Raw genomic sequence first — 82,498 nt, 5'->3', positions numbered from 1 at the left:
TCGGGGGTGGTTGGGTATCGGGTTCGGCCGGCGGGGGTTTCGACTCGACGTGTCGCTGCGCTCCTCGTGGGCTCAACCATCGTGTGGTGCTTGGTGGTTGGGTCGTCGTCGGGGGTGGTTGGGTATCGGGTTCGGCCGGCGGGGGTTTCGACTCGACGTGTCGCTGCGCTCCTCGTGGGCTCAACCATCGTGTGGTGCTTGGTGCTTGGTGCTTGGTGCTTGGTGGTTGGGTCGTCGTCGTGGATGGTTGAGCCGGGACCGAGCCGATAGGCGAGGACCCGTGTCGAAACCCGGTGAGACGAGTATGTCCGCATTGGCCGCCCGCAGGTCACCCGATCCGACGCAACTCCCGGGCGAGCATGTGTAACGACACCGTCACCGAGCGCTCGCGGACCGCGGCGCGGTCGCCGGGTAGATGGAGTGTCCGGGTGAGGGTTTCCCGACCGGCGATCGCCACGCCGAAGCAGACGGTGCCGACGGGCTTCTCTGGTGAACCGCCGCCGGGGCCGGCGACGCCGCTGGTGGAGACCGCGGTGTCGGCGCCGAAGCGGGCGAGAGCGCCCTCGGCCATGGCGGCGGCGACCGGCTCGCTCACTGCACCGAACTCGGTGATCATCTCCTCCGGGACGTCGAGCACCCCGGACTTGACGCTGTTGGCATACGAGACCGCGCCGCCCAGAACGTAGTCCGAGGAACCCGGGCGGTCGGTGAGTCGTGCGGCGATCAGCCCGCCGGTGCACGACTCGGCGGTGGCGATCAACCGGCCCTGCAGGAGGCCGGCGATCTGATCGTCGATGGTGGCACCGTCGGTGGAGAAGATCTGTGTCTCGTGGTGGGACCGGAGTGCCTGTGCGAGTGCGGTGTACGAGTCGGCGGCGGTGGCGGTGGCGGGGAAGCGTGTCACGATCTCCACCTCGCCGCGACGCAGGCAGGTGGTGATCTCGAGGTCGTCGAAACCGGGGATCTCCGGCTCGATCGCCCGCAGCGTCGCGGCCAGCTCGGATTCGGGGAGGCCGAACGCTCTGATCGTCTCCTGCCGGTGCTCGGTACGTCCGGCGATGGCGGCGGCGACCGGATCGGCGGCCAGCGCCCCATCCCACATGCCCTGCAGTTCCCGGGGCGGGCCGGGCAGGATCAGGATCGCGGGCACCGGCGCATCGGCGTCGGCGACCGCGGGGACGGCCACACCGGGAGCGGTTCCGACCGGCGGGATCGACTGTGCCCCTTCGGGTACCAGTGCCTGCTTACGCGTGCCGACGCGGGTGGCCTCCGGGTCGAGGCCGGCCGTGCCGCGGGCGCGTTGCCAGCGCGCGACGATCTCACCGATATGCGCTTCGAGGTGCGGATCGACATGCAGTTCGCGGCCGCAGAACCGAGCGACCGTCTCGACGGTCAGATCGTCGGCCGTGGGGCCGAGCCCGCCGGTGGTGACGATCAGTGAGACCCGTTCGCCGGCGAGGAAACGCAACTGGGCGGCGAGGTCTTCGGGCCGGTCGCCGCAGACGGTGATGTGGGCGACGTCGACGCCGAGCTCGAGTAACCGGTGCGAGACCCAGGGGCCGTTCTGATCGGCGATACGGCCGCTGAGGACCTCGGTTCCGGTGACCACGATTCCCGCGCGTACATTCACCCCGCCGAGCATAGTGTTCACGACGTTCGGCGGGGTGTGCGGACGGTGGCCGATCGGTGCCGGCGCGGTCCTCAGTTGTAGTCGGGATTGTTGAAGCCCGGGATCTGGATGCTGATCGGCATCCGGAGTTCGGCCATGTAGAACAGGACGAACTGGCGGAGGAATTCGTCCAACAGCCAGTAGGTCTCGCGGGGGATACCCGCGGTGAGCAGTCCCTCGCGGATCGCGACGTACGGACCCCATGCGGTCTCGAGCAGCGGACTCCACACCGGCTCTCGGGGGATGTCGAGCCAGTTCGCGATCTTGTCGCCAAGGACGAACCGGGTCAATGCGCCGAGCACGCCCCGCGAGAGCAGGGTGAGGTCCAGATTCATGCCCAGGTCGAGCAACATGTCGGCGAGCTTCTTGCCCTCCGGGGTGGGGGCCAGGATCGGGTCGAGGACCTGCCGTGCCTGGGCGTCCGCGGCGTCCCACGAGTTGGGGATGTACTGGTCCTGGACGCCGAGCATGTGTGCGGTGATCTGCCAGGAGTGCAGGAACCCGGCGGACTCGTCGGCCGCGATCGGTACCTTCCACTTGCGCAGATTGCGCATCACCGATGTCGGCAGGCTGTGCCAGGTGACCATGATGTCGGCCTGGGAGATCGGGACGTCCTCCGGCGCCGACCGCACCCAGTGCGTCGACCGGGGCAGCAGATGGCGCACCCCGGCGTGCGCCATGCGGGTCTTCACGCAGGTCACGGTCATCTCGCCGCCCGGCTGGTAGGCGTTCAGCGAGCCGATGTCGTAGCCGAGCTTGGCGGTCTTGGAGATGCGGTCCTTGAGGTCCCAGCCGCCCTTGGAGTAGTAGACCGCCCGGGCCTCCTTGGGGATGACGGTGCTCATCATCCCGCTGGCGAAGCCGTACAGCACGCCGAGGTAGGTGCCACGTTTCTGATTGAAACGGACTGCGGCCGCGAGCTTGTCGTGGTCGGTCCAGGCCGGTAGCTGCCGGGCGTGCTCGATGAAGTCGCGCAGCTCCGACGGCAGCCCGGCCGGAAGTGGTTGCTCATTGGTGCGCCAGGTCTTGAGGATCGCGTTGACCGACCCCACCTGTCCACTGTCGATGACGCGCGCGATGACCTGGTCGGCCTCGTCGTCCCAGACCTGATGGGGATCGGTGCCGCTGCCGACCCCCGGCACCGAGTGTGCCGGTGACCATGTCCAGGGCGTCGCCTGGGTGAGGGATGCCAGGGCGCCGACGGCGCCGAGCGTGCCACCGGCACGCAGCACGGCACGTCTGTTGAGGTGCTCCCCGCCGGACTGTTGTCGGTCGAGCTGATTCATATGTCGTCTCCCGCCTATCGCCACCCGACTCGATGACGCGATGAAACAACGCTAGTAACGTTGTATCATCAGGCGTAGCACATCGTGATGGCTGTCACAATGGGTACCCGGCGGATTCGCGGAGGAAAACATGGCTTCAACGACGTCGACATCAAAGTCTTTGCTGGAGCGCGCATACGACGACGTGACCACCGAGCCCGGCAGTACCGTCACCGACGACCCGACACGGAACAGGCTGCTGGACGCCGCCTACGAGCAGTTCCGTCGCATGGGAATCCACCGTTCGTCGATGGACGAGGTGGCCCGGCGGGCGGGGCTGTCGCGGATCACGATCTACCGCAAGTTCGCGAGCAAGGACGCACTCGTGGAGGAGGTGATGCTGCGCGAGTTCCGCACCTACATCGCGCGCTTCCTCGACGACATCACTCCCGGCGGGTCCGCCGCCGACCGCCTGGTGCTGGGATTCGTGAGTTCCTACCGATCGATCTCGAGCAATCCGCTGATCACCGGCCTGCTCGAGGCCGAACCGTCGTTGTTGGCCGGGGCGGTCGTCGGCGGTGACGGCCGAACCATGGCCGTGGTGCGTTCCTTTGTCGCCCAACAGCTCCGCCGTGAGCAGAAGGCCGGAACCGTGCGCGCCGATCTCGACACCGAACTGACCGCGGAGATGATGGTCCGGATCTCCACGTCGTTGTTGACCATCCCGAGTCACATCGTCGACGTCGACGACGATGCCGTGCTCGCCGACATCGCCCGCCGCTACCTGGTCCCGATGCTCGACGCCGAACCGCCGCGATCGGTGTCTTGCCTCAACTCGTGAACTGCCACGCCATCGCGGCGGCGACCGCCCCCATGCCGTTGGCAGCCCAGTGCAACGACACCGGCGCTAGGAGGCTGCCGCTGCGCAGCCGGGACCAACCGAGGAGCACGCCCGCCGCGGCTGTCACCGCCACCGCGAGCACCACTCCGACCACGGCACCGAAGGCGCCGCCGCCGACGATCGCCCGGAGACCGTCGTTGCCCGCGGTGAGCCCCTGTGACGATCCGACATGCCACGCCCCGAACAGCAACGCCTGGACGACCAGGGCGACCCGGGTCGACGACACCTGTAGGAGGGCGCCCAGCAGTGCACCGCGGAACAGCAGTTCCTCACCGATCACCGTGTGCAAGGGGATCAGCACGCCTGCGGCGAACAGCGCTGCCGGTAGGCCGGAGTAGGCGTCGTTGCGGAACAGGTCGCGGGTGAACGGCAGCGCGACCCCGACCGCGGCGATCACCGCCACGATCACGACGATCACCACCGCCCACCGGATGCCGCGGCCCAGCGTGCGTGTCGACAGGCCGAGATCGTCCCAGCTCAGACCCGCCAGCCGGACGGCGATCGTCACCGCCACCGCGACGCCGAGCACCAGCCACGAACCGGGCACACCGAAGACGTAGATACAGAGCTGCACGGCGAGCAGCGCCGCCACGATGCCCACCACGATGCCGACACCACGGGCTCTGCCCATCAATCCCCCTCGATCCTGGTGCGCCGGACACGACTCGTCGCGAGTCCGGTCTTCCGATCTGCAACGATATGACCGATCGGACCCGATCACCGAAGTCGTGAGGAGCCTGCGTTGCCGGACACGCCCGATAGGACGGCCCCCGATCTGTCGACCACAGATTCGTCGTCCACCGCATCCACAGATCCGTCGGACACCGCCCGAGTGTCGTCTGACCGGCCCTCCGCCGCCGGCGCGCCGGTGACCGACGCCGGGGAGGACCAGACCCGGGAGGACAAGACCGGGCAGGTCGACACCGCGAAGGGCGGGTGGTGGAAGTCGTACCGCTCGAGGATCTCCTTCACCGGACTCGTGGTCGGCACCGTCTTCCTGTGGCTCGCGGTCACTCCATCACTGCTGCCCCGCGGACCGCTGTTCCAGGGCATCGTCAGCGGTGGCGCCGCCGCCGTCGGGTACAGCATCGGGGTGTTCTTCGCCTGGCTGGCCCGGTTCATGGTGTCGCGCGACCGGCGCTGGCCCAGCCCCAGCCGGTGGTTCTGGCTCGGGCTCGGCGTCGTGTTCGTGGTGGGTTCGGTGGTGATGCTCTATTGGTTCTCGGTGTGGCAGGACGAGATCCGCACCCTGATGGGAGTCGAGCATCTGTCCTGGACGGCGTATCCGGTGATCATCGTCGTCGCGATCGTCGTCTTCACCGTGCTCATGCTGATCGGGCAGGGCTGGGCATGGGTGCTCACCTGGTTGGTTCGCAAGCTCAACACCGTTGCACCACCGAGGATTTCGGCCATCGCGGGCGCTGTCGTGGTGGTCCTGCTGACCGTATTCGTCCTCAACGGTGTGGTGGCGAAGTATTCGATGCAGTGGCTCAACGCCAGCTTCGCCGCTGCCAACGACGAGGTCGGCGCGACCACTGGAGCGCCGACATCCACGATGCGGTCGGGTGGTCCGGGCTCCCTGGTGAGCTGGTCGTCGCTGGGCCGCGAGGGCCGCATCACCGTTGCCGGCGGTCCCACCATGGCGCAGCTGAGCGCGTTCAACGGTGCTCCCGCGATGGAACCGATCCGCGCCTTCGTGGGTCTCGGCTCGGGCGATGACCTCCGCGCCAATGCGGAACTGGCCGCCGACGAACTGGTCCGGATGGGCGGGCTGAACCGCAAACTGATCGCGATCGGCTCCACCACCGGATCGGGCTGGTTGAACAAGGCCACCATCGACACCCTCGAGTACATGTACAACGGCGACACCGCACTGGTGGCCATGCAGTACTCGTATCTACCGAGCTGGTTGTCGTTCCTGGTCGACAGCGCACGCGCCCGACAAGCCGGTTCCGCGCTGTTCGAGGCGGTGGACGAACGCGTGCAGGCGATGCCCGAGGCACAACGTCCCAAGGTCGTGGTGTTCGGTGAGAGCCTCGGGTCCTTCGGCGCCGAGGCCGCGTTCGGCACCGTGCCCACGGTGGCGGCCCGCACAAACGGTGCACTCTTCGTAGGTCCCACCTTCAACAACACCCTGTGGGGGGATGCGACCGCAGCCAGGGATTCCGGCTCGCCGGAGTGGCTGCCGATCTACGACGACGGGCGCCAGGTGCGGTTCATCGCCGACGCGCCCGATCTCGATCGGCCCGCTGCGCCGTGGTCGGGCACGCGGGTGGTGTATCTGCAGCATGCCTCCGATCCGATCGCATGGTGGTCGCCGAGACTGATTCTGAACCAACCGGATTGGCTACGCGAGGAGCACGGTCGCGACGTGCTGGGGGCGGTGCGCTGGATTCCGTTCGTCACCTTCTTGCAGGTGTCGGCCGACATGGCGGTGTCGGTGGGTGTGCCCGACGGGCATGGCCATCACTACCTGTCGGCGATCCCGTACGCCTGGGCCGACATCTTACAGCCGCCGGGCTGGACACCGGAGAAGACCCAGGAGTTGTTGCCGCTGTTGCACCGTGACTGACGGCACCGGGAGCGTACGGTGGGATCCGTACCGTCCCCTGGAGGTGTGACGAGCATGACCACAGTGGTGATAGTCGGCGGCGGTCTGGCCGGGGCCAAGACCGCCCAGGCGCTGCGGGAAAAGGACTTCGACGGGAACGTCGTCCTGTTCGGGGCCGAGGAGACGTTGCCCTACGAGCGACCGCCCCTCTCCAAGGAGTTCCTCGCCCGCAAGAAGAAACCAGACGAGTTCACCGTCCACGACACCAATTGGTACCTCGACGAACGCGTGGACCTGCGGCCGGGAACCACCGTCGAGGGCGTGGATGCCGAAGCGAAAACGGTTGTGTTGCCCGATGGTTCGACCGTCGCCTACGACACGCTGGTGCTGGCCACCGGGTCGTCGTCGCGGCACCTCGACCTGCCTGGCGCCGACGCCGCGGGCGTGCACCATCTACGCACTCTCGATGATGCCCGGACCCTGGACGAGGCGATCGCCGGTGGGGGTCGTCTGGCGATCGTCGGCGGCGGCTGGATCGGACTGGAGGTGGCCGCCACTGCCCGCGAACGCGGCATGGCGGTGACCGTGGCGGAGATCGAGTCGCTACCCCTGCTGCGCGCGCTGGGACCCGACGTCGCACAGGTTTTCGCGAATCTGCACCGTGCGCACGACGTCGATCTGCGGACCGGGGTGCAGGTCACCGAGATCCTGACCGCCGACGGCCGGGCGGCCGGCCTGAAGTTCGCCGACGAGACCACGGTCTATGCCGATGCCGTACTCGTCGCCGCCGGTGCGATCCCGAATCTCGATCTCGCGATCAGCGCCGGCGTGGACATCGACGGCGGCGGCGTACTGGTGGATGCCGGCCTGCGGAGCAGCGATCCGTCGATCTACGTGGTCGGCGACATCGCCAACGCAACGCATCCCGTACTGGGGCGTCGGGTGCGGACCGAGCACTGGGCCAACGCCCTCAACCAGCCCGTCGTGGCCGCCGCGAACATCGTCGGTGAGCACGCCGAATACACCAATCTGCCGTACTTCTTCACCGACCAGTACGACCTCGGGATGGAGTACAGCGGACTGGCCGCCGGCGACGACCACGTGATCCTGCGGGGTGATCTCGCCAAGCGCGAGTTCGTCGCATTCTGGGTCGACGACGCCGGACACGTACGCGCCGGGATGCAGGTGAACATCTGGGATCAGCTCGACGACATCAAGAAGCTCATCGAGTCCGGCAGTGTGGTCGACGTCGCCCGCCTCGCCGATGCGGAGGTACCCCTGGCTTCCCTCTTCTGAGTTCCCGTGCGATGAACCGGATGTGTTGCCTCCCGACAGCGGCCGGCGGAGGTTTCGACACGGGTCCTCGCGATGCTCGGTTCCGGCTCAACCATCGTGGGTATGTCGCTGGGGGAGTCGTGGTGGGGACCGACCATTGTGGACATCGGGCATCGGAAGACGTTGTGTGTCAGTTCCGCCCGAAGAACCGTGCGATCGGACCACGCTCCTGCTCGTGCCCCTGGCAGCGCCGGGATGTGGGGATGCCGCGCATCACCTCGTCGACGTGTCGGCCGCAGCCGCGCCACGTCGCCTTGCCACACTGACGGCAGGTGACCTTCTGGCACATGGGGTTTCTCCTTCGGGTTGTCGAGTTCGTCCGGGTGGGAACGCTTCCGGGTTCGGTCCTCAGGCACGGACCGGTTCGGTGACGGGGATGACGATCAGTCCACCGGCGTCACCGAGCCGCGCGCTCAGTGTCGACATCCCGCCGGACAGATGGGCGACGTCGGCGCCGGTGGCCGCGAGGACCCGGGTGGCCAGATAGGAGCGCATCCCCGACTGGCAGTACACCCGGATCGGCCGCCCGGCCGCGAACGCACCGATCTCGTCGAGACGATCGCGGATCTCATTGTGCGGCACCAGAAGTGCATCGCGCACGTGACCCGATGCGTACTCCTCGGCCGACCGGACGTCGAGTACCGCCGCCGACGCGGTGACCTCCTCGAGTTCCTCGGCCTGCCACACGACGACGGTGCCGTCGACGACGTTTGCGGCGACCATCCCGGCGAGGTTGACCGGATCCTTCGCCGAGCCATAGGGCGGGGCGTAGGCCAGATCGAGGTCCATCAGATCGGCTGCGCTCAGATGCGTGCGGATCGCGGTGGCCAGCACGTCGATCCGCTTGTCGACGCCGTCGGCACCGACGGCCTGCGCGCCCAGGACCATCCCGTCGCCCGAGCGGATGTGCACCAGGAGATGGACGGCCTGCGCGCCGGGGAAGTACCCGGCGTGACTGTTCGGATGCAGGTGGACGGTCTGATACGCGATCCCGGCGGCATCGAGTGCCCGCCGGTTGGCGCCGGTCATCGCGGCGGCGAGGGTTCCGACCCGCACGATCGCGGTACCGACCGGGGCCGGCATCGGCCGGGCGGCCGCGGGTCGCAGGATGGCGTCGGCCACCAGGCGCCCGGCGCGGTTGGCCGGCCCGGCCAGGGCGACCGGACGGCGCACGCCGGTCACCGCATCCGTGCTGACCGTTGCATCACCGACCGCCCAGATTCCGTCGACATTGGTCGCGCCGTGCTCGTCGACCACGATCGCGCCACGCTCACAGGCGATCCCGGCCGCAGCGAACGGTGCGGTGTCGGGGGTGACACCGACCGACAGCACGACGATGTCGGCGGGCAGCCGTGATCCGTCGGCCAGGACAACGATGGCCGAATGGTGGGTGCCGGAGCCGAGGGGGTCTGCGACCTCGACCGACACCGCGGCGACTCCGTCGTGGACGGTGATGCCGAGGCGCACGAGTTCGGCCCGCACCAGCGAGGCCATCTCGGGTTCGAGGGGCGGCAACACATGGTCGGCCAGTTCGACGACGTCGACCTCGAGCCCGCGCATCCGCAGGGCTTCTGCGGCCTCGAGCCCGATGAAGCCGGCGCCGAGGACCACCGCGCGCCGGGCGCCATCGAGGACGTACTCGCGCAGTGCGACGGCGTCGCCGACGGTACGCAGCGTGGTCACGACGGGGGAGTCGATGCCCGGGATCGGTGGCCGGATGGCCCGGGCGCCGGGTGCGAGGATCAAGGCGTCGTAGGCCAGGGTGTCGGCGCCGTGCGGTGTCTGCACTCCGACCACCTTGGCGGTCGCGTCGACCGAGGTGACCTCGTGGTTGGTACGGACGTCGAGATTCAGTGAGCGACGCAGGGACTCGGGCGTCTGGACGAGCAGATCCGACTCGGCGGTGATCTCGCCGCCGACGAAGTAGGGGAGTCCGCAGTTCGCGAACGACACGTGGTCACCGCGCTCGAGGACGATGATCTCGGCGCTCTCGTCGAGGCGGCGTGCGCGCGCCGCTGCGCTCATTCCACCGGCGACGCCGCCGACCACGATCAGTTTCATACCCCCGAGGGTATATACCCATGGGGGTATAGACAAGGCGAGTGATCCACGTCTCGGAGGCTTGCCGCCTCAGGGGGCCACGGCGAGCCAGTCGGCCAGGCCGGAGGGATCGTGACGGCCGAGTGCACCGTGCTCGAACAGTCCCCACCCCTCCCGCTGCGTGCCGTCGGCCTCGGTGCACACCGCACGACCGACGTGGTCGATCACCCCGAACGGGATACGGCCGGCCACCGCCGGATCGGCCAGATCGTAGGAGCGGCGCTCGGTGAAACCGGCTCCGCGCCACACGCCGTGCGTCCAGTCCGCATCTCCGCCGTAGCCGCCGCCGACGTGGATCGGCGCCGCGAGCAGGGAGCTCACCTCGAGGGTGACCGGTGCCCCCGACGCGTCTGCGGCGGTGATCGTCGCGCCGGTGGGAATCCTCGTGCCGGAACGGTAGTGCACCGCGATCCGTGGCCAGCCGAGCTGCTCGACGCGGCCATTCCGCCAGATCCGCGTGCAGTCGTTGAGGATCCGGTACCCGTCTGGTTCCTCCTGGACGATCAGGACGAGCTGGAAGTCGTCGAACGCCATCGGGATGTAGTTCCACCACAGGCCCTCGAACGGCGGATCGGCGGGCCGGCCCGCGGGTTCGGCCTCGCCGACCGGACGGACTCCCCAGGACCGGTCACGGCTGCCGATCCACACCGCCGGGTCGACGGCGATCTCGGTGCCGTCCACCGTGATCGACCCCGCCCACGAGCCGACCTGCGCAAAACGCTGTGCCTCCAGGGTGATCCGCGTGCCGGTCCGCATCACGTGCGGGAGTTCCCGATGTGCTCCGAACAGGCCGGTGAACGTGAGATCGACCGCGATACCGTGGGTGTCGTCGAGCGTGAGGTGAAGGCGCTGAAGCGGTTCGACGACGTCCACGGCGTAGGCGCCGACGCGCTGGTTCAACCGGTCGGCGTCGATCGCATCGGAGAGATGTACCGCGGTGTGGGTGGTGCCGCCACGGTTGACCAGCACGAAGGCGTCCTTGACACCGAGATTGGGGTAGTAGCCGATCCCGGTGATCAGGAAGATCTCACCGGTCCGGTCGTGTGCGTTGAAGTAGGAGCGGTCGTAGAAGTTCCGGTCCGAGGTCCCCGGCCACGAGATCGGTTGTGGTGTCTGATGAATCGGGAACTCGTCGGCGGGTGACAGCATCTGTGCGGCGCTCCTGCTCGATGTGCGGTTTGTCGGGGGGCGGTTGGGTTTCGAGTGCGGCCGGCGGAGGTTTCGACTCGGGTCCTCGCGATGCTAGGTCCCGGCTCGACCATCGCGGGGTGTCGGCGGTGCTCGGTCTCGTTTCGACCAGGGTGGGTGTCAGCGGGGCTCGGTCTCGGTTCAACCATCGCGGGTGGTGGTGTCCGGGCTGTCCATCAGCCGGGCGAGCAGGTTGCGGTGGTAGAAGAACTCGGCGTCGATGTCGGACGGTGGCGGTTGCTCACCGAAGTGGACGCGGCGCGCGCCGGCCCGCAGGAACACGCAGCACCAGACGACACCGGCGAACACCGAGAACCATCGCAGGTCGGCGAGTTCGACGCCGGTGCACTCGAGATAGAGTTCCCGGACGTCGCCCTCGCGCAGGAAGTCCGGCATGCCTGGGAGGCCGGCCATCTCGGCGAGCTCCTGGAAGACGCTGTGGGCGAAGATCAACCACGAGACATCGAGTTCGCGGGGGCCAAGGCAGGCCATCTCCCAGTCGAGCAGGGCAACGGGGGCGAAGTCCTCGTAGATCACGTTGCCGATCCGGGCGTCGCCCCAACAGAGGACCGGCGGCCGGGCGGCCACGTCGTCGGGGAAGTTGGCCGTCAGCCATGCGAGTGCGCCCTCGGCCAGTGGAGAACGCCCGACGGATGCCGCCGACGACTCGTACCAGTCGGCCAGCCACCCGAGGCGGCGATGCAGTGCGTCGGGACCGGCAGGCATCTGCTCGTCGAGGAAGCCGAAGGCGGTGGGCGCATCGGTGATCGAGTGCAGCTCGGCGATCCGATCGATCGTCGAATCCTGAACCCTCCGTTGCTGTTCCGGGGTGGCGTCGAAGAGCCAGTTGGTACCGAAGGTGTAGGGCATCACATCGGGTGGGATCAGGCCGTCCACCCGGTCCATCAGGAAGAACGGCGAGCCGAGGACCGAGCCGGTGGTCTCGAGATGATGCGTCCGCGGGATCGGCACCGCGGTGCTACGGGCGAGGATCGACATCACCTCGTACTGGTGATCGAGGCGATAGTGGTCGAACACCGGGATGTCTTCTGGGCGTGGCTGCATCCGCATCACCCAGCGTTCGGATTCCGGGTGGTGGCCGGAAGGCCATGTGGCGTCGACCATCACGGTCTCCGACGACATGCCGTTGGCGTCGGCGCCGGCGTCGACGGTCAGGGCGGGACGTACCCCGGTGTCGGCGGCGAGATGCCCTGCCAGGATGTCGGCGACGGCGGCGATGTCGCGTGCGGAGCGTCGAAGATGCATGAGAAAACCTCCCGCCGGTCACGCTACGTCGAGACGCGTTGCGGACGGGAGGTTTTGGCCGGACCGCTTGCTCAGCTCCGGACGAAGTCGAGCAGGGCGGCGGTCACCTCCTCGGCGTGGGTCCACAGCAGGCCGTGCGGCGCACCCTCGATCTCCACATAGCGCGCCGCCGGGACGGCTTCGTGGAAGGGGCGGCCGGTCGCGTCGATCGGCAGGATGTTGTCGGCGGTGCCGTGCAGGATCAGCGTCGGCTTGCCGGAGTCGCGAACCACGGCGACATCGGGGCGGAAGTCCTCGATCCAGGTCGGAACCACCTTGTAGGCGGCGACCGGCGCACTCGAGACCGCGGTGTTCCAGTTGGCGTCGACGACCTCCTGTGAGATACGGCTGCCGAGGTTCTCGTCGAGGTTGTAGAAGTTGCCGTAGAACTGCGTGTACCACGCGTAGCGATCGGTGTAGGCGGCGGTGTGGATGCCGTCGAAGACCTCTTTGTCGACGCCGGTCGGGTTGTCGTCGGTCTTGAGCAGGAACGGTTCCAGGGAGGCCAGGAACGCGAACTTGGCCACTCGTTCATGGCCGTGGTTATGGGCGTAACGTGCGAGTTCGCCTGTCCCCATGGAGAAACCGACGAGGATGACGTCGCGGAGGTCGAGGGTCGTCAGCACGGTGTCCAGGTCGGCGGCAAAGGTGTCGTACTCGTATCCGGTACCGACTTTGCTGGATTGGCCGAATCCGCGGCGGTCGTAGGTGATGACGCGGTATCCGGCGTCGATCAGCGCCCGGCTCTGCAGTTCCCAGCTGTGCCCGTTGAGGGGGTAGCCGTGGATCAGGACGACGGCCTGACCGGTGCCGTGGTCTTCGTAGTACAGCTCGATGTCGGTCGAGTTCTCGGTGCCGACGGTGATGTAGCCCATGGTGCTCCTCCTGGTCGGGGCGGCGAGAACGGGCGTTCTCACCACTGTCCGCCAGCGTAGAGAACGCGCGTTCTCAGTGCAAGGGTATCGATCGGTGAGAAGGTATGAGCGTGACGGACAACGTGCGAGAGCAAGTGGTGGAGGCGGCCGACCGGCTGTTCAACGCCTACGGCGTGCGCGGGGTGGGCATGGACCGCGTCCGCGACGAGGCCGGGGTGTCGCTGAAGAAGCTCTACTCGGTGGTCGATTCCAAGGAAGACCTGGTGCTGGCGGTCCTGGAGAACCGCAGCCGGCAGTGGGCCCGGGGCATCGACGCGGCGGCGGCGCAGGTCGACGGGCCGCGGGCGAAGCTGCTCGCCATCTTCGACTTCCTGCTCGACTGGTTCGCCGACGACGAGTTCCGCGGATGTGCGTTCATCAACGCGTTCGGTGAGCTGGGTGGTCAGATGCCGGCGGTCGTCGATGCCGTCCGGGAACAGAAGGCCGAGTTCGGGCGCTACGTCGACCGGCTGGCCGACGAGATGGGCGCCGCACCGAGCCTGGCGCCGCAACTGTCATTGCTGGCCGAGGGGGCGCAGACCACTGCGGCCATCGCCGGCGGCGTGGACGCCGCCCGCGATGCCCGCGCCGCCGCCGAGGTGCTGATCGAGGCCGCCTTGCGCTGATCGGGACGGGTGCCCCGACCAGGCCGGTATCGGATCACGCAGGTGTCGGATCAGGCCTTGACCTCGGGGTCCTTGCTCTCCGGATCGGTGGATGCGATCCGCTGTGCCCAGCGGTACAGGCCGACGACGAACAGGATGAACACGGCCAGGCCGAGCCACTTCGCGTAGTCGTCGAAGCTCTCCCCGACCACGTTCAGGGTGTCGTCGCGTCCGCTGACCGCGACGATCCCGGCGAACACCACACCGAAGAGGCTCTCGCCGACGATCAGGCCGGTGGCCATCAGCACGCCGATGCGCTTCTTGTGCTCCACGTTTCCACCGGACCGCTCGGCCCACTTGTTGTAGCCGACCCCGAGGAAGGCGCCGATCGGGATGATCAGGGTCAGCGACATCGGCAGGTACATGCCCATGCCCACGGCCAGCGGGGGCAGACGCAGACGATCGCTGGTCCTGGCCAGCACCTCGTCGACGATGATCACGCCGACACCGATCAGGGCCCCGATGCCGAGCAGGCCCCAGTCGAGGGAGCCGCCGAGCACGCCGGTGGCCAGATCCGACATCAGCCGTGCCTGGGGTGCGGCCAGGGCGTCCTCGCCGGCACCCGGCGCACCCGCGAATCCGAAGGCGTTGCTCATCAGTCCGAGGACCGGCGGGATGATCGCGGCACCGAACATCACACCGATGATCAGGGCGACCTGCTGCTTCCACGGGGTGGCACCCACCAGCTGACCGGTCTTGAGGTCCTGCAGGTTGTCGTTGGAGATGGTCGCGATGCCGAACACGATCGACGCGGTGAACAGGGTGAACGCGATCAATGGCAGCGTCTGGTCCTCGGACGAACTGCCGAACACTGCCTTGACCAGGATTGCCGCGATCAGCACGACCAGGATACCGACACCGGAGATGGGGCTGTTGGATGATCCGATCAAGCCGGCCATGTAGCCGCACACCGCGGCGATCAGCAGGCCCGCGATGACGACGAAGACGATCATGGTGACGATCAGCGCGGCCGACGAGTGCGCGATGCTGGTGTCCTGCACGAAGTCCCACAGCATGAACCCGATCGGGATCAACAGGACCAGGACCGTGCCGCCGACATAGGTGATCGGGATGTCGCGCTCGGTGATGTCCACATCGACCCCGGCCTGCCGGGACCGCATCGACGTCATCGAGTTGCGGATTCCGGTGATGATCGGGCCCATGATCTTGATCAGCGTCCAGATCGCGGCGGTCGCGATGGCACCGGCGCCGATCAGCCGGACCTCGCCGGAGAACGCGGACGAGATCACATCGCCGATGGCGGGTCCGTTCGCGAAATCCCCCCACGTGCGGACCGGCAGCAACACCAGGAACGAGATGACCAGGCCGACCAGCATGGCGATACCGACGGTGATGCCCACGAGGTGACCGATACCGATCAGCGCGAGAGACAGGCTTGCGCCGAACATGCTGCCGCCGGCGCCGATCTTGTACACCGCAGACAGCGAGTCGCTGACCAGTCGCATCTTGGCGAGCAGGGCGAACAGTGCCGAGGCGACGGTGCCGATCAGGATCGTCCACAGTCCGGCCTTGTTGCTCTGCGCCCCCTCGGAGGTCTCGCCGACCTTGAGGACCTCGGCCGCGGCCACCCCCTCGGGATATGGCAGGTCCGAGCCGGTGACGAGCGCCCGGCGCAACGGAATGGAGTACATGACGCCGAGGACACCGCCTACCGCGCAGACCGCGAGGGTGGTCCAGTACGGGAAGCCGACCCACCAGCCGATCATCACCAGGCCGGGGATGACGAAGATGATCGCCGACAACGTGCCCGCCGCGGAGGCGACGGTCTGCACGATGTTGTTCTCCACGATCGAGTGGTCGGAGAACGCACGAAGTACCGCCATCGAGATGACCGCGGCCGGGATCGCGGTGGCGAAGGTCAGACCGACCTTGAGGCCGATGTAGGCGTTGGCCGCGGTGAACACCAGAGTGATCAGGCCACCGAGGATGATCGCGCGAATCGTGAGTTCACGGATACCGGAGCCGGCCGTCCGGGCGGGGGCCGAGGTGGATTCGGACATATCAGCCCTTCGCGTCGACGGTGGGTCGGACAACACCCTATGCCCCGGGGGCCGTAGGGGCGTCACGCATCCGGAAGTGTTGTGCGATATCCGGATCTGTACCACCGCCACCGCTGGGCACGGGGTCACCCGTACGGTGGTGCAATGGCCCGAACCATCGCCACCACAGACACCGTCGAGCTCACCGCCCTGCTCGAGTTCGTCCGACCCCGCCACCGAATGCTGTTGGGTACCATCCGCGCCGACGGGCGCGTGCAGTTGTCACCGGTCAGCGGCGGCGTCGACGAGCAGGGACGCCTGGTGATCGCGACCTACCCGGGACGCGCCAAGACCACCAACGCCCGCCGACGCCCCGCCGACGCCCCGCCGTCGCCGTCTGCGTCGTCTCCGACGAGTGGAACGGCCCCTGGGTGCAGATCGATGGCACCGCCGAGGTTCTCGACATGCCCGACGCCGAGGACGGTCTGGTCGACTACTTCCGGTCGATCGCCGGAGAACACCCGGACTGGGACGAGTACCGTGCGGCGATGCGACTGCAGAACAAGTCGCTGATCCGCGTCACCCCGGCCTCGTGGGGGCCGATCGCGACCGGTGGCTTCCCGGCGGAGGTCGCCGCCGATCTCGACGCTCGCGACGCACAGGGCTGACCCGCCGGGATCAGGCGGCCCGGATCAGGCGAGCGTCTCGGCGATCGCCTGATCGAGGATGTCCACACCCAGACGCAGCTCGTCGTCGGTTGCGGTGAGCGGCGGCGCGATCCGGAATGTGCCGCCGAGTCCGGGCAACTGCACCACGTTCATGTGCAGGCCCAGCTCGAAGCATCGGCGGGTGATCGCGGCGCCGAGTTCGTCGGAGGTGGCGGCGTCGGTGTCGGTCAGTTCGAGTCCCTGGAGCAGACCGCGGCCACGGATGTCGCCGACGATCCGATGGCGGCGTGCGATGTCGAGCAGTCCGCTTCGGAGGAGGTCGCCGGCCTCGGCGGCGCGGACGTCGAGACGGTCGCGCTGCAGGACGTCGAGAACGGTGTTGCCGACGGCGGCCACGAGCGGGTCGGACACGTGGGTGGTGAAGAACAGGAATCCGCGATCGTGGGCGATCTGTTCGATCTCCGACGACGTGATGGTGGCCGCGAGTGGTAGTCCGGCGCCGAGGGTCTTCGACAGGGTGAGGATGTCGGGGACCACGCCGTCCCGCTCGAAGGCATACCAGGAACCGGTGCGGCACAAGCCCGTCTGTGCCTCGTCGAGGATCAGCAGCATGCCGCGCTCACGGCACTTGGCCGCCAGGGCGGCGAGGTATCCGGGTGGCAGGTCGATGACGCCGCCCGAAGACAGGATGGGTTCGACGATGCATGCGGCCAGCGATCCGGTGGACTGGGCGTCGATCAGCGCGAACCCGAAGTCGAGCTGACGTTGCCAGTCGAGGGTGCCGTCCGGGTGGGTGAAGTCGGGGCGGAAGGCATCCGGGGTCGGGAGCGCGAAGTTGCCCGGACCGACCGGCCCGTACCCGCTGCGACCTGCGCTGTAGGTGGCGGCGGCCGCAGCGGCGGTCATGCCGTGCCACGACCGGGCGAACGACACGATCTCGTGTCTTCCGGTGACCAGTTTCGCCATGCGGATGGCGGCCTCGTTGGACTCCGCGCCGGTGGTCAGCAGGATCACCTTGTCCAGCGGGTCGGGCAGAGTGTCGGTGAGCCGCTCGGCGAGGTCGAGGACCGGTTGACTGAGCATCCCGCTGAACAGATGGTCCAGGGTGGCGATCTGATGGCTCACCGTGGCCACGATCTCCGGGTGCGAGTGTCCGAGGATCGCCGACATCTGACCGGATGTGAAGTCCAGGATCGGTCGGCCGTCGGCGGTGTGGACGAAGCTGCCCTGGGCCCCGCTGATCAGCTCCGGGGAGATGGCGCCGCCGTACCGGATCAGGTGGCGGGTGAGGTCGGGCGCCGTGACCGGCTGCGGATCGGTGATGGCCATGCGAACACCGTACGACCGTCTTCCGGTCCGACGCCGGATGAACCGACGCGTCCGGACCGCAGCGCCTTCTGACCACCGAGTAAGATCCGGTGGCATGCCGAACTCCTCGACCGCCACGCCGGTTGCCCCCGGCTCGCGTCTCGACGGCGCCCGGATGGTGCTGCGACTACTCGGCGGGTATCAGGTGCAACCCGACGTCCAGACCCCGCATACGGTGCTGCACACCGGTGAACACCGGACCCTGCGTCGCTACGGCGGCCTCGAGGACCAGCGCGTCGCCCGCGCCTCGGGCCGCCCCCCGGTCCTGCTGGTGCCACCGCTGGCAGTGCCCGCCCGCTGCTACGACCTCGGCCCCGGGCAGTCGGTGGTGGCCGGGCTGCTCGCCGCCGGCCGGGTTCCCTACGTCGTCGACTTCGGTGACGTGGACCGGTCCGACCGGCATCTGGGGTTTGCCGACTACTTCGACGACATCGTGCCCGAGGCGATCGGCCGGGTGCTCGCCGATCATGCCGATGCCGACCGTGATGGCCCTGGGGCGGTCGACGTCGTCGCGTGGAGCCTCGGCGGCACCATCTCGATGCTCACCGCGGCTGCACATCCGGATCTGCCGATCCGGTCGATCACCGCGATCGGTACGCCGCTGGATTACGATGCCGTGCAACCATATCCACTGGTCAAGAAGCTGATGGCGCCCACCGGCGGCAAGCTCGTCACCGTCGCGTTGCACCTGCTGGCGGGGATTCCGGCGCCGCTGGTGCGGATCGCGTACCGCGGGACCGCATGGCAGCGGGAGCTCAAGAAACCGGCGTACATCGCGCGTAACGCCGCCGACGTCGATGCGCTGGGCCGGATGCAGGTGATCGACCGCTTCCAGAACTCGATGCCCGGCTACCCCGGCAAGGTGGCGGTGCAGATGTGGGAGAACCTCGTCTATCACGGCGAACTCGCCGGCGGGGTGGTGGACTTCGACGGTCGGCGCGTCGACCTGACGTCGATCGCGATGCCCGTGCAGCTGTTCGGCAGTCATCGGGATGCCATCACCAGTTGGGCCGCCGCCAGGCACGGTGTCGAGATCCTGGCCGACGCCGAGGTGCACTTCACCACCGTCGAGACCAGCCACCTCGGGCTGATCGCCGGCGACGTCGCGACCACCCAGACCTGGCCGCGCGTGGAGACATTCCTGGGAGACCTCGACGCGCGGTGACGACGTTCGAGGTGGGTGCGGACATCGTCATCTCGCGGGGTTTCGACTCGGGTCCTCGCCTGGCGGCTCGGTCCCGGCTCAACCATCGAGAGGGGTTGTCAGGGTTGGTGGTTGAGCCGATTCGGGTGCTCGCCTGGCGGTTCGGTCCGGGCTCGATCATCGAGAGGGGTTGTCAGGGTTGGTGGTTGAGCCGATTCGGGTGCTCGCCTGGCGGTTCGGTCCGGGCTCGATCATCGAGGGTGGTTGTCGGGGTTGGTGGTTGAGCCGACGAGGAGCGTAGCGACGAGGCGTGTCGAAACCTCCGCCGGCCGATCTGGTGGCGTGGGCGCGTCTGGTGTTGGTGGCGGACATCGTCATCTCGCGGGGTTTCGACTCGGGTCCTCGCCTGGCGGCTCGGTCCCGGCTCGACCATCGAGAGTGGTTGAGACGATTTGGGTGCTCGCCTGGCGGTTCGGTCCCGGCTCGACCATCGAGAGTGGTTGTCAGGGTTGGTGGTTGAGCCGATATGGGTGCTCGCCTGGCGGTTCGGTCCGGGCTCGATCATCGAGGGTGGTTGTCGGGGTTGGTGGTTGAGCCGATTCGGGTGCTCGCCTGGCGGTTCGGTCCGGGCTCGATCATCGAGGGTGGTTGTCGGGGTTGGTGGTTGAGCCGACGAGGAGCGTAGCGACGAGGCGTGTCGAAACCTCCGCCGGCCGATCTGGTGGCGTGGGCGCGTCTGGTGTTGGTGGCGGACATCGTCATCTCGCGGGGTTTCGACTCGGGTCCTCGCCTGGCGGCTCGGTCCCGGCTCAACCATCGAGAGTGTTGTCGGGGTTGGTGGTTGATCCGATATGCGCCGTTCTCAGACGGCTCGGTCCCGGCTCGATCATCGAGGGTGGTTGTCGGGGTTGGTGGTTGAGCCGACGAGGAGCGTAGCGACGAGGCGTGTCGAAACCTCCGCCGGCCGGGATCTGCAGCGCGACGGTCACACGGGTCGTCGGCACAGTTCGACCCACTGGTGGACCAGTGGTACCACGCCGGCTCCTTCGCCGCTCGCCGACGCCACCCGTTTCATGGAGCCGGCGCGGATGTCGCCTGCGGCGAAGACGCCCGGCGCACTGGTGGCCAGCGGGTTGGGTGGCAGGCCGTCCGACCACAGCTCCGGGGGAACATCCCGGCCGGTCAGGACGAATCCGCGGGGGTCGCGGGCGATCTCGTCGGGAATCCAGTCACAGTGCGGTTCGGCACCGATCAACAGGAACAATCCGCCCACGCTGCGCCGCTCGTCTGTGTCGGTGTGGTTGTGCCGCAAGGTGACCCATTCGAGTGCGCCATCCCCGCCACCGTCGACGACGGAACAGTCGCCGCATACGGTGATGCGCGGGTAGAAGGCGATCTCGCCGATCAGGTACTGCGACATCGTCGACGCCAGGTCGGGCCGTCGGATCACGATGGTCACCGATCGGGCGAAGCGGGCCAGGTGGATCGCGGCCTGGCCGGCGGAGTTCCCGCCACCTACCACGATGACATCGCGGCCTTCCATCTCCCGCGCCGCCGACATCGCTGCGCCGTAATGGACACCCAGTCCCACAAGGTCTTCGAGCGCCGCGATACCGAGCCTGCGGTAGGCGACACCGGTGCTGATCAGCACCGCATGAGCGCACACCTCGCCACCGGCGGTGTGCAGGCGATGCGGGTTGCCGGGGAAACCCACCTCGAGGCCCTCGACGGACCAGCCGGAGTAGATGCGGGCACCGAATCGTATCGCCTGGGTGCGCGCCCGCTGTGCCAGCCGCATCCCGGAGATGCCGCGGGGAAAGCCCAGATAGTTGCGGATCATCGAGCTGGTCCCGGCCTGGCCACCGATCGCCGACTGCTCGATCATCACCGTCGAGAGTCCTTCGCTCGCCGCATAGACCGCCGCCGCGAGTCCGGCCGGGCCGGCGCCCACGATCGCGAGGTCGGCGACCTCCTCCTCGGTGACGTCCGACGGTCGGCCGTAGAGCAGTACCGATACATCCCGGGCCGACTCGGGGACGATCACCGTCCCGAGCGCACGGCTGATCATGGACTGCACCAACGGGTATCGCGGCTCGCCCTCGTATGCGTCCGCGTAGGCCGCCCCGGCCTCGCGTCCGGCCGGACTGTCGGGGTGGTGGGTGCGGTACGGCATCCCGATACGGTCCAGCAAGTCCCGGATCTCCAGTGTCAGCGGGGATTCCGACGGTGTGACGATCCGGATGGCCTCCACCACCGGGGCTGCGATCGTCGAACCCCAATCGGAGAGCATCTCGGTGATCGCGTAGTGGAACTCCTCGTCGCGCGCGCCCCGAGGGATCAGGAGCAGCGTGTCGAACTTGCCCTTGCGCAACGCCGGATGCAGTTGCGTCGACCGCACCGCGAAATGTTCCCACCCGACCACCACGACCCGCCGCGCGGTCGGGACGATGCTGCGGAAGGTGTTCAGTGCCTCGAACAACGGCATGTCGGGCAGGTCGGAATCGACGACGATCAGCGCGACCGGGGAGCCGGCGGCGGTCAGCGTCGCGAGTGCGGCGATGGCCTCCACCGCGGTGGCCGCGGACCGGACGTCGTAGTCGCGACGATATCGACCGAACTCGTCGGTGAGGGCGTCGGCGTGGTCGGTGGAGACCAGCAGGATGATCGGGGTGGTCATGATTCGCGTGCGTCGGCCATGGGATCCAGTGTGGCAGTGTTCGGCGGACGGTGCCGGGCGGTCGGCGTCGACAACCGGACGATGATCGGGGGAACGCGTCTCGCGGCGGCATGGGACCGGGCTCCGCGTAGGCTCGAGCCCATGCGTATCGATCCCTCGGTTCCTGCAGTCGCCGTCGGCCTCGTCGGCGGTTATGGCGTCGCCCGCTACACCGGGCAGCGTCCACTCGGCGGCGCGGTGCTCGCCGCCGCCGGTGCCTACAGCGCCAACCGGTGGCGTCGGCGTGGCCCCGCGGTCACCGCGGGATTGCTCGCCACCTATCTCGGCGCCTTCGGTGCCTCCCACCCGTTGGCCAAGAAGATCGGCGCCTGGCCGTCGGTGGCCGTGGTGACCGCCGCGACGGTCGCGGCCACCGCTGCCCTGACCCGCGGAGAGTGAGACTCTCGGTTCAGTTGTCGGGGATACCGATGCCGGCCAACGCCGGTACCGGGTCCTCGTGCTCGCGCAGCGACACCGCGGCCCGGCGGAACTGATCGAGTCTGCCGATGATCGTCTGCCCGACGGGAGTGTGCCCCCAGATACTGATGCCCTGGTGGGTGCGCGGCTCCCAGGTGGACTCGTCGACGACGATCGGTTTCCAGCCCACCTCCCATTCGAAGCCGGACGGGCTCTGCGCGTAGAACGACAACTCCTTGTCGTTGGTGTGCTGTCCCACCGACAACGCCATGCCGAACCCCAACTGTGTGACGCGTTGGTAGGCGGCGGTGAGGTCGTCCAGCGAGGCCACCTCGACGTTCAGGTGCTGCACCCGCGTACGGATCGGATTGACCGGTAGCCCACGGACATTCGCGATGGCGATCGAGTGGTGACGCTCGTTGACCCGCAGAAACCGGATCTTGAGCCGGGCGCCACTGATGGTCTCGTCGATGTAGTCGGTGAGGCGGGCGTCGAAGACGGTGTTGTAGTAGCCGCGCATCTGCTGCGGCCGGGTCGAGGTGATGGCGACGTGTCCCATCCCCGACGCCCCGGTGACGAAGCCTCCGCGGATCGCCATGGCGAGGGGCCGGTCGGTGACATGTGGGCGGGTGACGATCTCCTGGGCGAGTCGGTGGGGGCCGGGGAACCGGATGAGCCGGTCGACACCGCGGATGGCGGTCTCCTCCTCGGAGCCGTCGACGGCGGGCACGCCGCGATCGACGACGCGGGCCACGACGCGGTCGAAGGACTCGTGATCATCGAGTTCCCAGCCGAGCGCGACGACGTCCTCGGCCGGACCGCGGACGATGATGAATCGTGTCTCGTGGTTGTCGAGGCGGAAGCGGATGACATCGGCCGAGACCTCGTCGAGGTGCATGCCGATGGCATCCCTGCCGAAGCGGCGCCAGTCGGCGAAACGTTCGGATTCGATGACGATGTACCCGAGATGGACGCTGCCGAACACCGAAGCCCCGGCCGTCGAATCGGTTGTGGGCGAGATCATGCTGGATTCCTCATGCATAGGTGCCGTCGAGGAAGTCTCCGACGATGCGGTTGAACAGATCGGCGCGTTCCCACTGAACCCAGTGACCGGTGCGGGCGACGGCGACGAGATCGGCGTCGGGCATCCGGTCGACCAGCATCTGTCCGCCGGACGGCCGGTTCACCTTGTCGTCCTGTCCCCACAGCACGAGTGTTCGGGTCTGCAGTTGTGCGAGCCGGGGGTCGCGGGTGAAGTCCATGCGCCACAACGTCTTCAATGCGCCCTTTCCCGAGGGGCGGCGCAGCGGCGGGTGCGCGATCACCTCCGGCTCGATCGAGGCCTCGTAGCGCTCGTCGATCACCGCGGCGGGGACGGCCTCCGCGTCGTAGACCAGGTGGTTGCGGATGAACGCCTCGAGCTTGTCACGACTGGGTCCGGTACCGGTGTAGTAGCCCAGCAATGCGTTGAGGCCCTTGGTCGGGACACCGCGGGTGGTGCCGATCCCGCCGGGGCCCATCAGGACGAGCCGGCCGACCCGGTGCGGGGTGTCCAGGGCGAGTCGTAGCGCGGCGGCACCACCGTAGGAGTTGCCCACCAGGTGTGCCTCCTCGATCCCGAGGTGGTCGAGGAGCGCGCGGACGGCATCGGCCAGTGCACCGAAGGGATCGGTGGTGTCGAGGTTCTTGCTGCTGCGCCCGTAGCCGGGCAGATCCGGGACGATGACCCGAAACCGCCGGGCCAGGACATCGATGTTGCGGACGTAGTTCGACAGTCCGGAGGCCCCGGGCCCGCCGCCGTGGAGCAGGACGACCGGTGCGCCGGAACCGATGTCGGTGTAGAAGACATCGGTCTGTCCGTTGACGGTGACGGTGTGCGCGGTGTCCGGTGTGTCCGGTGTGTTCTGGGCGGTCGACATCAGTGGTGTCCTCCGGTGGGGGTTGCGGTGGGATCGGGTACGTGCAGGCCGGCGGGTGGTGAGGGCAGTGGGTGCCCGGATTCGGCGGCGGCGTAGACGAATCCATCGGGACGCACCGCGAGCGTGGCCGCCGGGTGCCGGTCGAGCCAGGCGGTGAGCGCTCCGGTGTGATCGACGAGGTGATCGGGTCGCGCGGCCGACCCCGTCGGCAGGATGCCGATGACCGGGACGCCCGCGGATCGCCAGAGGTGGTGCGGCACTGACGGATCAGTGGTCAGGATCTGCCAGCGTCCGTCGAGCACGTCGTCGAAGCGGACGATCTCTCCCGACGCGTCGGTGACCGCGGGTTGCGGGAGCTGCCACCCGCGGGCGGGGTGGGCGATGTCGGTGAGGAGGCCATCTGCATAGTGCGCCTGCGGAATCCACTTGGCGTCGATGATCCATCGGCCGAATCGTGAAGAGCGGGAGGCCAGGCGGACCAGCCGGTTGCGGGCCGCGGCCACCCACGGACGGCGTTCGGTGATGAGCTTGCCGACGAAGACCGCATGGGCGGTGGTCTCCCGCAGATGCGGTTCGCGTTCGACCTGGTAGCTGTCGAGGATCGATGCGGGCAGGCTGCCGTCGATCACGGCGGTGAGCTTCCAGCACAGGTTGGCCACGTCGCGGACCCCGGAGGCCATACCTTGTCCGATCCACGGCGGCATGGCATGCGCGGCGTCGCCGGCGAGGAACACCCGGCCCACGCGCCACCGATCCGCGACGCGCACGTGATGGCTGTAGACCACCGCCCGGAGGATCTCGACGTGGTCGGGCGTGACGCCCTGGCCGCCGAGGATCCGCCAGATGGCCTCGTCCTGGACGAGCGCGTCCTCGTCCTCCCCGTCACGGACCGGGAACTCCCAGCGATGGTGTCCCAGGGGTGTCGGGCAGTCCACCGTGGGACGCTCCGGATCACAGTGGAATCGCAGGCGGGAACTGCCTTTCCAGTCGCGGGTGACCTTGGTGTCGATCACCACCCACCGTTCGGTGTAGGTCCGGCCCTGGTACCCGATGCCGAGCTGTCCTCGGGTCGCCGACGAACCGCCGTCGGCGGCGATGACGTACGAGGCGTGTAGTCGCACGAAGGTGTCGGCGTCGAGGTCGGCGGCGAGGATCTCGACGTCGTCCGGGCCGGGCAGGACCTTGAGACATTCGTGCCGGGTCAGCACGGTCACGGAAGGGAACCGCTCGACGCCGGCGCGCAGGGTGGTGTCGACGGCCGGCTGATAGATGAACTGCTGTGGGGGATGGCCGGTTCCGCGCGCGGTGGGTGCGACCTCGATGAACGGCCGGCCGTCGGCGTCGACGAAGGCGACGAGTCCGCCGGGCAGCATGTCGGCCTGCAGGCGCTCGTCGAGTCCGACGCGCTGCCAGATCCGCAGCACCTCCTCGTCGGTGGAGATGGCGCGCGCACGACCGTAGATGTCCGGATCACGTTCCAGGACGACCACCGTCAACCCGGCTTGCCCGAGCAGGTTGGCGGCGGTGACGCCGGTGGGCCCGTAGCCGACGACGGCGACGTCATAGTGCGGATGGTCTCGGTGTGAATGGTCTCGGTGTGAATGGTCACCGTGCGGATGGTGGGGCATGGGTCTCCCTCGACCGGGGTGCGTCCGCAGGGAGCGCCGGACGCGAAAGTTGCTGTAGTGATCGCTACGGTAAATGCTTGCCGGGAGAGGCGTCAAGGGGCTACCGTAGCGACCACTACAGAAAGTGGCCGACGAATCACAGGAGGAGGGTCGGATGGGTTCCACACCTCGGCGCACACGTGCCAACGGTGAGGCGTCGAGGGCGAAGATCCTCGACGCCGCAACCGAGATCGCCGCAGAGCGCGGCTACGAGGGCACCAGCATCGCGGTGGTCAGCAAACGCTGTGGGTTGCCGGCGAGCTCCATCTACTGGCACTTCGCCGACAAGGACGACCTCATCGCAGCGGTCATCGAGCGCAGCTTCGGGCGATGGCTGTCGGCGTGGTCGCTCGGTGACGAGGGTTCGGCGTCCGAGCGCGTCGCCGACCTGGCCATGAACGTCGCCAAGGCGCTGGCCGAGTCGCCGGATTTCCTCCGGCTCGGCCTGATGCTCGCGCTGGAGCGGCGTCCGGTGGAGCCCCGCGCCCGCCGGATGTTCGTCGAGGTCCGGGCGCAGGCCCTGAGGCGTTTGCGGGAGGCGGCTGTCGAACTCGCGCCCGATCTCGACGCCGCGGCGGTGGAGCAGCTCGTGACCTATGCGATGGCGGGCGCCGACGGGCTGTTCATCGCCAAGGAGATCGGCGGCGACTCCGTGGATCTCATCGCGCTGTTCGGGCTCCACGGACACATGATCCTGGACGCCGCCGCACGTCTGGCCGAGGACGGCCGATGACCGGGCCGGTCACCCGCCGATCATTGTTCGCCGCAGCCGGCGCGGCGGCGTTGGCATCCGGTGCGGCCCTGGCTTCCGAGGATGCGGTGGCACACGCCGCGCCCACGAGTCGGTACCGGATCGACCTGCACGCCCACTTCCTGCCGCCGGGATACCGGGCGTCGCTCATCGAACACGGGCATCTGACCATCGGCGGTTACCCGATCCCCTCGTGGTCACCGGAGTCGGCGATCGACTTCATGGATCGCTGGGGGATCGCCGCGCAGGTGCTGTCGGCGTCGGATCCCGGGGTGTCCTACCTCCATGGCGAGGACGCCCGCGACATGGCCCGGTACTGCAACACCTACGCCGCCGGGCTCGTCCGGACCCACCCGGCCAGGTTCGGCGCGTTCGCCGTGCTCCCGATGCCCGACGTGGCGGCGTCGATCACGGAGTTGGCCTATGCCCTGGACACCCTGCATCTCGACGGCGTCGTCCTGCTGAGTGCGTATGACGGTGTGTACCTGGGGGATCCGCGGTTCGAGCCGCTGATGGCCGAGCTCAACCGACGTCGGACATTCGTGTTCGTCCATCCCGCCATGGTCCCGGCGAACGCCAAACCCGAACTGCCGCTACCGGATTTCCTCGAGGAGTTCACCTTCGACACCACGCGGGCGGCCACGCTGATGCTGGCCGGCGGTACCTTGCGGCGATATCCCGGGATCAGGTTCCAGCTGGCCCACGCCGGCGGGACGCTGCCGTTCCTGTCCTGGCGGATCGGGGTGGCCGCGCAGACCCCGGTCGCCACCCGATGGCCCGCCGGCGCGCCCCGCCCGTCGGCGCTCGACGTGGCACAACTGATCCGCGGCTTCTACTTCGACACCGCGTTGAGCGCCTCGGAGGCCGCGATGCGCAGTGTGCTCGCGGTGGCGCCACGCTCGCACATCGTCTTCGGTTCGGACTGGCCGTTCAGCCAGGCCGTCTACCTCGACGGCGGCGGTGACCCCGCACCGGGGTTGAGCACGGTGTTCACCGCGGCCCAGCGGATGGAGATCGAACGCAGGAACCCGCTGCGGGAGTTGCCGCGACTCGCGAGTGTGGTGGGATGAGCGACCGCGGTGCCCGGTGACCGTGTTCGGGCGCCCGGTCAGTGGGTTGTGATGACAGAATCGGTGCTGTGCGCTCAACGGATCCCGGCCGTGTCGGCCGTCCCCACGTGGTCATCATCGGTGCCGGCTTCGGCGGGATCAACGCGGCACGACGCCTGCGCGACGCCGATGTCTCGGTGACGGTGATCGACCGCGGGACCAGTCATCTGTTCCAGCCGCTGCTCTATCAGTGCGCGACCGGGGTGCTGTCGGAGGGATCGATCAGCACGCCCATCCGGCACCTGCTCCGCCGACAGCGCAATGCCGAGGTGTACTGCGCCGAGGCAACCGGCATCGACCCGGTCGCCAGGACGGTGACCGTGACCCGGATGGACTCGTCGGTGGCCGAGATCGACTACGACTATCTCGTCGTCGCGGCCGGGATGCGTACCTCCTACCGCGGCAACGAGCACCTGATCGACCACGCCATCGGGATGAAGACCCTCGACGACGCACTCGCCATCCGGCGCAAGATCATCGCCGCGTTCGAGGTGGCCGAGACCCTGTCCGACCCGGCGGCCCGCACCCCGTGGCTGACCTTCGCGGTGGCCGGCGGTGGCCCGACCGGCGTCGAACTGGCCGGGCAGATCCGGGAACTGGCGACACTCGCGCTCGAGCGCGAGTTCCGCTCCATCGACCCCGCCGAGGCCCGGGTGCTGTTGTTCCACGGAGCCGACCGGGTGCTGCCCTCGTTCAGCGAGACGTTGTCGGCGCGGGCGCAGGCGACCCTCGACGAGATCGGCGTGGAAACCCATCTCGGCGTGCACGTCACCGATGTCACCGCCGACGCGGTGCAGACCACCGACAAGATCACCGGCACGATCACCACCTATCCGGCCCACACCACCCTGTGGACCACCGGTGTCGAGGCGGTGCCCTTCGCCGGTGCGCTCGCCACGGCGCTCGGCGTCGAGCAGGCGCGTGGCGGCACCATCCCGGTGGGCGACGACCTGTCGGTGGATGGGCATCCGGAGATCTTCGTCGTCGGCGACATGAGTTCACACCGTGGGCTTCCCGGCGTCGCCGAGGTGGCGATGCAGGGCGGACGGCATGCCGGTGCGGTGATCGCGGGCCTCACGGCCGGCGGTACCGACCGACCGGGATTCCGTTACCGCGACCTGGGTAGCGCCGCCTACATCGCCCGTCGTCACGCGCTCCTCGAGGCCGGGCGGGTCCGGCTGTCGGGGCGGATGGGCTGGATCGCGTGGGGTGCCATCCACATCGCGTTCCTCGCCGGCATCCGCAACCGGGCCGGCACCGTGCTGGTCTGGGCGACGTCGTTGATGACCGATACCCGGCGAGAACGGGCGATCACCTACGGCGATCCGCAGACCGCTCGAAAGTCGTTCTGAGACAAGGTGAATCCCGGGGCGGGAGGCGGGATCACCGGGCCGCGAGTGCGGTGTCGAGCCAGTCGAACATGCGCTCGGCGGTGAGTGCCCGCCCCATCGGCTGACAGTGTCCGCTCGCACCCTCGGCGGCGGTGAAGTCGACGACGTCGGTGCGGGCACTCGTCATCATCGCCGCCAGCCGCTCGGACTGCCCGGGCCAGAACTGCTCGCCCTCGGGCGAGGTGATCAGCATCGGCGTGGTGATCTGCGCGGCCATCTGGTCGGTGAGGGTGTACTCGCGGACCCGCTGCAGCACATCGAAGTAGTGGCCGTCCGAGCCGTATGGCCGGGCCCGCCACTCCCACATGCGTTGCAACGCCTTCTGTCCGGTCATGCCGAGTTTCATGTCGCGGTCGAACTTCGTCGCCGCGGTCGGGTCGTCGAGCATCGCGACCAGTGACTTGGGCATATGTGTCAGCCACGACGCCGAGACATCCACCACCCCGGGGTCGGCGACGGCCGCGGCATACCGGTGCTCGACGGCCAGCGCTCGCGGCACCCAGTAGCCGGCCTGGCTGATGCCGTAGACCGCGAGCCGATCCGGATCCACCTCTGGCAACCCCAGCAGGGTGTCGGTGACCGGGGTCAGCACCGCCTCCCAGTCGGGCCGGAACCCCATCCCGTGTTCGAACAGCATCGACTGCTGGCCGGGGCCGTCGAACAGCAGGACGTTGTAGCCGCGTTCGAGGGCTGCGCGCGCGCCGGCGCACCACACCGCCGACACCGATCCGTCGCTGCCGTTGACCATCACCAGCGTCGGCCGGAGGCCACCGGTGGTGGCTCGATCGGGACCGACGAACCACCCGGGCAGTGTGGTTCCCTCGTACGGGATCTCGATGCTGCGGGCGGTGAACGGCCCGCACTCGAGGAACCCGTCCCAGGCGGCGCGGTGCTCGGCGAACACCGCCAGCCGGGCGCTGTCGGTGCCGATGCCGTCGAGCCCGTCGAAGGCGGTCGACAGATAGTTAGCCGCCCGCAGATAGGCCGATGCGGCGCTGATCGTGTGGCCGCCGGCCTGCGCGGCCCGTGCCGACGACGCCACCCGCCGGCCCAGCGCCAGCCATGCGTCCGCCCATGCGTCGGGGTGGCCGTCGCCGAGGCCGTCGATGGTGGTCAGTACCTCGCCGGCGTCGGAGCCACCGGAGGCGGCATACCCCAGGAGGAGCCGGACCTCGAAGTCACGGCCGTCGTCGGGGTAGAAGCCCCGCGAGTAGGCGCGATGTGTCGGGTGCCGAAGTTCCATGTGGTCTCCTCACGACGTCCCCCCCGCCATAGTGTGCTCGTTCGGAACCGGTCGTGCAGTCGTACTACGGTCAGTGCAGACAATCGGGCAGTGCAGACAATCGGGACGTGCAGACAATCGGGACGTGACCCGACACCCCGGGCTCAGGAGGCCAGATGTTCGCGATCGGTGTCATTGCCGCATCCCTGGCGGCGGTGGCCTACGGGCTGTCGACGGTCCTGCGGGCGCTCGGGGCCCAGCGGGCCGCCCGCGCCCAGGGCGAGGCGGCATCGGCCAAGTCGACCCTGGCGGCGTTCACCGACCCGGCATTCCTGGTGGGCACCCTGCTGGTGATGATCGGCTTCTTCGGCGGCGGCGTCGCGGCCCGGATGCTGCCGCTGTTCCTCTCACAGACCATCGTCTCGGCGAACCTCGTGATCACCGCACTCCTGGGTACCGTGCTGCTCGGCACCACGTTGCGCGGCCGCGACTGGGCGGCGATCTTCCTCGTCGTGGGCGCCCTGTGCATGCTGGGTGCCTCCGCCGGACACGAGGCGACCACCAAGGCGTCGTTCACCTTCCACTGGTGGCTGTTCGGCATCACCACCGCCCTCGCGCTGGTGGGACTGGTGATCCTGACCCTGCTCAAGGAGCGCGGCGCCCTGTTCGGTGGCGCGCTGTCGGGGATCATGTACGGCGCCCTCGCGGTGGCCGCCCGAGTCCTCGAGGGCATCCACCCCTTCGACCTGCTCACCCTGATCACCGACCCGGCCGCGTGGACCATCGCGATCGGAGGTGCGGTCGCGTTCTACGTTCAGACCGTCGCCCTGCAGCTCGGCCCGGTGAACGCCGTGACCGCCGTGCTCGTGGTGGGCGAGACCGGCGGACCGTCGATCATCGGTGTGCTGTTCCTCGGCGACAAGGCAGTCGACGGTCTGCAATGGATGGCCTACGTCGGCTTCGTCGGCGCGATCATCGGTGCGGTCACCGTCGCCTGGCTGACCACCATCGACGACCCGGGCAGCTCCACCACCGCCGATACGCCCGATCCCACGCGGCGGGCGCCGCTCCTCAAGGGCGCGGACACGCCGACCTAGACTGGCCGTCATGAGCACCGATGAGGTTGTCGAACAGATCCTGCGCACCTACGACACCATCACCGTGGTGGGGGCGAGTGCGAATCCCGCCAAGGCGGCCAACGAGGTCCCCGCCCACATGCAGCACCTGGGCTGGCGGATCATCCCGGTCAACCCGACCGCCGACGAGATCGTCGGCGAGAAGGTCTACCGCACCCTTGCCGACATCCCCGAGCAGGTCGGGTTGGTCGACGTGTTCCGGCCCTCCGCCGACACCCCGGAGATCGCCCGGCAGGCGGTCGCCGCCGGTGCCGACGCCCTGTGGCTGCAACTCGGGATCAGCTCGCCGGAGGCGCGGGAGATCGCCGAATCGGCCGGACTGCTCTATGTCGAGGACCGGTGCCTGATCATCGAGCAGCGTCGCACCGGGATCACCCCGTCGGCCTGAGCGGGTGGCGCCGGATCACGGGGCAGGGGGAAGACGCAGCGGGGGAGTACGCAGCGGGGGAAGACGCAGCGGGGGAGTACGCAGTGGGGGAAGACGCAGCGGGGGACCACAGCGCCGCGGGGAATCGGGACCCGCGGCGCCTACCATGGGGCACGCGGGAAGGAGCGATACGCCGATGACCGAATCCGAGGTGGCCACCGCCGACAATCCGCTGCTGCTGGAACGCCAGGTGTGTTTCGCGCTGGCCGTGGCGAACCGGTCGGTGCTGCGGATCTACCGCCGACTGCTCGATCCGCTGGGCCTGACCCATCCCCAGTATCTGGTGATGCTGGCGCTGTGGGAGGAGTCCCCGCGCGCGGTCAAGGACATCGGCACGGTGCTGCAACTCGACTCGGCGACGCTCTCGCCTCTGCTCAAGCGGCTCGAGGCCAACGGGCTGATCGTGCGGCGGCGCCGCGACGACGACGAGCGCAATGTCGACGTCGACCTCACCGACGAGGGACGTGCCCTGCGCACCCGGGCGCTCCCGATCCCGCACCAGGTGGTCGAGGCACTCGGGGTGGGGGTACCCGACCTCGAGGAACTGCATTCGGTTCTCACCCGGGTCAACGCCGCAGCGGTGCGTGCCGCGCAGGATCAGGAGTGACGGTCGGGCGATCGGCCCCGTGTCGGCATCGATGAACCCGGTCGGGGGATAGGGTCGGGGTATGTCAACCATCGGGATCATCGTGGTCGTCGTGATCGTCGTCGTCGCAGTGAGCATCCTGGCCGGGGCAGTGTGGTTCGCCTGGGACTCCGACAAGCGTATCCGCGCCTTCGCTCACTCCACCGACCTCATCCCGGGCAAGGCGAGCCGGGCGCCCGAGGACTGGACCACCGCCACCTCGCCGGAGGCCTTGCTGCACCGCCGGGTTCGCTATGCGATCGCCGACGTGCACCAGAACCCGGCCATCCCCCACGACCCGGCAACCCTCACCGAACGTGATCGTCTCGACGACGCGGTGTTCACCCTCGACGACTCACTGATCGCGGCACAGCATCTCGTCGGCGGGGAGAAGGACGAGCGCCTCGAGGAGCTCGAGACCGCCGTCAAGCGCCTCGAGGAACTCCCCCGTCAGTTGTGGGAGGCCCCGTTCGAGCAGCAGCGCTCCGACATCGACGACGTCATCGCAGCGATCGCCCGAACGTGACCTCCGGCCCTGGTGGCCGGTTCGACGCCGGTCACGCCCAGCGCGTGCTGTCGGCGGGATCGAGGCGGGGCAGACGGTCGAACCACGGGTTCTCGCCCGGGTGGCCGATGTTGACGACGAGAATCGACTTCCACCGGCCGTCGGCGAAGAACTCCGCGTCGACGCCGTCGGAATCGAAGCCGGCCATCGGGCCGGCGGCCAGGCCCAGCGCCCGCACCGCGAGGATGAAGTAACCAGCCTGCAGTGCGCTGTTGAAAGATCCTGTGGTGCTGCGCATCTCGTCGTTCGCTGCGAACACGTCGGCAAGCTCGGGACGGAACGGGAGCAGCGTCGGGATGTGCTCGTGGAACTGGGTGTCGACGGCGAGGACGGCGACCGCCGGTGCCGAGGCGGTCTTGTCCTTGTTTCCGTCGGACATGTGCCGGACCAGGCGTTCCCGGCCCTCGTCGGTCCGGACGAACAGCACGCGCAGCGGCTGCGTGTTGGCGGCCGTCGGGGCCCACTTCGCGAGTTCCCAGATCTCGCGGAGTTCGTCGTCGCCGACCGGGGTGGACGCAAAACTGTTCGCGGTGCGGGCCGCGGTGAACAGCGTCGACCGACCGTTCTCGTCGAGTGGTGCGGTTCCGGGCAGATTCTCTGCGAGTTCGGTCATCATGCTCTCCTTCGGGGGTACAACTCGGTTGCCAGATGTCGCTTCGAAAAAACTAGTGACTTAGGGCAACGGTAGCACGGTTGCTACGCTCGGCAGTATGGCAACCGGTGAGCGTGAACCGCGTGAGTGCGACGCCGCGCTGATCCGGGCCTTCGAGTTCCTCGGAAAGCGTTGGAACGGAGTCATTCTCGCGACATTGCTGTCGGGTCCGGCGGGCTTCGCCGAGCTGCGACGGGCGGTCGGCGGGATCTCCGACTCGGTATTGTCCGACCGCCTCGGTGAGCTCGGGCGGGCCGGCCTGGTGGAGCGGGTCGTCGACGACGGTCCGCCGATCGCGGTCAGCTACAGCCTCACCGCATCCGGGGAGGCGCTGCTCCCGTCGTTGCGGGAGATCACCGCGTGGGCCACCGACAATCTCCGGACCTGATCGCACCCGTCACTGTTCGGCACGTCATTGTTCGGCACGTCATTGTTCAGCACGTCATTGTTCGGCACGTCATTGTTCAGCACGTCACTGTTCGGTCAGGGTGATCAGCCTTCTGACGGTACGCAGGTTGCGTCCGGTGCCCTGCACTCCGAGGGTCCGTGCGATCAGTGGGGCGGTGAGCTTGGTGCCGGCGACCCCGTTCGCATACCGGATGTGCAGGTCGGCGCCGATCACGGCGAGCTCGTCGGCACCGAAGTCTTTGTGTACCAGTGCGTCTGCGGCCTCGCTGGTAGGTGCTCCGGTGAGGAAGTAGATGTGGGCGAACTTCTCCTCGTCGATCACGAACGGGTAGGCGGCCACCGCGTCCCGCAATCGGTCCGCGGTTCGCCCGATGACCTCACGGTAGAACCCGTAGCGCTCCTCGATCGCCGACTCCAGGTCGCGGGCGAACTGCTCGGCGGTGCCCGATGGAACCGCGAGCAGATTGCCCGATGCGATGTGGGTGGCGATGTCGGTCGCACCCAGTTCTGCTGCGATCTCCCGCAATTCGGCCATCGGGAGTTTGGCCCCGCCCACGTTGATTGCGCGGATCAGGAACACCTGGCGTGTCATGGGTCCAGTGTGGCACGCCAGGTGGCCGGTCATCCGGCGCTCGGCGTGGGTCCGACGTAGCGTGCGGCCGGTCGGATGATCTTGCGGACCCGGGCCTGTTCGAGGATGTTCGCGCACCAGCCGACGGTGCGGCTGACCGCGAAGGTGGGGGTGAACATCGCCCGCGGCACGCCGCAGCATTCCATCACCACGCCGGCGTAGAACTCCACGTTGGCATACCGCGGCTGATCCGGATGCGCCTCGGCGAGCACCTCGGTGATCGCGGCCTCGGCCTCGACGGCTCGCTCCACCAGCGGGCCACCGAGTTCCAGCGCGATCTCACGCAGCATCACCGAACGCGGATCGGTGGTGCGATACACGGCGTGGCCGAACCCCATGATCCGCCGATGCGCGGCCACCTGCTCGCGTGCCCAGACGTGGGCGTCGCCGTGCGCCGCGATCTCGTCGAGCGCATCGAGTGCACGGTCGGGGGCGCCGCCGTGCAACGGGCCGGAGAACGCGCCGATCGCGCCGCAGACCGCGGCGAACGCATCGGCTCCGGTCGATGCGATCACCCGGGCGGTGAAGGTGGAGGCGTTGAACCCGTGGTCGATGGTGGCAATCAGATAGTGCTCGATCGCCCGGACGTGCGCGGGGTCGGGGGTGCGTCCGGTGACCAGGTGGAGCCAGTTGGCGGCGACACCCAGGTCGGGGCGCGGTTGCAGGGGCTGTTCGCCGGTGCGGATGCGGTGCAGGGCGGCGAGGATGGTCGGGGTCAGTGCGGCCACGCGGACGGCCTGGGCCCGGCGTGCGGCGTCGTCGCAATCCCACAGTGGGCGGGCCCCGGTGGCCGGGCCGACTGCCGACAGCACCGTCCGCAGACCGGCGAGGGATTCGCGCTCGCCACCGAGAAGTGCTGCGGTGGTGAGGATTCCGCCGACATCGTCGGGAAGTGCACGACACGCCGAGGTCTCGTCGACAAACGTCGACAATTCGCCTGCGGTGGGTGGCCGGCCGTGCGCGAACAGATACCAGACCTCCTCGAACGAGCGGGTCCGGGCCAGCTCGATGGCCGAGTGTCCGCGGTAGTGGTAGTAGCCCTCCAACCCGCGAACGTCACCGATCTCGGTGTCGGCGACGATCACGTCGTGCAGTCCCGGCGGTGCGATCAGGGGTTCGGTCATGGGGTGCTCCTCCTCGATTCCTGCAGTGGGGTCGATTTCCTGAAGTGGGGTCGATTCCTGTGATGGGTGACCCGGGTGGGTCATGAGCCCACGATGACGGGGTTGATCAGGGTGCGTCAATGTTGATTCAATCAATATGTGGACCGTATGCACACACGTCGATTCCCTACCCCGATCCGTCATGACGGCCGGGACTACCTGACCACCGATCAGGTCGCAAAGGTTTTGGCTATCAAGACATCCACCATCTACTCCTATGTCAGCCGCGGGCGCCTGCACAGTCAGCGGATCAGTGGTCACGAGGGCAGTGTGTTCGCCGTCGACGAGGTGGAACGCCTCCGCGACGGCGTCCGTCACCGGCCACCCACCGGCGTCGCCGAACGCATCGCCACCCAGCTCACCCTGCTCCGCGACGATCGGCTGCACTACCGTGGGGTGTCGGCGACCGATCTCGCCCGCGACGAGACCCTCGAGGGGGTCGCCGCGTTGCTGTGGCAACGTCCGTGGGTCGGTGGCGCCGATCCCGCGGTGGCGTCATCGGTGCGTGCACTCGCCGGACCGCAGAGCCGAGGGCTGGATCGGATCAGACTCGTCGTCGATCTTCTGGGTGCACGAGATCCGTTGCGCCACAAGATAGACGACGAATCGGTCACACGGCGGGCGGCAGCCGTGATCGACACCGCCGTCGACGTGATCGGCGACGGCCGTCCAGAGGGTTCACTGGCGCAACGACTGTGGCCACGGCTGACCGACGAGCCGGCGACGGCGTCGACCACCCGGCTGCTCGACGCCGCCCTGATCCTGTTGGCCGACCACGACATGTCCGCCGGCACTGTCGCCGCCCGAGTCGCGGCCAGTGCACGGGGCAGCGTGTATGCGGTGCTCGGTGCGGGCCTGGGTGCCTTCGACGGGCCGATGCACGGTGGTGCGACGACGTTGGCGTATCGATTCCTCGCCGGTGCCCTCGACGATCCGACCGCGGCACTCGCCGAGGCGCACTACGGCGATGTGGCGATTCCCGGCACCGGGCACGTCGTCTACCGCCGGCACGATCCCCGCGCGGAATGCCTGATCGCGATGCTCGGCCGGATCGGTGGCGGCGATCGGCGCGTGATGGCCGCGCTGGCCGCCGTGGTCGACTCGCTCGGCGACGGCGACTTCGTCAACTCCGACCTCGCGCTGGCCGCGCTCGCCCTGCGGTTCCGGATGCGCCCCGACGCCGCCGAGACGATCTTCGCGATCGCCCGGATGGCCGGCTGGGTCGCCCACGCGCTCGAGGAGTACCGGGCACCCCGTCTGCGGTTCCGGCCCGAGGGCATCTACACCGGTGTCCACCCGCGCTGAGCTGCCGCACCACCCGGAACCCGCGACAGGACGGGCGAAATCCGGCCCGGCTCAGTTCTCGAACGCGGTGGCCACCGCGAAGGTCCGGCGGAACGGCATCGTGGTGCCCCACGGCCGTTCCGGGAACACCTCGCGCAGACGTGTCTTGAGGTCGTCGGCGAACTGTTTGGCGAGGTCCTCGGGCAGGGCCTGCAGGAAGGGGCGTGCGCCGGTCCCCGACAGCCACTCGTACACCGGGTCGTCACCGACCAGGACGTGCAGGTAGGTCGACTCCCAGGCGTTGACGGTGAAGCCGCGTTCGCTGAAGAACTCGAGGTACTCGATCGGGTCGATGAGGCTCAGCCGGCGGACGTCGCGCAGATGTGTGGCGTACGGTTCCGCGGCGGCGAGGTCGGCCAGCAGGGTGCGGGTCGGGGAGTCGGCGTTGCTCGGTACCTGGACGGCGAAGGTGCCACCCGGGTTGAGGTGGGTGAGCAGCCGGCCGATCACCTCGAACTGGTTCTCGACCCACTGGAACATCGCATTGGACAGGATCAGGTCGACCGGCTCGAACGGGGTCCAGTCGTCGGCGTCGGCGATGTCGTAGTTGGCGCCCGGGTCGGCGTTGGCGCGTAGGGCCTCGTCGATCATCTCCGCCGAGGAGTCGATACCGAGGATCTGTGCGTCGGGCCATCTCGCACGGAGGTGACGGGTGAGGTGACCGGGGCCGCAGCCGAGGTCGACGATGGTGGCCGGGTCGGTCGGGACCTGGGCGATGAGGTCGAGGAACGGGCGTGCGCGGGCGTCGGCGTATTGGAGGTAGCGTGCTGGATCCCAGACAGGCATGACTCCACCCTAGAGCGATTCGGCGATCGGCGGGAGGGCTGTGCGCGGCGAGGTTGTTTCCTTGCGCGACCACCCGCCTGGGTAATCTCGGTGGAATGGTGAGCAACGGCAGTGCGGACGACGAACAAGGTGGCGACGACGTCGTCGAGATCTCCACCGACGGCGCCTGCCTGGGCAATCCGGGACCCGGTGGATGGGGTGCGGTGTTGCGGTACAAGGGCCACGAACGCGAGATCTCCGGCGCCGATCCGGACACCACCAACAACAAGATGGAACTCACCGCGGCCATCGAGGGACTTGCCGCCCTGACCCGCCCGTCGTCGGTGGTTCTCTACACCGACTCCAGCTATGTCCGTAACGGCATCACCAAGTGGGTGGCCGGCTGGCAGTCCAACGGCTGGAAGACCAAGGACAAGAAACCGGTGAAGAACGCGGATCTGTGGCGCAGGCTGGTCGAGGAGGAGAAACGGCATCAGGTGACGTGGCGCTGGGTGAAGGGCCACAACGGCGACCACTACAACGAGATCGCCGATCAGCTGGCGACCTCGGCGGCGCGGACGGTGAAGTCGTGAGCGCGGCGGGCCTGGCGGTCGCCGTCGAACCGGTCTCCGACGAGTACATCGTCGCCGCCGTGGAACAGACCGGCGCCCGGGTGACCGGTCTGGACGAGGCACGGGTGCTGATCTGGCTCGGTGGCCCGGACGGCTTCCCGACGTTGTCGGACGGCATCGAGTGGGTGGCGCTCAAGACCGCCGGGATCGAGGCCTTCGTGGCGGCGGGGGTGATCGACGACAAGCGGATCTGGACCAATGCGTCCGGGTTCTACGCGGAGAACGTCGCCGAGCACGCCCTCGCGCTGCTGCTCGCCGGGTTGCGCCAGATCCACACCTCGGTGCGCGATCACTGGGCCAAGGAGCCGATCGACACCTCCGTGCGCACCCTGCGCGGTGCGACCGTGGCGATCATCGGTGCCGGTGGTATCGGGGCGTCGTTGATGCCGCGGCTGCGTGCCTGCGGTGCCGACGTCCTGGCGGTCAACCGGTCCGGACATCCCGTCGAGGGTGCGGCGCGCACCCTGCCGTCGTCGGAGATGGACGAGGTGTGGCCGGCGACCGACCACGTGATCCTCGCCGCCCCGGCCACCGCCGAGACGCATCACCTGATCAACGCCACGAGCCTGGCCGCATTGCCGTCGCACTGCTGGCTGGTCAACGTCGCGCGCGGGCCGCTGGTCGATCAGCAGGCGCTGTACGCGGCACTGCGTGACGGTGAGATCGCCGGTGCCGCACTGGATGTCACCGATCCCGAGCCGCCCGCCGCCGACGACCCGCTGTGGTCGTTGCCGAATGTCATCATCACCCCACATGTGGCGAACCCGGCATCCGGGCTGACCCGGGAGATGGCGCCGTGGGTGGCCCGCAACATCGAGGCGTTCGTCGCGGGTGAACCGCTGATCGCGACGGTGTCGGCGGACCGCGACTACTGATGCGCGGGGAACTGCCACCTGCGCGGGCAGCTACCACGTGCGTGCTGGATCTACCGCGCACGTGACACGTGAGTGGGGATTGACACCAGCCCCAACCGGGTCGGCTCCGGCGTGACGATGCCGACGACGCGGTTCGCCGTCAGGTCCGCGCAGATCCACCGGATCACGACCACACCGCACCGTCGGACCTTGTCCTCGCGGATCTTCTCGTCCACCACGACCGCCGACGCATCCTGGTCGGCGCCGAGCAGTTTCGCGTACTTCACGAACCCGTCGAACTCGCCGACGAGACCCTCCCAGTGGTAGTCGGCGCGTGCGACGAGGTTGCCGTCGTCATCGTGGAAGGCGTGCTGCAACTCGGGGACGGCCAGACCGGCGGCGATCATCTGCGCCCGACCCCACGACTCCGCCGGATTCTCCGACAACGGATCAGCAAGTCCCAGAGCATATCTCGCGAGATTCACGCCTGCGCCGCGACCGGCGAGCATCTGCGTCATGAGTTCGCGGTCGGCGCCGAGGCGCAGGGCGGGATCACAGACGCTCAGCGCCGGGGCGAACTGCCCCACACTGCGGGAGACGTCGACCGCGGTGCGCTCCAGGCTGGTCACCCGGATGCTGTCGACGACGACGATCTCCTGGGCGTCGAAGGCGCCGTTGTGGACATGTTCGTGCGCGTCGATGCGCCCTCCCCTGGCGGCTCCGTTCGTGACGTGGCCGCGGCCGAGGTCCGCCAGCAGCATCTCCAAGCCGTGCAGCGCCGCAGCGGACTGATGGCTGACCACCTGATCTGCACCGGAGTGGTCCATCGCGGCGCGGATCCGGAGCCGGTGCAGGTCGATGGCCTTGGCCGGGAGCCGGTCCCTCGGCACGAAGGCGCCGGTCCAGATGCGGACCAGCTGACCGCTCCTGGCGGCGCGCGCGAGCTGGTTGTCGGTGATGCCGGGGGCCGGTGCCTCGCGACGCAGGAGAATGCCGTGGGTGTCGGCCGGGAACGTGGTCATGCAGGATTGGACGCAGCGCGACGTCGACTGGTGTCACTTGCGGCGATATATCTCAGGGTCGCTGAGTACATCCCCACGCACTTGTCACCTACGCGGTGGATCTACCGCGCAGGTGGTAGCCCACCGCGCACCGAGGAGTTCTTCGCGCACCTACTCGTGGCCGCGTTCCAGTTCGCCGGCGATACCGCGTTCGAGGACTTCGGCGGCGGGCGGAGGGACGTCGATCAGGCCGTCGAGCTCGGCACGGGCGCGGCGGTAGGCGGCCTGCCGCTCGGCGGGGGTGGCCGCGTCGTCGGCGGCGATCCCGATCAGCTTGCGGGCGCGGTCGAGGGATTCCCGCTCGATCGGCGAGAAGTCGGACTGCTTGCGCCGACGCGCCTCGCGTTCGGCGGCGTCGAAGGCCGCGGCGTAGGCCTGGACGGCGTCGCGGTAGGCGGCGAAGGACGCCGGGTCGAGGGTCTGGTCGGGGCTCGGCCGGAGGTCGTCGGCGCGCACCCTGGCCTCGTGGAAGGCCAGGGTGAGCGGTTCCCGCATGTCGATCAGCATCGGGAACTCGATCAGGGTGGCCAGGTCGAGCTCGTAGGCGAACCACTGGGCCTGGGTCTCGTCGTGCCGGGCCAGTGTGCGCTTCACCTGCGCGGCGTCGGCCTGGGTGATCCGCAACTGCTCGGTGGCCGCCGACGCCTTGATCCGGGCCAGCTCGAGCTTGTCCTGGCGGCGCTTCTCGTTGTAGCGCGCCACCGACTTCGCCCAGCCACCCGCCACCCCGGCGATCGGGAAGATCAGCCACCAGTACTCACCGGCGGACATGAGCATGTGGTCCACGCCACAACTCTACTCAGATCCCGCGGTGGCGAGGCCCGCACTCATCGCGCGCAGTCACCAGTTCCCGGCGGAGCTGTCACTCGGCATCCATCGCACCGGCGAACTGGCTGCGGTACAGCCGGCAGTAGGCGCCCTCGGCGGCGAGCAACTGCTCGTGATCGCCTTGTTCGACGATGTGACCGTCCTCCATGACGATGATGGTGTCGGCGTCGCGGATCGTCGACAGACGATGTGCGATCACGAAACTGGTGCGGTCGGCGCGCAGGTTGGCCATCGCCTGCTGGATCAGCAGCTCGGTGCGGGTGTCGACCGAACTCGTCGCCTCGTCGAGGATCAGGATCACCGGCTTGGCCAGGAACGCCCGCGCGATGGTGATCAGCTGTCGTTCGCCGGCACTCACGCCGCCGCCCTCGTCGTCGAGCACCGTCTCGTAGCCGTCGGGCAGGGTGCGCACGAAGTGGTCGACGTGGCTCAGCCGCGCCGCCTCGAGCACCTCCTCGCGGCTCGCCGTCGGGTCACCGTAGGCGATGTTGTCGTAGATCGTGCCGCCGAACAGCCAGGAATCCTGCAGCACCATGCCGGTGCGTTCGCGGAGGTCGTCGCGGGTCATGTGCCGGGTCTCCACCCCGTCGAGCAGGATTCGCCCGGCGTCGACGTCGTAGAACCGCATGATCAGGTTGACCAGCGTGGTCTTGCCCGCACCGGTCGGCCCGACGATCGCCACCATGTGCCCGGGACACGCGACCAACGACAGATCCTCGATCAGCGGCCGGTCCTCCACATAGCGGAACGACACGTTCTCGAACGCGATCTCGCCGCGCGAGACCGCCGGGGACTCCGGAACGGCCGGGTCGCCGATCTCCTCCTCGGCGTCGAGGATCTCGAAGATCCGCTCCGCCGATGCCACACCGCTCTGCATCAGGTTGATCATCGAGCCGATCTGGGTGAGCGGCTGGGTGAACTGCCGGGAATACTGGATGAACGCCTGCACCTCGCCGAGCGACAGACTGCCCGACGCCACCCGCAGACCGCCGACCACCGCGATCGCGACATAGTTCAGGTTGCCCAGGAACATGATCGTCGGCATCACCATGCCGGAGATGAACTGCGCCCGCCAACTCGACTGGTACAGCTTCTCGTTGCGCTCGTCGAAGGTGTCCTCGACCTCACGCTGCCGGCCGAACACCTTGACCAGTTCGTGGCCGGTGAACGCCTCCTCGATCTGTGCGTTGAGCTTGCCGGTCGAGGACCACTGGGCGATGAAGTGCGGTTTGGAACGTCGCGCGATCACCGCGGTCGCGATCACCGCGAGCGGCACCGTCACCACCGCGATCAGGGCCAGCAGCGGCGAGATCCAGATCATCACCACCAGCAACGCGATCACCGTGAGCACCGAGTTCACGAATTGCGAGATCGTCTGCTGCAGACTCTGCGAGAGGTTGTCGAGATCGTTGGTGACACGGCTGAGCAGATCCCCGCGCGCCGAGGCGTCGTAGTAGCGCAACGGAAGTCGGTGAACCTTGGCCTCGATCTCGGCGCGCAGCTGCGTGATGGTGCGCACCACCACCACGTTCAGCACGGTGAACGCCAGCCACGACAACAACGACGACGCGGCATAACACACCGCGACGATCAGCAGGGTCTGCCCGACCGCGGTGAAATCGATTCCGACGCCGGGGGTGAGATCCATCGCCGACACCATGTCGGCGAGGGTGCCCTGCCCACGGTCGCGAAGTCCTTGTACCGCCTCGGCTTTGGAGAGACCGGCGGGCAGCTCACGGCCGACGATGCCGTTGAAGATCAGGTCGGTGGCATGCCCGAGGATGCGTGGCGCCACGGCCAGCAGGATCACCGACCCGACGATCGCCGACAACACCGTGATCATCCGCAGCCGGTACGCCATCAGCCGCCCGACCAGACGCTTCATCGACGGGCCGAACGAATGTGCCTTCTCCAGAACAGGTCCGGCCGCCATCGGGCCGCGGCCCGGCCCCGGGCCGCCGGAACCCGCACCGCCGGGTGCACCACCGCGGGTCATGCCGGTTCTCCGATCGACAGCTGGGACCGCGCTATCTCGGCGTAGGTCTCGCACGAGGTGAGCAGGTCGTCATGCCGACCCAGGCCGACGATGCGACCACGGTCGAGGACGACGATCTGATCGGCGTCGACGATGGTGGAGATGCGCTGCGCGACGATCAGCACCGAGGCGTCGGCGGTCGCCGGCCGCAGTGCCGCACGCAGTTTCGCGTCCGTGGTGAGATCCAGCGCGGAGAACGAGTCGTCGAACAGGTACACCGCCGGACGTCGGATCAGGGCCCGGGCGATCGCCAGTCGCTGACGCTGGCCACCGGAGACGGTGGTGCCACCCTGCGCGATCGGGGTGTCGAGGCCGTCGGGCATCGCCGAGACGAAGTCGGCGGCCTGCGCGACCCGCAGAGCCTCCCAGATCTCGTCGTCGGTGGCGTCTGGTCTGCCGTGCCGCACATTGGAGGCCACGGTCCCGGAGAAGAGGTACGGGCGCTGCGGGACGAGGCCGATCACCGACCGCAGCTCGTCCGGATCGAGTTCGGCGACATCGGTTCCGCCCACCCGTACCGAACCGTCGGTCACGTCGAACAGGCGTGGTACCAGGCCGATCAGGGTGGTCTTTCCCGACCCGGTGGATCCGACGATCGCGGTGGTGGTGCCGGGGGTGACCCGGAAGTCGATGTCGGTGAGCACGTTCTCGTCCGCGCGGGGATAGCGGAAACCCGCGCCGACGAATTCGACACCGGCCCCGCGGTCGGCGAATCCCACCGGCCGAACCGGGCGACGCACCGATGTCTCGGTGTCGAGCACCTCGGTGATCCGCTCGGCGCACACCGCCGCGCGCGGCGCCATCATCGCCAGGAACGACGCCATCATCACCGACATCATGATCTGCATCGCGTAGCTCATCATCGCGGTGAGCGCGCCGATCTCGACGGTGCCGTCGGAGACCGCATGCCCGCCGAACCAGATGATCGCGACGATGGCCAGGTTGGTGATCAGCATGACCGCCGGCAGCATCATCGCCATCAGCCGGCCGACGAGCAGCGTCGACGCCGACAACTGGTCGTTGGCGACGGAGAACCGCTGCATCTCATGGCGTTCCCGGACGAATGCGCGCACCACCCGGATTCCGGTGATCTGCTCGCGCAGGATGCGGTTGACCGCGTCGAGACGCACCTGCATCGCGCGGAAGCCGGGGATCATCTTCGCGATGATCGTCGACATGGTCACCCCGAGGAAGGGCACCGCCACCAGCAGCAACCACCACAGGCTCGGCGCCACATGGATTCCCATCGCGATGCCGCCGACACACATGATCGGTGCCATCACCAGGATCGCGGTGCTCATCACGATCAGCAGCTGCACCTGCTGCACGTCGTTGGTGGTGCGGGTGATCAGCGACGGCGCCCCGAACGACCCCACCTCACGGGCGGAGAAGGTGTTGATGCGGTGCAGCAGATCATGGCGGATGTCGCGCCCCGCACCGAGGGCCGCACGGGCACCGAAATACTGCGAGGCCAGGGTGCACACGATCTGCACCACCGTGACCAGCAGCATCCACGCGCCGATGTTCAGGATGTAGTTCGTGTCACCGCGGGCGACACCCTGGTCGATGATGTCGGCGTTGAGGGTGGGGAGATAGAGCATGGCCGCGGTGGCGACCGTCTGCAATCCGATCACCGCGACCACATGGAACGGATAGCGGGCCAGGTACGTGCGGATCAGCTGGGTCAACATACGGCGCTCACCCGATCGACGCTAGCAACTGGTGGCGGCGCACGGCCATCGCAATAGGTGTGCACCCCCGGACGGCCGCATCAGACCGTCACACCGGACCGGTCACAGCAGGCCGAGTGCGCGGGCCTGCCGGGTGAGATCGTCACGATGCTCCGGTGCGGCGATCCCGATCAGCGCCGACGCCCGCTGCCGCAGCGACCGGCCGCGCAGCTGTGCCACCCCGTACTCGGTGACGACGTGGTCGACGGTGTTCTTGTGGGTGGTGACGACGCTCCCCGGGGTCAGCCGCGCGGAGATCTTGCTCAGCCCCTTGGAGGTGGTGGCCCGGGTGACCAGGAAGCCCTGTCCGCCCTCGGAGTACAACACGCCGCGGGCGAAGTCGACCTGTCCGCCCGAGGACGAGTGATAGCGGCCGGCGATGGTCTCGCTGGCCGCCTGACCCATCAGGTCGACCTCGGTGGTGGCGTTGACCGACACCATCCGTGGTTCGGCACCCACCCGGCGCGGGTCGTTGGTCTGATCCACCGGGATCAACGCCACGCCCGGGTTGTCGTCCATCCAGTCGTAGAGGGCCCGGGAACCGAGCGCGAAGGTCGCCACCGCCAGACCGCGATGGTGGCGTTTGTGGGCGCCGGTCGCGGTGCCGGATTCGACGAGCCGCATGATCCCGTCGGTGAGCACTTCGGTGTGGATGCCCAGATCGCGGCGATGTCCCTGCAGCAGACCGGCGATGGCGTCGGGGACGCTGCCGATGCCGAACTGCATACACGCCCCGTCGGGGACCCGGTCGACGATGTACTCGGCGATGGCGCGGTCGCGCGGGTCGGTGGTGGTGGTGGCCGGTTGCTCGAACAGCGGCCGGTCCACCTCGGTCCAACCGAGAACCTGACCGATGTGGATCTGGTTCTCGCCGTGGGTGCGGGGCATCTGCCGGTTGGCCTCGATGAAGAACGGCACCTCCCCGATCAGGGCTGCACAGTAGTCGGCGTTGGTGCCCAGCGAGAAGTAGCCGTGCCGGTCGGGCAGGCTGGCCGCGGCGATCACCACCTTGGGGCCGTCGAGTGCCCTGAGCAGGAACGGCATCTCGGAGAAGTGATTCGGGACCAGGTCGCACTCGCCGCGCGCGAATGCGGCCCGCGTGCCGGGCCCGAGGTAGTAGCCGACATGCCGCAGCCGGTCACCGAACTCGCCGCGGATGTACGCCCGTTCCTGGTACTCGCCCATGCTGTGCACGCGCACCCCGGTCAGCTGCTCGTTGCCCTCCTCGAGGGCATCGAGCAGGCTCTCCGGGCAGCCGACGAAGATCGGTGCGATGACCTGGGTACCCGGTTCGAGGTGGTCGAGCAACCTCGATGCCGGGACCGGACCCGGCAGACTCACGCCTGGGTCAGGGCGACGGCGGCTTCTCCGGTGTAGGCCAGGAAGGTGAACGACTCCTGGAAGTACAGGTTGACGCGGTCGGCGTCGTGCGAGTCGTAGCCGATCGACACATCCTGGCCGATGGTGAGTTCGAAGTCGCCGCCACGGGTGGACAGTACGTATGCACCGGAAATGGCCGGGGCCCAGACGATCTCACCGTCGATCAGACGCTTGATGTGCTGGCTCACCGGGTAGCCGTGGTTGGAGGTCTCGTTGATCAGGTTGTACACGTCGGCCGAGACGGCGATCGAGTACGGGCCGTCGATCGAGGCGAGCTTCAGTGTCGACAGCGCCTGGCTGAACGCCTCCGGGTAGTCCCGCACGTCCTCCGGCAGTGCGATGGGGCTCGCGGAGGTCTCCGACCGGATGCCCGAGATCCCGGCTGCGGCATAGCCTTCGAAGATCGCGCGATCCTCGGCCAGGGCGAGCTGGCGGGCCGCGTCGACCACCGGGTCCCAATCCGAGTCGGCCGCACCGCGATCCACGTCGTCGATCGCCTCACGGGTGACGGTGAACGGCACCTTGAGTTCCACCAGCGGCTGCACGTTGCGGCTGAACGCGAGGATGCCGTCGGCGGGGGAGTCGATCTTGGTGCGGTGCCCGCGGGTCACCGACGACGCCTCGAGTCCCAACGGGCCCTTGACCTCCACGAGCCGACGGCCGGCGATGCTGCGCTTGAACGACCGCGCGGCCTCCTCCTCGATGGCCTCCCACGCCGACGCGGAGATCGGGGCGAGTTCGCGATGCAGGTTGTTCATGATGCGCTCCTTGTGTTTCGGCGGGTGGGGGCTGTCGAGGTCGGTCCGGTCGAGATCAGTGCAGCGAGCCGATACCCAGCGAACCGTCCGCGGGGCGTGGGCGGGTGGGTGCCGGTGAGGACGGGGCGTCCGGGTCGGTCGCCGACTCGTCCTCGGCCGAGGCGTCGGCCGAGGGTCGGTCCGGCAGATCCTCCAGGAAATCGGTTGTCGGCGTGAAGAACTGCACACCGGTCACCGCCGTGGTGAAGTCGAGGAGGCGGTCGTGGTTGCCGACCGGTTCGCCGACGAACATCCGGCGCAGCATCGTCTCGGTGATGTCCGGCGACGACGAGTACGCGATGAAGAAGGTGCCCGCCTCGCCGGAGCCGGAGACGTCGCCGTAGGGCATGTTGTCGCGCACGATCTCGATCTCTTCGCCGTCGGCGTCGGTGACCACGTTCAGGGCGATGTGCGAATTGGTCGGCTTGACCTCGTCGGACATCTCCACGTTGTCGAGTTTGGTCCGGCCGATCGCATTCTCCTGCTCGGCGACGCCCAGCGCGTTCCAGGCCGTGAAGTCGTGAACATAGCGCTGCACCGCGACATAGCTGCCGCCGGCGAATCCCGGGTCGTCGGCGCCGACGGTGATGGCGTCGACCGCGGCCTGGCCCACCGGGTTCTCCGAACCGTCGACGAAGCCGATCAGGTCACGGAGATCGAAATAGCGGAAGCCGTGCACCTCGCCGACAGTGGTGACCGCGTCACCGAGGTCGGCCATCACCAGACGGCCCAGCTCGTAGCAGAGGTCGGTCTGGTCGGACTTGATGTGGATCAGCAGGTCCCCGGGGGTGGCCGGCGCGGTGTGCACCTCACCGGCGACCTCGACGAACGGGTGTAGAAAGCGGGGGCGAGGCCCGGTGAACAATCGGTCCCAGGCGTCCGAACCGATCGACACGATCGCGGTCAGGGCCTGTTCCGGCGCCCGCGATGACACCGAGTTGATGCGGGACCCCAACTCGCCCAGGAAATCCCGGACGGTGTCCTCACCACCGGCGTCGATCGTCAGGACGAGGAACAGGGCATGTTTGGTTTTCCGTGTCAGGATCGTCTGCGGTACCGGCACCCGATCCACCCTAGTCCCTCCCGTCCGGGTTCACCCGGGACCGTCGGCGCACGTGCTTCGGGCCTCGGCGTCGACGTCCGCGGCTACCGTCGGGCGACGGCCCGCCCGGCGGCACGGCCGGAGAAGATGCACCCGCCCAGGAAGGTGCCCTCCAGCGCGTTGTAGCCGTGCACCCCGCCTCCGCCGAAGCCCGCGACCTCGCCGGCGGCGTACAGGCCGTCGAACACCGAACCGTCGGTGCGCATCACCGCCGAGTCCAGGTTGGTCTCCAGGCCACCGAGGGTCTTGCGGGTGAGGATGTTGAGCCGCACCGCGATCAGCGGACCGTGCTCGGGGTCGAGCAGTCGGTGAGGTTTGGCGACCCGCACCACCTTGTCGCCGAGATACCGGCGCGCATTGGTGATGGCCATCATCTGCGCGTCCTTGGAGTACTTGTTGGCGACCTGGGCGTCGCGCGCCGACACCACCCGCTCGATCTTCCGCAGGTCCAGCTGGGGGCCGCGGGCGATCCCGTTCATCTTGGTGACGAGTTCGGCGAGGTTGTCGGCCGTCACGAAGTCCTCGCCGTGCTCGACGAATGCCGCCACCGGACCGGGTGCTCCCTTGGCGAGGCGGCTCTTGGCGGCGAACGTCAGATCCTTGCCGGTGATATCGGGGTTCTGCTCGGAGCCCGACAGCGCGAACTCCTTCTCGATGATCGACTGGGTGAGGATGAACCACGAGTAGTCGTGGCCTGTCGCCAGGATCGCCTTCATCGTCGAGTTGGTGTCGAATCCGGGGAAGTTCGGTGCCGGGAGGCGGTCACCGTTGGCGTCCAGCCACAGTGAGGACGGTCCCGGGATGATCCGGATGGCGTGGTCGGGCCAGATCGGATCCCAGTTGACGATGCCCTCGGTGTAGTTCCACATGCGGTCGCGGTTGACCAGGCTGGCACCGGCGTCCTCGGTGATGGCGAGCATGCGGCCGTCGACGTGGGCGGGCACTCCCGAGATCATCGTCGCGGGGGCGGGGCCGAGACGATCGGTCGGCCAGTTCTCGCGGACCAGATCGTGGTTGTGGCCGATACCGCCGCTGGTCACGATCACCGCGCCGGCCCGGATCTCGAACTCGCCGACCACCTCGCGGCTCGACGCCACCCCACGGTCGAGGTCGGTCGCCTCCAGCAGCGCGCCGCGCACCCCGGTGGCCGCGCCGTCGTCGACGACGAGCTCGTCGACGCGGTGACGGAAGCGGAACTCCACCAGGCCGCGGCGTTCGGCCTCGAGGACCGGCTCGGCGAACACCCGCACCACCTCGGGGCCGGTACCCCAGGTCAGATGGAATCGGGGGACCGAGTTGCCGTGGCCGTCGGCGAAGCCACCGCCGCGTTCGGCCCATCCGACGACGGGGGTGATCCGCAGACCCAGATCGTGCAGGTACTGACGCTTCTCGGTGGCCGCGAAGTCGATGTAGGCGCGCGCCCACTGTCGCGGCCAGTAGTCCTCGTCCTCGCGGTCGAAACCGGCCGAACCCATCCAGTCCTGCAGGGCGAGCTCGGCCGAGTCGTGGATGCCGAGCCGCCGCTGTTCGGGCGAATCGACCAGGAACAGCCCGCCCAGCGACCAGAACGCCTGCCCGCCGAGATTGTTGCGGTTCTCCTGGTCCACCACGATCACCTTGCGACCGGCCTGGGTGAGTTCATAGGTGGCGACGAGACCGGCCAATCCGGCTCCGACGACGATGGCGTCGGCCTGCTGATGTGTCACGCGGGACCTCCTCGGGGGTTGGCACCGACCCTAACCGTGGCGTCCATCGGTGGTGGTGACATCGACGGGACGACACCTGAAACGCATGTCAGGGCATTTCGGACATGCACCGTCCGCGCGTGGCGGTGTGATCAATTCGACGCGCGACCGTGATCGTCGCAGGTGATGCCCGTCACCCATCCCGATGGTTACGCTGTACGGGCTCGCCAGCCTTTGCCGCCGTGTTATGCAGCCGTTACTATCACCCGCGACGGGGATCGGTCTCCGGAGTGCCGCGTCGTGACCCCGAAAGCCGAAACCCCGGAACAGCCGAATGACGAGCCCGCCCGGGCGCCGATCGTAAGGAACGACAGAAACATGCTGACTCGCGCCCGTAAGCGCCTGGTCGCCGGACTCGTGGCGCTGGTCGCTGCAACCGGTGTCACCATGGTCGCCGCGCCGACCGCTCAGGCAGCCCGAGGCTGCAACGTCGAGCGCGTCTACTCGAACGCCATGCACCGCAGTGTCCCGGTGTGCATCGTCTCGGCCGGTGGCTCCAACAAGCCGACGCTGTACCTGCTCGACGGCCTGCGTGCCCCTGCCAACAACAGCGGCTGGCTGATCAACACCAACGTCGCCAACTGGATGGCCGGTAAGGGAACCAACGTGGTGATCCCGTTCGGTGGTGGCGGCAGCTTCTACACCGACTGGATGAAGACCGACCCGACTCTCGGCGTCAACAAGTGGGAGACCTTCCTGACCCGCGAGCTGCCCGCGTACATGGCGAAGAACCATGGCAGCGACAACCGTCGCAACGGCATCGCGGGTCTGTCCATGTCGGGCACCTCGGCGCTGAACCTGGCATCGCGCCACCCGAACTTCTACAAGGCCGTCGCGTCCTACAGCGGCTACCCGACGGTCACCATGCCGGGCTTCACCCAGGGCATCCAGGCGTCGGTCATCGAGATGGGCGGCAACCCCACCAACATGTGGGGCTTCTACCCGGCCGGTGAGTGGTTCCAGAACGACCCGTTCCTGTCGGCGGCCAACCTGTCCGGTAAGCGCGTCTACGTCTCGGCGGGCACCGGTGTCGGCAGCCGCTACGACTCGTCGCTGACCCCGGGCTCCCCCGGGTTCGACGCGGTCAAGTTCGCGCAGATGATCCCGCTGGAGGTCGCCGCGTCGACCAGCAGCCAGCTCTACATCGCTCGCCTCAAGACCCTTCCGGTCAAGCTGACCACCCGCATCACCCCGGATGGTTCGCACTGGTGGGACTACTGGCAGGACGACTTCAAGCAGTCCTGGGGCACCACCTTCGCCCCGGCGTTCTTCTGAGCCCGATTCCGGGGTAGGCCTCTGACGAGGGCGGCCCGACCTGACCACGAGGGCCGGTGATCACACGATCACCGGCCCTCGTCGTCTGTCGTGATGCGGTTGCCCTGCGCATCCGGTGCCCGGGGCAGGCAGCCGGGACGGCACAGGGCACGCCGCCGGGACGGTACGGGGCACGCCGCCGGGACGGTACGGGGCGGTACGGGGCACACGGAGGTCCGGCGGGCAGGCGAGGGAACCGGGGGCAGGGCAGAGACGACAGGGCCCGGGGCACGTGATGTGTGCCCCGGGCCCGTCGTCGTGATCGCCTACGCGTCCGATCTGGTCATCGTTTCGGGCGGTCGACCGGACCGAAGTCGCCGTCGGTCTTCGGTGCCGGACCGTCGACCTTCGGGATGCGCTGCGTCGGGCGATCCCAGATGTAGCCGTCGTCGTCCGCATCGGCAGCGGGTGCCGGGGACTTGCCCAGTACGACGGTCGGGGTGGCGTCGGCGGGACCACTCGCGGCGGGGCCGGCCGGCTCGGCGACGGTGGGTGCATCCGGACGCCGGACCACCTCGGTCGCCGACTCGTCGGCCCTGACACCGGCCGTCTCGTCTGCTGCGGAGCTGTCGTCGAACGGTTCGCCGTCACGCGGCTCGCCGGACGTCGCCGAGCGACCCCGCCAGAACAGGAACAGCCAGGCGAGCAGCAGCACGGCACCGACGATGCCCAGGATCAGCGGCAGCCAGAACCCGCCGAGACGCAGCTGACCGTCGTACTTGTCGGCGCGTGCGGCCTGCTGCGTGACGGTCTCATCGGACCATTTGAAGGTGGCCTTCAGCGCATCGAGGCGGAAGTCACGGATCGGTTGCGCGGTGTCCTCGCTCTGATCCGGTGAACGGAAGTACTGGTGCTGGTCCTCCCGGCCGTCGACGATCGTGCCGGTCGCCGGCTCCACCCACACGTGGCGGGTGGCGGCGGCGTAGCGGTGCATGTTGATGGAGTCGTTGGGCTTGATGCCGCGGCCGGTGATGCCCCACCACTTGGCCGGCATGGTCAGCATGGTGCCCAGGGCCGCCTCGTTCTGCGGGTTGGGCAGGCTGGACAGGTCGGTCTCGGGGACCTCGGTGACGAAGTGGTAGGTCTTGACGCCCTTGATGGTCTCCTCGCCGACGAACCTGGCCTCGGTGTCCTGGCGGGTGTTGGTGTCGTAGTACAGGTACGAGCGTTTCTGCACGTCGAACCCGAACTTGTACTGGAAACCCTTGCGGTTGGTGAGCTGGACCGACACGTCCTTCGGGTCGACACCCTCCGGTGCGGCCTCGAGCTGCAGCGAGCTGACCGTGCCGTTGGGCACCGATGTCTTCCGGTTCACCGAGACCCGGTCGATGGTCGCGGTGAGCAACCCCGAAGCGCAGGTGAGGTCACCGGAGGTGTTCGGTCCGGGCGGCGTGATCTCCTCGCCCTTCGCATTTCGGATCCGGTCGATCTGGACCGTCTGCCCCGACTGCAGGGTTGCCTGACGGCTGTCGGACGGATCGATGATCACCGACCGCCGCTGCTGGGTCAGGTGCGCGTCGAAGGTCTGTGCCGTGGCCTCGCCGACCGAACAGCGGTCGAAGATCACCGCAGGGAAACGTTCGCCGGGGGAACCGTCGGCCGCCACGGTCGTGGCGTCGGAGGTGATGTCGAGGTCGAGCGGGACCACGCGGAGCTGGGGGACCAGCCAGGCGGGAATGGCGATCGCCGCGGTTATACAGGCGATCCCGAGGAACGCCAGCACCGCCGGCAACATTCGCTTCATTGTCGACTCCTGTGCCTCTCAGCTCGGCGGCATCGGACGGTCACGGTGCCCGATTTCGTTGCACCACCCTAACCGGGGTCTCGGCACTGTTCGGGTAGCGCCCGTCGATGTCGGGAGTGGCGGACCGGCGATCGCGCTCGGCCTCTCTCATGATCCCGGCCATATAGCCGTAGATCTCGCGATCGCTCATCGCCTTCCAGCGGGGCGCGAGGAGCTTCATGTACTTCTCCACGTAGAGCAGTTGTTTGCCCACCAGGACCAGCTCACGGGGCAGGCGGGCGTCATGCGCGCGGGCCACCGCGGCGAGTTGTCGGCCCAGGTCGGTGTAGCTCATCGACCCGAGATCGGTGGTCGACAACGGTGCGGCGACCTTCTTGATGTCGGCCGCGCCCTGGGATGTCGATCCGGGACGCCGTACCGCGCCGAGCAGGAAGATGGCCCGGCCCGCCGACTCGTAGTCGCTCCGCACGATCAGGTCGACGACGAGCTGTCGGAGGATGCGGCGAGTCCGCGGGGTGAACCGGCCGACGATGCCGAAGTCGAGCAGTACCAGCGTGCCGGTGTCGTCGACCAGGACGTTGCCGGCATGGAGGTCACCGTGGAACAGTCCCCCGTGGAACGCCGATTCCAGCAGGGACAGCAACAGGGTGCGGCACAGTGCCACGCCGTCGTGGCCGGCCGCGCGGACCGCCTCGGCGTCGTCGATGCGGACGGCGTAGATCCGTTCCATGGTCAGCACACGCGCGCCGCTGTACGCGTCGTACACCTCGGGCACCCGGACGCGGCTCCCATAGGGACCGTCGCGCAGGCACTCGTACCACTCGCGCATCGTGGCCGCCTCGTTGCGGAAGTCGAGCTCGGCGGCCAGGCCGTCGGCGAAGTCCTCCACCACGTGCCGGGCACTGAGCATCCGGCCGTACTCGGACAGTTCGGCGAGACCGGCGAGTCGTTCCAGGATCGCGACGTCGGGGGCGAGTCGCTCCCCGATCCCCGGTCGCTGGATCTTGACCACCACCTCGGTGCCGTCGACGAGGGTCGCGGTGTGTACCTGGGCGATCGACGCCGATGCGATCGGGATGGGATCGAAGGTCGCGAACACCTCCTCGGGCGGGCGTCCGAGCTCGGCGACGAACACCTCCCGGACGGCGTCGGGGTCGGCCGGGGTCACCTGGTCGAGCAGCGACTCGAACTCTGCGGCGAGGGTCTCGGTGAACACTCCCGGACTCGAGGCGATGAGCTGGCCCAGCTTCACGTAGGTGGGGCCGAGGTGCTCGAAGGTGGTACGGACCTCGTGCGCGGCGCGGCGTGCGCTCGGCAGGCGCAGGTGTACCGCGTCGACGGTGGTGCCCACGGCGAATCGGCCCAGCCCGGCCGCCGCATGGACCGCGGTGGAACCGAACCGGGTGAGTTCGGCGATCGCGGACACCGGCCGGAGCCGTGTCGGGCGTCCGGTCGGGTCGGAGTCGGAGGAGCTACGCCCGGATGAACTGTGCATGGAGGTCACCGCGGGCCAGTGTAACGACATCGAGGCGCCCCGAGGGGTCACTCGTGGGCGGGTTCTCCGGTGATCTTGTGGTCGGCGAGGTTGATCGCCTCCCCGATCAGGCGTGTCATGTGCCCGTCGCGGATGCGGTAGATCACCCGGCGGCCGTCCCGGCGGGTCTCGACGAGGCCTGTGAAACGGAGTTTCGCCAGGTGCTGGCTCACCGCCGTCCGCGACGCCCGCACCGCCTCGGTGAGGGCGGTGACATCGAACTCGCCGGTGGTGAGCAGCCAGAGCAGGTGTAGCCGCGTGGGGTCGGCGAGCATCGCGAAGGTCGACGACGCGGCCGCCAGGCGGTCCGGGTCGGGCTGCACCGGGTGATGCAGGCTGGGGCCTGCGGGATCGGATGCCGGAGTGCGTTCGGCGTCGGTGCCGTCGCTCATGATCGCCGCGCTCACCGCCTCTATCGCGTCGCCGGTTGCCGTGCGCAGACCGTGCGGTCCATCGTAGGCGAGTCGATCCGCGCGGCCGGGATGATCGGGCCGGCGGCCCGGGGCCGGCATCGGGCCGCACCGACCGTGGCGGTGGCCGCGAGCAGGGCGAGCACCCCCGCCGAGGCGGCGGTGCCGAGCACCGACGGTCCCCATCCCGCGATCGCGTAGGTCAGCAGGAAGGCTGCGTGCGACGTGGAGAACTGGGCGGTGAAGACGTCGTCGCGGTCGGTGTCGGTGTGATCGCGGATCATGCGCGGGACGGTGGTGCCGACCATCGAGGTCGCCACTCCGAGCAGTACCCATGTGCCCGCCAGTGCCACCGGATTCGGGCCGGTGTACGACCACGCCGTGGTGATCGTCAGTCCGAGGGTGGCCAGAACGCCGCCGGCGACCATCACCCGCGCGACGCCGCAGCGCCGCACCAGCGGTGGTACGGCGAATGTGGTTGCCAACGAGCCGATCCCGAATGCCGCCAGGGCCATGGCGACCGCGGTGTCATCGGTGCCGAGGTCGCCGCGGACATAGCCGACGGTGCCGACCAGCACGATCGCGGTGGCTGCGGCGACGGCCACGTCGATCCACAGTACTCCGCGAAGAGTCTTGTGGGACAGCATGATCCGGATTCCACGCAGCATCCGGCCGGAGAAGGTGCTCGTGTCATCCGGAGGTGTGGGTGGGGTCGATCGGTCGAGGCGACGTAATCCCGAGCCGCCGACGAGGAGTGCGGACGCGGCGAAACCTGCTGCGGTGAGGGCGAACAGCGCGGAGTAGGGCAGGACGACCAGTGCGACACCCGCCAGGAGCGGGCTGGTCAACGCCTCGAGGTCGTAGGCGATCCGAGACGCCGACACCGCGACCGTGTACTCGTCGCGGTCGGGGACGACGCGGGCGATGGCAGCGGAGAAGGTGGGGGTGAAGGTGGCCGACGCGGTCTGCAGCGCGAAGATCAGGACGTAGATCTGCCAGGTGTCGGTGACCCACGGCAGACACGCGGCCATGCCCACCCGGACCACGTCGGCGCCGATCAGCACCCCGGTGGCGGGGAGCCGGGTGACCAGCGCCCGCATCAGCGGGGCCATCGCGACGTAGGCGACCATCTTGATCACCAGGGCGGTGCCCAGGACCTCGGCGGCGTCGGCGCCGGCGAGGTCGTAGGCCAGCAGGCCCAGTGCCACGGTCATCAGGCCCGTTCCCGTCAAGGAGATCACCTGGGCCGGGTAGAGCCGGGTGAACACCGGATTCTGCAGAAGGGGCTGCACAGTCGGATCGTATCTCATATGTGCGCATCTGCGCACATGCTGGAGTGGATCGGCGAGCGCCCGGTGATGTGGACACTGTCGGTCTCGGGTGAGGCGGCGTAGCCTCGGGGGAGGTTTTCGACTGGGAATCGAAAACACCCCCGGAGGGTTGTCCCGAAGGGAACCGGCGAACGGAGAACGCGATGACGGACATGGGCGAGGCGAGGTCGGGTACCGGGATGTCGGGTACCGGGATGCCGGGTATCGGGGCGACGGGTGCCGATCTCGTCGTGGTGGGCGCGGGAGTGGCCGGGCTGACGGCAGCGCTGTCGGCGGCGGCGCGCGGTCTCCGAGTCGTCGTCGTCCACAAGGGGCCACGGTGGGATTCCGATCGTGCCGAGCAGGCCACCTCCACCTTCTACGCGCAGGGCGGTGTGGCCGTCGTCCTGCCGGACAATCCGCTCGACTCGGTCCGTCGGCATCTGGACGACACCCTCGCCGCGGGTGCCGGACTCGCCGACGCCACCGCATCCGGCGACATCCTCGCCGGCGGATGGGCGGCAGTCGCCGAGCTCATCGGGCGCGGGGCCCGTTTCGATCGCGACAGCACCGGCGCCTATGCACGCACCCGCGAGGGCGGCCACAGCGTGCGCCGAATCCTGCACGCCGGTGGGGATGCGACCGGTGCGCACCTGCAGCGAACCCTGGGTGCGGCCCTGACTGCAGCGCGGTCGGCGGGCGAGATCGACTGCCGCGACGAGACCTTCGTGACGCGGGTGCTCACCGACGTCGACGGGAGGGCAGTCGGGGTGGCGTGCCGGACGAGCATCGCAGGCGGTTCGCGCGACGAGGTCATCACCGCACCCACGGTCCTGCTGGCCACGGGTGGTGCCGGTCACCTCTATCCGGCCACGACAAATCCGGGCGGCGCCACCGGCGACGGCATCGGCCTGGCACTGCGAGCCGGGGCGCGCGTCGCAGACCTGGAGTTCATCCAGTTCCACCCGACCATGCTCTACACCGGCGGGGAGCGCGGCCGACGCACGCTGATCACCGAGGCCCTGCGGGGCGAGGGCGGACGACTCGTGGACGCCGGGGGGCGCTCGGTCACCGCGGACGTGCACCCGCTCGGTGACCTGGCGCCGCGCGACGTGGTCGCCAACGCGGTGTGGGCCGCGATGGACCGCACCGGCGAACCCTGCGTCTACCTCGACGTCACGGCCGTCGACGACGTCGAACGTCGCTTCCCGACGGTGACCGCCGGGGTCCGTGCGGCAGGTGTCGACATCACCGCGGGCCGTATCCCGGTGGTACCGGGTGCCCACTACCTGTGTGGCGGCGTCGTCACCGACACCGAGACCCGCACTGCGGTCCCCGGTCTGCTCGCGGCCGGGGAGGTGGCCCGCACCGGGCTGCACGGCGGCAACCGGCTGGCCTCGAACAGTCTGCTGGAAGGCCTGGTCATGGGTGGGCGTGCTGCGGTCGTGGCCGCCGCGGACAGCGGTGGGCACGGCGCCCGCCCGGTCGGTCCGGTGGCTTCGTCGGTTCTGCCCGCCCTGGAGCGGACCGCCCTACAGGATGCGATGGGACGCCACGTGGGACTGCGCCGGGACGCGTCCGGGCTGGCCGAGGTCGCGACCCTGCTACACCACGCACCCCTTCGCGAGATGGTCACCGTCACCGACGCCGAGGACGCCTCACTGACCCTGGTCGCCGGCGCGGTGGTGGCGGCCGCCTCGGCTCGGGCGGAGTCGCGCGGGTCCCATGTGCGGTCCGATTTCCCGCACACCGCCGATCATCCGAACTCCCGGATCTTCGCCCTCTCCGCAGGAGTGGTGATCGAGGTCGACAGTGTGGTCGGCAGTGGTGAGCTCGCGGTGAGCCCGGGGTAGAAACCCGACCACTTCCTTCGTAGACTGGCCGCGGGCTCCGCCATTGTCGCGATGGTGATCGCCGGCGGTCTCCGGTGACCGATCTCATCCGGTAGCAAAATGTGCGCGGTGACGGCGCGGTGGGGCGCGGGAACGGAGGGCTCGATGGACGGCGAGGGTTGCTGGTCGACGGTGGTGAGCTCGTCGACGGAACGACGGGCGCTGGGGCTGCCGGATTCCGCGGGCTGGATGTTGCAGTGCCGGCTCGGCGCAGGTCACCATGGCAATCACGCCACCGATGGCGGAACGTACCGGGTTCCGGGTCGCCGATTCTGGTTGGAGTGGAACGACTTCGACCCGCGGGCCCAGTCCCTGATCGAGCGCAATCCGTGTCCGGTCGGCACCCGTGAGGGTGGGGGATGTCTCTACTTCCACGGTCACGGTGGTCCGCACACCTTCGCGCGGTCGAACGGCCACGCGCCGACCGCGATGTCGGGGGCGGCGGCCGGACGCCCGCCCGGACCCGTGCCGTCACACACCGGGGCATCGCTCCCGCACGCGCCCGCCCCGATCCCCCGTGATCCGTCGACCGGGGATCTGCCGGTCGGTGGGCCCAGCGGTGCGCATCGCTTGCCCGATCACCGGCAACCCGTGCAGCAGCAGCCGGCGACAACCCCGCCGCCGGCAGATGTGTATGCAGTGGACGCCGGGTATCGCGGCGGTCGACGGTCGACCGACTCGGTGCCACCCGCCGATCAGGCTCCCTACCTGGGGCATCATCACGGCTCCGGCGACGCGGCCCCGGGGATGAATCCACAACCGGTGAATCCGCAACCGGTGAATCCACACCCGGACGCCACGGCGACGCCCGCACGCGGACTGTCGTCTGCCCGGAATCCTGCTGACCGGAATCCTGCTGCCCGGAATCCGTCTGACCGGAATCCGTCTGACCGGAATCCCGGTCCCGATCCCGACGCGACACATCTGTTCGCAGTGGGTGATGCGCTCGCGGATGTCGCGGCGGCTCTGAGCCGTCTCGCCGACGTGTTGCGCCGCGCCTGACACCAGGATCTCCGCCCGTCCCCGCCGGGGGACACACGCTCCCGAGCACATACCCTAGGGGGGTAGTGTTTTCGTGTCCGAGGGTGTATACCGGTAGGGGGTACGAGGAACGGAGGTGCCGTGGACCACGCAGAACACGGATACATCGAGCGCAAGGACGACTATCTGAAGCGTCTGCGCCGAATCGAAGGACAGGCCCGTGGCCTGCAGCGGATGGTCGAGGAAGAGAAGTACTGCATCGACATCCTCACCCAGGTGTCCGCGATGACCAAGGCCCTGCAGGCGGTGAGCCTCGGCCTGCTCGAGGAACACATGAACCACTGCGTGGTACGTGCCGCGCAGGAGGGTGACGCCGAGGGGCGCGCCAAGGTCGACGAGGCCGTCCAGGCGATCGCCCGGCTCGTCAAGTCCTGACCGGCCCAGATCTGTGACCGGCCCAGATGCGGCCGACGGGTCCACGTCGGCCGATCCACCCCTGCCCGGAGACCGGCTCCGGGCCCGATCCCACAGGGAGAACACCATGGCAACCCAGACCTACACCGTCACCGGGATGACCTGCGGTCATTGCGCGTCCTCGGTGCGTGAGGAGATCGAGGAGATCGCCGGGGTGACCGGCGTCGAGGTGACCCTCGAGGGCGGTCTCGTCGAGGTGAGCAGCGATGCGCCGCTCGACCGCGCCGACGTCGAGAAGGCCGTCACCGAGGCCGGATACCAGCTGGCATGACCCTGAACGCGATGGCGACCAACACGGCAGTTCGGGTCGCCGCCTTCGCGGTGATGCTCGCCGCCGTGTTCGCCATCGCCTTCGCGATCGGCCACGCGGCCGGACCGGCCACCGACACCGCCCCCCACGAGGGGACCCACCAGGCCCCGACGACCGTCGGGGACCTACCCGCCACCGACATGCACGGGGGCCACCCATGACCACCGCCACCAACGCCCGCATCGACCTCGACATCGAGGGCATGACCTGCGCATCGTGCGCCGGCCGGATCGAACGCAAGCTGAACAAGCTCGACGGTGTCAGTGCCACCGTCAATTTCGCCACCGAACGCGCCCAGGTCGACTATCCGGTGGAGCTCACCCCGACCGATCTGATCGACGTGATCCGGTCGGCCGGATACGACGCAGATCCCGTCGACGACCATCCGGCCGCCGACGACTCCGCCGACGGCACCGGTCATGCCGATCCCGAACTCGACGCTCTGCGCCAACGCGTCATCGTCAGTGCGGTACTGACGATCCCGGTGATCGCCCTGGCGATGGTCCCGGCCTGGCAGTTCACGTACTGGCAGTGGCTGTCGCTGACCTTGGCCGCACCCGTCGTCGTCTGGGGGGCCTACCCGTTCCACCGGGCCGCCTGGATCAACCTGCGTCACGGCGCCACCACCATGGACACCTTGGTCTCGATCGGCACCCTGGCCGCCTTCGGGTGGTCGTTGTACGCGCTGTTCCTGGGAACGGCGGGCGAGCCGGGGATGACCCACGGATTCGACCTCGTCCCGCAACGCGGCGACGGCGCCGCCAACATCTATCTGGAGGCCGCCGCCGGCGTCACCACTTTCCTGCTGCTCGGCCGGTGGTTCGAGAAACGGGCCCGTCGCCGCGCCGGTGATGCATTGCGCGCGCTGATGGAACTCGGCGCCAAGGACGTCGTGGTGCTGCGCGGCGGTGTCGAGACCCGCATACCGATCGAACAACTCGGTGTGGGAGACGAATTCGTCGTCAGGCCGGGGGAGAAGATCGCCACCGACGGCGTCATCGTCGACGGCTCGTCCGCGGTGGACACCTCGATGATCACCGGTGAGTCGGTGCCCGTGGAGGCCACCGAGGGCGACACCGTGGTGGGTGCCACGCTCAACACCAGTGGGCGGCTCGTGGTCCGGGCGACCCATGTGGGCGCCGACACCGCACTCGCGCAGATGGCCAAGATGGTCGCCGACGCCCAGGCCGGCAAGGCTGCGGCCCAGCGACTCGCCGATCGTATCTCCGCCTGGTTCGTCCCCACGGTGATCGTGATCGCCGTGGCCACACTGGGCTTCTGGCTCGGCGCCGCCGTCGCCAACGGCTCCGGTGTGACCCTGGCGTTCACCGCGGCGGTCGCCGTGCTGATCATCGCGTGCCCGTGTGCCCTCGGTCTGGCCACACCCACGGCGCTGATGGTCGGCACCGGACGCGGTGCGCAACTGGGCATCCTGCTCCGCGGCCCTGAGGTGCTCGAACAGACCCGGCAGGTCGACACCATCGTGTTGGACAAGACCGGCACCGTCACCACCGGTGTCATGCAGGTGTCCCAGGTGCATGCGGTGGATACCACCGGCGCATCCGACGACGCCACGACCAGGAGGGTGCTGGCGGCGGCCGCCGCGGTCGAGGCCGCCTCCGAGCATCCGATCGCCACCGCGATCGTCCAAGCGGCACAGGATCTTCCGGTTGGATCGGTGACGGGATTCCGCAGTACCGAGGGTGTGGGCGTGACCGGCATCGTCGACGGTGCCACCGTTCGGGTGGGCAGTCCGCGCGAGTTCGCCGACAGCCTGCCGCCGGCTCTGCGGGAGGCGATCGACGCCGCCCATGAGCGCGGCGCCACCGCGGTGATCGTCACCATCGACGGTTCCGCCATCCCCTCCGCGCAGGGTGTGATCGTCGTCGGCGATGAGCTGAAACCTACGTCGGCGGAAGCCATCTCGGAACTGAAGCGGATGGGCCTGAGCCCGGTCTTGCTCACCGGCGACAATCCGGGTGCCGCCCGGCATGTGGCGGCACTGGTCGGTATCGAGCAGGTGATCGCCCAGGTCCGCCCCGACGAGAAGGTGGCCGCCGTCGTCGATCTCCAGCGTCGAGGTCATACGGTCGCGATGGTGGGCGACGGCATCAACGACGCCGCTGCCCTCGCACAGGCCGACCTCGGGTTGTCGATGGGGACCGGCACCGACGTGGCGATCGCCGCCGCCGACCTGACCATCGTCGACGGCGATCTGCGCAAGGTGATCGACGCGATCCGGTTGTCACGCCGGACCCTCGGCACGATCAAGGGAAACCTGTTCTGGGCGTTCGGCTACAACGTCGCCGCGCTCCCGTTGGCCGCCGCAGGCCTGCTCAATCCGATGATCGCCGGCGCGGCGATGGCATTCTCGTCGGTCTTCGTCGTCGCGAACAGCCTGCGGCTGAGGCGATTCCGGTCCCAGGCGACTGGCGGACGGGCCTAGAAGGCCCTGACGGTAAGCCGTTGGCGGGTGACGGCAGCCTGGTTGGAGAAGAACCCCGGAGGTCGCATTCCCCTGCAAGGCTGGTTGAGTGGAAGCGATGGGTCACTCCATGACGGTGCATTACCCGGACACGCGGACCACGGTGCGAAGTGCGGTACGTATGAGCCGAAGATCCCGGCGTGTGATCCGAGAAGCTGGCCACCTCGAGCCCAGCAGCTACGCAGCTCGCCGCGCCTGGCGGAACAGCCCTTCGAATGCGGCAACTCGGCATCAAGCCAGTCGCCATGGTCGCGGCCAACACCGAAGTCGGTCACATCACCGTCGTCGAATCGGCGGGGCGAAGATCCCCGACGCCGCGCGGTGCCGGGTCGACAGATCGGTGTTGATCCGCACCGACTCCGCTGGTGGCACACACGAATTCGTCGATTACCACACCAGGTGACGATCCGGCTGTTCAGTCGGGTTCGGGCTGACCGCCGCGATCGGCGGGCTGTTCGAGACCCTGCTGCCCGCGGCGTGGACACCCGCCCACGGCACCGACGGCCTGGCCAACCTTCCATTGCACGGACTCGACCAGGACCGAATCCGGTGTGCCATCCTCATGCTGGCCAGGCGAACTGACCGCCTGGACTCAACTGCCGTTGTTCGACGCCACCCCGGTACGACGGTGGGAACCCAAAAAGCTACGACTCCGGCTGTTCTCGATTGCGGCGAGACTGTCCCGGCACTCCCGACGGACCCGACTCGTACTCGCCACCACCGCACCCTACACAGCCTTCTCCTCGCTGGAATAGCGGGCGTGCAGCACTGCCCGTCCCCGGCCGACCTGCCAGCCAACTCCGACCCGCCAATCGAAGGAACCACATCTCGGGGCCGTGAACCCCGACGCCCACCGACGCCCACCGACGCCTCGGACGCGACGTCACGGCCTCGGTCCGGAATCCGGTCCACAGACCGCCCCGCCCGGACGACTCACCGTAGGAACGCCACCTCACGACATTTCGGGCCTGGCGGCCGGCAGTCTCGGGCCTAGCGGCCGGCGGCGTGTCGGCCCGCCCGGCGCCCGAAGTAGGAGCCCTCACCGAGTTGGGTTCCACTGGCATACCCCTTGCTGTCCTGGGCGATGTTGGCGGCGCAGGCGCCGGCGGCGTACACACCACCGATCGGTGCGCCGGTGGCGTCGAGCACCTCACCGTCGACCGACGTGGACATGCCGCCCATGGTGAATCCGGCGTACATCGCCTTGCCGAGGCTCATGTCGAACACCGCCCACGGACCGTGATCCTGTGCGGCGAGGAACTCCGGCGCCTTGTGGAAGTCGGGGTCCTCGCCGCGGGCGGCGTCCACGTTGTAGCGATCGAGCGTGGCCTGTAGCTTTCCGGCCGGGATGCCCAGGGACTCTTCCATCTCCGCGATCGTCTCGAAGCCGTCGAGGAGCGGGACGAGCGGCATCCGCGGACGCTGGAGGTGGGCCTCGTCGACGATCAGGTAGGCCCTGGACTCGGGCTGCTCGATCGCGAACGCCGATGTCCGGGAGTGATAGGAGTCCTCGGCGACGAAGCGGTCGCCGTTCTTGTTCACTGCGATCCCGGTGAGCAGGATCGACGGCGGATACAGCGGGGCGGTGCAGAACGCCTGGTCCATGTGCTCGAGCACGGCACCCACCGACACCCCCAGCCGCAGGCCGAGGCCGTCGTCGTAGGTGTTGCCCAGCACGTAGGGCTTCTCGGCGAGCCACGGCACATGCTCGGCCACCATCTCGGAGTTCATCACGAAGCCGCCGGCGGCGATCACGGTGCCGGTGGCGTGGATCGCACCCTCGGTGCCGTCCAGCGCGCGCCAGGCGACCCCGGCCACCGATCCGTCGGTGTCGACGACGAGGTTGCGTGCGCCGGTCTCGTACCGCACCTCGACGCCGAGTTCGGCGAGCCGCTTGACCAGCAGGTCGACGATCATCGCAGCACCACCGGTGTCGCCGGGCACCGGGACCTTGTGGCCGCGCGGTGCGGGGACGGCCATCGTGTGGAACGGCCACACCTTCTCGTTGCCGGTGTACATCAGCCCCTGCGTCCCGGGCTGGACGACGTCCTTCTCCGGGTAGTAGCTGCGCTCGAAGGTGAAGCCGAGGGCCTCGAGCCAGTCGAAGTGGTCGACGCTGTCGACACAGTAGGCGTGGATCTTCGCCGGCTCCGGGTCCGCCGACACCGCGGTGATGTACTTCTCCATCTCCTCGGCGGAATCGGCGTGACCGGTGGCCCGCTGCACCGCGGTACCGCCGCCGAGATAGAAGTGCCCGCCGGCCAGGGCGGTGGTGCCACCGGCCTGGGCCGCCCGCTCGAGCACGATGACCCGTGCACCGTACGAGGCCGCCTCCACCGCGGCACATCCACCGGCGATGCCGAGGCCGATGACGACGACGTCGACCTCGTCGCTGAATTCTGTGACGTCGCCGAGGGCGACGGTGTCCGGGATCTCGGTGCCAACTGCCATGTCGACAGCGTAACCAAGAACTAGAACATGTTCTAGAACTTGTTCCAGTCCGCCCGACGGGCAGGCGTGCCCGTGTCACGCATCCGATCGACCCCCGGGCCGGTGAACCTGTCCGGCCGGCCCCGGCAGGGGTATCAAGGGGGCATGACACCCGCGTCCGGCCGTCCATCACCCACCGGGATCAGTGGTTCGACGGCGGCCGCACTGTTCGCCGGACTGATCGCGGTGGGTGCGGCGCTGGCGGCCGGTGAACTGGTCGCGGTGATGGTCTCACCCGACGCGGCGCCGTTCCTGGCCGTCGGTTCCACCGTCGTCGACCACACGCCGACGGCCGTGCGGGAATGGGCGATCACCACCTTCGGCACCTCCGACAAGGTGGCCCTGTTCACCGGGATGGCGGTGATCATCGCGCTGATCGCCGCCGGCTGCGGTCTGCTCGAACGCCGGTGGCCACCGGCGGGCTCGGTGGTGATCGCGGCCTTCGGCCTCCTCGGGGTCCTCGCCGCGCTCGGCCGGCCCGGATCGACGGCGTCGTTCGCGGTGCCCTCGATCGCCGCCGCGACCGTGGGGGTGGTGGTGCTGCGCATCCTCGTCGGACTGATCGGTCACCGTGGAGGCTCTGCCGGTCCCGACGCCGCCGGAGAGGAGACCGGAACCGGGGTCACGCGTCGATTCGTCCTCACCGCCGCGGCGATCGCGGCGGCTGCAGCCGCCGTCGGTGCCATCGGGCGGGCCCTGCTCGCGGACGCCGCGGCCACCGTCGCCGACCGTGCCCGGGTGCTGCTGCCGACCCCGGCGCGGCCCGCACCGCCGGTGCCCGCCGATGCGAACCTGCATGTGCCGGGTGCCAACCGCTTCGTCACCGCCAACGCCGACTTCTACCGCATCGACACCGCGCTGCAGGTGCCGCGACTGACCACCGAGGGGTGGAGCCTGCGGGTCCACGGGATGGTCGACGAGGAGTTCACCCTCGACTGGGACGAACTGGTCGCGATGCCGATGACCGAACGTCTGGTGACGCTGACCTGTGTGTCCAACGAGGTCGGCGGCGACCTGATCGGCAATGCGCGCTGGCTGGGCGTTCCGATGGCCGCCCTGCTCGACCGCGCGGGTGTTCGGCCGGGTGCCACCATGCTCCTCTCGACCAGCTCCGACGGCTGGACCTGCGGCACCCCGGTCTCGGCGGTCACCGACAACCGGGACGCGCTGTTGGCGATCGGGATGAACGGCGAGCCGCTGCCGATCGAGCACGGATACCCGGTGCGGCAGGTGGTTCCCGGCCTCTACGGTTATGTCTCGGCCACCAAATGGGTCGTCGACTGGGAGCTGACCACGTTCTCGAAGGCGCGCGCCTATTGGACCGACCGCGGGTGGTCGGCGACCGGGCCGATCAAGATCGCCTCGCGCATCGACCGGCCGTCGTCGAGGGGGGATCTGCCCGCCGGTGACGTGGTCGTCGCGGGCACGGCATGGTGCCAGCATGTCGGGATCGAGGCCGTGCAGGTCCGCGTCGACGACGGTCCGTGGCAGGAGGCGACACTCGCCGCCGACTACAGCGACGACACCTGGCGGTTGTGGCGATACGACTGGGCCGCGACACCCGGCGTGCACCGGGTCGAGTGTCGTGCGGTGGGCAAGGACGGGAGGGTGCAGACCTCGCAGATCGCCGACCCGGTGCCCGACGGTGCGACCGGCCTGCACTCACGCCAGTTCACCGTGACGTGAGCCGCCCCGCGGCAAGAAGGACCGTTTTGCTAAACAAGTGTCTGTGGTAAGACGATCTGCGGACAGGCGGCGCGACATGCGCCGGATCACGACGGCAGCCGCGGCGGCATGTGTCGCAGTGTCCTTGTGGGCACCGGCGGCGGGTGCGGCCACCGATGAACCGGACCGGCCCGTGGTGCGTGCGCAACCGGGCTGGCTGCCGAAGGACCTGGGCCGCGATGCCACGGTGATCCTGACCCCCGGAACCGGCGAGGAGGTCGCGGTGACGGGCGCCGACATCCTCGGCGGCAGCTCGGCGGTCGGTGGCGCGCAATACGGCCGCACCGTGGAGATCGGCTTCTACGACCCCTTCCGCCCCAGCGTCCGCTTTGTGCACTACCCGCAGGCATTCGGATTCCATGCCTTCGGCCGCACGATCGACCTGCTCGGTGAGGGCACCTACAACGATTCCGTGGACGACGGCACCCGGGAGGCACTCGCCGACGCCCGACAGGCTTGGGCCGCACAGGGTTCCACGGGCACCATCATCCTCAACGGCTACTCGCAGAGCGCGCCGGTGGCGATGAACGCCGCCTACCGGCTTCATCAGCAGTCCGAACACGGCGTCCCCGGCGCGATCGACGACGACCACCTGGTCGTGATCTCCGGTGCCGACACCCGGTTCCCGGAAACCGGGATCGAGTCCGTGCTGCCGAGTGTGGTCCCGGGCCTGTACACCAACGGTCCGCGTGACGAGTCCGCCACCGGCGACGTCCCCGTCATCCAGTACTGCGTACGTGGGGATGCGGTGTGCGGCATGGGGAATCCGCTGGGCGACCCGTTCGCCACGGCCTTCTACCTGATCCCGGGTGCGACCATCCACGGCAAACTCGGCGACCAGGTCAACACCTACCCCGTGGAGAAGACCTGGACGGTCGGCAGCACCACGTATGTGGTGCTCGACGCCGGTAACCCCTGGGGAGTCGAGCTGCGGCGCAATGGAGTCCGGCTCCCCAAGGACTTCGACGCCACCCTCGACCGACTCGTTCCGGTGCCGGTGCCCGGCGAGGCCGCGCACGATGCCGCCGGACGCCGGATCGCCACTCCGCGGGAGATCCAGCAGCAGTGGACGCACTCGCTGGGCCTGCAGCTGCCGGTCACCGACCCCGATGCGGTCGACCACGAGCGGCAGGCGACCGCTACCCAGAATCCGGTTCCGCGCATCACGCTCCCGCAGCCGACGGTGCGTCAGGACGTATCCGGGGCCTCGGTGAGCGTTGCCGGGTTCACGCTCACCGTCGGCGCGCGCGGGGTGTCGCTGGGCGCCGCCGACCCCGACCCGTCCGACTGAGCACGCCGCCCGACCGACCCGCCGACCGGGCGTCCCCGACGCGTCGACCCCATCTCGCCGACCCCCCGCCCGAGGGGTCGGCGAGATGGTCTCTCCCCCACGTCGCCCCGCACTCGATGGGGATCCATCACCGATAACGCGAGGTCCGGGCCGATTCGGTGACGTCGAGGTGAACGGGTCTCCGAGGCCTACCGGTGGGTAAGTCAAGACTAAAGTGACCAAACCGACTGAGTGATCTCCGGCGGATGTCTGCATGTTATGTTCGTCGGACGTTTTTCCTCAATGTCGGGCCGGCGGTCGACCGCGTCGTGCCCGGCGCATCCTCGTCGAAAGGCCGAAGCGCGACCCGACCGGGCCGCTCGCCACTGCCGACAAAACCGACTAAGTGAGAGACAACAAGAAATGAGTGTGGGTGTCGTTCGCGAGACGGCCCCGGGGGAGCGCCGTGTTGCGCTCGTCCCGAAGGTGGTCGCCTCGTTGGTGGGCAAGAAGGTGCCCGTGATCGTCGAGGAGGGAGCCGGTCTGGGGGCATTGATCCCGGACCAGGACTTCGTCGACGCGGGCGCGACGATCGGCGATCCGTACGGCGCCGAAGTGGTGCTGCGGGTGTCGCCGCCGTCGGATGCCGAGATCGGGCGGTTGCACAGTGGGCAGAAGTTGATCGGCTTCCTCGCGCCACGCAACTCCGACAACAAGATCGGTGCGTTGAAGGCCGCAGGCGTCGAGGCGTATGCCGTCGAGGCCATTCCGCGTATCTCACGTGCCCAGGTGATGGACGCGCTGAGTTCGCAGGCCAACGTGTCGGGCTACAAGTCGGTGGTCGTGGCGGCGGATCTGTCGACGCGGTTCTTCCCGATGCTGACCACCGCGGCAGGCACGGTGAAGCCGGCGACGGTGCTGGTGCTCGGCGTGGGTGTGGCGGGTCTGCAGGCCCTGGCCACGGCGAAGCGTCTGGGTGGGCGTACCACCGGCTACGACGTGCGCCCCGAGGTCGCCGAGCAGGTGCGATCGGTGGGTGCGCAGTGGCTGGATCTGGGTATCGACGCCGCCGGTGAGGGCGGTTATGCGCGTGAGCTGACCGAGGCCGAGCGTGCCCAGCAGCAGCAGGCGCTGGAGGAGGCCATCAAGGGCTTCGACGTGGTGATCACCACCGCGTTGGTGCCGGGTCGTCCGGCGCCACGGCTGGTGACGGCCGCCGCGGTCGAGGGGATGAAGCCGGGCAGTGTCGTGGTCGATCTGGCCGGGGAGACCGGCGGCAACTGCGAGCTGACCGAACCGGGCCAGACCGTCGTCCGCCATGACGTGACGATCACCTCGCCGCTGAATCTGCCTGCCACGATGCCCGAGCACGCCTCCGAGCTGTACTCGAAGAACCTGTTCGCGCTGATCGATCTGATGCTCGACGACAACGGTGCGCTGGTGCCGGACTTCACCGACGAGGTGGTCGCATCCGCCTGCGTCACCCGCGATTCGGAGGTGTCGGCCTGATGGTCACCGGAATGTATACCGGCCTGTTGGCCAACATCGCGATCCTCGTGCTCGCCGGCTTCGTCGGCTTCGCGGTGATCTCCAAGGTCCCCAACACCTTGCACACCCCGCTGATGTCGGGGACGAACGCCATCCACGGCATCGTGGTGCTCGGTGCCATCGCCGTCATCGGTTCGCTGCCGCCGAACGCGGGCTGGGGCGTGTACCTGATCTCGTTCGTCGCCCTGGTCTTCGGAACGCTCAACGTGGTCGGCGGCTTCCTCGTCACCGACCGCATGCTGGGCATGTTCAAGAGCCGTCCGGAACCGAAGAAGGACGGTGACAAGTGAACATCGACATCTTCAACGTCTTCATCGTCCCCACCCAGACCGCTCCGTCGAGCTGGAGCTACCTGGTGTCCGGGCTCTACATCCTGGCGTTCGGTCTGTTCATCTACGGTCTGATGGGTCTGACCGGCCCCAAGACCGCGGTGCGCGGCAACTGGATCGCCGCGATCGGCATGATCATCGCGATCATCGCCACCCTGCTGAACGTCCCGATCCGCAACGGTGAGCTGGGTGGCCCGGCCGGATCGCATGCGTCGACGCCGACCATCAACTGGGTGCTCATCGCCGTCGGTCTGATCGTCGGTGTGGCCCTGGGTATCCCGCCGGCACTCAAGACCAAGATGACCGCCATGCCGCAGCTGGTGGCGCTGTTCAACGGCGTCGGTGGCGGCACCGTCGCGCTGATCGCGTGGGCGGAGTTCATCGAGACCGACGGATTCCATCACTTCCGTGACACCCCGGCCGGTCCGGTGGTGGCGGGTTCGCTGATCGCCGCGATCATCGGTTCGGTGTCGTTCTGGGGTTCGCTGGTCGCGTTCGCGAAGCTGCAGGAACTGCTGAACAAGAACCTGGAGAAGTCGCTGGTCAAGGCGGCCAAGAGTTTCCAGCTCGCCAATATCGTGCTGATGGTGATCTCGCTGGCCATCGCGATCTTCCTCGCGGTCGACGCCTCCAACGGCGGCGGCGCGAGTGTGTGGTGGATCGTCGGCCTGCTCATCGCCTCCGGCGTGATGGGTCTGTTCGTGGTGTTCCCGATCGGTGGCGCGGACATGCCCGTCGTCATCTCGCTGCTGAACGCTCTGACCGGTCTGTCCGCGGCGGCCGCCGGTATCGCGCTGAACAACACCGCGATGATCGTGGCCGGCATGATCGTCGGCGCGTCGGGTTCGATCCTGACCAACCTGATGGCCAAGGCGATGAACCGGTCGATCCCGGCCATCGTGTTCGGTGCCTTCGGTGGTGGCGACGAGGGTGGTGCGGGTGCGGTCGGCGGCGCCGGCGGCACCGTCAAGGCCACCTCTCCCGCCGACGCCGCGATCCAGATGGCGTATGCCAACCAGGTCATCGTGGTGCCGGGTTACGGTCTCGCGGTGGCGCAGGCGCAGCACGCGGTCAAGGAGATGGCGAGTCTGCTCGAGAGCAAGGGCGTCGAGGTCAAGTATGCGATCCATCCGGTCGCCGGCCGTATGCCCGGGCACATGAACGTGCTGCTCGCCGAGGCGGACGTGCCGTATGACGCGATGAAGGAGATGGACGACATCAACGGTGAGTTCAACCGCACCGATGTCGCCATCGTGATCGGCGCCAACGACGTGACCAATCCGGCCGCGCGGAACGATCCGAGCAGTCCGATCCATGGCATGCCGATCCTCAACGTCGACCAGGCCCGCTCGGTGATCGTGCTCAAGCGCGGTATGAGCTCGGGGTACGCGGGTATCGAGAACCCGCTGTTCTACCTCGATCAGACGTCGATGCTGTTCGGCGACGCGAAGAAGTCCGTCGACGCGGTGATCGAAGAACTGAAGGCGCTGTAGTACCGGCTCCGGTAGCGGTACGCACCCTCCGAACGCCCTGGGGCCCTGGCCTCGGGGCGTTCGGCGTTATCGGACCGTCATCGGATACGTGCCTGACTGTTGCCGAAGACAACTACTGTTACGCCAGTGACTGGTGTGACCAGAGTGAAGCGATTTCGTTATGTCGCCGCCGGTGTGATCGTGGCGTCGGCCGTGACCGGTGCCGCGGTGGGTTCGATCCCCGTCGGGGAGCATCCGAGGGTGACGACCGTGGCCGTGTCCACCGATCCGGCGACGCTCTACAACGACGCCCAGCAGAAGTTCGGTTCCGGTGACGTGACCGGCGGACTGGCGGCCTTGCGGCAGGCGGTCACACTGTCGCCGGCCGACGGGCAATCGCTGGCCCTGCAGGCGATCTGGAGTGATCAGGTCGACGATGCGAGCACCGCGGCCGGTGCCCTCGACCGGCTGACCGTGGTCAATCCGCTGCTGGCCGGCACGGCGCGAACGGTCACCGAGGCGGTGCGGACCGCCGCGGCGATCGTGCCCGCCTCCGAACCGCAGCAGGTGGCCGGCAACCCGGCCATCGTCATTCTCGGATTCGGGTTGAGTCCTCAGGGCGAGATGGCCCCTGAACTGGTCAAACGCCTCGAGGCCGGGCTTACGCAGGCGCAGATGCTGCGGTCGGCGCCGATCGTCGTCACCGGCGGAAAACCGCAGAACGGGGTGACCGAGGCCGGCGCGATGCGCGCCTGGTTGATCCGTCGGGGTGTCGACGCGTCGCGGATTCTCACCGAGGAACAGTCGGTCTCCACCGTGTCGAATGCGCAGAACACCGTCCCGATCCTGCGGCCCCGCGGCGTCACCGACATCGTGCTCGTCACCTCACCGAACCACATCCGGAGGGCAGCAGCAGATTTCGGGTCCACCGGGCTGAAAGTGGTGAGCACCGTCACCACTCCCACGGATCTGGCGAAGTACGCCACCCCGTTGGCCAAGGACAAGCAGACCGGAATCCGGGTGGAGGCCACCCGCACCGCCGGACTGCCCGCCTCCCGTAAACCACTGCTGTCCACCGACGAGCTCCCCGATGTCGGTCCCGGGCTGCTCGGCGAGATCGGTGGCAAGGTACTCGAACAGTTGCGCAATGGAGGGTCTTCCGGAGGCTGAACCCTGCTCACCGTAGGATGACCGCCATGAGCTCACCTGGCGCCTACGACGTCGACATGCGCTCACTGATCGACGTGCTCGGCACCAACCTGTACTCGAATCCGGGTGTCTACGTTCGTGAATTGGTGCAAAACGCCCTCGACGCCCACACCGTCGCCGGTACCGCCGACGCCGAGATCGCCATCGAGACAGACGGTGTGGAGTTCCGCATCGACGATCACGGTTGCGGGATGTCGCGGTCGGTGATCGCCGACCTGCTCGGCACCATCGGCCGCAGCTCCAAACGTGACGACCTCGGGTTCGCCGACGACGACACCATCGGGCAGTTCGGGGTCGGATTGCTCAGTGCCTTCCTCGTCGCCGACGCCGTCGACGTGGACTCCCGCACGCCCGACGGGGAGCCGGTGGGCTGGGCGGGTTCGGTGGCGGGCCGGTTCACGGTGACCGACGGCACCCGCGCCGAGCCCGGCACCACCATCCGGCTGCGCGCCCGCCATGGCAGCGAGAAATGGCTGCACCCTCATCGAGTGCGACGATTGGTCACCGACTACATCGGCCTGCGTCGCACCCCGATCCGGGTGAACGGCGAGCCGATCACCCCGGTGGCCGACCCGTTCGGCGTCGGCCTCAACGCGGGTGAACGGGCCGCACGGCGAATCGCGTTCTGTCAGGACGAATTCGGGTTCACCCCTCTCGAGACCTTCGAGCTCGCCGTGCCGCAGGCGGGACTACGCGGGGTGGCGTATGTGCGGCCGTCGGCGTCGGATCCGACGCAACGGGCCGGCCACCGCTGCTATGTCAAGGGACTGCTGGTCGGTGACGTCGCCGACCTGTTGCCCGACTGGGCCTACTTCGTGCGGGTGGTGATCGACGCACAGGGCTTGGCGCTCACCGCATCCCGGGAAGGGCTGGTCCGCGACGAACTGTTCGCCGAGGTCCGTGACGGCCTGGCCGGTCAGGTGCGCGACTGGCTGGTCCGGCTCGGCGATCACGCCTCGGCCCGTGAACGTTTCCTGGCCGTCCACGAACTGGGGGTCAAGGCGATCGCCCACCGGACACCGGAACTGCTCCGCTTCGTCGACCGGCACTGCCGGTACGAGACCAACGTGGGTCCGATGTCGTTGTCGGCGTTCCGTGCCCGCTTCGGCACTCTGCGATACACCTCGAGTGTCGACGACTTCCGCGTGCTCGCCGACATCCTGACCCATCGCGGGGTGGGACTGATCAATGCCGGTCATGCCTTCGAGGCCGGCGTCATCCGAGAACTCGTCCACGCGGACCCCGACATCAGCTGTGAGTCTGTCACCCAGCAGTACCTCCTCGGCCAGATCGGGACGGCCTCCGCCGGCGATGCCGACACCTATGCGGTGCTGCTCGATGCCGCGCGGCGCGCCCTGCTGCGCTTCGACTGCCGCGCCGAGACCGGCGCATTCGAACCGGAATCGGTTGCCGCCGTGCTGATCACCGACGACTCTGCACAACTCGACCGCGATCGTGAACAGCTGCTGGCCAATGTCGAGGGCAAGCCCGATGCCTGGCTCTCGGCATTGGCGGGTCTGGTCTCCGACACCGAGCCGGTGGACGGACGGCCCACCCTGGTGCTTAACACCACCAACCCGCTGATTCAGCGGCTCAACGGGATCCACGACGAACTGGTGCGTGGTGCGGTGCTGCGGACCGTCTACGGCCAGGCCGCCATCCGCACGCGCCGCCCGGTCAGCGGGGTGGTGGCCGCCGAGGTCGACGAAGCGCTCGGAATCCTCGCCGATCTCGCGGCACGAAGCATCGATGTGGCGAATCCGCCATCGCCACGGTCGGATCCGTGACGAGTTGACATGTGGCATGGGTGAGAGGTGGGAATGATCGGTCCGTCCAGGAGTGATGACGAGCTCGAGCGGTTGCGGCGCGACCTGTGGGAGGCCCGCTACGGGCATGCCGGGCTCGGACAGCACGACTTCACGCCGTATCCGTCGTTGATCGCCCGGGCCGATGCGCTCGGGGACCGCCGGGTGATGTTCACCGCCCGGCTCGACGCGGCGATGTCGGTGTCCTCGTGGGGGCCGTCGGTGGACCAGCTGACCCTCGTCGCCTGGATGCTGGCCGATCTCGACACTCGCGGAGCCGAACTGGGGCTGCGCGAGAACGAGATGTACGAGGTGTTCGTCATGCTCGCCGACGTGGTGATGACTGCGGTCGATCTGCCGGCGATGGGCTTCGACCAGATCCGGGCGCTGGTCGCCGACTGGACCTCACGGGCCACCGTAGCGGGCTACCCCACCTCGGCGGTCGAGGCATACGTCGAGGCCGAGATCGCGTTGCACCAGGGCGATCCCGGACGGGCCGTGGACATCATGGAACCGATCGTGGGTACGCCGCCGCCGCCCGGATGGTGTGCCGACTGGCTGGAGGCGGGACTCACGCGGCTCTATGCCGAGGCGGGGCGGGACGGTGATGCCATCTCGCTGGGTGAGGGTGGGCTCGTCGACACCGGGAACCGATGTGGGTTCTTCCCGGCCGAACCGTCGTATCCGCTGATCGGACCCTATGTGCGTGCCGGGCGCCGCGACGACGTCATCGCCGCGGTCCATGCGGTCGACCGGGTGTGGCGTGAGCCCTCGATGATGGGCCGGGCCGCCGAGTCGCTGATCGGTCTGCTGCAGGTCGACGAACTCTCCACCGCACATCAGCTGGTCCTGCGTCATCTCGACCGGATCGACGAGGCGTTCAGTCCGATGACCGAGTTGCAGCAGGCGACCGCGATCGGTGCGGTGTTCGCGTCGGTGGCCAGTGTCGATCCAGATACAGTTGTGGCGCAACGTGTTTCACCGTCGCAACCGGCCCGGGTTCGGCCGGTCGGCGAGCTCGCCGACGAATTCGCTGCGCGCGCCCGTGATCTGGCGCAGCGGTTCGACATCCGCAATCAGAACACCGTCGTCTCCGACCGCACCGAGTGGCTGCTGGCCGTACGGGGCGGTGGCGGCCAGGAGGCCGAGGTGGTGCCGGTGACGCGGCGGGATGCCGCCGGCCTGCTGTCGGGGATGTTCGCCTTTCGGGCGGTCTCCGATCGTCGGGCCGAGGAGTGTGCGGACCTGTTGCGGGACAAGGTTTCCGAACTCTCCGAGGTGGAGCGGGGCCGGGCCGACCAGGCGCTGGCCTGGGACCGTCGACGTACCGACCCCGACCTGGCCGTCGTCGAACTGCGGGCGGCCGCGGATCGGGCGTCGGCGATCGGTCGGCCGCACTGGGCGATGCAGTCGCGGTTGCTCGCCGACGCCCTCGAGGTCGATCTGACGGCCGGGTTCTCCGCGCCGTCGGCCGACCTCGTCCCCGATCCGGGCTGGGAACCCGAACGGCAGGCGAACATCTGGAACATCCGGGCCATGCTGATCTCGGGAGCCGACCCGTCGGCGGCGACCGCGACCCTCGACCGGGGACTGGCCGTCCTCGCGCACCCCGACGCCGCCGTCCGATTGCGTGAGGGTGTCGGCTCACCGGTGGCCGACTCCTGGATGCTCAAGGCCACGATGCATCGTGCCCGCGCCAATCTGCGTGGGGCACAGGATCTCGAATTCGCCGACGACGCCGATGCCGCGGTGTCGGCCGCGCGCCGGGCCGTGGCATCGGCGACGGGTCCGGATCAGCGGATGGAGGCCCGCGCCGAACTGGTCGAGGCATTGCGGCTCGCGTCGGCCGACCAGCAGCAGCGTGATCCGGCCGGGCTGGAGCCGCTGCTGGACGAGGCCCTGATCCACTCCCGTTACGTCCAGCGTGCCGAGGTACTCATGCACCGTTACGAGATCCGGCTTGCCGCAGGTGATCTCGATGGTGCGGTCGATGATGCCGAGCATGCGCGTGCGGTGCTCACGGTGGAAGGGCTCGCCCACACCGCCGACAGCGTGGCGCTCGACCTGGCGGGAGTGATGGTGGAGCGGGGCGACGACCCGCAGTCGGTGATCGGTATCGTGGGACCGGTCACCGACCGGATGACGGCTCTCGGCGACGACTATCACGCCGATCGCGGCAGGCGGGTGATGGCCACCGCCCAATCGCGGGCGGGGCTGCACGCAGAGGCGGCGACCACGGTGACCTCGGTGCTGGAGACGCTGCCGCCGGATGCACCCGAGGACGACAGGGCCCGGCTGCTGCGTTTCCGGGCCGACGAGCGCGATGCGGTCGACGACGCGGTGACCGCGATCGGCGACTACCTTGCGGCCGCCGACGTCTTCGAGGGGATCGGGGCGCCGGTCGATGCGGTGGACGCCCTGCGTCGCGCCGCGATGGCGTCACACACCCTGCGTGATGTGTCCTCCGCCGAGGACCACCTCGCCCGCGCCGGCCGGCTCCTGGCCGCGCTCCCGGACGGTCCGGACACCGTCTACACCCGGGCGCAGGTGGACATCGCGGCCGCCGAGGTCCGCGCGGTCGCCGATCCCGACGGTGCGCGGGTGTTGCTGGCTGCTGCACTCGAGGCCGCCCGGCACAACGGGTGGATTCCGCTGGTGGTGGCGGCCTGCGCGTCGGCGGCCTGGGTGGAGTACTCGCAGGACGACCGGCAGGCCGCGCACGCCCGGATCGCCGAGGGGCTCTCCTACGCCCCGGACGACTCGACGCTGCTCGACATGCGGGCGTTCATCGGCGACCTGCCCGACTGAACTCCTCGGATGCCGGGTCGGGTCAGAACATGACCGAGCGGAAGTGTGTGATCAGGCGATCGCCCTCGAGCATGTGGAAGGCGATCCCCGGTGGCTGACCGCGGTTGACGATGTCCTGACCCTCGAACGGCAGGTTCAGGGTGGAGGCGATGCCCGGCGCCACGCACAGCGGGCGGCCTGCGAAGCGGGTCACACATGCCGAATGGGCATGACCGCACAGGAATCCGACGATATTGGGGTGCCGGTCGACGAGTTCGGCCAGCCGGTCTTCCCCGGTCTGGCGGATGGTGTCCATGAAGGTCATCTGGATCACGACCGGTGGGTGGTGGAAGGCCACCAGCACTCGGGTGTCCGGACCGGCCGCGGTGATCTGTGTCGACATCCAGGTGAGGGTCTCGGCGTCGATGAATCCGTCGTTGCGCCCGGGGATCGAGCTGTCGACGACGAGGAACAGCACGCCGTCGATCAGCCGGGCGGAGTTGACCGGTGTCGAACCGGGTTCGCCGAGTACGAACTCTCGGAAGCCCTCCCGGGTGTCGTGGTTCCCCACGGTGATCAGGGTGGGCAGCGGACTGTCGATCACCCCGTGCGCCTCGCGGTACTCCGACGGGCTGCCCTCGTCGGCGATGTCGCCGGTGATCAGAAGTGCGTTGATGCCGTCGGCACGCGCATTGATGTAGCCGAGCGCCGACTCGATCCGGGCGCGGTTGAAGCGCGTCCCGTTGAAATGCAGGTCGCTGATGTGGGCGACGACGAACACTCGGGCTCCCTCGGTCTCGGCTTCCCTGAGGCTAGTCGTCGGTGCACGCCGGGGCACGGTGAGGGTGTCCCGGCATCCCTCAGTGCAGGGTTCGGTGGAACAGCTTCTGCAACTCCGCGAAATGGTGTTCGGTGGCGTCGTGGTTGTACTCGGCGGTGTCGGACATCGTGTAGCCGTGTCGAGCACCCGGATACACCGTCGCGTGGTGGGTCACCCCGGAGGAGCTCAGTGCGTGCTCGAACTGGGCGATCGCAACCGGCGGCAGGGACCGGTCGCGGTCGGCGTGCACCGCGAGCACCTCACCGCGCACGTCGGGCACCCAGAGGTGGGGACTGGCCGATGTGTCGGTGACCAGGCCGCCGGTGTGGAACATCCCGATGGCGGCGACATCGTCGGGCAGGGTGGCGCCGGCCAGCAGGGCCAACCGTCCGCCCATGCAGTAGCCGGTCACCCCGATCGGTCCGGACGACACCTCCGGGCGGGCGTGCAGGGCGTCGACGTAGGCACGGAGGTCGGGGGTCGCGAGGTCGGGGGTGAGCCGGCGGATACGCGGCATCGCCTCGGCGAGGAACGCTGCCCTCGAGTCGTCGTCGAGGAACTCGACGGCCGGTGAGGTGGCTGCGGCGTCACCGTCGCGGTAGAAGACGTTGGGGGCGAGCACCACATATCCCCACGACGCGATGCGATCGGCCATCTTCTCGATCCGCGGCCGCAGGCCGAACGCATCCATGATCAGCAGCACACCGGGCAGCGGGACGTCCGGATCGTCGGTGTCCGAAACGGGTTGTGTCAGATAAGCTTCGGCGATTCCGTCAGGGGTGGTGACGGTGATTGTCGCACCGCGGGTGTCGGTCATCCGGTGGTCTCCTCTTTCTGGTCGGGGTGGCGAGCGATGCGCAAGGGTCGTGGGGATTGCACTGATGATCACAGGTCACCGGGCAGTTTGTCCCGGCGGATGCCGCGCCAGCTCGGGTGCCGCAGATGTCCGGTGGAGGTCCAGTCCATGAACTGCACCTCGCCGACGATCTTGGGCAGCACCCAGATCGCGTTCGCGGCGACCGGACGGTCGAGCTTGTCCAGGAAAGGAGAGCGCGAGATCCGCAGTGGTTCGAGTTCGGCGGCGAGTGCGGCCAGTCCGGCGTCGGTGAACCCGGTGCCGACGCGTCCGACGTAGCGCAGACCGGTCTCCTCGGGCAGTCCGAGGAGCAGGGAACCGATGGTGTGTGCGCGGTTGCCGTTGCCCGGTCGCCAGCCGCCGATCACCACCTCGATGTCACTCCAGTTCTTGTGCTTGAGCCAGGTGGTGGTGCGACGTCCCTGCTGGTAGGTCGACGTGCGGCGCTTGGCGAGGACACCCTCGAGGTGGTGTTCGCGGCTGTGGGCCATCGCCGCGGCGCCGTCACCGCCGAGCAGTGGGGGGACTTCGACGTGACGGGAGTGCCGAAATGCGGGCGCGAGCTCGTCGAGCAGTGCCCGTCGTTGCTCCCACGGTGTGCGTAGCAACGACGTCCCGTTCAGGTAGAGGATGTCGAACAGATACAGCTTGAGGGTGAGCGGTTCGGTGGCGCTGTTGCGCCCGGCGAGCAGGGTGAAGTTGGTGCGGCCGGTGGAGTCGAGGGCCACCACCTCGCCGTCGAGTACGGCGTCGATCAACCCGAGATCGTCGGCGATGGAGGCCAGTTCGGGAAAGTCGGCGGTCATGTCGAGTCCTGACCGCGACGTCAGCCGGAACTCGCCGCCGACGTATCGCACCAGAATCCGGTAGCCGTCCCACTTTCCCTCGAAGGCCCAATCCTTCTCCGACAGCCCGTCGATCGGTTCGTCGGTGGCCAGCATCGGCCGTGGATCGCGCAGGCTGTCGGGCAGGATCGGGCGCGCCTCGTCGGCCATCAGATGCGCCAGCCAGTTCTTCTCGCCGGTGCGGATCAGGGCGTAGCGACCCTGAATCCTGTTGCCGTGCAACCTAACGATGACCTCGTCGTCGCGCCACTTCTCGGTCTCGTAGGTACCGCGGTCCCAGATCGCGACATGTCCGCCGCCGTATTCGCCGGCCGGGATGTCGCCGGCGAAGTCGGCGTAGTCGAGTGGGTGGTCCTCGGTGTGCACGGCGAGGCGGTTCTGGCCCGGATCGGTGGGCAGGTTCTTGGGGATCGCCCAGCTGACCAGCACACCGTCGCGTTCGAGGCGGAAGTCGTAGTGCAGCCGCCGCGCCCGGTGTTCCTGGATGACGAAGATCGGCCCGGTCCCGGTGGCGGCGGTCTCGGCACGTTGCTCGCGGATCGCGTCGTCGCCGAACGGTTCCGGGGTGACCGATGCGTCGCGCTTGCGTCGGTAGTCCCGCAGGTTGATCACCTGGCCGGAAGGGGTCTCCGCGGGCGGCTCGTGTGATCCCGGGTCCGCGGAGTCCCCCTCGGTATCGGGATCGTCGAGTCCGTCGAGCAGGTCACCCATCTCGTCGATGCGCTCGAGTACCTCGGTGTAGAGCAGTTGCCGAAGATCGGGGTCGTCGAGTTCGTCCCAGGTACGTGGGGCGGCCACCCAGGGCTGTGTCCGGCCGCGGAGCGAGTAGGGGGCAAGGGTGGTCTTGGCGGCGCTGTTCTGACTCCAGTCGATGAAGATCTTCTGGTGGCGTTCGGTTTTCGCCATGGTTGCGGTGATCGCGTCGGGGTGGGTGTGGGCCAGGGTGGTGGCGATCTGTCTGGCCACGGTGCGGGCCGAATCCGACGACACCGGGGTGCGGAACCGCGCGTACACGTGAATTCCCTTGCCGCCGCTGGTCACCGGATACGACGCGAGCCCGGCGTGGTCGAGCATGTCGCGGATGGCGAGAGCCACCTCGGCGCATTCGCGCAGTGGCACACCCGGTCCCGGATCGAGATCGAGGACCAGACGGTTGGCCTTGGGCCCCTCGGTGGCGAACCTGTCCAGGGACTCGGTGTCGGCGGTGGGCAGCCGCCACTGCGGGGTGTGCAGTTCCAGGGCGGCCATCTGTGCGAGCCACACCAGGGTGGCGGCCGAGTCGGCGACGACGTACTCGATGATCCGGCTGCTGTGTTCGACGCCGTGCCGGGCCACCCAGTCCGGGATTCCCTCGGGGACGGCCTTCTCGAAGAAGGGTGTGCTCTGCACGCCGTTGGGCCAGCGCTTGCGGGTGATCAGCCGCTGCGCGAGGTGCGGGAGCATCACATCGGCGACCCGTGTGTAGTAGTCGATGACGTCGAATTTCCGGGTCCCGGTCTCGGGATAGAGGACCTTGGCCAGGTTGGTCACCGTGATGCGGTGACCGTCCACCTCCAGGGTCTGTCCGGATGCCATGGTTCAAGCGTGCCACGCCCGCGGGCGTCGATGTGATGGCACAATGGCCCACATGCGCTCGATCTGGAAGGGCGATCTGAGCTTTGGCCTGGTGAATGTGCCGGTCAAGGTGTACTCGGCGACGGAAAGCCACGACCGCAAGTCGTATCAGGTCGACTCCGCCGACGGCACCCGCATCCGCTATCGGCGGGTGCGGGAGGGCACCGACTCCGAGGTCGACTTCGCCGACATCGCCAACGCCTACGAGTCCAGCGGTGGTGAGACCGTGGTGCTCACCAAGGACGACCTGTCCACACTCCCGGTGCAGAAGAGCCCCGAGATCTCGATCCTGGAGTTCGTCCCGGCCGATCAGGTCGACCCGATCTGCTTCGACAAGCCGTATTACCTGGAACCGTCGTCGAAGTCCCCGAAGGCCTATGTGCTGCTGGCGCGGGCACTGCAGGAGACCGACCGGCTGGCGATCGCGTCGTTCACCCTGCGCAACCGCACCCGGATGGCCGCGCTACGCGTGATCGAGCCGGGTGTGATGACTCTGCAAACCCTCTTGTGGCCCGACGAGGTGCGCGCCCCGGACTTCGGTTTCCTGGGTGAGGACGTCGAGATCCGGCCGCAGGAGCTGTCGATGGCGTCGTCGCTGATCGAATCGATGGCACAGGACTACGATCCGAGCGAGTTCTCCGACACCTACCAGGAAGAACTGGCCAAACTCATCGACGCGAAGGCCACCGGCGGCGAGGCGTTCCCGGAGGTCGACGAGGATGCGGGCGCCGACGAGGACTCCGAGGTCGCCGACCTGCTGGCCGCCTTGCGCGCATCGGTGAAGGATCGCGGCGGATCGTCCGACGAGACCGCTGCCGACAAGACCGCAGACAAGGCCCCGGCGAAGAAGGCACCCGCGAAGAAGGCGGTTGCCAAGAAGGCCCCGGCAAAGAAGACGACGGCTGCCAAGAAGACCACCGCGAAGAAGACCACCGCGAAGAAGACGACCCGCCGCGCCAGTTGACCGGTGGAGGGTTGGCGAGGTCGGCTGCGGAGGTTGCCGGTTGCTGATTGAGCCGGGACCGAGCCCCGGAGGGCGAGGACCCGTGTCGAAATCTCTGCGGCTGGGATGGGTGGTGGCCGGCTCTGAGGCGGGAGGGTTGGCGAGGTCGCCTGGCGGAGGTTTCGT

69 protein-coding genes and 1 pseudogene are annotated in these 82,498 nt (G+C 68.5%); 35 read left to right on the top strand and 35 right to left on the bottom strand.

The window, feature by feature from the left end; translation table 11 throughout:
• Positions 1 to 328: 328 nt before the first annotated feature.
• Positions 329 to 1,630, bottom strand: a complete 1,302-nt coding sequence (locus ACWDUA_RS01510) for a competence/damage-inducible protein A (RefSeq protein WP_449749234.1) — start codon at positions 1,628 to 1,630, stop codon at positions 329 to 331.
• 71 nt (positions 1,631 to 1,701) lie between these two features.
• A complete protein-coding gene (locus ACWDUA_RS01505) occupies positions 1,702 to 2,955 on the bottom strand; it encodes an oxygenase MpaB family protein (protein ID WP_449749233.1) in 1,254 nt (417 codons plus the stop codon).
• A 130-nt stretch (positions 2,956 to 3,085) separates the two neighbouring features.
• On the opposite strand from ACWDUA_RS01505, the gene ACWDUA_RS01500 reads away from it, so the two are divergent.
• Positions 3,086 to 3,775 carry a TetR/AcrR family transcriptional regulator gene (locus tag ACWDUA_RS01500; RefSeq protein ID WP_449749232.1) on the top strand — a complete coding sequence of 230 codons (690 nt, stop codon included), beginning with the start codon at positions 3,086 to 3,088 and terminating at the stop codon, positions 3,773 to 3,775.
• On the opposite strand, the gene ACWDUA_RS01495 is transcribed toward ACWDUA_RS01500, so the two are convergent.
• The gene (locus ACWDUA_RS01495; protein ID WP_449749231.1) at positions 3,765 to 4,466 is read right to left on the bottom strand and encodes a CPBP family intramembrane glutamic endopeptidase; all 702 of its coding nucleotides are present in this window, start codon (positions 4,464 to 4,466) and stop codon (positions 3,765 to 3,767) included. The genes ACWDUA_RS01500 and ACWDUA_RS01495 overlap by 11 nt on opposite strands.
• Positions 4,467 to 4,667: 201 nt before the next feature.
• Here ACWDUA_RS01495 and ACWDUA_RS01490 point away from each other — a divergent pair, with 201 nt between their 5' ends.
• Positions 4,668 to 6,407: an alpha/beta hydrolase gene (locus tag ACWDUA_RS01490; protein ID WP_449749230.1), complete on the top strand. Its 1,740-nt coding sequence runs from the start codon at positions 4,668 to 4,670 to the stop codon at positions 6,405 to 6,407.
• Positions 6,408 to 6,461: 54 nt separating this feature from the next.
• A complete protein-coding gene (locus ACWDUA_RS01485; RefSeq protein WP_449749229.1) occupies positions 6,462 to 7,682 on the top strand; it encodes an NAD(P)/FAD-dependent oxidoreductase in 1,221 nt (406 codons plus the stop codon).
• Between the two features lie 169 nt (positions 7,683 to 7,851).
• Here the strand turns inward: ACWDUA_RS01485 and ACWDUA_RS01480 are convergent, their stop codons facing one another.
• The 5 genes from ACWDUA_RS01480 to ACWDUA_RS01460 form a co-directional block, all read right to left on the bottom strand.
• Positions 7,852 to 8,010: a hypothetical protein gene (locus ACWDUA_RS01480; RefSeq protein WP_449749228.1), complete on the bottom strand. Its 159-nt coding sequence runs from the start codon at positions 8,008 to 8,010 to the stop codon at positions 7,852 to 7,854.
• Between the two features lie 59 nt (positions 8,011 to 8,069).
• Positions 8,070 to 9,782 (bottom strand): FAD-dependent oxidoreductase, encoded by a 1,713-nt coding sequence (locus tag ACWDUA_RS01475; protein WP_449749227.1) that lies wholly within the window; start codon positions 9,780 to 9,782, stop codon positions 8,070 to 8,072.
• A 69-nt stretch (positions 9,783 to 9,851) separates the two neighbouring features.
• Positions 9,852 to 10,970: a hypothetical protein gene (locus ACWDUA_RS01470; RefSeq protein ID WP_449749226.1), complete on the bottom strand. Its 1,119-nt coding sequence runs from the start codon at positions 10,968 to 10,970 to the stop codon at positions 9,852 to 9,854.
• Positions 10,971 to 11,150: 180 nt separating this feature from the next.
• The gene (locus ACWDUA_RS01465) at positions 11,151 to 12,275 is read right to left on the bottom strand and encodes a phosphotransferase family protein (protein ID WP_449749225.1); all 1,125 of its coding nucleotides are present in this window, start codon (positions 12,273 to 12,275) and stop codon (positions 11,151 to 11,153) included.
• A 71-nt stretch (positions 12,276 to 12,346) separates the two neighbouring features.
• Positions 12,347 to 13,189, bottom strand: a complete 843-nt coding sequence (locus tag ACWDUA_RS01460; protein ID WP_449749224.1) for an alpha/beta fold hydrolase — start codon at positions 13,187 to 13,189, stop codon at positions 12,347 to 12,349.
• A gap of 104 nt (positions 13,190 to 13,293) precedes the next feature.
• On the opposite strand from ACWDUA_RS01460, the gene ACWDUA_RS01455 reads away from it, so the two are divergent.
• On the top strand, positions 13,294 to 13,854 hold the full coding sequence (locus ACWDUA_RS01455; protein ID WP_449749223.1) for a TetR/AcrR family transcriptional regulator: 561 nt from the start codon (positions 13,294 to 13,296) through the stop codon (positions 13,852 to 13,854).
• 50 nt (positions 13,855 to 13,904) lie between these two features.
• Here the strand turns inward: ACWDUA_RS01455 and ACWDUA_RS01450 are convergent, their stop codons facing one another.
• Positions 13,905 to 15,914, bottom strand: a complete 2,010-nt coding sequence (locus ACWDUA_RS01450) for an OPT family oligopeptide transporter (protein ID WP_449749222.1) — start codon at positions 15,912 to 15,914, stop codon at positions 13,905 to 13,907.
• A gap of 144 nt (positions 15,915 to 16,058) precedes the next feature.
• On the opposite strand from ACWDUA_RS01450, the pseudogene ACWDUA_RS01445 reads away from it, so the two are divergent.
• Positions 16,059 to 16,561, top strand: a pseudogene (locus tag ACWDUA_RS01445) (PPOX class F420-dependent oxidoreductase).
• Positions 16,562 to 16,585: 24 nt separating this feature from the next.
• Here the strand turns inward: ACWDUA_RS01445 and ACWDUA_RS01440 are convergent.
• A complete protein-coding gene (locus ACWDUA_RS01440; protein WP_449749221.1) occupies positions 16,586 to 17,890 on the bottom strand; it encodes an aspartate aminotransferase family protein in 1,305 nt (434 codons plus the stop codon).
• Positions 17,891 to 17,984: 94 nt separating this feature from the next.
• Between ACWDUA_RS01440 and ACWDUA_RS01435 the strand changes: the two genes are divergently transcribed.
• A complete protein-coding gene (locus ACWDUA_RS01435; RefSeq protein WP_449749220.1) occupies positions 17,985 to 19,094 on the top strand; it encodes an alpha/beta hydrolase in 1,110 nt (369 codons plus the stop codon).
• Between the two features lie 964 nt (positions 19,095 to 20,058).
• Here ACWDUA_RS01435 and ACWDUA_RS01430 read toward each other — a convergent pair.
• On the bottom strand, positions 20,059 to 21,750 hold the full coding sequence (locus tag ACWDUA_RS01430; RefSeq protein WP_449749219.1) for an FAD-dependent oxidoreductase: 1,692 nt from the start codon (positions 21,748 to 21,750) through the stop codon (positions 20,059 to 20,061).
• A 141-nt stretch (positions 21,751 to 21,891) separates the two neighbouring features.
• Between ACWDUA_RS01430 and ACWDUA_RS01425 the strand changes: the two genes are divergently transcribed.
• Positions 21,892 to 22,188, top strand: coding sequence for a hypothetical protein (locus ACWDUA_RS01425; RefSeq protein ID WP_449749218.1), 297 nt, complete (start codon positions 21,892 to 21,894; stop codon positions 22,186 to 22,188).
• Positions 22,189 to 22,198: 10 nt separating this feature from the next.
• Here the strand turns inward: ACWDUA_RS01425 and ACWDUA_RS01420 are convergent, their stop codons facing one another.
• From ACWDUA_RS01420 to ACWDUA_RS01410, 3 genes are read right to left on the bottom strand one after another with little or no spacing between them, the layout of a single operon-like run.
• A complete protein-coding gene (locus ACWDUA_RS01420) occupies positions 22,199 to 23,230 on the bottom strand; it encodes a VOC family protein (RefSeq protein WP_449749217.1) in 1,032 nt (343 codons plus the stop codon).
• Positions 23,231 to 23,240: 10 nt separating this feature from the next.
• A complete protein-coding gene (locus tag ACWDUA_RS01415; RefSeq protein ID WP_449749216.1) occupies positions 23,241 to 24,125 on the bottom strand; it encodes an alpha/beta fold hydrolase in 885 nt (294 codons plus the stop codon).
• The gene (locus ACWDUA_RS01410; RefSeq protein ID WP_449749215.1) at positions 24,125 to 25,753 is read right to left on the bottom strand and encodes a bifunctional 3-(3-hydroxy-phenyl)propionate/3-hydroxycinnamic acid hydroxylase; all 1,629 of its coding nucleotides are present in this window, start codon (positions 25,751 to 25,753) and stop codon (positions 24,125 to 24,127) included. Before ACWDUA_RS01410 ends, ACWDUA_RS01415 begins: the two co-directional genes overlap by 1 nt.
• A gap of 154 nt (positions 25,754 to 25,907) precedes the next feature.
• Here ACWDUA_RS01410 and ACWDUA_RS01405 point away from each other — a divergent pair, with 154 nt between their 5' ends.
• The 3 genes from ACWDUA_RS01405 (at position 25,908) to ACWDUA_RS01395 (ending at position 29,004) form a co-directional block, all read left to right on the top strand.
• A complete protein-coding gene (locus ACWDUA_RS01405) occupies positions 25,908 to 26,525 on the top strand; it encodes a TetR family transcriptional regulator (protein ID WP_449749214.1) in 618 nt (205 codons plus the stop codon).
• Positions 26,522 to 27,613, top strand: a complete 1,092-nt coding sequence (locus ACWDUA_RS01400; RefSeq protein ID WP_449749213.1) for an amidohydrolase family protein — start codon at positions 26,522 to 26,524, stop codon at positions 27,611 to 27,613. Before ACWDUA_RS01405 ends, ACWDUA_RS01400 begins: the two co-directional genes overlap by 4 nt.
• A gap of 68 nt (positions 27,614 to 27,681) precedes the next feature.
• Positions 27,682 to 29,004: an NAD(P)/FAD-dependent oxidoreductase gene (locus ACWDUA_RS01395; protein WP_449749212.1), complete on the top strand. Its 1,323-nt coding sequence runs from the start codon at positions 27,682 to 27,684 to the stop codon at positions 29,002 to 29,004.
• A 31-nt stretch (positions 29,005 to 29,035) separates the two neighbouring features.
• Here the strand turns inward: ACWDUA_RS01395 and ACWDUA_RS01390 are convergent, their stop codons facing one another.
• Entirely contained in the window at positions 29,036 to 30,286 is a 1,251-nt protein-coding gene (locus tag ACWDUA_RS01390) for an alpha/beta hydrolase family protein (protein ID WP_449749211.1), read from the bottom strand.
• Between the two features lie 155 nt (positions 30,287 to 30,441).
• On the opposite strand from ACWDUA_RS01390, the gene ACWDUA_RS01385 reads away from it, so the two are divergent.
• From ACWDUA_RS01385 to ACWDUA_RS01370, 4 genes are all read left to right on the top strand, one after another.
• Positions 30,442 to 31,362 (top strand): hypothetical protein, encoded by a 921-nt coding sequence (locus ACWDUA_RS01385; protein WP_449749210.1) that lies wholly within the window; start codon positions 30,442 to 30,444, stop codon positions 31,360 to 31,362.
• A 10-nt stretch (positions 31,363 to 31,372) separates the two neighbouring features.
• Complete coding sequence (locus tag ACWDUA_RS01380) at positions 31,373 to 31,789, top strand: CoA-binding protein (RefSeq protein WP_449749209.1); 417 nt, start codon at positions 31,373 to 31,375, stop codon at positions 31,787 to 31,789.
• A 175-nt stretch (positions 31,790 to 31,964) separates the two neighbouring features.
• Entirely contained in the window at positions 31,965 to 32,435 is a 471-nt protein-coding gene (locus ACWDUA_RS01375) for a MarR family winged helix-turn-helix transcriptional regulator (protein ID WP_449749208.1), read from the top strand.
• 61 nt (positions 32,436 to 32,496) lie between these two features.
• Complete coding sequence (locus ACWDUA_RS01370) at positions 32,497 to 32,979, top strand: hypothetical protein (RefSeq protein WP_449749207.1); 483 nt, start codon at positions 32,497 to 32,499, stop codon at positions 32,977 to 32,979.
• A gap of 31 nt (positions 32,980 to 33,010) precedes the next feature.
• Here the strand turns inward: ACWDUA_RS01370 and ACWDUA_RS01365 are convergent, their stop codons facing one another.
• Positions 33,011 to 33,631: a malonic semialdehyde reductase gene (locus ACWDUA_RS01365; RefSeq protein ID WP_449749206.1), complete on the bottom strand. Its 621-nt coding sequence runs from the start codon at positions 33,629 to 33,631 to the stop codon at positions 33,011 to 33,013.
• A gap of 97 nt (positions 33,632 to 33,728) precedes the next feature.
• Here ACWDUA_RS01365 and ACWDUA_RS01360 point away from each other — a divergent pair, with 97 nt between their 5' ends.
• Positions 33,729 to 34,058, top strand: coding sequence for a winged helix-turn-helix transcriptional regulator (locus tag ACWDUA_RS01360; RefSeq protein WP_449749205.1), 330 nt, complete (start codon positions 33,729 to 33,731; stop codon positions 34,056 to 34,058).
• Positions 34,059 to 34,142: 84 nt separating this feature from the next.
• On the opposite strand, the gene ACWDUA_RS01355 is transcribed toward ACWDUA_RS01360, so the two are convergent.
• Together ACWDUA_RS01355 and ACWDUA_RS01350 are read right to left on the bottom strand one after the other, a co-directional pair.
• Entirely contained in the window at positions 34,143 to 34,670 is a 528-nt protein-coding gene (locus tag ACWDUA_RS01355; protein WP_449749204.1) for a DUF1697 domain-containing protein, read from the bottom strand.
• Between the two features lie 29 nt (positions 34,671 to 34,699).
• Positions 34,700 to 35,833: a citrate/2-methylcitrate synthase gene (locus ACWDUA_RS01350; RefSeq protein WP_449749203.1), complete on the bottom strand. Its 1,134-nt coding sequence runs from the start codon at positions 35,831 to 35,833 to the stop codon at positions 34,700 to 34,702.
• Positions 35,834 to 35,971: 138 nt separating this feature from the next.
• Between ACWDUA_RS01350 and ACWDUA_RS01345 the strand changes: the two genes are divergently transcribed.
• The gene (locus ACWDUA_RS01345) at positions 35,972 to 37,177 is read left to right on the top strand and encodes a citrate synthase (RefSeq protein ID WP_449749202.1); all 1,206 of its coding nucleotides are present in this window, start codon (positions 35,972 to 35,974) and stop codon (positions 37,175 to 37,177) included.
• Positions 37,178 to 37,228: 51 nt separating this feature from the next.
• Here the strand turns inward: ACWDUA_RS01345 and ACWDUA_RS01340 are convergent, their stop codons facing one another.
• Positions 37,229 to 38,002, bottom strand: coding sequence for a methyltransferase domain-containing protein (locus ACWDUA_RS01340; protein ID WP_449749201.1), 774 nt, complete (start codon positions 38,000 to 38,002; stop codon positions 37,229 to 37,231).
• A 95-nt stretch (positions 38,003 to 38,097) separates the two neighbouring features.
• Here ACWDUA_RS01340 and rnhA point away from each other — a divergent pair, with 95 nt between their 5' ends.
• Positions 38,098 to 38,574: a ribonuclease HI gene (gene rnhA, locus ACWDUA_RS01335; protein ID WP_449749200.1), complete on the top strand. Its 477-nt coding sequence runs from the start codon at positions 38,098 to 38,100 to the stop codon at positions 38,572 to 38,574.
• Positions 38,571 to 39,488 carry a D-isomer specific 2-hydroxyacid dehydrogenase family protein gene (locus tag ACWDUA_RS01330; protein WP_449749199.1) on the top strand — a complete coding sequence of 306 codons (918 nt, stop codon included), beginning with the start codon at positions 38,571 to 38,573 and terminating at the stop codon, positions 39,486 to 39,488. The genes rnhA and ACWDUA_RS01330 overlap by 4 nt, the downstream gene beginning before the upstream one ends.
• A gap of 50 nt (positions 39,489 to 39,538) precedes the next feature.
• Here ACWDUA_RS01330 and ACWDUA_RS01325 read toward each other — a convergent pair whose 3' ends face one another.
• The 8 genes from ACWDUA_RS01325 to ACWDUA_RS01290 form a co-directional block, all read right to left on the bottom strand.
• Complete coding sequence (locus tag ACWDUA_RS01325) at positions 39,539 to 40,489, bottom strand: hypothetical protein (RefSeq protein ID WP_449749198.1); 951 nt, start codon at positions 40,487 to 40,489, stop codon at positions 39,539 to 39,541.
• A 150-nt stretch (positions 40,490 to 40,639) separates the two neighbouring features.
• Positions 40,640 to 41,305 carry a hypothetical protein gene (locus ACWDUA_RS01320; protein ID WP_449749389.1) on the bottom strand — a complete coding sequence of 222 codons (666 nt, stop codon included), beginning with the start codon at positions 41,303 to 41,305 and terminating at the stop codon, positions 40,640 to 40,642.
• A gap of 85 nt (positions 41,306 to 41,390) precedes the next feature.
• Positions 41,391 to 43,352, bottom strand: coding sequence for an ABC transporter ATP-binding protein (locus ACWDUA_RS01315; protein ID WP_449749197.1), 1,962 nt, complete (start codon positions 43,350 to 43,352; stop codon positions 41,391 to 41,393).
• A complete protein-coding gene (locus ACWDUA_RS01310) occupies positions 43,349 to 45,082 on the bottom strand; it encodes an ABC transporter ATP-binding protein (RefSeq protein WP_449749196.1) in 1,734 nt (577 codons plus the stop codon). The genes ACWDUA_RS01315 and ACWDUA_RS01310 overlap by 4 nt, the downstream gene beginning before the upstream one ends.
• Before the next feature lie 102 nt (positions 45,083 to 45,184).
• Positions 45,185 to 46,462, bottom strand: coding sequence for an acetyl-CoA hydrolase/transferase family protein (locus ACWDUA_RS01305; RefSeq protein WP_449749195.1), 1,278 nt, complete (start codon positions 46,460 to 46,462; stop codon positions 45,185 to 45,187).
• Complete coding sequence (locus ACWDUA_RS01300; protein WP_449749194.1) at positions 46,459 to 47,259, bottom strand: family 1 encapsulin nanocompartment shell protein; 801 nt, start codon at positions 47,257 to 47,259, stop codon at positions 46,459 to 46,461. The genes ACWDUA_RS01305 and ACWDUA_RS01300 overlap by 4 nt, the downstream gene beginning before the upstream one ends.
• Before the next feature lie 55 nt (positions 47,260 to 47,314).
• Positions 47,315 to 48,361, bottom strand: a complete 1,047-nt coding sequence (locus tag ACWDUA_RS01295) for a Dyp-type peroxidase (protein WP_449749193.1) — start codon at positions 48,359 to 48,361, stop codon at positions 47,315 to 47,317.
• Positions 48,362 to 48,444: 83 nt separating this feature from the next.
• A complete protein-coding gene (locus ACWDUA_RS01290; protein WP_449749192.1) occupies positions 48,445 to 50,106 on the bottom strand; it encodes an FAD-binding dehydrogenase in 1,662 nt (553 codons plus the stop codon).
• 357 nt (positions 50,107 to 50,463) lie between these two features.
• On the opposite strand from ACWDUA_RS01290, the gene ACWDUA_RS01285 reads away from it, so the two are divergent.
• Entirely contained in the window at positions 50,464 to 51,420 is a 957-nt protein-coding gene (locus tag ACWDUA_RS01285; protein ID WP_449749191.1) for an alpha/beta hydrolase, read from the top strand.
• A gap of 322 nt (positions 51,421 to 51,742) precedes the next feature.
• On the opposite strand, the gene ACWDUA_RS01280 is transcribed toward ACWDUA_RS01285, so the two are convergent.
• From ACWDUA_RS01280 to ACWDUA_RS01265, 4 genes are read right to left on the bottom strand one after another with little or no spacing between them, the layout of a single operon-like run.
• Positions 51,743 to 53,203: a porin PorA family protein gene (locus ACWDUA_RS01280; RefSeq protein WP_449749190.1), complete on the bottom strand. Its 1,461-nt coding sequence runs from the start codon at positions 53,201 to 53,203 to the stop codon at positions 51,743 to 51,745.
• A gap of 40 nt (positions 53,204 to 53,243) precedes the next feature.
• Positions 53,244 to 54,698: an ABC1 kinase family protein gene (locus ACWDUA_RS01275; protein WP_449749388.1), complete on the bottom strand. Its 1,455-nt coding sequence runs from the start codon at positions 54,696 to 54,698 to the stop codon at positions 53,244 to 53,246.
• Positions 54,699 to 54,745: 47 nt separating this feature from the next.
• Positions 54,746 to 55,129, bottom strand: a complete 384-nt coding sequence (locus ACWDUA_RS01270) for an ArsR/SmtB family transcription factor (protein WP_449749189.1) — start codon at positions 55,127 to 55,129, stop codon at positions 54,746 to 54,748.
• A 20-nt stretch (positions 55,130 to 55,149) separates the two neighbouring features.
• A complete protein-coding gene (locus tag ACWDUA_RS01265) occupies positions 55,150 to 56,439 on the bottom strand; it encodes an MFS transporter (protein ID WP_449749188.1) in 1,290 nt (429 codons plus the stop codon).
• A 218-nt stretch (positions 56,440 to 56,657) separates the two neighbouring features.
• Here ACWDUA_RS01265 and nadB point away from each other — a divergent pair, with 218 nt between their 5' ends.
• From nadB to ACWDUA_RS01230, 7 genes are all read left to right on the top strand, one after another.
• The gene (gene nadB / locus ACWDUA_RS01260; protein ID WP_449749387.1) at positions 56,658 to 58,310 is read left to right on the top strand and encodes an L-aspartate oxidase; all 1,653 of its coding nucleotides are present in this window, start codon (positions 56,658 to 56,660) and stop codon (positions 58,308 to 58,310) included.
• Positions 58,311 to 58,418: 108 nt separating this feature from the next.
• Positions 58,419 to 59,351 (top strand): hypothetical protein, encoded by a 933-nt coding sequence (locus ACWDUA_RS01255; RefSeq protein WP_449749187.1) that lies wholly within the window; start codon positions 58,419 to 58,421, stop codon positions 59,349 to 59,351.
• Positions 59,352 to 59,471: 120 nt separating this feature from the next.
• Positions 59,472 to 59,765, top strand: a complete 294-nt coding sequence (locus tag ACWDUA_RS01250; protein WP_449749186.1) for a metal-sensitive transcriptional regulator — start codon at positions 59,472 to 59,474, stop codon at positions 59,763 to 59,765.
• A gap of 106 nt (positions 59,766 to 59,871) precedes the next feature.
• Complete coding sequence (locus tag ACWDUA_RS01245; protein ID WP_449749185.1) at positions 59,872 to 60,075, top strand: heavy-metal-associated domain-containing protein; 204 nt, start codon at positions 59,872 to 59,874, stop codon at positions 60,073 to 60,075.
• A gap of 11 nt (positions 60,076 to 60,086) precedes the next feature.
• Entirely contained in the window at positions 60,087 to 60,275 is a 189-nt protein-coding gene (locus ACWDUA_RS01240; RefSeq protein WP_449749184.1) for a hypothetical protein, read from the top strand.
• Positions 60,272 to 62,560 (top strand): heavy metal translocating P-type ATPase, encoded by a 2,289-nt coding sequence (locus ACWDUA_RS01235; RefSeq protein WP_449749183.1) that lies wholly within the window; start codon positions 60,272 to 60,274, stop codon positions 62,558 to 62,560. Before ACWDUA_RS01240 ends, ACWDUA_RS01235 begins: the two co-directional genes overlap by 4 nt.
• A gap of 590 nt (positions 62,561 to 63,150) precedes the next feature.
• Entirely contained in the window at positions 63,151 to 63,354 is a 204-nt protein-coding gene (locus tag ACWDUA_RS01230) for a transposase (protein ID WP_449749182.1), read from the top strand.
• Positions 63,355 to 63,589: 235 nt separating this feature from the next.
• Here ACWDUA_RS01230 and ACWDUA_RS01225 read toward each other — a convergent pair whose 3' ends face one another.
• Complete coding sequence (locus ACWDUA_RS01225; RefSeq protein ID WP_449749181.1) at positions 63,590 to 65,050, bottom strand: FAD-binding protein; 1,461 nt, start codon at positions 65,048 to 65,050, stop codon at positions 63,590 to 63,592.
• Positions 65,051 to 65,194: 144 nt separating this feature from the next.
• On the opposite strand from ACWDUA_RS01225, the gene ACWDUA_RS01220 reads away from it, so the two are divergent.
• From ACWDUA_RS01220 to ACWDUA_RS01185, 8 genes are all read left to right on the top strand, one after another.
• Positions 65,195 to 66,775, top strand: coding sequence for a molybdopterin-dependent oxidoreductase (locus ACWDUA_RS01220; RefSeq protein ID WP_449749180.1), 1,581 nt, complete (start codon positions 65,195 to 65,197; stop codon positions 66,773 to 66,775).
• A gap of 118 nt (positions 66,776 to 66,893) precedes the next feature.
• Complete coding sequence (locus ACWDUA_RS01215) at positions 66,894 to 68,105, top strand: PE-PPE domain-containing protein (protein WP_449749179.1); 1,212 nt, start codon at positions 66,894 to 66,896, stop codon at positions 68,103 to 68,105.
• Positions 68,106 to 68,507: 402 nt separating this feature from the next.
• A complete protein-coding gene (locus ACWDUA_RS01210; protein ID WP_449749178.1) occupies positions 68,508 to 69,593 on the top strand; it encodes an NAD(P) transhydrogenase subunit alpha in 1,086 nt (361 codons plus the stop codon).
• An 11-nt stretch (positions 69,594 to 69,604) separates the two neighbouring features.
• Positions 69,605 to 69,922 (top strand): NAD(P) transhydrogenase subunit alpha, encoded by a 318-nt coding sequence (locus ACWDUA_RS01205; RefSeq protein ID WP_053776365.1) that lies wholly within the window; start codon positions 69,605 to 69,607, stop codon positions 69,920 to 69,922.
• Positions 69,923 to 69,924: 2 nt separating this feature from the next.
• Complete coding sequence (locus ACWDUA_RS01200; protein ID WP_449749386.1) at positions 69,925 to 71,454, top strand: NAD(P)(+) transhydrogenase (Re/Si-specific) subunit beta; 1,530 nt, start codon at positions 69,925 to 69,927, stop codon at positions 71,452 to 71,454.
• A 135-nt stretch (positions 71,455 to 71,589) separates the two neighbouring features.
• A complete protein-coding gene (locus tag ACWDUA_RS01195; RefSeq protein ID WP_449749177.1) occupies positions 71,590 to 72,603 on the top strand; it encodes a YdcF family protein in 1,014 nt (337 codons plus the stop codon).
• A 26-nt stretch (positions 72,604 to 72,629) separates the two neighbouring features.
• Complete coding sequence (locus ACWDUA_RS01190; RefSeq protein WP_449749176.1) at positions 72,630 to 74,429, top strand: HSP90 family protein; 1,800 nt, start codon at positions 72,630 to 72,632, stop codon at positions 74,427 to 74,429.
• A gap of 33 nt (positions 74,430 to 74,462) precedes the next feature.
• Entirely contained in the window at positions 74,463 to 77,255 is a 2,793-nt protein-coding gene (locus tag ACWDUA_RS01185) for a hypothetical protein (protein ID WP_449749175.1), read from the top strand.
• 22 nt (positions 77,256 to 77,277) lie between these two features.
• Here the strand turns inward: ACWDUA_RS01185 and ACWDUA_RS01180 are convergent, their stop codons facing one another.
• The 3 genes from ACWDUA_RS01180 to ACWDUA_RS01170 all read right to left on the bottom strand — a co-directional run bounded on the left by ACWDUA_RS01180 (position 77,278) and on the right by ACWDUA_RS01170 (position 81,330).
• Positions 77,278 to 78,015, bottom strand: a complete 738-nt coding sequence (locus tag ACWDUA_RS01180) for a metallophosphoesterase family protein (protein ID WP_449749174.1) — start codon at positions 78,013 to 78,015, stop codon at positions 77,278 to 77,280.
• Between the two features lie 79 nt (positions 78,016 to 78,094).
• Positions 78,095 to 78,871 (bottom strand): dienelactone hydrolase family protein, encoded by a 777-nt coding sequence (locus tag ACWDUA_RS01175; RefSeq protein WP_449749173.1) that lies wholly within the window; start codon positions 78,869 to 78,871, stop codon positions 78,095 to 78,097.
• 68 nt (positions 78,872 to 78,939) lie between these two features.
• Complete coding sequence (locus ACWDUA_RS01170; protein WP_449749172.1) at positions 78,940 to 81,330, bottom strand: ATP-dependent DNA ligase; 2,391 nt, start codon at positions 81,328 to 81,330, stop codon at positions 78,940 to 78,942.
• Between the two features lie 52 nt (positions 81,331 to 81,382).
• Between ACWDUA_RS01170 and ku the strand changes: the two genes are divergently transcribed.
• Complete coding sequence (gene ku / locus ACWDUA_RS01165; RefSeq protein WP_449749171.1) at positions 81,383 to 82,333, top strand: non-homologous end joining protein Ku; 951 nt, start codon at positions 81,383 to 81,385, stop codon at positions 82,331 to 82,333.
• Positions 82,334 to 82,498 lie beyond the last annotated feature (165 nt).

This window comes from Gordonia sp. NPDC003376, assembly GCF_053589235.1.
Note: the sequence above shows the minus strand (reverse complement) of the source record. Positions and strands in the feature narration are given on the sequence as shown.

Bases quoted from the DNA above. Each gene is read 5' to 3' on its own strand.
- ACWDUA_RS01505 (WP_449749233.1), bottom strand. From the start codon at position 2,955: ATGAATCAGCTCGACCGACAACAGTCCGGCGGGGAGCACCTCAACAGA.
- ACWDUA_RS01500 (WP_449749232.1), top strand. From the start codon at position 3,086: ATGGCTTCAACGACGTCGACATCAAAGTCTTTGCTGGAGCGCGCATAC.
- ACWDUA_RS01495 (WP_449749231.1), bottom strand. From the start codon at position 4,466: ATGGGCAGAGCCCGTGGTGTCGGCATCGTGGTGGGCATCGTGGCGGCG.
- ACWDUA_RS01485 (WP_449749229.1), top strand. From the start codon at position 6,462: ATGACCACAGTGGTGATAGTCGGCGGCGGTCTGGCCGGGGCCAAGACC.
- ACWDUA_RS01480 (WP_449749228.1), bottom strand. From the start codon at position 8,010: ATGTGCCAGAAGGTCACCTGCCGTCAGTGTGGCAAGGCGACGTGGCGC.
- ACWDUA_RS01475 (WP_449749227.1), bottom strand. From the start codon at position 9,782: ATGAAACTGATCGTGGTCGGCGGCGTCGCCGGTGGAATGAGCGCAGCG.
- ACWDUA_RS01470 (WP_449749226.1), bottom strand. From the start codon at position 10,970: ATGCTGTCACCCGCCGACGAGTTCCCGATTCATCAGACACCACAACCG.
- ACWDUA_RS01465 (WP_449749225.1), bottom strand. From the start codon at position 12,275: ATGCATCTTCGACGCTCCGCACGCGACATCGCCGCCGTCGCCGACATC.
- ACWDUA_RS01460 (WP_449749224.1), bottom strand. From the start codon at position 13,189: ATGGGCTACATCACCGTCGGCACCGAGAACTCGACCGACATCGAGCTG.
- ACWDUA_RS01455 (WP_449749223.1), top strand. From the start codon at position 13,294: ATGAGCGTGACGGACAACGTGCGAGAGCAAGTGGTGGAGGCGGCCGAC.
- ACWDUA_RS01450 (WP_449749222.1), bottom strand. From the start codon at position 15,914: ATGTCCGAATCCACCTCGGCCCCCGCCCGGACGGCCGGCTCCGGTATC.
- ACWDUA_RS01440 (WP_449749221.1), bottom strand. From the start codon at position 17,890: ATGGCCATCACCGATCCGCAGCCGGTCACGGCGCCCGACCTCACCCGC.
- ACWDUA_RS01435 (WP_449749220.1), top strand. From the start codon at position 17,985: ATGCCGAACTCCTCGACCGCCACGCCGGTTGCCCCCGGCTCGCGTCTC.
- ACWDUA_RS01430 (WP_449749219.1), bottom strand. From the start codon at position 21,750: ATGACCACCCCGATCATCCTGCTGGTCTCCACCGACCACGCCGACGCC.
- ACWDUA_RS01425 (WP_449749218.1), top strand. From the start codon at position 21,892: ATGCGTATCGATCCCTCGGTTCCTGCAGTCGCCGTCGGCCTCGTCGGC.
- ACWDUA_RS01420 (WP_449749217.1), bottom strand. From the start codon at position 23,230: ATGATCTCGCCCACAACCGATTCGACGGCCGGGGCTTCGGTGTTCGGC.
- ACWDUA_RS01415 (WP_449749216.1), bottom strand. From the start codon at position 24,125: ATGTCGACCGCCCAGAACACACCGGACACACCGGACACCGCGCACACC.
- ACWDUA_RS01410 (WP_449749215.1), bottom strand. From the start codon at position 25,753: ATGCCCCACCATCCGCACGGTGACCATTCACACCGAGACCATTCACAC.
- ACWDUA_RS01405 (WP_449749214.1), top strand. From the start codon at position 25,908: ATGGGTTCCACACCTCGGCGCACACGTGCCAACGGTGAGGCGTCGAGG.
- ACWDUA_RS01400 (WP_449749213.1), top strand. From the start codon at position 26,522: ATGACCGGGCCGGTCACCCGCCGATCATTGTTCGCCGCAGCCGGCGCG.
- ACWDUA_RS01390 (WP_449749211.1), bottom strand. From the start codon at position 30,286: ATGGAACTTCGGCACCCGACACATCGCGCCTACTCGCGGGGCTTCTAC.
- ACWDUA_RS01385 (WP_449749210.1), top strand. From the start codon at position 30,442: ATGTTCGCGATCGGTGTCATTGCCGCATCCCTGGCGGCGGTGGCCTAC.
- ACWDUA_RS01380 (WP_449749209.1), top strand. From the start codon at position 31,373: ATGAGCACCGATGAGGTTGTCGAACAGATCCTGCGCACCTACGACACC.
- ACWDUA_RS01375 (WP_449749208.1), top strand. From the start codon at position 31,965: ATGACCGAATCCGAGGTGGCCACCGCCGACAATCCGCTGCTGCTGGAA.
- ACWDUA_RS01370 (WP_449749207.1), top strand. From the start codon at position 32,497: ATGTCAACCATCGGGATCATCGTGGTCGTCGTGATCGTCGTCGTCGCA.
- ACWDUA_RS01365 (WP_449749206.1), bottom strand. From the start codon at position 33,631: ATGACCGAACTCGCAGAGAATCTGCCCGGAACCGCACCACTCGACGAG.
- ACWDUA_RS01360 (WP_449749205.1), top strand. From the start codon at position 33,729: ATGGCAACCGGTGAGCGTGAACCGCGTGAGTGCGACGCCGCGCTGATC.
- ACWDUA_RS01355 (WP_449749204.1), bottom strand. From the start codon at position 34,670: ATGACACGCCAGGTGTTCCTGATCCGCGCAATCAACGTGGGCGGGGCC.
- ACWDUA_RS01350 (WP_449749203.1), bottom strand. From the start codon at position 35,833: ATGACCGAACCCCTGATCGCACCGCCGGGACTGCACGACGTGATCGTC.
- ACWDUA_RS01340 (WP_449749201.1), bottom strand. From the start codon at position 38,002: ATGCCTGTCTGGGATCCAGCACGCTACCTCCAATACGCCGACGCCCGC.
- rnhA (WP_449749200.1), top strand. From the start codon at position 38,098: ATGGTGAGCAACGGCAGTGCGGACGACGAACAAGGTGGCGACGACGTC.
- ACWDUA_RS01325 (WP_449749198.1), bottom strand. From the start codon at position 40,489: ATGACCACGTTCCCGGCCGACACCCACGGCATTCTCCTGCGTCGCGAG.
- ACWDUA_RS01320 (WP_449749389.1), bottom strand. From the start codon at position 41,305: ATGCTCATGTCCGCCGGTGAGTACTGGTGGCTGATCTTCCCGATCGCC.
- ACWDUA_RS01315 (WP_449749197.1), bottom strand. From the start codon at position 43,352: ATGACCCGCGGTGGTGCACCCGGCGGTGCGGGTTCCGGCGGCCCGGGG.
- ACWDUA_RS01310 (WP_449749196.1), bottom strand. From the start codon at position 45,082: ATGTTGACCCAGCTGATCCGCACGTACCTGGCCCGCTATCCGTTCCAT.
- ACWDUA_RS01300 (WP_449749194.1), bottom strand. From the start codon at position 47,259: ATGAACAACCTGCATCGCGAACTCGCCCCGATCTCCGCGTCGGCGTGG.
- ACWDUA_RS01285 (WP_449749191.1), top strand. From the start codon at position 50,464: ATGCTGACTCGCGCCCGTAAGCGCCTGGTCGCCGGACTCGTGGCGCTG.
- ACWDUA_RS01280 (WP_449749190.1), bottom strand. From the start codon at position 53,203: ATGAAGCGAATGTTGCCGGCGGTGCTGGCGTTCCTCGGGATCGCCTGT.
- ACWDUA_RS01275 (WP_449749388.1), bottom strand. From the start codon at position 54,698: ATGCACAGTTCATCCGGGCGTAGCTCCTCCGACTCCGACCCGACCGGA.
- ACWDUA_RS01270 (WP_449749189.1), bottom strand. From the start codon at position 55,129: ATGAGCGACGGCACCGACGCCGAACGCACTCCGGCATCCGATCCCGCA.
- nadB (WP_449749387.1), top strand. From the start codon at position 56,658: ATGTCGGGTACCGGGATGCCGGGTATCGGGGCGACGGGTGCCGATCTC.
- ACWDUA_RS01245 (WP_449749185.1), top strand. From the start codon at position 59,872: ATGGCAACCCAGACCTACACCGTCACCGGGATGACCTGCGGTCATTGC.
- ACWDUA_RS01240 (WP_449749184.1), top strand. From the start codon at position 60,087: ATGGCGACCAACACGGCAGTTCGGGTCGCCGCCTTCGCGGTGATGCTC.
- ACWDUA_RS01235 (WP_449749183.1), top strand. From the start codon at position 60,272: ATGACCACCGCCACCAACGCCCGCATCGACCTCGACATCGAGGGCATG.
- ACWDUA_RS01225 (WP_449749181.1), bottom strand. From the start codon at position 65,050: ATGGCAGTTGGCACCGAGATCCCGGACACCGTCGCCCTCGGCGACGTC.
- ACWDUA_RS01220 (WP_449749180.1), top strand. From the start codon at position 65,195: ATGACACCCGCGTCCGGCCGTCCATCACCCACCGGGATCAGTGGTTCG.
- ACWDUA_RS01210 (WP_449749178.1), top strand. From the start codon at position 68,508: ATGAGTGTGGGTGTCGTTCGCGAGACGGCCCCGGGGGAGCGCCGTGTT.
- ACWDUA_RS01205 (WP_053776365.1), top strand. From the start codon at position 69,605: ATGTATACCGGCCTGTTGGCCAACATCGCGATCCTCGTGCTCGCCGGC.
- ACWDUA_RS01190 (WP_449749176.1), top strand. From the start codon at position 72,630: ATGAGCTCACCTGGCGCCTACGACGTCGACATGCGCTCACTGATCGAC.
- ACWDUA_RS01185 (WP_449749175.1), top strand. From the start codon at position 74,463: ATGATCGGTCCGTCCAGGAGTGATGACGAGCTCGAGCGGTTGCGGCGC.
- ACWDUA_RS01175 (WP_449749173.1), bottom strand. From the start codon at position 78,871: ATGACCGACACCCGCGGTGCGACAATCACCGTCACCACCCCTGACGGA.
- ACWDUA_RS01170 (WP_449749172.1), bottom strand. From the start codon at position 81,330: ATGGCATCCGGACAGACCCTGGAGGTGGACGGTCACCGCATCACGGTG.
- ku (WP_449749171.1), top strand. From the start codon at position 81,383: ATGCGCTCGATCTGGAAGGGCGATCTGAGCTTTGGCCTGGTGAATGTG.